Source organism: Catonella sp., from assembly GCF_057250765.1.
Map to the genome: position 1 here is coordinate 115,343 of NZ_DBHIEC010000001.1, position 115,343 is coordinate 230,685.

103 protein-coding genes, 1 tRNA gene and 3 pseudogenes (2 of these 107 running past the window's edge) are annotated in these 115,343 nt (G+C 39.2%); 42 read left to right on the plus strand and 65 right to left on the minus strand.

Annotated features, from left to right (window positions below; genetic code table 11):
- A protein-coding gene (locus ACO6HM_RS00500) for a tetratricopeptide repeat protein (protein ID WP_485389259.1) crosses the window boundary here: on the minus strand, positions 1–88 show its beginning. Its footprint begins 1,091 nt before the window's first position; the window shows 88 of its 1,179 coding nt (coding positions 1–88); it begins with the start codon at positions 86–88; its stop codon lies beyond the left edge, outside the window.
- Positions 89–300: 212 nt separating this feature from the next.
- Here ACO6HM_RS00500 and ACO6HM_RS00505 point away from each other — a divergent pair.
- The 3 genes and pseudogenes from ACO6HM_RS00505 (at position 301) to ACO6HM_RS00515 (ending at position 1,018) form a co-directional block, all read left to right on the plus strand.
- Positions 301–371, plus strand: a tRNA-Trp gene (locus ACO6HM_RS00505).
- Between the two features lie 166 nt (positions 372–537).
- Positions 538–764: pseudogene (locus tag ACO6HM_RS00510) on the plus strand (DUF4160 domain-containing protein).
- Positions 765–775: 11 nt separating this feature from the next.
- Positions 776–1,018, plus strand: coding sequence for a DUF2442 domain-containing protein (locus ACO6HM_RS00515; protein ID WP_208429555.1), 243 nt, complete (start codon positions 776–778; stop codon positions 1,016–1,018).
- 231 nt (positions 1,019–1,249) lie between these two features.
- Here ACO6HM_RS00515 and ACO6HM_RS00520 read toward each other — a convergent pair whose 3' ends face one another.
- From ACO6HM_RS00520 to ACO6HM_RS00530, 3 genes are all read right to left on the minus strand, one after another.
- Complete coding sequence (locus ACO6HM_RS00520) at positions 1,250–2,587, minus strand: DUF438 domain-containing protein (RefSeq protein WP_485389260.1); 1,338 nt, start codon at positions 2,585–2,587, stop codon at positions 1,250–1,252.
- Positions 2,588–2,846: 259 nt separating this feature from the next.
- Positions 2,847–4,220, minus strand: coding sequence for a sodium-dependent transporter (locus tag ACO6HM_RS00525; protein WP_485389261.1), 1,374 nt, complete (start codon positions 4,218–4,220; stop codon positions 2,847–2,849).
- A gap of 116 nt (positions 4,221–4,336) precedes the next feature.
- Positions 4,337–4,639 carry a Dabb family protein gene (locus ACO6HM_RS00530; RefSeq protein ID WP_485389262.1) on the minus strand — a complete coding sequence of 101 codons (303 nt, stop codon included), beginning with the start codon at positions 4,637–4,639 and terminating at the stop codon, positions 4,337–4,339.
- 454 nt (positions 4,640–5,093) lie between these two features.
- Here ACO6HM_RS00530 and ACO6HM_RS00535 point away from each other — a divergent pair, with 454 nt between their 5' ends.
- The 9 genes from ACO6HM_RS00535 to ACO6HM_RS00575 all read left to right on the plus strand — a co-directional run bounded on the left by ACO6HM_RS00535 (position 5,094) and on the right by ACO6HM_RS00575 (position 14,131).
- Positions 5,094–5,402 carry a hypothetical protein gene (locus tag ACO6HM_RS00535; RefSeq protein WP_485389263.1) on the plus strand — a complete coding sequence of 103 codons (309 nt, stop codon included), beginning with the start codon at positions 5,094–5,096 and terminating at the stop codon, positions 5,400–5,402.
- Between the two features lie 62 nt (positions 5,403–5,464).
- Positions 5,465–7,504, plus strand: a complete 2,040-nt coding sequence (locus ACO6HM_RS00540; RefSeq protein WP_485389264.1) for a V-type ATP synthase subunit I — start codon at positions 5,465–5,467, stop codon at positions 7,502–7,504.
- A gap of 29 nt (positions 7,505–7,533) precedes the next feature.
- Positions 7,534–8,025, plus strand: coding sequence for a V-type ATP synthase subunit K (locus ACO6HM_RS00545; protein WP_328706820.1), 492 nt, complete (start codon positions 7,534–7,536; stop codon positions 8,023–8,025).
- A 132-nt stretch (positions 8,026–8,157) separates the two neighbouring features.
- Positions 8,158–8,748 (plus strand): V-type ATP synthase subunit E, encoded by a 591-nt coding sequence (locus tag ACO6HM_RS00550; RefSeq protein ID WP_485389265.1) that lies wholly within the window; start codon positions 8,158–8,160, stop codon positions 8,746–8,748.
- 23 nt (positions 8,749–8,771) lie between these two features.
- Positions 8,772–9,743 (plus strand): V-type ATPase subunit, encoded by a 972-nt coding sequence (locus ACO6HM_RS00555; protein ID WP_485389266.1) that lies wholly within the window; start codon positions 8,772–8,774, stop codon positions 9,741–9,743.
- Positions 9,736–10,053, plus strand: a complete 318-nt coding sequence (locus ACO6HM_RS00560) for a V-type ATP synthase subunit F (RefSeq protein ID WP_485389267.1) — start codon at positions 9,736–9,738, stop codon at positions 10,051–10,053. The genes ACO6HM_RS00555 and ACO6HM_RS00560 overlap by 8 nt, the downstream gene beginning before the upstream one ends.
- Positions 10,054–10,064: 11 nt before the next feature.
- On the plus strand, positions 10,065–11,834 hold the full coding sequence (locus tag ACO6HM_RS00565; protein ID WP_485389268.1) for a V-type ATP synthase subunit A: 1,770 nt from the start codon (positions 10,065–10,067) through the stop codon (positions 11,832–11,834).
- Positions 11,834–13,207: a V-type ATP synthase subunit B gene (locus ACO6HM_RS00570; protein ID WP_485389269.1), complete on the plus strand. Its 1,374-nt coding sequence runs from the start codon at positions 11,834–11,836 to the stop codon at positions 13,205–13,207. The genes ACO6HM_RS00565 and ACO6HM_RS00570 overlap by 1 nt, the downstream gene beginning before the upstream one ends.
- 240 nt (positions 13,208–13,447) lie before the next feature.
- Positions 13,448–14,131 (plus strand): V-type ATP synthase subunit D, encoded by a 684-nt coding sequence (locus ACO6HM_RS00575; protein WP_208429565.1) that lies wholly within the window; start codon positions 13,448–13,450, stop codon positions 14,129–14,131.
- A gap of 420 nt (positions 14,132–14,551) precedes the next feature.
- Here ACO6HM_RS00575 and ACO6HM_RS00580 read toward each other — a convergent pair whose 3' ends face one another.
- The 3 genes from ACO6HM_RS00580 to rho all read right to left on the minus strand — a co-directional run bounded on the left by ACO6HM_RS00580 (position 14,552) and on the right by rho (position 19,010).
- On the minus strand, positions 14,552–16,066 hold the full coding sequence (locus ACO6HM_RS00580) for a Cna B-type domain-containing protein (RefSeq protein WP_485389270.1): 1,515 nt from the start codon (positions 16,064–16,066) through the stop codon (positions 14,552–14,554).
- Positions 16,067–16,240: 174 nt separating this feature from the next.
- Entirely contained in the window at positions 16,241–17,080 is an 840-nt protein-coding gene (locus ACO6HM_RS00585) for a TrmH family RNA methyltransferase (RefSeq protein WP_485389271.1), read from the minus strand.
- A 16-nt stretch (positions 17,081–17,096) separates the two neighbouring features.
- Positions 17,097–19,010: a transcription termination factor Rho gene (gene rho, locus ACO6HM_RS00590; protein ID WP_485389272.1), complete on the minus strand. Its 1,914-nt coding sequence runs from the start codon at positions 19,008–19,010 to the stop codon at positions 17,097–17,099.
- Positions 19,011–19,187: 177 nt separating this feature from the next.
- On the opposite strand from rho, the gene ACO6HM_RS00595 reads away from it, so the two are divergent.
- Positions 19,188–19,721, plus strand: coding sequence for a DUF4364 family protein (locus ACO6HM_RS00595; protein ID WP_485389273.1), 534 nt, complete (start codon positions 19,188–19,190; stop codon positions 19,719–19,721).
- Here the strand turns inward: ACO6HM_RS00595 and yihA are convergent.
- The 5 genes from yihA to nagZ form a co-directional block, all read right to left on the minus strand.
- Positions 19,687–20,283 (minus strand): ribosome biogenesis GTP-binding protein YihA/YsxC, encoded by a 597-nt coding sequence (gene yihA, locus ACO6HM_RS00600; protein ID WP_485378510.1) that lies wholly within the window; start codon positions 20,281–20,283, stop codon positions 19,687–19,689. The two genes, ACO6HM_RS00595 and yihA, sit on opposite strands and share 35 nt — an antisense overlap.
- Positions 20,284–20,286: 3 nt before the next feature.
- Positions 20,287–21,282, minus strand: coding sequence for a tRNA dihydrouridine synthase DusB (gene dusB, locus ACO6HM_RS00605; RefSeq protein WP_485389274.1), 996 nt, complete (start codon positions 21,280–21,282; stop codon positions 20,287–20,289).
- Positions 21,279–21,602, minus strand: a complete 324-nt coding sequence (locus ACO6HM_RS00610) for a DUF6145 family protein (protein WP_208429573.1) — start codon at positions 21,600–21,602, stop codon at positions 21,279–21,281. The genes dusB and ACO6HM_RS00610 overlap by 4 nt, the downstream gene beginning before the upstream one ends.
- Positions 21,603–21,804: 202 nt before the next feature.
- A complete protein-coding gene (locus tag ACO6HM_RS00615; protein ID WP_485389275.1) occupies positions 21,805–22,698 on the minus strand; it encodes a MurR/RpiR family transcriptional regulator in 894 nt (297 codons plus the stop codon).
- Positions 22,691–24,214 carry a beta-N-acetylhexosaminidase gene (nagZ, locus tag ACO6HM_RS00620; protein ID WP_485389276.1) on the minus strand — a complete coding sequence of 508 codons (1,524 nt, stop codon included), beginning with the start codon at positions 24,212–24,214 and terminating at the stop codon, positions 22,691–22,693. The genes ACO6HM_RS00615 and nagZ overlap by 8 nt, the downstream gene beginning before the upstream one ends.
- Positions 24,215–24,582: 368 nt before the next feature.
- Between nagZ and ACO6HM_RS00625 the strand changes: the two genes are divergently transcribed.
- The 8 genes from ACO6HM_RS00625 to ACO6HM_RS00660 all read left to right on the plus strand — a co-directional run bounded on the left by ACO6HM_RS00625 (position 24,583) and on the right by ACO6HM_RS00660 (position 32,999).
- Positions 24,583–26,229, plus strand: coding sequence for an extracellular solute-binding protein (locus tag ACO6HM_RS00625; RefSeq protein WP_485389277.1), 1,647 nt, complete (start codon positions 24,583–24,585; stop codon positions 26,227–26,229).
- Between the two features lie 137 nt (positions 26,230–26,366).
- On the plus strand, positions 26,367–27,299 hold the full coding sequence (locus ACO6HM_RS00630; protein WP_485389278.1) for an ABC transporter permease: 933 nt from the start codon (positions 26,367–26,369) through the stop codon (positions 27,297–27,299).
- Positions 27,300–27,311: 12 nt separating this feature from the next.
- Entirely contained in the window at positions 27,312–28,208 is an 897-nt protein-coding gene (locus tag ACO6HM_RS00635) for a carbohydrate ABC transporter permease (protein ID WP_485389279.1), read from the plus strand.
- 5 nt (positions 28,209–28,213) lie between these two features.
- On the plus strand, positions 28,214–29,128 hold the full coding sequence (gene murQ / locus ACO6HM_RS00640) for an N-acetylmuramic acid 6-phosphate etherase (RefSeq protein WP_485389280.1): 915 nt from the start codon (positions 28,214–28,216) through the stop codon (positions 29,126–29,128).
- Positions 29,125–30,267, plus strand: coding sequence for an exo-beta-N-acetylmuramidase NamZ family protein (locus ACO6HM_RS00645; protein ID WP_485389281.1), 1,143 nt, complete (start codon positions 29,125–29,127; stop codon positions 30,265–30,267). Before murQ ends, ACO6HM_RS00645 begins: the two co-directional genes overlap by 4 nt.
- Positions 30,268–30,360: 93 nt before the next feature.
- Complete coding sequence (locus tag ACO6HM_RS00650; protein ID WP_485389282.1) at positions 30,361–30,834, plus strand: GNAT family N-acetyltransferase; 474 nt, start codon at positions 30,361–30,363, stop codon at positions 30,832–30,834.
- Positions 30,835–30,838: 4 nt separating this feature from the next.
- Positions 30,839–32,032 (plus strand): anhydro-N-acetylmuramic acid kinase, encoded by a 1,194-nt coding sequence (locus ACO6HM_RS00655; RefSeq protein WP_485389283.1) that lies wholly within the window; start codon positions 30,839–30,841, stop codon positions 32,030–32,032.
- Positions 31,974–32,999, plus strand: coding sequence for an N-acetylglucosamine kinase (locus tag ACO6HM_RS00660; RefSeq protein ID WP_485389284.1), 1,026 nt, complete (start codon positions 31,974–31,976; stop codon positions 32,997–32,999). Before ACO6HM_RS00655 ends, ACO6HM_RS00660 begins: the two co-directional genes overlap by 59 nt.
- 177 nt (positions 33,000–33,176) lie before the next feature.
- Here the strand turns inward: ACO6HM_RS00660 and ACO6HM_RS00665 are convergent, their stop codons facing one another.
- The 4 genes from ACO6HM_RS00665 to vapB form a co-directional block, all read right to left on the minus strand.
- On the minus strand, positions 33,177–33,740 hold the full coding sequence (locus ACO6HM_RS00665) for a hypothetical protein (protein WP_485389285.1): 564 nt from the start codon (positions 33,738–33,740) through the stop codon (positions 33,177–33,179).
- Between the two features lie 74 nt (positions 33,741–33,814).
- Complete coding sequence (locus tag ACO6HM_RS00670) at positions 33,815–34,312, minus strand: dihydrofolate reductase (RefSeq protein WP_485389286.1); 498 nt, start codon at positions 34,310–34,312, stop codon at positions 33,815–33,817.
- A 53-nt stretch (positions 34,313–34,365) separates the two neighbouring features.
- Positions 34,366–34,770: a type II toxin-antitoxin system tRNA(fMet)-specific endonuclease VapC gene (gene vapC / locus ACO6HM_RS00675; RefSeq protein ID WP_485389287.1), complete on the minus strand. Its 405-nt coding sequence runs from the start codon at positions 34,768–34,770 to the stop codon at positions 34,366–34,368.
- Positions 34,767–34,997, minus strand: a complete 231-nt coding sequence (gene vapB / locus ACO6HM_RS00680; RefSeq protein WP_485389288.1) for a type II toxin-antitoxin system antitoxin VapB — start codon at positions 34,995–34,997, stop codon at positions 34,767–34,769. The genes vapC and vapB overlap by 4 nt, the downstream gene beginning before the upstream one ends.
- Before the next feature lie 378 nt (positions 34,998–35,375).
- Here vapB and ACO6HM_RS00685 point away from each other — a divergent pair, with 378 nt between their 5' ends.
- The 5 genes and pseudogenes from ACO6HM_RS00685 to ACO6HM_RS00705 all read left to right on the plus strand — a co-directional run bounded on the left by ACO6HM_RS00685 (position 35,376) and on the right by ACO6HM_RS00705 (position 38,096).
- Positions 35,376–35,618, plus strand: a complete 243-nt coding sequence (locus ACO6HM_RS00685; protein ID WP_485389289.1) for a hypothetical protein — start codon at positions 35,376–35,378, stop codon at positions 35,616–35,618.
- Between the two features lie 4 nt (positions 35,619–35,622).
- Positions 35,623–35,895 carry a type II toxin-antitoxin system YafQ family toxin gene (locus tag ACO6HM_RS00690; protein ID WP_485389290.1) on the plus strand — a complete coding sequence of 91 codons (273 nt, stop codon included), beginning with the start codon at positions 35,623–35,625 and terminating at the stop codon, positions 35,893–35,895.
- 374 nt (positions 35,896–36,269) lie between these two features.
- Positions 36,270–37,124, plus strand: coding sequence for a carbon-nitrogen hydrolase family protein (locus ACO6HM_RS00695; protein WP_485389291.1), 855 nt, complete (start codon positions 36,270–36,272; stop codon positions 37,122–37,124).
- A 285-nt stretch (positions 37,125–37,409) separates the two neighbouring features.
- Positions 37,410–37,598 (plus strand): annotated as a pseudogene (locus tag ACO6HM_RS00700) (hypothetical protein); the annotation flags it as partial.
- 159 nt (positions 37,599–37,757) lie between these two features.
- Positions 37,758–38,096 carry a hypothetical protein gene (locus ACO6HM_RS00705; RefSeq protein ID WP_485389292.1) on the plus strand — a complete coding sequence of 113 codons (339 nt, stop codon included), beginning with the start codon at positions 37,758–37,760 and terminating at the stop codon, positions 38,094–38,096.
- Between the two features lie 123 nt (positions 38,097–38,219).
- Here ACO6HM_RS00705 and ACO6HM_RS00710 read toward each other — a convergent pair whose 3' ends face one another.
- The 13 genes from ACO6HM_RS00710 to ACO6HM_RS00770 all read right to left on the minus strand — a co-directional run bounded on the left by ACO6HM_RS00710 (position 38,220) and on the right by ACO6HM_RS00770 (position 55,093).
- On the minus strand, positions 38,220–39,788 hold the full coding sequence (locus ACO6HM_RS00710; RefSeq protein WP_485389293.1) for a transglutaminase domain-containing protein: 1,569 nt from the start codon (positions 39,786–39,788) through the stop codon (positions 38,220–38,222).
- Positions 39,789–39,999: 211 nt separating this feature from the next.
- Positions 40,000–40,122: a dihydrofolate reductase gene (locus ACO6HM_RS00715; protein WP_485377122.1), complete on the minus strand. Its 123-nt coding sequence runs from the start codon at positions 40,120–40,122 to the stop codon at positions 40,000–40,002.
- 108 nt (positions 40,123–40,230) lie between these two features.
- On the minus strand, positions 40,231–41,622 hold the full coding sequence (locus ACO6HM_RS00720) for an ATP-binding protein (protein WP_485389294.1): 1,392 nt from the start codon (positions 41,620–41,622) through the stop codon (positions 40,231–40,233).
- A 214-nt stretch (positions 41,623–41,836) separates the two neighbouring features.
- Positions 41,837–43,702 carry an excinuclease ABC subunit UvrC gene (gene uvrC / locus ACO6HM_RS00725; RefSeq protein ID WP_485389295.1) on the minus strand — a complete coding sequence of 622 codons (1,866 nt, stop codon included), beginning with the start codon at positions 43,700–43,702 and terminating at the stop codon, positions 41,837–41,839.
- A gap of 63 nt (positions 43,703–43,765) precedes the next feature.
- Entirely contained in the window at positions 43,766–44,401 is a 636-nt protein-coding gene (locus ACO6HM_RS00730) for a hypothetical protein (protein ID WP_485389296.1), read from the minus strand.
- Positions 44,391–45,668, minus strand: coding sequence for an AAA family ATPase (locus ACO6HM_RS00735; protein WP_485389297.1), 1,278 nt, complete (start codon positions 45,666–45,668; stop codon positions 44,391–44,393). The genes ACO6HM_RS00730 and ACO6HM_RS00735 overlap by 11 nt, the downstream gene beginning before the upstream one ends.
- Before the next feature lie 285 nt (positions 45,669–45,953).
- Positions 45,954–47,381: an AMP-binding protein gene (locus ACO6HM_RS00740; RefSeq protein WP_485389298.1), complete on the minus strand. Its 1,428-nt coding sequence runs from the start codon at positions 47,379–47,381 to the stop codon at positions 45,954–45,956.
- Between the two features lie 151 nt (positions 47,382–47,532).
- On the minus strand, positions 47,533–49,053 hold the full coding sequence (locus tag ACO6HM_RS00745) for an AMP-binding protein (protein WP_485389299.1): 1,521 nt from the start codon (positions 49,051–49,053) through the stop codon (positions 47,533–47,535).
- Positions 49,054–49,060: 7 nt separating this feature from the next.
- The gene (locus tag ACO6HM_RS00750; protein WP_485389300.1) at positions 49,061–50,143 is read right to left on the minus strand and encodes a DUF3419 family protein; all 1,083 of its coding nucleotides are present in this window, start codon (positions 50,141–50,143) and stop codon (positions 49,061–49,063) included.
- Positions 50,118–52,661 (minus strand): PEP/pyruvate-binding domain-containing protein, encoded by a 2,544-nt coding sequence (locus tag ACO6HM_RS00755; RefSeq protein WP_485389301.1) that lies wholly within the window; start codon positions 52,659–52,661, stop codon positions 50,118–50,120. Before ACO6HM_RS00755 ends, ACO6HM_RS00750 begins: the two co-directional genes overlap by 26 nt.
- On the minus strand, positions 52,651–53,154 hold the full coding sequence (locus tag ACO6HM_RS00760) for a hypothetical protein (RefSeq protein WP_485389302.1): 504 nt from the start codon (positions 53,152–53,154) through the stop codon (positions 52,651–52,653). Before ACO6HM_RS00760 ends, ACO6HM_RS00755 begins: the two co-directional genes overlap by 11 nt.
- The gene (locus ACO6HM_RS00765) at positions 53,145–54,215 is read right to left on the minus strand and encodes an adenine nucleotide alpha hydrolase family protein (RefSeq protein ID WP_485389303.1); all 1,071 of its coding nucleotides are present in this window, start codon (positions 54,213–54,215) and stop codon (positions 53,145–53,147) included. The genes ACO6HM_RS00760 and ACO6HM_RS00765 overlap by 10 nt, the downstream gene beginning before the upstream one ends.
- On the minus strand, positions 54,215–55,093 hold the full coding sequence (locus ACO6HM_RS00770; protein WP_485389304.1) for a hypothetical protein: 879 nt from the start codon (positions 55,091–55,093) through the stop codon (positions 54,215–54,217). Before ACO6HM_RS00770 ends, ACO6HM_RS00765 begins: the two co-directional genes overlap by 1 nt.
- 401 nt (positions 55,094–55,494) lie before the next feature.
- Here ACO6HM_RS00770 and ACO6HM_RS00775 point away from each other — a divergent pair, with 401 nt between their 5' ends.
- From ACO6HM_RS00775 to ACO6HM_RS00800, 6 genes are all read left to right on the plus strand, one after another.
- Complete coding sequence (locus ACO6HM_RS00775; protein ID WP_485389305.1) at positions 55,495–56,508, plus strand: Gfo/Idh/MocA family protein; 1,014 nt, start codon at positions 55,495–55,497, stop codon at positions 56,506–56,508.
- 158 nt (positions 56,509–56,666) lie between these two features.
- Entirely contained in the window at positions 56,667–58,001 is a 1,335-nt protein-coding gene (locus ACO6HM_RS00780; RefSeq protein ID WP_485389306.1) for an ABC transporter substrate-binding protein, read from the plus strand.
- Positions 58,002–58,168: 167 nt separating this feature from the next.
- Positions 58,169–59,047 (plus strand): carbohydrate ABC transporter permease, encoded by an 879-nt coding sequence (locus tag ACO6HM_RS00785; protein ID WP_485389307.1) that lies wholly within the window; start codon positions 58,169–58,171, stop codon positions 59,045–59,047.
- Positions 59,047–59,871: a carbohydrate ABC transporter permease gene (locus tag ACO6HM_RS00790; protein WP_485389308.1), complete on the plus strand. Its 825-nt coding sequence runs from the start codon at positions 59,047–59,049 to the stop codon at positions 59,869–59,871. The genes ACO6HM_RS00785 and ACO6HM_RS00790 overlap by 1 nt, the downstream gene beginning before the upstream one ends.
- Positions 59,872–59,967: 96 nt before the next feature.
- The gene (locus ACO6HM_RS00795) at positions 59,968–60,762 is read left to right on the plus strand and encodes a sugar phosphate isomerase/epimerase family protein (protein WP_485389309.1); all 795 of its coding nucleotides are present in this window, start codon (positions 59,968–59,970) and stop codon (positions 60,760–60,762) included.
- 48 nt (positions 60,763–60,810) lie between these two features.
- Positions 60,811–61,863, plus strand: a complete 1,053-nt coding sequence (locus tag ACO6HM_RS00800) for a Gfo/Idh/MocA family protein (RefSeq protein ID WP_485389310.1) — start codon at positions 60,811–60,813, stop codon at positions 61,861–61,863.
- A 121-nt stretch (positions 61,864–61,984) separates the two neighbouring features.
- Here the strand turns inward: ACO6HM_RS00800 and ACO6HM_RS00805 are convergent, their stop codons facing one another.
- Positions 61,985–62,371, minus strand: coding sequence for a hypothetical protein (locus ACO6HM_RS00805; protein ID WP_485389311.1), 387 nt, complete (start codon positions 62,369–62,371; stop codon positions 61,985–61,987).
- A gap of 276 nt (positions 62,372–62,647) precedes the next feature.
- Here ACO6HM_RS00805 and ACO6HM_RS00810 point away from each other — a divergent pair, with 276 nt between their 5' ends.
- Positions 62,648–64,117 (plus strand): hypothetical protein, encoded by a 1,470-nt coding sequence (locus ACO6HM_RS00810; RefSeq protein WP_485389312.1) that lies wholly within the window; start codon positions 62,648–62,650, stop codon positions 64,115–64,117.
- 16 nt (positions 64,118–64,133) lie between these two features.
- Entirely contained in the window at positions 64,134–65,075 is a 942-nt protein-coding gene (locus ACO6HM_RS00815) for a 3'-5' exonuclease (protein WP_485389313.1), read from the plus strand.
- Between the two features lie 70 nt (positions 65,076–65,145).
- Here ACO6HM_RS00815 and ACO6HM_RS00820 read toward each other — a convergent pair whose 3' ends face one another.
- On the minus strand, positions 65,146–66,534 hold the full coding sequence (locus tag ACO6HM_RS00820; protein WP_485389314.1) for a D-alanyl-D-alanine carboxypeptidase family protein: 1,389 nt from the start codon (positions 66,532–66,534) through the stop codon (positions 65,146–65,148).
- Between the two features lie 345 nt (positions 66,535–66,879).
- Between ACO6HM_RS00820 and trmB the strand changes: the two genes are divergently transcribed.
- On the plus strand, positions 66,880–67,518 hold the full coding sequence (gene trmB / locus ACO6HM_RS00825) for a tRNA (guanosine(46)-N7)-methyltransferase TrmB (protein WP_208429616.1): 639 nt from the start codon (positions 66,880–66,882) through the stop codon (positions 67,516–67,518).
- 200 nt (positions 67,519–67,718) lie between these two features.
- Here trmB and ACO6HM_RS00830 read toward each other — a convergent pair whose 3' ends face one another.
- From ACO6HM_RS00830 to ACO6HM_RS00865, 8 genes are all read right to left on the minus strand, one after another.
- On the minus strand, positions 67,719–70,103 hold the full coding sequence (locus tag ACO6HM_RS00830) for an endonuclease MutS2 (RefSeq protein ID WP_485389315.1): 2,385 nt from the start codon (positions 70,101–70,103) through the stop codon (positions 67,719–67,721).
- Positions 70,104–70,285: 182 nt separating this feature from the next.
- A complete protein-coding gene (locus tag ACO6HM_RS00835) occupies positions 70,286–70,528 on the minus strand; it encodes a DUF6465 family protein (RefSeq protein ID WP_485389316.1) in 243 nt (80 codons plus the stop codon).
- Positions 70,529–70,593: 65 nt separating this feature from the next.
- Entirely contained in the window at positions 70,594–71,088 is a 495-nt protein-coding gene (locus ACO6HM_RS00840) for a tRNA (cytidine(34)-2'-O)-methyltransferase (protein WP_485389317.1), read from the minus strand.
- A 1-nt stretch (position 71,089) separates the two neighbouring features.
- Positions 71,090–71,563 carry a chemotaxis protein CheX gene (locus ACO6HM_RS00845; RefSeq protein ID WP_208429622.1) on the minus strand — a complete coding sequence of 158 codons (474 nt, stop codon included), beginning with the start codon at positions 71,561–71,563 and terminating at the stop codon, positions 71,090–71,092.
- A 19-nt stretch (positions 71,564–71,582) separates the two neighbouring features.
- The gene (locus ACO6HM_RS00850) at positions 71,583–72,761 is read right to left on the minus strand and encodes a pyridoxal phosphate-dependent aminotransferase (RefSeq protein WP_485389318.1); all 1,179 of its coding nucleotides are present in this window, start codon (positions 72,759–72,761) and stop codon (positions 71,583–71,585) included.
- On the minus strand, positions 72,758–73,243 hold the full coding sequence (locus ACO6HM_RS00855; RefSeq protein ID WP_485389379.1) for an Lrp/AsnC family transcriptional regulator: 486 nt from the start codon (positions 73,241–73,243) through the stop codon (positions 72,758–72,760). Before ACO6HM_RS00855 ends, ACO6HM_RS00850 begins: the two co-directional genes overlap by 4 nt.
- A gap of 111 nt (positions 73,244–73,354) precedes the next feature.
- A complete protein-coding gene (locus ACO6HM_RS00860) occupies positions 73,355–74,332 on the minus strand; it encodes an AIR synthase family protein (RefSeq protein WP_485389319.1) in 978 nt (325 codons plus the stop codon).
- Positions 74,329–75,861 carry a VanW family protein gene (locus ACO6HM_RS00865; protein WP_485389320.1) on the minus strand — a complete coding sequence of 511 codons (1,533 nt, stop codon included), beginning with the start codon at positions 75,859–75,861 and terminating at the stop codon, positions 74,329–74,331. The genes ACO6HM_RS00860 and ACO6HM_RS00865 overlap by 4 nt, the downstream gene beginning before the upstream one ends.
- 264 nt (positions 75,862–76,125) lie before the next feature.
- On the opposite strand from ACO6HM_RS00865, the gene ACO6HM_RS00870 reads away from it, so the two are divergent.
- Positions 76,126–76,773: a hypothetical protein gene (locus ACO6HM_RS00870; RefSeq protein WP_485389321.1), complete on the plus strand. Its 648-nt coding sequence runs from the start codon at positions 76,126–76,128 to the stop codon at positions 76,771–76,773.
- Between the two features lie 130 nt (positions 76,774–76,903).
- Here the strand turns inward: ACO6HM_RS00870 and nth are convergent, their stop codons facing one another.
- The 4 genes from nth to ACO6HM_RS00890 form a co-directional block, all read right to left on the minus strand.
- On the minus strand, positions 76,904–77,548 hold the full coding sequence (gene nth / locus ACO6HM_RS00875; RefSeq protein WP_485389322.1) for an endonuclease III: 645 nt from the start codon (positions 77,546–77,548) through the stop codon (positions 76,904–76,906).
- Positions 77,549–77,782: 234 nt separating this feature from the next.
- Positions 77,783–78,622, minus strand: a complete 840-nt coding sequence (locus tag ACO6HM_RS00880) for a carbohydrate ABC transporter permease (RefSeq protein WP_485389323.1) — start codon at positions 78,620–78,622, stop codon at positions 77,783–77,785.
- A gap of 14 nt (positions 78,623–78,636) precedes the next feature.
- Entirely contained in the window at positions 78,637–79,515 is an 879-nt protein-coding gene (locus tag ACO6HM_RS00885) for a carbohydrate ABC transporter permease (protein ID WP_485389324.1), read from the minus strand.
- Between the two features lie 72 nt (positions 79,516–79,587).
- Entirely contained in the window at positions 79,588–80,922 is a 1,335-nt protein-coding gene (locus ACO6HM_RS00890) for an ABC transporter substrate-binding protein (protein WP_485389325.1), read from the minus strand.
- Between the two features lie 202 nt (positions 80,923–81,124).
- Between ACO6HM_RS00890 and ACO6HM_RS00895 the strand changes: the two genes are divergently transcribed.
- Both ACO6HM_RS00895 and ACO6HM_RS00900 read left to right on the plus strand, forming a co-directional pair.
- Entirely contained in the window at positions 81,125–82,867 is a 1,743-nt protein-coding gene (locus tag ACO6HM_RS00895) for a sensor histidine kinase (protein ID WP_485389326.1), read from the plus strand.
- A 13-nt stretch (positions 82,868–82,880) separates the two neighbouring features.
- Positions 82,881–84,494 (plus strand): response regulator transcription factor, encoded by a 1,614-nt coding sequence (locus tag ACO6HM_RS00900; protein ID WP_485389327.1) that lies wholly within the window; start codon positions 82,881–82,883, stop codon positions 84,492–84,494.
- Positions 84,495–84,775: 281 nt separating this feature from the next.
- On the opposite strand, the gene ACO6HM_RS00905 is transcribed toward ACO6HM_RS00900, so the two are convergent.
- Positions 84,776–88,333: a hypothetical protein gene (locus ACO6HM_RS00905; protein ID WP_485389328.1), complete on the minus strand. Its 3,558-nt coding sequence runs from the start codon at positions 88,331–88,333 to the stop codon at positions 84,776–84,778.
- A gap of 304 nt (positions 88,334–88,637) precedes the next feature.
- Between ACO6HM_RS00905 and ACO6HM_RS00910 the strand changes: the two genes are divergently transcribed.
- Both ACO6HM_RS00910 and ACO6HM_RS00915 read left to right on the plus strand, forming a co-directional pair.
- The gene (locus ACO6HM_RS00910) at positions 88,638–89,381 is read left to right on the plus strand and encodes a DUF975 family protein (protein WP_485389329.1); all 744 of its coding nucleotides are present in this window, start codon (positions 88,638–88,640) and stop codon (positions 89,379–89,381) included.
- Entirely contained in the window at positions 89,374–90,120 is a 747-nt protein-coding gene (locus ACO6HM_RS00915; RefSeq protein ID WP_485389330.1) for a spermidine synthase, read from the plus strand. Before ACO6HM_RS00910 ends, ACO6HM_RS00915 begins: the two co-directional genes overlap by 8 nt.
- A gap of 1 nt (position 90,121) precedes the next feature.
- Here the strand turns inward: ACO6HM_RS00915 and ACO6HM_RS00920 are convergent, their stop codons facing one another.
- The 14 genes from ACO6HM_RS00920 to ACO6HM_RS00985 all read right to left on the minus strand — a co-directional run bounded on the left by ACO6HM_RS00920 (position 90,122) and on the right by ACO6HM_RS00985 (position 102,534).
- On the minus strand, positions 90,122–90,961 hold the full coding sequence (locus ACO6HM_RS00920) for an aldo/keto reductase (RefSeq protein ID WP_485389331.1): 840 nt from the start codon (positions 90,959–90,961) through the stop codon (positions 90,122–90,124).
- A 1-nt stretch (position 90,962) separates the two neighbouring features.
- Positions 90,963–91,997: a M42 family metallopeptidase gene (locus tag ACO6HM_RS00925; RefSeq protein ID WP_485389332.1), complete on the minus strand. Its 1,035-nt coding sequence runs from the start codon at positions 91,995–91,997 to the stop codon at positions 90,963–90,965.
- Between the two features lie 208 nt (positions 91,998–92,205).
- A complete protein-coding gene (locus tag ACO6HM_RS00930) occupies positions 92,206–92,640 on the minus strand; it encodes an RrF2 family transcriptional regulator (protein WP_485379566.1) in 435 nt (144 codons plus the stop codon).
- Positions 92,637–93,353 (minus strand): hypothetical protein, encoded by a 717-nt coding sequence (locus ACO6HM_RS00935; RefSeq protein ID WP_485389333.1) that lies wholly within the window; start codon positions 93,351–93,353, stop codon positions 92,637–92,639. The genes ACO6HM_RS00930 and ACO6HM_RS00935 overlap by 4 nt, the downstream gene beginning before the upstream one ends.
- Positions 93,354–93,379: 26 nt before the next feature.
- Positions 93,380–94,108 carry a hypothetical protein gene (locus ACO6HM_RS00940; RefSeq protein ID WP_485389334.1) on the minus strand — a complete coding sequence of 243 codons (729 nt, stop codon included), beginning with the start codon at positions 94,106–94,108 and terminating at the stop codon, positions 93,380–93,382.
- 253 nt (positions 94,109–94,361) lie between these two features.
- Complete coding sequence (locus ACO6HM_RS00945; protein WP_485389335.1) at positions 94,362–95,885, minus strand: 4Fe-4S dicluster domain-containing protein; 1,524 nt, start codon at positions 95,883–95,885, stop codon at positions 94,362–94,364.
- Positions 95,885–97,681, minus strand: coding sequence for a serine hydrolase domain-containing protein (locus ACO6HM_RS00950; protein WP_485389336.1), 1,797 nt, complete (start codon positions 97,679–97,681; stop codon positions 95,885–95,887). Before ACO6HM_RS00950 ends, ACO6HM_RS00945 begins: the two co-directional genes overlap by 1 nt.
- 8 nt (positions 97,682–97,689) lie before the next feature.
- Entirely contained in the window at positions 97,690–98,193 is a 504-nt protein-coding gene (greA, locus tag ACO6HM_RS00955) for a transcription elongation factor GreA (RefSeq protein WP_485389337.1), read from the minus strand.
- On the minus strand, positions 98,163–98,939 hold the full coding sequence (locus tag ACO6HM_RS00960; RefSeq protein WP_485389338.1) for a Maf family protein: 777 nt from the start codon (positions 98,937–98,939) through the stop codon (positions 98,163–98,165). The genes greA and ACO6HM_RS00960 overlap by 31 nt, the downstream gene beginning before the upstream one ends.
- A gap of 2 nt (positions 98,940–98,941) precedes the next feature.
- Positions 98,942–100,186: a Y-family DNA polymerase gene (locus ACO6HM_RS00965; RefSeq protein WP_485389339.1), complete on the minus strand. Its 1,245-nt coding sequence runs from the start codon at positions 100,184–100,186 to the stop codon at positions 98,942–98,944.
- 21 nt (positions 100,187–100,207) lie between these two features.
- Positions 100,208–100,708, minus strand: a complete 501-nt coding sequence (locus tag ACO6HM_RS00970; RefSeq protein ID WP_208429647.1) for an NUDIX hydrolase — start codon at positions 100,706–100,708, stop codon at positions 100,208–100,210.
- A gap of 482 nt (positions 100,709–101,190) precedes the next feature.
- Positions 101,191–101,910: a 16S rRNA (guanine(527)-N(7))-methyltransferase RsmG gene (rsmG, locus tag ACO6HM_RS00975; protein WP_485389340.1), complete on the minus strand. Its 720-nt coding sequence runs from the start codon at positions 101,908–101,910 to the stop codon at positions 101,191–101,193.
- A 31-nt stretch (positions 101,911–101,941) separates the two neighbouring features.
- On the minus strand, positions 101,942–102,253 hold the full coding sequence (locus tag ACO6HM_RS00980) for a type II toxin-antitoxin system RelE/ParE family toxin (protein WP_485389341.1): 312 nt from the start codon (positions 102,251–102,253) through the stop codon (positions 101,942–101,944).
- Positions 102,250–102,534 (minus strand): type II toxin-antitoxin system prevent-host-death family antitoxin, encoded by a 285-nt coding sequence (locus tag ACO6HM_RS00985; protein ID WP_485389342.1) that lies wholly within the window; start codon positions 102,532–102,534, stop codon positions 102,250–102,252. The genes ACO6HM_RS00980 and ACO6HM_RS00985 overlap by 4 nt, the downstream gene beginning before the upstream one ends.
- A gap of 338 nt (positions 102,535–102,872) precedes the next feature.
- On the opposite strand from ACO6HM_RS00985, the gene ACO6HM_RS00990 reads away from it, so the two are divergent.
- Positions 102,873–107,432 carry a hypothetical protein gene (locus tag ACO6HM_RS00990; protein WP_485389343.1) on the plus strand — a complete coding sequence of 1,520 codons (4,560 nt, stop codon included), beginning with the start codon at positions 102,873–102,875 and terminating at the stop codon, positions 107,430–107,432.
- 57 nt (positions 107,433–107,489) lie between these two features.
- Here ACO6HM_RS00990 and ACO6HM_RS00995 read toward each other — a convergent pair whose 3' ends face one another.
- From ACO6HM_RS00995 to ACO6HM_RS01020, 6 genes and pseudogenes are all read right to left on the minus strand, one after another.
- Positions 107,490–108,332, minus strand: coding sequence for an AraC family transcriptional regulator (locus ACO6HM_RS00995; protein WP_485389344.1), 843 nt, complete (start codon positions 108,330–108,332; stop codon positions 107,490–107,492).
- 93 nt (positions 108,333–108,425) lie between these two features.
- Positions 108,426–109,136, minus strand: a pseudogene (locus ACO6HM_RS01000) (Fic family protein); the annotation flags it as partial.
- Positions 109,137–109,168: 32 nt separating this feature from the next.
- Positions 109,169–109,432, minus strand: coding sequence for a Txe/YoeB family addiction module toxin (locus tag ACO6HM_RS01005; RefSeq protein ID WP_442553858.1), 264 nt, complete (start codon positions 109,430–109,432; stop codon positions 109,169–109,171).
- A complete protein-coding gene (locus tag ACO6HM_RS01010) occupies positions 109,429–109,689 on the minus strand; it encodes a type II toxin-antitoxin system RelB/DinJ family antitoxin (protein ID WP_485389345.1) in 261 nt (86 codons plus the stop codon). Before ACO6HM_RS01010 ends, ACO6HM_RS01005 begins: the two co-directional genes overlap by 4 nt.
- Positions 109,690–109,819: 130 nt before the next feature.
- Positions 109,820–111,598, minus strand: coding sequence for an ABC transporter ATP-binding protein (locus ACO6HM_RS01015; protein WP_485389346.1), 1,779 nt, complete (start codon positions 111,596–111,598; stop codon positions 109,820–109,822).
- A 24-nt stretch (positions 111,599–111,622) separates the two neighbouring features.
- On the minus strand, positions 111,623–113,557 hold the full coding sequence (locus ACO6HM_RS01020) for a WG repeat-containing protein (protein ID WP_485389347.1): 1,935 nt from the start codon (positions 113,555–113,557) through the stop codon (positions 111,623–111,625).
- A gap of 355 nt (positions 113,558–113,912) precedes the next feature.
- On the opposite strand from ACO6HM_RS01020, the gene ACO6HM_RS01025 reads away from it, so the two are divergent.
- Positions 113,913–115,028: a hypothetical protein gene (locus ACO6HM_RS01025; protein ID WP_485389348.1), complete on the plus strand. Its 1,116-nt coding sequence runs from the start codon at positions 113,913–113,915 to the stop codon at positions 115,026–115,028.
- A 38-nt stretch (positions 115,029–115,066) separates the two neighbouring features.
- Here ACO6HM_RS01025 and ACO6HM_RS01030 read toward each other — a convergent pair whose 3' ends face one another.
- On the minus strand, positions 115,067–115,343 hold the final stretch of the coding sequence (locus ACO6HM_RS01030; protein WP_485389349.1) for an MATE family efflux transporter. The gene runs 1,130 nt beyond the window's last position; only the last 277 of its 1,407 coding nucleotides appear in the window; its start codon lies beyond the right edge, outside the window; it ends in the stop codon at positions 115,067–115,069.

The window sequence follows — 115,343 nt, forward strand, 5'->3', positions numbered from 1 at the left end:
AATATGAATTTGCTGAGCTCCCTCCGCAGGATGTTAAAAACAAGGTCAGGCAAAGCAGGGCAGTTATTCTTATCTTATCCAAAATCATGACTTATCACCTCCAAGTAAAGTTCATCTCAATAGTATTGTAAAACATCAGGGTTGTCAACAAAGTTATCCTCAATTACTCAAGAAATATCCTTAGACTATAGTAATAAGACTACAGGAGACATTGTGATATCTTCTGTATATAGCATATATGCGGAAAATTTTCCCTCTTGACATTTCTTATATATGTGTTTATAATTGATACGTTGACTTAGGGGATTGGTCAAATGGTATGACAAGGGTCTCCAAAACCTTTAGCGGGGGTTCGATTCCCTCATCCCCTGTACCAATAGGAAGCAGAAATGCTTCCTTTTTTTATTTTAATTATTTCTTCCTGAGACAGTTTATAATTGCATTGAACTTCTGATGATGATATAATCAAAATAGAAATATAGAAGAGAGAGGTAAATAATGCCAACAATATCAATGTTTTACGGTATAGTCATCAGGATGTACAGAGAAATTGGTGGTAAACATAATCTTCCACATATTCACGCTGAATATCAAAATGATGAAGTTGTTGTAAGTCTTAATGGAGATGTTTGGAAGGACAAATACCAAACAAAAAATTAAAACTTGTTCTGGCTTGGTTAGAAATACATAATGATGAACTTTATGCTAATTGGCAATTACTTAGTAACGGCGAGAGAAGTTTTATGATTGACCCATTAAGATGAAAGGAGTATATATGTTACAACCTAAATTAATAAGCGTTACTCCAAAAGATAACTATAGACTTTTACTTGTGTATGAAACTGGTGAACAAAAACTATTTGATGTTAAACCTTATATTACTGGTGAATGGTATGGTGAATTGAAGGATTTAAACAATTTTAATTCTGTCAGAGTTGCAAATCACACCGTAGAATGGAATGGTGGCCAGGACATTTCTCCTCATGAACTTTATGAAGATTCCATAAGTATTGTTTAGATTAAAGATCATTAATTTTTAGTTAGAACTTCATCTTTCAAAAAGAGCAGCCACCTATTATTCGGTGCCTGCTCTCTTTTATCCCTTATAAAATAATCCAAGTAAAATAAATGCCATAACTATTACCGAAATGATATAGGTCATATAACCTCTCATTCAAGGCTGAACCTTAAACCCCTTTCCTTTGCCCGCTTCTTTAACGAAGTTCTCAAATCCCAGCCATATCCGTTCTTATATTTGATAAGTTGGGGAGTTTCTATTGTTTTTTATTTTCCCTTCCCCGCTTACAGTTTCATCTGTCTTTTCATCAGTTTTCTCAACATCTGCCACCTGTGCTTCCTCATCACTTCCTGTAGCATCTCCCTTAAGTCCACCATCCCAGGTAAGTAAAGTTCTTGACCCCTGAAGATTTCTGATTCTTGTACAATCCTGCATAACCTCGAGCACTCCCTTGAAGTTGCCCTCTTCATCTCTGACTGCCGCATAATATATGTAGATAAACACTCCGGGCTTATTTATCCAGAAATCGGCATGATCCTGCTCTTTGTTTCTGAACTTCTCTACAATCTCTTCTACTATATGCACACTTTTTCTTGGATGACAGTTCTTCACATCTCTGCCTATCACGTTCTTACTTCTTGGGAAAATCCTATGGTCTGTATCCGAATAAAACTTCACTATTTCATTCTCATCCACAAAAGATATATCAAAAGGAAGATTTTGGAATATCATGTTTATCTGATTAAGCGTTAATTTACCGGTAGTTACATCAAGTTCCTCATCATTTCCCGAAGCAAAGCCATATTTTCCAAGAAGGCCTGCAAGTTCACTGATAAATCCCTCATTTACTGCTTTGCCTGAAACATCTTTACTGCCGGCTTCTTTTACTTCCTCTTTGTTGCCGCCCACTCCAAAGGCAAAGCCTATTTCAAGATCTCCGGATTTCATATCCTCAAACTCTTCCTGATTGATAAGCTTAAGAGAGGTTGGATAAAGAATGGTCTCTTCCTTGCTCATAAGGTCTTCCACGTCATATACTAAGGTGGTCTGTTTATCTATAAATTCGTCTTCTTTTCCCTCCTCAAGCAAGGCCCTGAACTCCGATATTTCATCTCTTATAAAATCATCAAGAGTCCACATTGTTGTTGTAGGCCTGGTAAAACCCTTTTTCTCAAGCACCGGATATAGCTGATTCTGTTTTCTTGACAGATGAATACGGAATTCTCTTAGTTTATCATAAAGTTCAAACCACTGGTTCTTAATAACAGGGTACTGAACTAAATCTTCAACTGACCTAAGAAGCTTTCTCATTTCATCATTTTCCTCAAAATACCTGAGAATAGGATGAGATTCATCTAATTTAGGACGCCCTGTAACAAGTATGCCATCAAAAAGCTCCATCATTTTTTGTATGTCTTCTTTACGGCATTCATCATCTTCCTCCTCTGTAAGCTCCTGTTCAGCAAGCGCAATCTCTTCAGGGGTAAGGGTTGTTACCTTCTCTTTAAGCAATTTCCTCGCTTCTTCAAGGTTGTACTTTCCGTCATTATAGGCTTTTTTTAATTTCAATTACTGCCACTAATTTATCCATATCTGCATTTTTTTAATGATTTTTCATCTTTTCGTTATTCATATTTTCATCTCCTTAACCTACTGTTTTGATATGAGTTAGTCATCACTAAGCATTGTATCAGATTTTATTATTTTTGTCATTGATTGTTTGAAATTTTGTGAACATTATATTTTTTTGCATTTTTTTAGAAACGTGCGCCGCTAGGCGTACCTTCAAAAAGCAGGCACCTTGAACTTGGTGCCTGCTTCATTTTTATCACTTATAAAATAATCCAAGTAAAATAAGAGCCATAACTATTACCGGAAGGACATAGGTCATATAGCCTCTCATCCAGGACTGAACCTTAAGCCCCTTTCCTTTGTTGGCTTCTTTAACGAAGTTGTCCCACCCCCAGCCTCTCTTACTGATGCAAAAGATAACAAATATAAATGAACCAATAGGGAGGATAAGGTTACTTACAAGGAAGTCTTCAAGATCTAAGAAGTTTGTTCCTTTGCCAAGCGGCTCTATAAAGCTAAGTACATTAAATCCCAGTGCACAAGGAAGAGAAAGCATGAAAACCGCTATACAGTTTACTACACTGGCCTTCTTCCTGCTCCAGCCTGTAATGTCCATAGTGCAGGCAAGGATGGTTTCAAATACCGCAAGCACTGTAGAAAAGGCTGCAAAACTCATAAACACAAAGAAAAGACTTCCCCAAACCCTACCAAGAGGCATATTGTTAAATATATTCGGAAGGGTTATGAAGATGAGGCTTGGACCGCTGTCAGGCTGTACCCCATAGGTGAAGCAGGCAGGGAAGATGATAAGTCCGGATACGATTGCCACAAAGGTGTCAAGTACCGCAATGTGAACAGATTCTCCCATAAGGCTTCTCTCATTGCCTATATAGCTGCCAAATATAGCCATCGAGCCTATCCCTATACTGAGGGTGAAAAATGCCTGATTCATAGCTGATACTATAACCTTTGACCAGCCTATTTCACTTACCTTATCCACATTGGGTAATAGATAAAAGCTAAGTCCTTCTGCACTTCCCTTCATTAGTACACTGTTTAGGGCAAGGATTACCATTATAATAAGGAGACTTGACATCATCCATTTACTTACCTTCTCAAGTCCTTTTTGAAGTCCCAGGGAATTGATGAAGAAGCCGACTATTACTACAACGGCCATATAGCCTACCTGTATGGAAGGAGAACTAAGCATGCCTCCAAAGAGTCCCATGGCCCCGTCTTTACTAAGTCCTTCAAAATCGCCTCTTGCCATTGACACAAAATACTTAAGCATCCAACCCGCAACTGTGGTGTAGAACATCATAAGTATATAGTTACCTGCCATACATACAATGCCGTGCAGATTCCATTTGCTGCCACGAGGTGCTATTCTCTGATACAGATGAATAGGACTCTTTCTACTCGCCCTTCCCATAGAGAATTCCATTGTCATAACAGGGATGCCAAGAACTGCAAGGAAGAATAAGTAAATCAGTACAAATATTCCTCCTCCATTCTGCCCGGCAAGATAAGGGAACTTCCACACATTTCCGATACCGATTGCACAGCCCGCACTTATAAGTATGAAGCCAAGCCTGCTCTCAAGCCTTTCTCTCGAACCTTTATCCGGCATTTACAAATTTCCTCTCTCTCATATTGTTAGCATTATCTAAGCCCTATCGTCCGGAGACTTTATATACCCGCATTTTAAGAACGGGTTTACCTCTGCTTAGTGCTTATATCCTGCGTTTAGAACTCATAGTCATAGCAGATTCTCTCAGCCATAAACGGCTTGATTTTCGCTATACCTACAGCTATGTGGTCAGGATGGGCAGCATAGGCTTTAAGTGCCTCTTCATTTTCAAATACCGTATCAAGCAGCACATCAACTGTTGAGCCTTCCATTCCTTCGGTATTTACCTTGATTTCTACTATCTCTTTAATCTTACCTTTAAGTCCTAAAAGACCTTCTTTAATCTCCTTTTTTACCTTGTCTTTCTCTTCTTTACTTAGTTCTTCTTTCAGTTTCCATAAAACAATGTGCTTTACCATATTTCCCTCCTCGATTATTTTGTTTCCATTTTAACATAGATTTTGCTTCACATACTTTCTTATATGTCATATTAACTATGGCACTTAGGAATGATACCCCAAGTTTAAAATATATACAAGACAATTTAAAAAGAATTTATTCTGACAATATTATTATTTATGCGATTTATGCCGATATAATATACGTGCCTGCGGTTAGCTAAAAATAGCATTTTAACTTTCGCAGTCACAAAAAATAAGTTTCTAAAATGATATTTTTTTCACAATATTTCGTATAGCAATAGTAATAGATTTAATTTGAAGATGATTTTGTTATTTTTTTTATTTTTTCTGGCGAAAATCTGAACAAAATCACTAATCTCGATTGACTATACCTAAGTATTGCGATAAAATATAAGATAGGTTTTTGATAGAAAAATCCTATACTATAATACCCGAGAGGCGGTGATGATTATTGTCAACTGATTCAATCAGCGTTATTCGCGAGGCCGAAAAACAGGCCGAAGCCAGCGAACGTGAAGCAAAAGAACAGGCTGCTGAAATTATTTCAAGAGCCCATTCTGAAGCAAAAGAAGTTGTTTCCGCAAAGATTTCTGCTGCTAAAGCAGAAGCAGAAGCTAAGCTTGCTGAACTTAGCAAAGCTAACGAAGGCTACCTGCAGAAAGCGGATAGCGAAAGCTCTGAAGAAGTTAGGGCACTTCGTACTAAGGCAGAAAGCAAGAAACGGGAAGTGGCAGAAAATGTTACTGAGATGTTGTTCTAATTTCTCCGGTATACATCTCTGCTAAATGCATTAAAAAATAACAAGAAAGGAGGAGTTAAAACATGTCCGTACTACCTATGAAACGCGTGTTCATAGCTGCCCTTAAAAAGGATAGAAAGAATATTCTCGAAAGCCTTCAAAGACTTGGCGTAGTTCAGATAAATGCAGATGCAGGCAAAGAAATCTTTACCGGCAAAGACGGCGAAGCAGACACCTTCTTTAAGCAAACTGATACATCCTCTGCCAAGACTACTTTTGAGAAAAATGCAATTCTTGCTACTCAGGCGTTATCAGTCCTTGACAGAGAAGCACCTGTAAAATCCGGAATGATGGATTCATTTGCAGGCAGAGACAAGATGAGCTGTTCTGACTATGAGGCACTTGTAACTAAGCGTGACGAGATTATGGATGTGGTCTACGAGCTGAACAGCCTTAACAAAAGCAAAGCTGAAGCTGAAGCCGAGATACCAAAGCTTCTAAATCAAAGAGAAACTCTTGCACCGTGGCTTGGATTTGAGCTTCCGCTTGATTACAAAGGTACTAAACATACCAAAGCATTCATCGGAACATTTCCTGCTGCTTACGATCAAAGCTCTTTGCAGCTTGCATTTGCCGAAAAGGCACCAAATGTACAGAAAGTAGATATCTCCATCATTAGCAGTAACGAGGAACAAACCTGTGTCCTCATTATCTGTCACAACACCGATGCAAAGGAAACAGAGGATGCCCTGCGTGCCTTAAGCTTTGCAAGACCGGCTCTTCCCGGTGTGGTTCCTGCGGAGCAGGAAAAGAGTATTGCCAGGGATTTGGCAAAACAGGAAGAAATCATTAAGACTTCTACAAATAAGATTGTAGAGCTCGCTTCAAGAAGAAGTGAAATTACTTTCATGGTTGACTACTTCACAATGAGAGCCGACAAATACGGCGTTATCGGTGGACTTTTCCAGTCAAAGAGAGTATTTTGCATCACCGGTTACATACCGGAAAGAGAGGTCAAAACCCTTGATAGTGCCATCACTTCTAAGTTTGACTGTGTTGTTGAATACAGCAATCCTTCTGACGATGAGGATGTACCTGTTAAATTATCAAACAACGCTTATGCTTCCCCTATTGAGGGAGTTGTTGCAGGTTATGCACTTCCCGGAAAGGGTGAGGTTGATCCAACCTTCATTGCTTCTTTATTCTATTATGGACTTTACGGCCTTATGCTTTCAGATGCCGCTTATGGTCTGATAATGGTATTTGCTACTCTCTTTATACTTACTAAATTCAAGGGCAGACTTGAAGAAGGTACAAAGAGAATGATGCAGATGTTCTTAGGTTGTGGTATAGGTACGACGATTTGGGGGTTTATCTTCGGAAGTTTCTTCGGAGATGCAATACCTAAATTTACAGGAACTTTCTTAGGAAAAGAAGTTAACTTACCTTATTTACTTGATCCTATTAAGGATCCGGTAACCTTACTTGGTATAGCATTCATCATCGGTATAGTCCATCTTCTCTTTGGACTCGGAATTGCACTTTATACCTACTTGAAACAGGGTAAGATAATTGAAGCTGTATTTGACGTAATATGCTGGTATCTTTTCTTTGGCGGTCTTTTGGGACTGTTACTTACTACAGAAATGATTCAAAATATGTTCAAGTTCAGCATTAACTTCCCACAGGCAGTTGTCACACTCTTCACAGTATGTGCCATTGTCGGAGCGTTGGGAATACTCGTAATGGGAGGCAGAGAGTCGACCAATCCTCTTAAGAGGCTTCTTAAAGGTCTTTATGCACTTTACGGCATAAGCGGATATTTAAGTGACGTACTCTCCTACTCAAGACTTCTTGCTCTTGGTCTTGCTACAGGTGTTATTTCTCAGGTATTTAACACAATCGCAGTTATGCCGGGCGGAAGCTTATTTGGACTTATATTCTTCATAGTAATATTTGTCGTAGGACATACCATTAATATTCTCATCAACGCGCTTGGTGCTTATGTGCATACCAACCGTCTTGAGTACGTTGAGTTCTTCGGTAAGTTCTATAACGGTGGCGGAAAGGAATTTGTTCCTTTCACCGAAAACACAAAATATTTTGTAGTTAAAGAAAAATAAAAACAAACTAATTTTAAAATTTGGAGGTAATTTTTATGTCAGGTTTAGGTCTTTTCTTTGCAGTTCTTGGTGCTGCACTAGCAGCAGGTGTTGCAGGTGCCGGTTCAGCTAAGGGTGTTGGTATTGCAGGTCAGGCTGCAGCAGGTGTTGTTACTGATGATCCTAGCCAGTTCGGTCGTGTTCTTGTATTACAGCTTCTTCCTGGTACACAGGGTATTTATGGTCTTCTCATTGCCTTCATTGCACTCCTTAACCTTGGAGTAATCGGTGGTAATGTTCAGGAGATTTCACTTGTTAAGGGACTTGCTTATTTTGCAGCTTGTATGCCTATAGCTATTGCAGGCTATGTATCAGCTGTATTCCAGGCTAAGGCTGCCGTTGCTTCTATCGCACTTGCAGCAAAACGCCCTGACCAGTTCGGTAAGTCAATGATCTTCCCTTCAATGGTTGAGACTTATGCAATCTTAGCACTTCTTGTTTCCTTCCTTGCACTCATCGGTGTTAACGGAATGAATTTCTAACTTCCGCTAAATATCTTTTTAAGTACGGATTTAGAAATTTAGCCGTTCTTTCAAAGTAAAATGTGAAAGAACATCCTATGACATACAGCTTGTAATGTCATCATTTCGTAAAAATAATAACAAGGAGGCAACATGACAGGATTAGAAAAAATCACCAGCGAAATAAAAGCTGATGCTGATAAAAGCGTAGCTGCCATCATTGATAAGGCAAACGCTGAGGCTAAAAGCATACTCGCCGGTGCTGAAAAAGAAGCCGCAGAAGCTGTCGCGAAAATAAATCACGATGTTTCTGTTCGCCTGTCTGCCAGCAAATCCACTGCTGAATCAGCTGCTGCTCTTAGAAAGCGCCGTCTGATTCTTGAGGAAAAGCAAAAACTGATAGGTGAAGTAATAGAAGAAGCTAAGAATTTAATCTATGCTCTTCCTGATAATGTATATTTTGAAAAGATATTAAAATTAGCAGAAAAGAATGTAAGCCCTGCTGAAGGTACAATCATCTTCAATGCAAAGGATCTTTCAAGACTTCCTGCTGACTTCGAAACAAAGCTTAACGTGGTTGCGGCTGCTAAGGGCGGAAAGCTCACTGTATCTAAAGAAACCCGTCCTATAGACGGCGGTTTTGTACTTCTTTATGAAGGTATAGACCAGAACTGCTCTATAACCTCACTTTTTGAGACACATATAGAGTCAGTACAGGATAAAATTCAGAAACTCTTGTTTTAACCATGAAAAAACCTGGAGGTAATATGTCAGAAGAATATGTTTATGCGGTCGCGAGAATCCGCAGTGCTGAGCTTCGTCTTTTAACCAGCTCGGTTCTCGAATCTCTTCTCGCCGCTAAAAGCTATGATGAATGCCTTCGCCTGTTATCAGACCATGGTTGGGACATAGATGAATCGATGTCTTTATCCACCATACTAAAGAACGAGAGGGATAAGACTTGGAAGTTCATTTCTGAGCTTGTTTCCGATCCACACGTCTTCGATGTATTTCTCTACGCAAATGATTATCACAACCTTAAGGCTGCAGTTAAGTCTGCCGCTGAGCAGATAAACCGTGATGACATTTACTTCGCTAAGGATCAGTGCTCTATAGATCCTGAAATCATCCGTAAGGCGCTTGGACAGAGGGAATTTTCCTCACTTCCATCTGATATGCAGAAGGTCGCTGCGGAAGCCCTTGATACTCTTTTACACACAGGCGACGGTGGGCTTTGCGATATCATTATCGACAAGGCTGCACTTACTAAAATATATGAGTCCGGCAAAAAATCAGGTAATGAAATACTTGAATTGTACGGAGAACTCACAGTGGCATCTGCAGACATTAAGACTGCAATAAGAGCCTGCATGATAGGTAAAGATATCTCTTTCCTTGAAAAGGCACTTGCTCCATGTGATTCTCTTAATGTAGACAGACTTGCAAAAGCCGCTACAGAAAGCCTTGATGCAATTTACGAATATCTTTCTCACACAGCCTATTTGGATGCAGTTCCTGAGATTAAGAAATCCCCTTCAGCATTTGAACGGTGGTGTGATAATCTGATAATTGCAAAAATTCGTCCACAGCGTCATAATCCGTTTTCAATCGGACCTCTTGCTGCTTATATACTTGCAAGAGAAAATGAAATAAAATCTGTGAGAATTATACTCTCAGGCAAGGTTAATAACCTCTCCGATGATTCTCTCAGGGAAAGGGTAAGGGAAACGTATGTCTAGAATAGCAGTTATGGGAGACATAGATAGTATCTATGGTTTCGGTGCTCTTGGTTTTGACACCTTCCCTTTTACCGACCAGGCTGAAGCAGCCAAGAAGCTTCGTGAGCTTGCAGATATGGACTACTCCATCATCTACATGACTGAGGCTCTTGCTGATAAATTAAGCGACTTGATTGATCATTATAGGGAAGAGCTGCTTCCTGCGATCATACTCATTCCAGGAGTTTCCGGCAATACCGGAAAGGGAATCGAGTTAGTTAAGAAGTCTGTGGAACAGGCAGTTGGTTCAGATATCATCTTTAATAACTAAGGAGCATAATAATGAATACAGGAACAATCAAAAAAATCGCCGGACCTCTTGTTATAGCTAGAGGTATGGGCGGAGCAAATATGTTCGACGTTGTTCGTGTAAGTGAGCAGCGTCTTATAGGAGAAATCATCGAAATGCACGGTGATGAAGCTTCTATACAGGTTTACGAAGAGACCTCCGGTCTTGCTCCGGGAGCACCTGTTGAGTCAACGGGATACCCTATGAGCGTTGAGTTAGGACCTGGTCTTATCGGAAGTATTTACGACGGAATTCAGCGACCTCTTGACGATATCATGAAGGTAACAGGAGGAAACCTCCTCAGCCGTGGTGTTGAAGTTCCTGCACTTAAGCGCGAAAAGGTGTGGCATTTTGTCCCTGCTAAGAAGGTAGGCGACAAGGTTACACACGGTGATATAATCGGAACAGTTCAGGAAACTCAGGTAGTATCTCACAAGATTCTCGTTCCACAGGGCGTAGAGGGTGAAATCACTGAGATAAATGAAGGTGACTACAAGATTACAGATATGGTGGCTAAGGTTAAGACTGCAAACGGCGAGACTAAGGAAGTCGGTCTTATGCAGAAATGGCCTGTACGTAAGGAGCGTCCTTACAAGCAGAAACTTTCTCCTGATATGCCGCTTATCACAGGACAGAGAATAGTTGATACCCTCTTCCCTATCGCTAAGGGTGGTGTTGCTGCGGTTCCGGGACCTTTCGGTTCAGGTAAGACAGTAGTTCAGCATCAGCTTGCTAAGTGGGCAGAGGCTGACATCGTAGTTTATATCGGTTGCGGTGAGCGTGGAAACGAGATGACAGACGTTCTTAACGAGTTCCCAGAGCTTATTGACCCTAAGACAGGCCACTCTCTTATGGAGAGAACAGTACTTATTGCAAATACCTCAGATATGCCGGTTGCGGCTCGTGAGGCGAGCGTATATACAGGTATTACCATAGCTGAGTACTTCAGAGATATGGGATACTCAGTAGCTCTTATGGCGGACTCTACTTCCCGTTGGGCAGAGGCTCTTCGTGAGATGTCAGGACGTCTTGAGGAAATGCCTGGTGAAGAGGGTTACCCGGCTTACCTTGGTTCCCGTCTTGCACAGTTCTATGAGCGTGCAGGTAGAGTTAAGGTACTTGGTGAAGAGGATAAAGAAGGAAGTCTTTCAGTTATCGGTGCGGTTTCCCCTGCCGGTGGTGATATATCTGAGCCGGTTACTCAGGCAACTCTGCGTATCGTAAAGGTATTCTGGAGACTTGATGCTAACCTTGCTTATCAGCGTCACTTCCCTGCAATCAACTGGCTTGAGAGTTATTCTCTTTATAACTCAATGGACCCTTGGTTTGCTAAAAATATCAGTGAGGACTGGGTTCCTTATAAGAACAGAGTAATGGCTATCCTTCAGGACGAGTCAGCTCTTAAGGAAATGGTTCAGCTCGTTGGTGAAGATGCTCTCTCCGCTCCTGACCGTCTTAAGATGGAAGTTGCAAGGTCTGTAAGAGAGGATTTACTCCAGCAGAACGCATTTATGGAGGAAGATACATATACTTCTCTTCATAAACAGTTTATGCTTATGAAACTTATACTTACTTTCTATGATATTTGTCTTGAGGCTCTTGATAAGGGTGCAAATATCAATAAGCTTATAGCTATGGAAGTTCGTGAGCCTATCGGTCGTTTTAAATATACTGCTGAGGACAAGGTTGATGAAAGATTTAAGGAAATCGAAGCAGCCCTTGCTAAAGAAGCAGATGATGTAGCACAGGAGGTAGACTTCTAATGGCAAAAGAATATAGAACAATACAAGAGGTTGCCGGTCCTCTTATGCTCGTACGCGGCGTATCTGATGTCGCATACGATGAACTCGGTGAAATTGAGCTTGCTGATGGCAGCAGGCGTAGGTGCAGGGTACTTGAGATAGACGATGGTAATGCTCTCGTACAGCTTTTCGAGTCTTCAACAGGTATCAACCTTGAGAGCTCTAAGGTACGTTTCCTTGGAAGAAGCATGGAGATTGGTGTATCTGAGGATATGCTCTCTCGTGTCTTTGACGGTCTTGGACGTCCTATCGATGGCGGTCCGGAAATCCTTCCTGAGGAAAGACGTGACGTAGCAGGTCTTCCTATGAACCCTGCTGCAAGAAGCTACCCTGAGGAGTTCATTCAGACTGGTGTATCCGCTATTGACGGACTTAATACACTTGTACGTGGACAGAAGCTCCCTATATTCTCCGGTTCAGGTCTTCCACACGCTGAGCTTGCTGCACAGATTGCACGTCAGGCAAAGGTTGTAGGAACAGATGAGCCATTCGCGGTTGTATTTGCCGCTATGGGTATTACCTTCGAAGAGTCCAACTACTTCGTAGAGTCCTTCAAGGAAACAGGAGCTATTGATAGAGCCGTTCTCTTTATGAACCTTGCAAATGACCCTGCTGTAGAGCGTATTGCTACTCCTAAGATGGCACTTACCACAGCTGAGTTCCTTGCTTTTGAAAAGGGAATGCATGTACTCGTTATCCTTACAGATATTACCAACTATGCAGATGCTCTTCGTGAGATATCAGCAGCTCGTAAGGAAGTTCCTGGACGTCGTGGATATCCTGGTTACATGTATACTGACCTTGCTACTATGTATGAGCGTGCAGGCCGTCAGAATGGAAAGAACGGATCTATCACAATGATTCCTATTCTTACCATGCCTGAGGATGACAAGACTCACCCAATCCCTGACCTTACAGGATATATTACAGAGGGACAGATTATTCTTTCCCGTGATCTTTATCGTAAGAAGATTGAGCCACCTATCAACGTTCTCCCATCTCTTTCCCGTCTTAAGGATAAGGGTATCGGTGAGGGCAAGACCAGAGCAGACCATGCAAATACCATGAACCAGCTCTTCTCAGCTTATGCTCGTGGTAAGGACGCTAAGGAGCTTATGGTCATCCTCGGTGAGGCAGCTCTTTCAGATATAGACAAGCTCTATGCTAAGTTTGCAGATGAATTTGAAGCTACCTATGTATCACAGGGCTTTAGAACAGACAGAAGCATCGAAGAAACCTTAAACATCGGCTGGGATCTCCTCAGAATCCTTCCTAGAAGTGAGCTGAAGAGAATCAGAGATGAATACCTTGATAAATACTACGATAAGAAATAAACTAACGCATAAACGACTTCGTAATGCTAACAAATGAGTGTAAGCTTGCTTACAAACTCATTTGTCAGCTTACGAAGGGTAACGATACGAAATATACTACGCGTCAGCGGAGTCTATGAGTAGCGTGCGTTTATGCGTAAAACCGCAAACACGAAATGGATTACACGCCAGTGTAAGCTATGAGTAGCGTACGTTTATGCATTGCAATTAACCCAATCAATTATCAAGGGAGGTGAAAATTTGGCAACTGTTAATGCAACAAGAATGGAGCTTACGAGGCTTAAAGGTAAACTCATTACCGCTACCAGAGGACATAAGCTCTTAAAGGACAAGCGTGATGAGCTGATGCGTGAGTTCCTTGACCTTGTTAGAAAAAACAAAGCTCTGCGTGAAAAGGTTGAAGAAGACCTTAAGAATGCAAATAAGAACTTTGTTATAGCCCGCTCTACTATGTCAGATGAAACTGTAAGAGTTGCCTTTATGGCACCTAAGCAGGAGCTGACAGTTGAGGTAAGCACCCGCAATGTAATGAGTGTTAATATACCTCAGTTTGAAACAAAGACAAGAACCAGTGACGAGGGAGATATCTACTCATACGGTTTTGCCTTTACCTCAAGCGACCTTGACACTGCCGTTCTCTCTCTTTCAAATATTCAGAAGGATCTTATCACCCTCGCAGAGGTTGAGAAATCCTGCTCGCTTATGGCTGCTGAAATTGAAAAGACCAGAAGGCGTGTTAATGCTCTTGAATATGTTATGATACCTACCTTACAGGCTAATATCAAGATGATAACCATGAAGCTTGATGAGAACGAAAGAAGTACTCAGATAAGACTTATGAAGGTTAAGGATATGATGCTTGAAGAGACACATCATTATAAAGAAAAACAGGAAATACTCTTTAACAGGATAACTGAAGAGTAAAGCCATTAAACTTAAAAAGGACTTTTGATTATATACTGTAATCAGAAGTCCTTTTCTTTTTCCAAATTTAATCATTTCTGCATATTAGAAGATAACATTTATCTGCTATAGGCTGTTCTCCACCATTTCATCTGAATTGGTTTTAAACATATTTCCTGTTAGAATACAAGAGGAAAACAGGACTGTAGATATATTTAGTATCAATGGTATTTTTATTCTTGTCAAGTTCATTAAAATTCATAGTTTAATTATTTAATTTGAATTTGATTCTATTAGATTTATATTGATTTAAATATTCAATTATCGAATAGAACTTGAATTTTAAATTAAGTTATATGGACGAAAAAAAACCCGCTGTACACATTAAAATGCACAGCGGATATCACGTTTTTTCAAAGCATCCGGTTAGTATTAAAACTATTACTTTCTTTTTCTAACTGCAAGTCCTAAGGCTACAAGTACTATACCAAGGATTGACAAGAGTCCACCTACTGTTCCACCTGTTTTAGGGAGGTTAGCAGTTCCTTCAGGAGTAGAATCCTCATCAACGTTTACAGGAGCCTCTTTTGAAGTATCATTTTTAACCTTGGCAGATCCTTCAGGAACCTTATCTTCATCTACATCAACTACGCCATCATTGTCATCAGTGTTTTCATCTGCTGGAGTTGTTTCAGTATTTCCGTTAGAAATATTTGTATCTCCCTGAGGAGTTGTATCGTCTGGTACTGTCACTACCGGAGTTGTCTCTGGTAGTGTTGGAGTTGTAACAGGCACTAAAGGTGTTGTTGCAGGTACTAAAGGTGTTGTTGCAGGTACTGTTGGAGTTGTAGGTACAACAGGACTTACACTTGTAATCTCAGTGTTAGTAATGTTACCCTTCTCATCGTATGACACTCTGTAATTCCTGTTATTTAAGGTTATTGCATCTCCACTTGCAACTATTTTATTATTAGCATCAAGCTCCTTAATTTCATACTGTACAGCATTGCCAAGTTCATCAGCAAGAGGTACATTATAAACCTTTACCGTAGATTTATCAGGAGTTCCTGCATTCTCAACCTTTACTGTATAATTTAGCTTGTCTGTGCCACCTTTTTTGAAAAGCCCAAAGCTTGCCTGTCCTACTGTTCCTGTCCAAGTCTTAGTTACCTGGATATTGCCTTTGTTTACAGAAGAATCATCGAAAATCAATTTTTTATCAGCTGGCTTATCTTGATCGTCAACTAATTTAGCGCTTTTAGTTACTTTTTTAGTCTCATCATTAATTTTAGTCTCTGTGACCGCATATTCAATTGGATTGCCAGCCAAATCGTATACAGGGAGAGAAATCTGCTTTTCCCAGCCATTCTTAGAATATAATAGAACCTCTCCTGCAGGTACTCCGTTTGCTGTGAGTGTAAGTTTGGTGCCGGTTTTTTCATCACCTGCATTCCATTCTTTCTTAAGAGTAAGTGTCTTCTTAACTCTTGTATTGGTGAGTTCAATAGTCGAATCATCAGTAACTACTTTCGCAACAGAAAGAGAAGAAGTAAAGACCTTCGTAGCCTTTTCTTCAACAGTATAAAATACAGCTCCTTCTTGGTAAGTTTTTTCTAAATAAATATTAGCTGTCCAAGTTTTTTTATCTTCAGATTCTTTGATATTGTAATACTCTACAGCTTCCTCATCAAGAGAAAGAATAATATCAATAGCGCCTTTACTAACTGGTTTAACTACGCCATTATTATCTTTCTGTTTTGCCTCAATTTTAAAAACAGCTTTGGTACCAGGCTCGGGTTCGCTGTCCCAATGCTTGATTATCTTAAGCTCTAACATCTTGCTAAAATCAGGTCCCTCAGCCTTAGCGACACCGAGATTCATCCCGCTTAACAAGCTTACAATCATCATTAAGACCATAAGTCCAGCTAGGAACACGTTCTTTTTCTTGTTCTTCATACTCAACCTCTTCTTCATTTGAATTATTATTACCAAAGTATATTTTACCACCACATTCCATTCTGAATAGCAGTCTAAAACATACCTGTATACAGAAAGTCATTATATCACACAAAGGTTACATTTCGGTTACATTTCGGTTACATCCCGACAAATCTTAACATTTTATTAATTTCACACCTCATACATCATAAGAGCTGCTGCCACTGCGGCATTTAAGGATTCTACCTTCCCATGCATAGGTATGATTACACAGGTATCAGCGAGATTGGCTATCTCATCACTTAGTCCTCTCGCCTCATTGCCTATAAGAATCCCTGCTTTATCACTGTATGAGATATCTCTGTAGCTCTCCTTGCCCTTTAGGTGGGTTGCATAGAAGCTTATTCCATCTCTCTTAAGGCCTATGATAACGGCTTTTAAGTCATCCACATAGGAAAAAGGCAGCCTAAAGATGCTGCCCATGGTTGAACGTACTACCTTTGGGTTAAAGATATCTACCGTTCCCTTTCCCATAATTACTCCAGTCACTCCAGCTGCCTCTGCTGTACGCATAATGGTGCCGAGATTCCCCGGGTCTGCTGTGTCTTCAAGTACCAAGAGCTTTATCTTACCGGATTTTTCATAGGTTTTTTTAAGGTAGTTTCCTTCTAAAAGCCCAGACTCAGGCATTTCTACCACTGCAAGGATGCCCTGAGGGGTTATTGTTTCAGACACTGACTTAAATACAGCATCTGAAACAACTGTAAGCGAAGTCCCAAGTTTTACCTGCTTTGTGATATATTTATCATTCTCACTCAACAAGTTATTCTTAGATAAATCACCTGATACTATCTCCTTATAAAGACTTTCAGAGACGACAATTTCAAGCACATTGCCATACTCCAAAGCCTCATCTACCAGCTTAATTCCCTCAACTACAAAGCTTTGGTTCTTCTTCCTTATGCTGCCCTTTTCTAAAAGACTTCGTATGTACTTAATCCTTTTATTATCTTTACTACTAATAATCTCCATAAAGTCACGCTGTCCTTTATTTAATCAGCTTAATATCCCCAAACTGCCTATTGATGAAGTTTACTGCCTCTTCATTGGTATTAAATTTCTTAAATATCTTGAGTATATTCTCAATTCCATCTTCAACTGTCTTTGATGATAGAGTCCGCTTAATTATATGGTTTGCCTCTGCTTCCTTACGGTTAAATAATAAGTCATCCCTTCTGGTACTTGACTTAGCAAGGTCGATAGCCGGGAAGATTCTCTTCTCGGATAGTCCTCTATCTAGCACGAGCTCCATATTACCTGTACCCTTAAATTCCTCAAAAACTACATCATCCATCCTGCTTCCTGTATCTACAAGGGCTGTAGCAAGTATGGTAAGGCTTCCTCCCTCACGCATATTTCTTGCGGCACCGAAGAAACGCTTAGGCATGTGGAGTGCAGCTGGATCAAGACCACCTGAAAGTGTTCTACCACTAGGTGATACTATGAGGTTGTAAGCTCTGGCAAGTCTTGTGATACTGTCAAGAAGTATAATTACATCCTTCTTATACTCTACGAGACGTTTAGCACGTTCAATAACCATTTCAGCCACACGCTTGTGGTTCTCAGGAGCCTCATCAAAGGTGGAGTAGATAATCTCAACCTTATCTCCTGATATTGAATCCTTCATGTCAGTTACTTCCTCAGGACGCTCATCGATAAGGAGGATAATAACATGCATCTCAGGATTATTCTCAGTTACCGCTTTTGCTATCTGCTTAAGAAGGGTAGTCTTACCCGCCTTTGGCTGGGATACTATCATACCTCTTTGTCCCTTACCTATAGGTGCAATAAGGTCTATCATACGCATAGATATAACATTATCATTAGGTGTCTCAAGGCGGATTCTTCTATTAGGGAAGATAGGCACAAGATCCTCGAACTTAGGGCGCTCAAGTGATTCCTTGATGTACTTGCCATTAACCGTCCTAATGTAGAAAAGGGCTGCAAATTTCTCTGAGTTATTCTTCACCCTGGTATTTCCAACTATGATATCACCTGTCTTAAGGTTAAATCTCCTTATCTGCGCAGGAGATACATATACATCATTTTCTCCCGGAAGATAGTTGTCACATCTTATAAATCCAAAGCCTTCAGGCATTATCTCTAAGATACCTGTCTTTGTTTCACCTGAGTCAAGCCCTGCGATGTCGCCGTTGGTTCCGAGTGCAAGGAACTGATGCTGTATGCTGGCAGCCATCTCCTTATTGCTGGTTATTGCATGTACCGCAGCTATCATGTTCTGCTTTACTTCCTCACTTGTGAGAGAACGCACCTGACGATTAAGAGGAGGCTGATGGCTCTGATTGTTAGATTGTCCCTGATTGTTGTACTGGTTATTATTCTGCCCCTGACTGCTAAACTGACTCTGGTTGTTATACTGTCCCTGATTGTTATACTGATTATTATACTGGTTCTGGTTACTATACTGCCCCTGGTTATTATACTGGTTCTGGTTGTTATACTGGTTCTGGTTGTTATACTGGTTCTGGTTGTTATACTGTCCCTGATTATTATACTGTCCCTGATTATTATACTGTCCCTGATTATTATACTGCGCCTGATTGTTATACTGTCCCTGATTCTGTGACTGATTAGAATACTGATTGTTATTCTGTGTATAATTAGGTCTGCTCTGGAAGTTGTTACGCTGAATATGCTCAGGCTGCCTCATCTGAGGACGGTTAGCATACTGTACTCCGGTATTAGTTGTACTTCTGTCGGTATAAAGGGTTTTTACCTCAGACACTCTTTGAGGCTCCCTCGTTACAGGCTGCGTGCCTGCACTCTCTAGTGCTTCAAGTGCCGCCACAAGTCCTGCCTTGTTAAGCGTTGTTGTACTTTTTACACCTTTACTTTTAGCTAATTCACGAAGTTCTAAGATTTTCATTTTTGAATAATCCATTTAAATTCTCCTTTAAAATAAATATTGTTGATTGTGGGGGATTTAAGGAACTGGACAAAAGCCCGAACCACTGTTATCATGTTTTTAGCAGTTTTAATAACCTTGAGAAGTCTATGCTTATCAGGGAAAATGTTCAGACTACACTTATTTTAAATAACACTTAGGAGGTTTAATTATATGGCTAGTAATGCTATGACTTTATATAAGCTTATGATTCTGTATATGCTGAATTCATCCAACTACCCCCTTACAAACGCAAGAATATCAGAATTTATGCTGCAAAAGGGGTATGCGACTTATTTCAACCTTCAGACTGCACTTTCAGAGCTTTCTGAGACGGGGCTGATTGTATCAGAAAATACTGTGAATAGCTCTTTTTTTAAGTCAACTGAAGAAGGTAAGCGTACACTTGATTTACTGAGCAATGATATAAATCAATCCATAAAAAATGAAATTAAATCCTACTTAAGTGATAATTTCAAAACCATCAAAAGCGACATTTCCGCAACCGCCAACTATAAAGCTTCGGGAAGCGGTGACTACATTGTAAATCTTAACATAAATGAGTACCGTACTAATCTGCTAAGCCTTAGTATGTCGGTACCTGCTGAAAATATTGCTGAGAAAATCTGTGCTGAGTGGAGCAAAAAGAGTGATGATGTATATGCACTCCTTTTCAACTCTCTTGTTCTGGATAAATCGCCTCAATGATTTCCCAGAGTTCATTTACTCCAACCTTAGTTTCAGACGAAAACGGAAGCAGCTGCTCTTTAGATGTCAGGTTAAGGGTTTTCATAATGAGTTCCATCTGCCCTTTTATCTGACTTCTTTTAAGCTTATCTGTCTTAGTCGCAACTATAATGGGGGTCACCCCCTGACTAACAATCCATTCATACATCATTATATCGTTATCAGATGGCTTATGTCTACTATCAATTAATAAAAAAACATATTTTAGCATTTTAGACTGTCTCAAGTACTTCTCAACCATCTTACCCCATTTAGCTTTAACTTCTACCGCTACCTTAGTATAACCGTATCCGGGCAAATCTACAAGATATATTTTATCATTTACATTATAATAATTTATCGTCTGTGTTTTTCCCGGCTGAGCAGACACCCTGGCAAGGGCTTTTCTGTTCATAAGTGCATTGATTAAAGATGATTTGCCTACATTTGATTTCCCTGCAAATGCAAACTCGGGATAAGGCATATCAGGGATTTTACTCGTTACACCGATTACTTTCTCAAGTTCTACTTTTTTGATTACCATATTTTACCTTTCAAATGCTCGTGAAGTGCGAATACTGTCTACATAATTTTCCATAAGTCTCTGTAAGTCCTCATAGGTTTCAAGCTTATTTACCTCTCCCCTGAGCTTTGTGGAGTTAGGATAGCCTGCCGTATACCAGGCTATATGCTTTCTCATCTCTCTTACTCCCGTATATAGCCCCTTGTACTCTATCATCCAGGTCGCCTGTCTAAGTATCATAGAAAGGAATTCATCTGCCGTAGGAGGTGGGAGAATTTCTCCTCTTTCAAGATAAGCATTTATTCTGTTAAATATCCAAGGATTGCCTCTCGCACCCCTTGCTATCATAATACCGTCACAGCCTGTTTCTTCAAGCATCCTTTTTGCATCAAGCTCTGTCACCACATCACCATTTCCTATAATCGGTATACTTACAGCCTCTTTCACTGCCTTTATTATCTCCCAGTCAGCCTTACCGCTGTAGTACTGCGACCTGGTACGGCCATGTACAGCTATTGCATCCACACCTGCCGCTTCTGCTATCTTTGCTACCTCGACAGCATTTTTATTGGCTACCGTAAAGCCTGCCCTTATCTTTATTGTGACGGGTTTTTTAGAATTTTTCTTTAAACTCCTAACAATCTCAGCTATCTTTTCAGGAGTTTCCATAAGAGCCGAGCCTTCGCCGTTATTCACTACCTTTGGTACGGGACAGCCCATATTTACATCCAGGATGTCGAAGTTCCTGTCGTTAATTGCAGCCGCCATTTCGCCCATAATATCCGCATCCGAGCCAAATATCTGAAGACTTGTGGGCCGCTCTCTCTCGTCTACCGTTATAAGTTCTTCTGTATTCTTGTTCTTATACTTAAAGCCCTTGGCGCTAACCATCTCCGTATAAGTAAGTGCTACTCCGTTTTCCTTGCAGAGGACTCTAAAGGGGAGGTCTGTCACCCCCGCCATAGGCCCTAACACCAGTCTTCCATTTAGTTCAACATTTCCTATCTTAAAGCCTTTCATACTTCTCCTTTAACAAGCTCATTATAATACCTTTCGATGCCTGTAAGCAACTCTTCTTTTTCCTTTTGAAATCTGCTAAGAAGCATACCGCTGTGAATCTCATCATAAGAATAGTCATCATCATTGCTTGCAGTGTGAATGTAAAGGTTCTTATCATCATCAAAGGAAAGCGTGAGTATTCCTCCTGCCTTTTCCGTAAAGAGCACACAGGCTACCTGAAGCTCCTCCTTTATGGCAGTAGGGAGTTTGGCGAACGAACTTCCCAGATAATATTTATGTAAATACGCATTGCTGACGCAAAGAATTTGTTTTTCGTCCATTATACATCTCCTTACGGTAAATTGCCTATATCAAGTCGTGCCAAAAAATCTCCTTTTGCATGGGAATAACCCCACTTTGCAGGATTTGCCGCCTATAGCAGGCTGCACAGGCTTCATCTCATATCTGCCGCAGCGCAATCCCTCACAGAGATTTTAATGTATGTTAGCACAAACTGTGGAGCTTAGTCAATTATTCTTAGCTCTAACTGTTAAGTTTCATAATCTCATTTTCAGACATGATTGTATCCCCTGTATGTAAGGCCTCGTAGGTCTTAAGCAGCTTCTTTTCGTACTTGTCATAATCTGTACTAAGTACGCAGGAGAGCAGGATGTCTACAATACTAAGCATGGCTATACGGGAGCTGGTTGCCCCGCTTCTCATAGTCACCTCTCTTGTTAAGACATTTAGATATACATCTGCACCCTTTAAGAGATTGGTCTTTCTTAGCTGGGTTACAGCTATGATTTTACAGTTCTGAGCCTTTAAGAGCTTAAGTATTAGCTGAATCTCCTTAGTCTTACCTGAGTAGGTAAAGAGGATGCAGGCATCCTTACTACCAAGCAGGGCTGCACTCGTAAGCTGATCGTGAAAGTCTGTATGAGCGTAGGCGCTTACTCCTATTCTTCTAAACTTCTGAACCGCATCGAGGCAGACAAGGCCTGAGGCACCTATCCCAAAGAAATGCACAGACTCACAGGAAGTAAGGATGGCGACAGCTTTTTCTACTTCTGTAGTCTTAAGTATATTCTCAGTATCAGTAAGTGCCTGTCTTTCATTTCTAAATATATTTCTTACAACGCTCTTAACCGAATCTCCAGGCCTTATATCAGTATAAAGGCCTGTGTCCGCTTCATTGTCAGCGATTGCAAGTGTAAGGCCTACTATGAAGTTTCTATAACCTGAAAATCCGAGAGCTTTACAAAATCTCATCACAGACGCATCACTTGACTTACTTGCCACAGCCAGTTCTTTTATAGACATTGCCGGTACCTTGTCAGGATTCTCAAGGATGAACTCTGCGACCTTTTGCTCAACAGGTGTAAAGTCATTAAATATTGCCTTTATTTTCAACAACGGATTGCTGTCACTATTCATTCTCGCCGCCTTTCAGGAAACTTGCAAATGCGTCAAACATGTCCGCACTATACTCATATAGGGCAACCTTATTAGACTTATCACTTACCAGCTCCAAGTCGTAAGGGTTGCGAAGAGCCGCAAGGGTAAGCACTCCTTCCATGCCACAAACCTTCTCTTCAAGTGCCTTTACAAAGTCAGCCTGAGCAGCAAAAAGATGTGCATTGTAGCTTCCCATTATCACATCCATGTATTTATCAAGCCTTGATAATATCTCCTCTCTCTCCTCCTTACCAGGCTCAAGAGGTACCTTTATGAAAGGCAGATTTAGCTTCTTGCCAAGGTACTCAGCAAAGTCGAGTTCAAGCGGTTTTCCTGACACAAGGGTAACCCTGCATGACGGACAGCCCAGGATTATGGTCTCATCATTTACCGTTAGGCTTTTGCCCTCTGCTTTATTACGGACATCTATACACTTAAAACGAAGCTCATTAAATACAGTCCTAAATCTTGATATTTCTTGCTCTTCTATGTCCACCTCACTGCCGATTCCGTACTTTTCTTTTAACTGAATTATCCTCTTAGCAGATGCCTTAAGCCTGTCCACATCGACATTTTCGATAACTGCGTCAAGTATATCCCTTGCCACTGTATAGTCGTGAGATACAGTTAGCAGGTCAGCCCCTGCCATAAGAGCCTTAAGTCCTCCTTCTACCGAGCCGTAGTTTTCCTTTATTGCCCCCATTTCAAGACAGTCTGTAGCTATTATCCCTCTAAAACCAAGCTTTTCCCTAAGAAGGCCTGTTAGAACCGCCTTTGACATAGTACATGGATAGTCCTTATCAAGTGCCTTAAATATAATGTGGGAGGTCATGACGCAATCAATGCCATCCTCTATCAGCCTTGCAAAAGGTAAAATCTCCTCTCTTTCAAGCTCTTCAAGGCTTTTACTGATTGAAGGCAGTATCAGATGTGAATCGCTGTCAGTGTTGCCATGCCCCGGAAAATGCTTGATGCAGGGAATAACTCCTCCGTCTTTAAGCCCCTTTGCCATCTCCTTAGCAAAAGCGTACACAGTAGCTGCATCCTCACCATAAGAGCGGACACCTATCACAGGGTTTAGCTTGTTGTTATTGATATCACAAGATGGTGCAAGGTCAAAATTCACCCCGCACATCCTCAGTTCTTTTGCAGTTATAAGTCCTGCCTCATAGGCGTAGTGGGGCTCTCCCGTTCTTCCAATCGCCATTGCTCCAGGTGCAGACGGCAAGTCAGGAGACAGTCTTGACACCATACCTCCCTCCTGGTCTATGGAAATGAGCGCAGGATAGCCCGTAGCCTTCTTTACAACCTCTTGAATCTTACCACAAAGCCTCTTTAGCTGTTCTTTACTGTATATATTTTCGCTAAAAAGGATTACATTACCTACCTTATATTCTTCTATAAAGCTCGTAAAATCCTCTGAGATTTCATCAACACCACTAAATCCTACCATCATCATCTGTCCGGCAAGAAAGTTCTTGTCATTCATATCCATTACCAGTCTCTCCTTTATGTAGCACATAAAATACTTATCATCTACATCATTATACAGGAAACAGGTAAAATAATAAAGTAAAATTTCATCAAAATTAATTTTATGTGAAATATTATTACAAGAGATGAAGTTCAAAGGAATTCAACACGATATTTTAGCGTATTTTTATCCAAATATCAGAAAATACAAGCTATACTCCAATTCAATTACAGCACGACTAATCTAAAAATTTCACTAAAATTACTCCTATTTTCCCAAATATAATAGTTGACATCTACCAAGATTGATGATACCATGATGGCAACTTGTGAAATATTATTTCACTAAACTCTGTAAACAAAAAAATATTTTTTCGGAGGAGGAAAATTATGAAAAAGAAATCGCAGAGATTGATGGCAGGCTTTATAGCTTTAGCATCAGCGGTTACAATGCTTACTGCCTGCGGTGGCAGCAAGACAGGGACAGACAATGGCTCATCAGGCAAGGCTTCCACAGCTTCCACTACAAGCACCGCATCAAAGGCTTCAAGTGCTGCTTCGCAAGCAAAGGCAGATGACAAGCCTATCGAAATCAGCATGTATATGCCTGACAACGCAACCCTGCCTTATAAGCAGGACTGGCTTACCTTTGAGACAGTTCAGAAGAACACCAATGTTAAGCTTAATGTAGAGGCTATTCCAATAGCCGACTATCAGACCAAGGTTTCACTTGCGCTTAACACAGCCGACAACGCACCTGATGTTATCCTTTATCAGTCAAGCGTTGGTGAGAATGCCTCTTTGGCATTAAACGGTGCCATCGTTCCAATCAGTGATTACTCAGAGTGGACACCTAATTACAACGCCTGGGTGGAGAAACTTGGACTTAAGGAAGATGTGGAACGACTTAAGCTTAAAGACGGCAAGCTCTACTATATGCCTGCCCTTTATGATAAGCCTTTCTATGACGGTGGCCTTATTCTTAGAGAAGACTTCTTAAAGAAAAAGGGATTTGAAGCTCCTAAGACCTTTGATGACTTCTACAAGATCTTAAAGGCATATAAGGAAGAGAATCCTAAGTCCTATCCTCTTACCATACTTGCAGGACCTAGAGTTCTTTACAGATTTACCATGCCTTCATTTGGCATAAGCGTAGGTAAGAACAGCTCTTCAGGCTCATATACCTTAAGCTATGACTATGACAAGAAGGAATACTTCACAGGAGCAATTGATGACAAGTGTAAAGAATACTTTGCTTTCCTTGCAAAGCTTTATAAAGAAGGCCTCTTAGATCCTGAAATGGCTGATCCTATCGATGGTGATAAGTGGGCAAAATGCCTCGCAGACGGAACTTCAATAGCTTCTTGGGCATACTATGACCAGATAGGCGGAGTTGAAGCAGCGTCAAACATCGACGGCTTCAAGCTTCAGATGTATCCACCTCTTGCAGGTCCTAGCGGTGCTCACACACAGCCTCGTTCAAGAACAGTAGGTGGAATTATGTTCCCTGCCAATACTGCAAAGAGAGCAGACTTTGAGCAGGTTGTAAGAAAGATAGACGAAATGTTCTATTCAGAGGAAAATGCTAAAGTATGGTGCTTAGGCGTTGAAGGCGTTACCTACAAGATGGAAGGCGACAAGATAGTTTATAACGAAGAAATACAGAAGGCTCCTAACGGAATCTTCAAGCAGATGCAGGTTGATTATGGCTGTGGAGCAAACGGAACCCAACAGGTATGGCTCCTCGACTTAGAGCTTACAAAGTATGATGACAACTTCAAGAAGATAAACGAAGAAGTTGCTGCAATGCCTAATGCAATTCAGTCCGTACCACCTGCTCCTGCTTTTGATGATGTAACCGCAGAAGATGCCGCTTCACTCTCCACCCCTCTCGCTGATAAGTTTGAGGTATGGGCAGATGCATTTATCACAGGTAAAAAGAGCGTAGATAGCGACTGGGATGCTTATGTAAAAGAAATGAAGGATCTCGGAATCGAAGAATACTGCAAGATGTATAACGACAACCTTAAAAAATAATTTAATCCCCAAATCATTTATCCCAGTGTACTAAGCAGAATAGGGTGTCTGCGGCCGGTTGGATGAATGATTGAGATATCTTAACATTTTATGTGGCTGCTTATAAAAGCAGCCACAATTTTAAAAGGATAACAGGTATGAAAGAAAATAAATCAGCTGAAATTAGGAAAACACCGTTAAAAAGATATTTGAAAAGATATGGTGCATTGTATCTTATGCTCCTTATCCCCCTCATCTACTTCATTGTATTTAAGTATGTACCTATGGCGGGCAATGTACTTGCCTTTAGAAGATATCAGCCGGGTAAAGGTATGTTTGGTACAACCTGGACTCTAAGGTATTTTCAGAGGTTCTTAAAAGATCCAAGCTTTTGGCAGGCATTTAAGAATACCCTTGTCATTTCTCTTACAAACTTAGTAATTAACTTCCCATTGCCAATTATTTTCGCAATACTGGCCAATGAAATTACTAATAAGACCTTCAAGAAATTTGTACAGACAGTTTCTTACATGCCAAGATTTATTTCTATAGTTGTAGTAATAGCTATAATGAATGAAATACTTTCTCCAAGCTCAGGTATATTAAATGAAATACTTAAAGCAAACGGTATGGATCCGATTTATTTTATGAATGAACCTGCATTCTTTAGACCTCTTTACATCATTTCAGAGGCTTGGCAATATACCGGCTGGACAGCCATTATCTATCTCTCTGCCATTACAGGTATAAGCAGTGACCTCTATGAGGCTGCGGAGATAGACGGTGCGGGCAAGCTTCAGAAGATATGGTATATAACTATTCATTCCATACTTCCAACCATCATGGTTATGCTAATCCTTAACATAGGAAGGCTCTTAAGCCTTGGTTATGAGAAGATTCTTCTCATGTACACCCCATCCAACTCAGGTGTGAGTGACATCATAGACACCCTTGTCTACAGAACCGGTCTTATGAACCAGAACTACTCCCTTGCCACAGCCATAGGTCTTTTTGGCGGCATTATCGGTCTTGTACTGGTAACCGGTGCAAATAAGCTTAGCAGCAAGATTACCGGAAATTCTTTATACTAAGAGAGAAGAAAGATGATGAAAGAAAAAGAAATCGTAAAATCAAAAAAGCCTCAAAGCTTTACCAGTAAGGTATTTAACTTTGCCATCTATGTAATAATGGTCTTGGTGGTTATTATCTGCGTGATACCTTTCATATATATGCTTGCCCTGTCCCTTTCCGGCACCAAGGCGATACTTAATAATCAGGTTTACTTACTACCTGTGGACTTCAATGTAGATGCCTACAGGCAGATATTTGAATATCCTAACTTCTTTAGATCCTATGGAAATACATTTCTTTACACCATCCTTGGTACTTCCATAGCAATGTTTATGACCATTATGTTTGCTTATCCACTCTCAAAGGTTGACCTTAGGGGACATAAGTTTTTCATCAAGCTGGTGGTCTTTTCAATGTTCTTTACAGGCGGTATGATACCTAACTACCTCCTTGTAAGCTCACTTCACCTTGCAGGCACAAGGTTTGCCATGCTGCTTCCTTTTGCCATCAACCAGTTCAACCTTATAATTATGGTTAATTCATTTCAGTCATTTCCGCACGAGCTTGAAGAGGCCGCACTTATAGACGGACTGGGCTACTGGGGGATACTTCGCAGGGTAGTTATTCCGCTTTCAAAGCCTGTAGTCGCTACCATTGCCCTCTACTATGCAGTATTTTTCTGGAATGACTGGTTTAACTCACTCATTTACCTAAAGAGCGACCAGTATCCTGTAATGCTCTTACTAAGAAATATAGTAAACGGAACCCTTATGGTGGGTGACGGAGCAGGCTCTGCGGACAAGAGCACCATTGGTATAGCTATAAAGACTGCCGTAATTATAACTTCAACTTTACCAATAATTATAATATATCCGTTTTTACAGAAATACTTTGTAAAAGGATTGACTGTAGGGGCTGTGAAGGGATAATGAATATGAAAGATAATATTAATTTGGATGAAATCTATACAGAACAGAGAAATCCGCTTACAATGCACATTGACGAGGAAAGTACAGAAGGCATTATAAGGCTTATGAACGGCGAGGATGCAAAGGTTGCTCTTGCTGTGGAGAAGGAAATTCCAAACATCGTAAAGGCTGTAGACCTCATCACAGAGGCTATCAGAGGCGGTGGACGACTCATATACTGTGGCTGTGGTACCTCAGGAAGACTGGGGATACTTGACGCAGTGGAATGTCTCCCTACCTTCAGTGCAGATTCTACAGTCATAGATGCTTTTATGGCGGGTGGAAATGATGCTCTGTTTAAGGCTGTAGAGCATGCTGAGGACAGCAAGGAGCTGGCTGTCAAAGACTTAAAGGAGAGACATTTTACAGCTAAGGACATACTCTGTGGAATAGCCGCAAGCGGAAGAACTCCTTATGTCATAGGAGCTATGGAGTATGCCAAATCTCTTGGCGCCAAGGTAATATCAGTAACCTGCGCTAAAGACAGCGAGATAGACAGACTCGCAGATATAGGAATTGCGCCGAGGCTTGGCGGAGAGGTTGTGACGGGCTCTACTAGGCTAAAGAGCGGTACTGCTCAGAAGATGATATTAAACATGCTCTCGACAGCCACCATGATTAAGCTTGGCAAGGTCTACGGAAACCTCATGGTGGATGTCAAGGCTACCAATAACAAGCTTGTGGAAAGATGCATAAGGATAGTTATGGAGGCCACTGGAACCGATAGGGATAATGCTCTTAACTGCCTTGAGAAATGCGGGTTTTCCGCTAAGACTGCCATAGTTATGATACTATGTGCTGTGGATGCCACTGAGGCTGAGAAGCTTCTAAGCTCTAATTACGGACGGATTTCTGATATACTGAGGAAAGAGCAAGTATGAGAGTATTAAATGGAATAGACCACCTTGAAGATGCTCATAAACTGCTAAAAGGCAAGAGAATAGGGCTTATAACAAGCTCTGCCGGTGTAACTGTAAACTTAGAGCATGATACCTCTGTATTTAAGAGGCTTGGCTACCATATAGAGACACTTCTTGCACCGGAACACGGAATCTGGGGAAATATCCCAGCAGGAGAGGTTGTAAGCGATGGCACAGACAGGCTTACCGGGCTTCCTATAACCAGTCTCTACAAGAAAGATAGGAAAAATCTTCCGGGGGAAGTAATAGAGAGGCTTGACATCATTGTCTATGATATTCAGGATGTCGGAAGCAGGTTTTACACCTATATTTCACTACTTAAAAATGTGATGAATGACTGTAAAAAAGCCGGTCTCCCCCTCCTCATATTGGACAGGGTGAATCCTCTTTCAGGCAAGGTTGAAGGAAACATCCTTAAGGATGAGTATTTTAGCTATGTAGGTTGTTTCTCCCTGCCGCAAAGATACGGACTGACTGCGGGCGAGGTTGCAAGGCTGTTTGACAGTGAAATAGGGCTTAAAGACAATCTCCATATCTTGGAGGTCTTAAACTGGGACAGAAATATGCTCTTTCCAGAGACAGGTCTTACCTTCATGCCTCCAAGCCCGAATATACCAAACTTTGATACAGCACTGGCTTATGCGGGGCTTTGCCTGCTTGAAGGAACCAACATCTCTGAAGGACGGGGCACTACCCTGCCCTTCTTACAGTTTGGCTCGCCCTTCATAAAGGCAGAGGTGTTAGCAAAGGAATTAAACTGCCTGAAACTCCCTTCAGTCATCTTTACTCCTGCATTTTTTACTCCTACATTTTCAAAATACAAGGGAGAACTATGTGAGGGAGTTTTGCTTCATATCACTGACTATCACGAATTTAGGCCTGTAGACACAGGATTTAGGATACTATATACTATAAAGCGGCTATACGGAGATGACTTTAAGCTCCTGCCAAAGGAAAAGGAAAATACTCACAGCTTCTTCACTTTGCTTACGGGAAGTGAGCTTTTTACCAAAGAAAACACCGATATAGAAGAACTGATTGAGATATTTAGGAAAGATAGTGAAACATTTTTAAACACTTGTAAAGAGTATATTTTATGATACAAGTGTGTGAAGTATACAAAATTGAATGTGGCTTTCCCACGAGAGAATTATTATCTTTTAAAAGCTATATATTACACAAGGAGGAACAATATGTCTGATATGCTTGTGAAGCTCTATGATTTACCTGATTCTGCGCCTATCTACAAGAGATGCAAGGAGGCCGGAGTAGAAATAAGAAGGGCAATGACTCCTGACTTAAGACGGATAGTTAAATGGGTTAGCGAATATTCAAGCGACTATGCCGCAGGGGAATGTGAAAGCTGCTTTGGAAAAAGCCCTGTCTCCTGCTTCATAGCAACAAGAGGCAGTGAAATAGTGGGATATGCCTGCTACAACGCTACTGCCAAGGACTTCTTCGGCCCTACCAGAGTGCTTGATAGCGAGCAGGGAAAAGGAATAGGTGCAGCACTTCTTCTTAGGTCACTTGAGGCTCTTAGGGAAGAGGGTTACGGCTACGCCATCATTGGCTCAGTGGGACCTGTCGACTTTTATAAAAAGGTATGCGGAGCAACCATAATAGAGGATTCAACTCCCGGCATTTACAAGGATTTCTTAAGGGGCTAGTTAAATGGAAAATACGATATTTAACATTAAAAACGCAGATGAAACTAAATTTGCCATTGGGCTTATGAGTGGCACCAGCGTAGACGGCATAGACGCTGCCCTTGTAAGAATAAGCGGTGCAGGCCTTGGCACCAAGGTAAGCCTTGTAAGCTTTATCACACTTCCCTTTAGCGAAGAAGTTAGAGCTCATATCCTCTCCCTTGCTGATGGGAAGCCTACTGACATGGAAGAAGTCTGCAGGATGAATATGTTAATCGGCGAGCTTAGCGCTGATGCCTGCGAGGAAGTCATCAAAAAGGCAGGAATAGATAAAAAAGAAATAGCCTTTGTAGGAAGTCATGGTCAGACTGTCTGGCATGAGCCTGTAAAGGTTGATTTTCTAGGTAAGCACTTCAATTCCACTCTTCAGATAGGGGATTCCTCTCCCATAGCAGAAAGGCTTGATACTGTGGTTGTAAGCGATTTTAGGGTGAGGGATGTGGCCGCCGGAGGAACAGGTGCACCACTGGTGCCTTATACCGAATTTGTCCTCTATAGCGACAGTAAAAGGAATGTCGCCCTCCAAAATATAGGCGGAATCGGCAACATCACCATTCTAAAAAAAGGCTGCGCCCTAGATGAGGTCTTTGCCTTTGATACAGGCCCCGGCAACATGTTAATAGACGGCTGTATAAGTCATATCACAGGCGGTGAGCTAAAGTATGATGAGGGAGGAAGGCTGGCAGAAAAGGGCAAGCCCAACAAAGAATTGCTGGACTTCATTATAGAAAATGATGACTATACAAGGCAAACACCTCCTAAGAACAGTGGGCGCGAGAGATATGGTTCAAAGTTCTTGGATAGTATAATAAAAGAGGGAGAAAGGCTCGGGCTGACAAGTGAAGACCTGCTTGCTACAATCACTAATTATACGGCTTTTACCATATATTATTCCATAAAGAATCATTGCAAGCTGACACCCGATAGGCTGATAGTAGGTGGAGGAGGCGCAAACAACCACACTCTGATGAATTATATAAGAAGATATCTCCCTGAGACTGAGGTCATAACCAATGAGGACTTGGGGCTTAGCGGGGATGCGAAAGAGGCTGTTGCCTTTGCCCTCCTTGCAAATGACTGCCTATACGGAAGATGTAACAATGCACCAATGGCAACAGGAGCTAACCACCCTGTCATTATGGGTAAGATTACAAGATAGAAAGGGGGCCCAGATTATCAGATACATAGTAGGAATAGACGGAGGAGGCAGCAAGACAAACCTTGAGGTAAGATTCTTTGACAGCCTTGACTCTCCTTGTGATATACTTAACAAAGAAAAAAGGAACTTTAAGACAGGTCCCTTAAATGTAAAAAACATAGCCTCAGGCAGCCTTAATGAAGCCGTTCTTAGCATGTTAAACTTCTTAGAAGGGCTTGAAGGCGGGCTTAAGCCTTGTGAAATGATAGTAGTGGGGACAGCAGGTGCAAGCAACCCTGAAATAGTAGAAAACATAAGAAAAGCATTTAGTGGGAACGGTTACAGCGGGAAGCTTGTCATAGTTGGAGATGATATAACGGCACTTAAGGGCGGTCTCTCAGGACGGGCAGGCGCTGTACTAATATCAGGCACAGGCTCTATATGTAACGGCATAGACAGTAAAGGACACAGCCTTAGAAGCGGGGGCTGGGGCTATCTCATAGACGATGTCGGCTCAGGCTATGCCATTGGGCGTGATATACTTAGCCAGGTAGTAAGGGAAAATGACGGTAGAAGCGAGAAAAGCGTACTTACTGAACTAGTGTATGAAAGGCTTAATATATCTTCTATCCCTGAACTAATTGCCTATGTCTACTCCGAAAACACAGGTAAGAATGACATTGCAGCCCTTGCACCCCTCATTGGAGAAGGAATGGCAAAGGGAGATAAGGCATCTATAGACATCTGCGACAAGGCAGTCTCTGAACTTTGCTCCTTAGCTGAGGCAGTCATAAAAGGCCTAGATAGTAAGAATCCGGAGCTTATGCTAAGCGGTAGCATACTAACCAAGCTCCTCCCTGTGAGGGAGAGGTTCATAAAAGCTTTTAAGTCAAGAAATGAAAATGTAAAGATTAGTGAACCTGAACACAGTGCAGAAACAGGTGCTGTACTCATTGGGGCTGAGATGATATTGGCTCCATTACAGTAATCAGTCAAAGAACACTTATTAGAACACAAACATCGTTGTAATCCACTATATCAATGGTTTACAACGATGTTTATTTATAAAGCTATTATATACAACAATTTGCTCATCCAAACTGCAAGGCTTACTTATTATAATTTATTACATGATTAGGAGAAGAAATACTTTACACTTGTGTCATTATACACTTACATCAATACTTACGCCTAAGCTCTCTTTTGTTCCTGAATTTGATTTTTCAGTACCTTCTACCTTAGAATCTTCTCCCGAAGCCTTATCTTCTGCATCTTCTGCCTTCTTAAGTTCTTTTTCATTTTCTGCTTTTTCAAGCTCTTCTATAAGAGATTTCTTGTGGTTTTTGATCTTTTTGGAATTAGCCATCATGGCTGCACTCTTTGCACTAATGTAGAGCTTCATGTCGTATTCCATAAGGGCACTCTCGTCTTTTGGCGAAACCTTATCTCCCCTTGATATCCTTCTAAATATCTCTAAGACAGCTCCAAATCTCCTTGCTTCCTTGCCCTTTGCATCAGCCTCCTCTTTAGCTTCCTCTGCTGCCTTTTTCAATTCTTCTGCAGCTGCCGCAAGCTCTTCCTTCTTTATCCTTGCAGCCTCGGCTTTTTCATCTTCCTTAGTGCTTTCACCTTCAGGAATAATTTTATTCTCTTCACTTTTTAGCGGTTTTTTGGATTTATCCGACTTTCTATAGCTGTAGTTATTAATCAAATTCCCTTGTATCTTCATATCACACCTCCCATCATACGATATTGTCTTAATTCATATATCGGATTTGTTGGGGTATTATTTAGGTATTCTCATTATATGATTTTTGTATAAACACAGGTCTTATATCCTGCGCCATCAAAGGTGCCCGCTAGTATAGTCTCAGTTTCCCTAAATCTCTTCTTAATTTCATCAGGAAAATAGGTATCAGCCTCCTCATACACTTTATCGTACACAGTTAAAATAACCTCATCTGCAAGCCCCGTACACTGTCTATATACCTGTCCCCCACCTATAATGTATAGGTCTTTATCAGGAAAGTTTTGCTTAGAATATTCTACAGCAGTCGTAATGCTCTCGAAGGTAATCACCCCGTCATTTTCATACTTCTTGGTTGTGGAAATTACGATATTTACCCTGTCAGGTAGGGGCTTACAGCCAAGGGATTCAAAGGTTTTTCTACCCATAAGGACAATGTGTCCTATGGTTAGTCGCTTAAAAAGCTTTAGGTCTTCAGGGATTTTAAACAGGAGGTTCCCTGAGATTCCAATGGCGAAGTTTTGGTCTACTGCTGCTATTAGTTTGGTTTTCATAGTTTTTTCCTTTGTCTGTGTAATACTATGGGAATATTTATACTATCTTTTTATTAGCTATTTACCCAGTTCTCTAATCTTAGCCCATCTATCCTCTCGAATTCTTTAATATTATTAGTGACAACAGTATAGCCAAGAGACCTGGCATGCCCTGCTATCATCATGTCCAATGGGTCTATGAGTGTACCTTTTCTCTCTAATTCCGCACGTATCTCTCCATACCCTTCTGCCGCACCGATATCAAATGGCAATATTTCTATATCTGTTAGTAACAATGTAAGAGCAGTACGGTTTTTGTCAACTGCTTTACTTTTTTCTACTCCATGTATAAGCTCAGCGTAAGTTACTGAAGATATGCATATTTCACTTGGATTATGCTCTTTCAGTCTTTCAATAACTTCTCTTGGCTTATGCTTTATGGCATATATGCAAATGTTGGTATCAAGCATATATCTCATAACTCTCCCCTCTCCTGAGCTCTCTGATCTGCCCTGCCTTCAGCCATATAATCTTCCGAAAACATATCAATGGCCTGCAATACAGACTCCCATTTATCTGACTTGGGAGAAAGCAAAACTATATTCCCGATTTTATTGATTGATACTTCATTGGCATCAAATCTATATTCCTTTGGCAGCCTAACTGCCTGACTTCCACCATTTTCAAATATTTTGGCTGTCATCATATCCATCAACCTCCTTTTTATTAAATATATATTAAAGTATATACTAAAGTCAATGCTTATTTTTAACCAATAAGAAGCTTAACTCTCTATCCCATATCAGTTCTTATTTTTTCGCTTACTTAATAATTAAATAAGTCAAGACTTTCATTTAAAATGTAAAAAGATGGTGAATTGTTAAAGTAACTTCCACGCCTAAGTTTAAATTTTTTATTTTAGCTACGGTACGGAAGTTACTTTTTCAAATAACACTGCGAGGCAGCATTTTTATATCTAAAAAACTTCCTCATTTACATTAAATAGTGTATAATAATTATAGTTTGTTTGATATTTAATTTAAATTTTGATAAAAAATATTGGTATATGAAGGGAGAGTACAAAATGAGTTATCAGGAAATTGCTAAAGATATGATTGATAAATTACCGGCTGATAAGATGATTTATGTCATAAATATTTTGGAAAATTTAGGTGAAATGTATGGGATTAGTCTTTATCCAAATTATGAGCCGAATAAAGAAACCTTAGAAGCTATTAAAGAAGTAGATAATATGATAAAAGAAGGAGTAGGCGAGCATTTTGAAGGGAGTACAACAGATTTTTTGAATGGAATTTTAGGGGAGTAAGAGTATGCTAAAACTTAATGTATCTACTAAATTTAAACGAGATTATAAAGTATGTAATAAAAGAGGATATAATCTACAATTACTGCAGATAGTGATTGATATTTTGCGAATACCTGAATTTCTTGAAAGAAAATATAAAGATCAAAAGCTAAGCGGGAACTATGAAGGATGTAGGGAATGTCACATTTTACCGGATTGGCTCCTAATATATCGTATTAATGATGATGAGCTGTATCTTGTTCGTACCGGAACGCATTCTGATTTGTTTGGGATATAATGATAGATTTTCAAGGTAAGTGTAAATCTTCTCCTCCTTTTGGAAAATAATGAGTTGATTCCAATCATAGAAATTAATGGACGATTTACTTTATCAACCTATGTTTCCTTTGTACAAGAAAAAAAGAAACTTGCGAATGCTGTATTATTTTCATTTTATACAAAAATTCCATTGGTGAGTTATAATAATTACAGTGGACTAAAAAAACAACTTCAAGAAAAAAACATCTGGTATAAAGACAATCATGGATTGTTTGTATATAATTCAGAATCTATTACGAAGCGTAGAGTTGGAGAGAATGGCAGAATGTTTGGTATACTTATGTGAAACTTTAAATGTTTCACAAATCAAAAGTTGTCTAAAGGAGATTAGCTATGAATTTTAAGGTTGCAATAGTACAGAAGCGCTCTACACATAACCATATTAGTGAAAACGTATCGGATGTTATTCGTATGATGGAAGAAGCCTCAGTGAATGCAGCTGATATACTTTTATTGCCAGAATGTTATGTTACTGGATTTGGCTTTCCCGTTGTTTATGAAAATAGTATTGCAGAAGATGATTTAGCGATTGAAAAAGTATGTGATGCTGCAAAAAAATATAATATAGGTGTGGTTTTGACTTCTTTTACAAAAGGAAAAAGTCGACCACAGAATACAGCTTTTGTAATAGGAAAATCCGGTGAAAAATTGATGAAATATTCCAAGGTTCACACTTGCGACTTTGCTGACGAAAGAGAACTCGAACCAGGTACTGAATTTAAGGTCTGTGAATTCGATGGGATTAAACTTGGAATTATGATTTGCTATGATCGTGAATATCCTGAAAGTGCAAGAATTTTAATGTTAAAAGGAGCAGAGATTATTCTCGTTCCGAATGATTGTGAAACAATGAAGCCTAGAATCCAGGCATTGTCTACGAGAGCCTATGAGAATATGGTTGGTATAGCGATGGCCAATCCGAATGGAGATAATAAGGGATGTTCCTGTGCATATAGTCCGATTTGTTGGGATCGAGAGGGAATTAGCGTTGAGAATACGATTGTGTTAGCAGATGATATGACCGAGGGGATATTCTATGCTGACTTTGATATAGACACAATCAGAGATTACAGAAGTAAAGAAATGATGGGCAATACATTTAGAAAAGTAGATTCCTATAGAGAATTACTGAATAAAAATATAAGCGAACCTTTTATTCGAAACGGTCAAGATAGAGAAACAAAATAACGAAAGTGCTACAAAACAGTCACACGATTTCGTGTGGCTGAAGAGATTTCTTCTTTTGTATCAATGATTATGCCTGCTTATGTTGATAATATGTATTGTAAATCTGTTCAAGGCATCAATACATTTAGGAATCATAATACAAAGGTCGAAACAAAGCTGAGAGAGCTTGGATTTATTGAGTTTTCATTATAGGACTAATCTATATGCATGCACTATGCAGCGGGGAACATGCACTAAAACACCGGAAAGCGTGCACTCGATGACCGTGTAGCATGCACTGAGTCATCGGTATTTACACCTTCTATATCAACCGGAGTATATAGCTTTCCGGTAGAACTTGCAGCAAAGATAGTAGTAAAGACGGTCAGCCTATTTTTGGAGGATAACGAGGATAGTTTTGACATTGTAGAATGGGTATTGTTTGATGATAAGGCAGAAAGAGTTTCACATACTCCCTCCTTTGAACTTAAATAATCTCTCGGAATCTCTAAGCCAGTAAATATAAGGCTTTTAGATTCCTTTTTTATTAAAATCCCCCCACTTTTTTGCCAAAAATACTTGACAAATCCATCGAAAAATGCGGCGCTACGCGCCCTTATTTATAAGATATATTTTTCGATTGGAGGCGATTTTATGTTACCTGTTAACTGCGGCAGCCATGCCGACTACCAAAACTTTGTTGTTAAAAATCTTCGTAAATATTATCCTAACCCGGATGCAATTGCCCGCTCTACATTGGATATCATTGAACGTTTTTGGACTTTGGATTTATCTTACACTGATGAATTCATGCGTGATAAACACTCTAAATTCGGTACGGCTCCAAGAACACCTTCCTCTATGCAACGCTCTTATCTTTTATCCATTGATTTTAAGGTTACTTCCATAACCGATTGGGTGGCTCAACTTAAAATCAATCCTTTGTACGCAATACTCAGCGGTTTCATAATGTGTCTGTCTCTAAAGGACTAATCAATGCTGATTCTTTATCTGCAGCAGGATACGGCACTCCTGTTGTTACCCCTCACAGAATGAGAAGAATACTAAAATTCATCATCTAACCCCATAGACAACCATACTAAGGTTGACTTCTGGTTATGCAGCATTCTTTATAATATCCTCTTCATTATAGGCTATAGGCACATCACTCTGATAGTCCATTGGTGCTGCAGGATACTTAGATGCATCCCATGAATGGTCCTTTCTCATACTTGCATCGCCTTTTAAATAATAATCTCTATTGTTAAAATATTCATACTCAGAAGTATCTTCATAATGCCCTCTATTCCAAGTATTATCAAGATGATACCAGGTTCCGTCAACCTTTACCATATTCCAGCTATGAGCTCCACCTGCGTCACCTACAATATAAAGGACTTCCAACCCTGCCTCTTTTGCAAGTCTATAGAACATATTAGCCTTAGAGTTGCATACTCCGCCTCCTCCAAAAAGTAGTGCAAATGAGCTATAAACTGAATATTTGCCAAGTTTTTCTTTTCCTAACTCATCTCCAAAAAGCTCTCCTCTATCTCCAAAAGTATAGCGGTATGCCCTTACCATAAAGTCATTAATCGCCCTAACCTTTTCTTCGTCAGTCATCTCAGACCTTATGTTATCCGCCACCCACTTAGTTATACTTTTCTTCAAATACTCGATATCTTCTTTTGTAATCTCATATTTCTGAGAACTCGTCAATTTAAAATATCCTTTGTAAAGCTGCATAGAATTGGTGGCATTGTTTAAGTGATGAGCAATATCATTAAATTCCGGTATGGCATATAATCTATCCCATACATCTTCATTTTCATCTTCAAAATTAACAACATCGGAAGCAATATTCAAAGAAAATTCCTCTTCAGCATTTTCAGTTCTTTTGACAATCTCTTTTAGCAACTCATCTTTAGAGTGAATAATTGGAGTAACTTTTGCTAAAATAGCGTCTGCCTGTCGCTTAGTTAGCTTGGTATCAAGAGTGAATTCAAGCACTCCAAACTTTGGATATTCGCGTGAAGACTGAGTAATCCATACCTTTTCTGCCAAATCATTGTACTTTGGTTCATCTTCCAATGAGTCCACAAAATCACTGTTAAATTCTTTATAAATAGGCTTGCTCACTTTGAATATGAACTTCTTATCAAGTGCATAAAGGTTATCTAAAAATGCTTTTCTTACTTCTTCACTGCTTTCTATTACAGGCTGCTTTTCTACCTTCTTTAGATTGGCTACAATTTTAATCCATTCTTTATGCGGTGCCTTGTAGGTTATTGTAATTTTAACGAAAAGAACCTTTTTAGTTGAATTATAATCATAGTTATAGTGCTTTACATGACTAAGTAATTCCGAAGCTATAAAGCTTCTATTTCCCTTTTCCCAAAAGACTTTATCGAAACTTTCAATATTAGAAACTACCTTTCTGTCAATCTGATAGCTGATTTCCCTAGTTCTTTTAATAAGGTTTTCATCAAGGCTCTTTATCAACTGTTTCTTTGAACTAATTTTAATAATCTTTTTCTTCTGCCCCTTGCTTGCTACTATTCTTACATCCTTTTCCGTGTCTGCAAGAGCTTTTTCACCTGGTAAAGCCACTGTCAAAAAGGATAGAAACAGAATTAGATATACTATTTTTTGTCTCATCGTTATTTTTTGTCTCATCGTTATTTTCATCTTCAATCCACCTCTTAATTTCATTAAATAAAGCATCATGTATAATATATCGGATGGTTTAGCTGTCTTGATTAGAGTTCTTTACCACAAAGCACCACTGCCTTCTCTAGTCCATCACAAATCCTATCACTCCCTTATGCTTCACTTCAACAGCCTTTAAGCTAAAATCATCGCATAGGGATTACAATACTTTATCATTAGCCTTGCTATCCTAGCCAAGAGACTCAAAGGTTTTTCTCCCCATGATGACAAAATGTCCTGTGGTTAGTCTTTTGAATAGTTTCAGGTCTTCGGGGATTTTAAATAGGATGAATTGAAAAAGTAAGTTCCACATCTTGGCCTCAATATTTATATCTAGGCTAAGAGTGGAACTTACTTTTTGACAGTGTGCCAGATTATGTGATTGTGAATGTGGCCCATAACCTCCTTGAAAATATACCACTTACCTATAGAGGTCCTCAAGTGTCAGCAATGTAACCTCTCCCTGCATTTCTGCCTCCAACAGTGCCGGCGTAAAGCCCCCTTTGGAAAAAATATAATAGTGGAAGATTCCGTTCTGTCGAAATACTGCTGCATATCTGCGTAGCAGTTCCAATTCCTCGATTCCAATCTTCTCATTCCGATATTTGCAGGAACCAATCAGATACTCGTTTCCATCTACCGGTGCCCCCACAATGTCAATCTGTACCTCCTTACGGGTCTTGGAATCCGTTCCCCACCACTGTCCCACATTACTCAGCAGAATCGGTAGGTCTTTCGCATAGCGGAGCAAATATTCCTGGCACATTTTTTCAAATACTAGTCCCATATAATCAGGGTAAAAGCGTTTCACCGCCTGTTCATAGATAAGACGCATCCGCCCGGCGCTGATGACAGACATGTTCCGAGGAATGAAACGATACCAAAATCGAAAAAAGTTATCGTCAATGGCATAGATCGTTTTCTTGCCGGGCTTCTCCGTAATCGGCGTTTCCTTTTTCAAAATTCCTAAATCCAGCAATACCTTCAAGTACTTCGCACATACGCCGGATTCCAATCCGACCTTTGTTGAAATCTCGTTGGAGCGGCTGGCTCCTGCGGCAATCGCTGAAATGACAGAGTTGTAGATGGCCGGCTCCCGCAGTTCCTGCTTTAACAAATTTTCCGGCTCCTCAAACAGGTAACTGGAGGTGCTGAACAGGTTCTCCAAAAGTGCTTCATCCAAATTACTTTCCACATCCAGTTTATTGATATAGTGCGGAATACCGCCAGTCACGCCATATAAAAGCGCCTGGTCGGCAGCTTTCAGTTCGGGATGAAACTCAGTAATCTCCCGGTAGGTCAGCGCCTGAATCTTGAACTGTGCCGTGCGCCGCCCATACAGAGGGCTTTCATACCCCAGCACCTGGTATTCCATAAAGCTCATAGAGGAGCCACACAGTATGAGATAAATCCGGCTATCCTGCCAGCTGTGGTCAATGATATGCTGGAGCCTGGAGGAAATCGACTTTTCCGCTTTCGCAAGATATGGGTATTCATCAATGACAAATACCAACCGTTTCTCCATCGCCATCCCGCTAATAGCCTCCAGTGCGTCCTCATAGCTCCGATAGGTAGGAGTACTGGTGCTGTCCGGATTCTGACAGGTATAAATCGCCTTGGAGAGTGCTTCCAGATTTTCCTGGGAGGATGCGTTTAGGGCGGAAAAATAGACGGTAGGTTTTCCTTTGCAAAATTCGTTGATCAGGGCGGTTTTGCCTACGCGTCGCCTACCATAAATGACAACACACTCAAACCGGCCCTTTTTATAGCGGTTATTCATGGTGCGGAGTTCTTCTTCCCTACAATAAAACATAGTAACCTCCTTACTTATACAGATTGCTGAGTTACGAGTTGGTGTATTATGAGTTTATTATAAACATTATTACGGTTTTGTCAACTAAAGAGCCTTGAACCTTTTAACGTAAAAAAAGATACTCTACAAGCAATTAACCTGTAGAATATCTTGTTATTTTTATTCTCTTAACGATTTACTTCTTCAACAACTCATAACGTATGGAATGGCTTCCCTAGTTTCTAAAAAACTCCCACACTGCCCTAGCTGCCCCTTCATTCATGCCTTCCACAGCGGCTAGTTCTTCCTCAGTCGCCTTCTTTATATCATCCAGAGAGGCAAAATGCTTCATTAGAGCCTTTCTTCTTACCTTGCCTATGCCTTTTATATCATCTAGTACGGAATGAACCTGATTCTTTCCTCTTAGTAGCTTGTGATACTCTATAGCAAACCTATGAGTTTCATCCTGTATCCTTGTAATGAGCTTAAAAAGCTCCCCATGTGTGTCTATAGGCTGCTCCACATTGTTATAATATATTCCCCTTGTTCTATGCCTGTCATCTTTTACAAGACCTGCTACAGCTATGTCTATGCCCAGCTTCTCAAGTACCTTTAGGCAAATGTTTATCTGCCCTCTTCCACCATCCATAAGGATGAGGTCAGGGAAGTTTGAGAATTTGCCCTCCTTCCTACTTCCTGCCTTCTCAAGGATTTTAAGCTCCTCCTTTTCCTTTAAACCATGCTCAAATCTCCTTGTAAGGACTTCCTCCATAGAGGCATAGTCATTTGGCCCCACTACTCCCTTTATTTTGAACTTCCTATAGTCATTCTTCTTAGGCTTGCCGTCTTCAAATACTACCATAGAGCCCACATTTTCATAGCCACTGGTGTTTGATATATCATAGGATTCTATCCTCTTTATATCATTTGAGATGCCAAGCAGGTCGCGAAGCTCCTTTACTGCGCCAAGAGTCCTTGCCTGCTCCCTCTTATTCCTCTCGCTGTCCTGATTTAGTACCATGGCGGCATTCTTGTAAGCAAGCTCCGTAAGCCCTGCCTTTTCACCTCTTTTAGGCACCAGGATATTAACCTTACTTCCCCTTTTGGTCGCAAGCCATTCTGACAAAAGCTCCTTCTCCTCAGGCTCATCCGCAAGCATAATGTCCTTGGGTATGAAAGGAGTTCCGGTATAATACTGCTTTATAAAGTCAGTATAAATGGCTCCCTTTTCATCGTCTCCTACCTCATCTAAGGAGAAATGTTCGCGGCCTATAAGCCTGCCTCCCCTTATGAAAAACACCTGCATCACGGCTTCTTTCCCGGCCTTTGCAAGAGCCAGCACATCTCTGTCGTCTACATTGTCATTGGAGTTTATCTTCTGCCTGTCGCTAAATCTCTTTACATGGGTTAGCATATCCCTGTAGTTGGCCGCTTCTTCAAATTCAAGCTTTTCAGAGGCTTCCATCATCTTGTCGGTGATCATTTTCAAGATAGGCTCATAATCCCCATTTAAGAACTTGATTACCTCATCTATCCTCTTTCTGTACTCGCCAGGCTCCACATAGCCCTGACAGACTCCGTCACACCTGCCTATCTGATAGTTGAGGCAAGGGCGCTCCTTTCCTATGTCTTTGGGCAGATTTCTCCTGCAGGTTCTTATCTTATATATCTTGTGAATGAGCTCCAAAGTCTCGCTAATATGGGCAGGATATGGGCCAAAATACTTAGCCTTATCCTTCCCCCTCTTTCTTGTGAACATAACCCTTGGATATTCCTCATCCACCGTCACCTTGATATAAGGGTAGCTCTTGTCATCCTTCATCATGGTATTGTACTTAGGGCGATGCTCCTTAATCAGGTTACACTCCAGCACCAGGGCTTCAAGCTCAGAATCAGTTATTATGTATTCAAAATGGTCTATGTTTTCAACCATCCTCTTTATCTTGGGAGAATGTCTATTAATGCTCTGAAAATACTGGCGGACTCTGTTTTTAAGGCTTATCGCCTTACCCACATAGATGATTTCATCCAATTCATTGTGCATTATATAGACTCCCGGCTTCCCAGGCAGCTTCTTAAGTTCTTCTTCTATGTCAAACATCTGATACCTCTCTTCTTGAGGTTATTTTATATTTGTAGCTTTCTTTATCTATACCTCATAACACTATTCATTTTCTAACATTTCATTTATCTTATCAATCCATTCACAATTCTCGCTTTCAAACCATTCGATAATCTTGCTAAAATTGCTATTGCCAATAATTGAATCATTTTGGTCCAGTAACTTTACCCTCTCACGCATAAGACTGTAATTCTTAGGAGTAATGCAGTTCATAATCTCTTTAATCTGGTTTTCCTTTCCTTTATATCCTTTTACTTTTGTATGCTCCTCTATTATAGGTGCATTGACTTGTTTTGCCTGAGATGTAAGCATTTCATCAGTCCAATGTTTCAGTATTATTTGCATTGTACAGGGATTACCAAATATAATTATTTCATTTGCAATTCCATCAATTCCATGAAATTCATTTATTTTTCTTTTAATATCATCATACTGTTCATATGGTTTCTTATCCGTATCACAAAAAATAAGTACAGCCTCATAGGCTCCATTTTGATAACGATCTTGATATCGTGCAGGTATATTTCCATTACCTTCAGCATTTACCAATGAAACCTCATATTGTTCATTCCATACTTTCAATTCTTTTAATCTGTCTATGTATTTATATTCCTCATTTCCCTCGCAAATGATACATACTCTACGTTTATTGTATAGGCCGGGACGTCTATTTGGCATCGAAATCACCCACCTTTACATTACCCTTAATACTCAGTAGTGAATTAATCAGTTCTGGATCAGGTAGTGCACCCAGCACACCCTTTTTATATTTTTCTATGATATCAGTTGTATCTCTTATTCCATCCTCTGCTGTAAAATCGGCTAGCGAGTATACATATACCCCTTCTTCATCTTTATGTACGAACCAAATCTGCTCTTTACGAAACATTCTTTTGCAATCCATTAGATTAATATCATGAACTGTAAATATCATCTGGGCACTCTCATTCAATTCATTATTAAACATTGCTACAATAGCCCTTGTAAGCTTAAAATGAATGCTGCTGTCCAGTTCATCTATAACTAAAATCTTACCTTGCTCAAGAGCTTCAATCACATAGCTCGCAAGAGCAGCGATTTTCTTTGTACCTGTAGAATCAAATAATAAACTTGGCACCCTAACTCCCTTGTATGTAGACACCAGCCTTATCTGATCCATTAAATTCTCAACGACATCAAGGACTTCCTCTTCAGGCTTGTCGTTACTTCCCTCAAATTCTGTCTCAATGTTATCCATTTCTACGTACTCAAAGTTATCTAAATATAAGTCTGCATTCTTTATAAAAGCCACGATTTTGTTTTGTAAACTATTCTTATTTTTCATCAACTCAATAGTGTGTTTCATAGGGATATTATTCATATTTACAACTTCGATTTTTTTTGCCAATCCAATTAAATGAGATTTCATTTCAGCCATTTTCTCGAATTTACTTACATCAATTAAGTTGTATAATAAATTATTCTTTGAAATAACAGAAAACATCCCTTGTAAATTTTCATCAATGCACTTATACTCACCGCTTAGGCTATCTTTTTTTAGCCAGCAAACTTCTTTTTCATTATCATATTCATCTTTTTTAATCTCAGAGAACTTTTCATATATATATTCTTTGTTTTGTACATCATACTTAAAGTCGTATGCAAACTTTCTGCCTGTTGACATAAATGTCATCCCCAATTCGCATACGCTATTACCAGTAAATATATTGGTTATCAGTTCATTCTCTTCATCTAAAAGTATGCCTCTAATGGCTCTAATACACTTTATAAGGCAGGTTTTACCTGCATTGTTAGGTCCATATATCCCAACTGTTTTAAGTATGTTGAATTTGTTTTCTTTATGAACATTTGAGCTAAACTTCTTGCTTCTCATGTCTGCCTTAATTGAAAATGTAATTTCATCTCTGAACGCATAGCAGTTTTTTGCTCTTACCTCTATAATCATAGTGTCTCCCTTCAAACAGGTTATTTGACTTCGATAAGAGTATTATATCATATTTTATTTTTTATGCAATTATTTTCCATTAAAAATAAAATATGATTATTTTAATAATAACTTCTTAAGTTCTTCTTCTATGTCAAACATCTGATACCTCTTTTCTTGAGGTTATTTTATATTTAAATACTGGCAAATGTCAAATATACTGCGGCATCCCTGTTGATATATAAAATGCAATAACATGTTATCGCATAATACGTTATTGCAAACTCCATTCTTCAATTACTGAAACTACTTCCACTTCCTATCCAAATGATTCCTTACTATCTCGCATTCTGTCAAGTGGCAGTACTTTGGCAGGTTTTCATTGATAACCGTTAGCAAAGCTTTAGCATCAGCCTCTATATTGGTATATATAGTAGCACATATCTTCTCATCCCTTTCAAATACCTTGCAGTTCTCAGCCTTAGTCACCTCTAATATAACAACCTCAATCTCCTCAGGATAGATGTTTCTCGCATTCTTCCCTATGATGACCCTCTTTTTCCTTCCTGTAAAGAACAGCTTATTTCCTCTTAGATACCCCATATCCCCCGTTCTAAAGTATCCGTCTTCAGTAAAAAACTTCCTGTAATAGTCCTCTCTCCCATAATAACCAATGAAAATATTCTCACCTTTTACAAGGATTTCACCGACTCCGTTTTCATCAGCCTCATCTATTCTTACCTCTTGATTTTCAAATACCGTCCCCACAGAGCCATCTTCCTGCTCATCAGGATATTCCACGCTGATAATGGAGGATGTTTCAGAAAGGCCGTAGGCAATTAGTAGGGTTATTCCCTCCTCTGCCATCATTTCACGAAGATGAGGCTCTAGAATCGCACCACCGCAAAATACTATCCTTGTCCTCCCACCCAGTAAAGCCTTAGCAGAAATCCCCTTTTCCCTTTTTGCAAGGTAGATTTTCTCTAGGAAGATTGGTACTGTACTAAGAATTGTAGGTTTCACTTCAAGGAGTTCCTCCACTATTTTATTCTTATCACTGCAAAGATAAATCTTCATACCTGTATATAGGGAATAAATGAAATTGCAAAGTCCTCCGTAGGTATTACTAAGCGGCAAAAAAAGGTAGGCAGAGTCCTCATTTGTCATCAATGCCCTTTTTAAGAGATATTCCAGGTTCACAAACATATTTTTCTGAGAGAGCATAACCGCCTTTGGCACCCCTGTAGTTCCCGAAGAAAAGACGATTCGTGAGCAGACTCCATCACTCACCGGATAAGGAGTAGGCCTGCTTTTCTTCTCATTTTCAAGAAGTTTTGTAAATGAAATAAGCTTTATTTCACTATTCGTGGTGTCAAAATCCGAGAAGACCTCCTCTTTTGATGAATCATAGAGTATGGCATCCACATCCACCGTTTTCATTATGTGTAAAAGCTCTTTCTTAGTCCACTGAGCCGCAAACATCACAGAACAGCCTATAAATGCCATTACAGCTATATCGGCTACCATAAAAGCGTAGGAATTTGCTCCAAATATCGCTATCCTCTTTCCTGATAGTCCCTCTTCCTTAAGATAGGAGGCTACTCTTAGCACATCCTCATAGAAATCTCCATAGGTGTGAGGGACAAATTTGCCATCCACTTTTTCAAAAATATATTGATGTTCCTTCCATTTCTCGTGGTTATGAATCAAAATCTCAGCAACTTTATTTCCCATTATCTTTTCCTTATATCTTCTCTTCTTGTCTTTAATTTTCGCCTTTACTCTCTTTATTTTCCTTAGGCTTTTACTTTGCTTTTTATCTTTACTTCTTTATCTTTGCTTTTTATCTTTACTTCTCTATCTTTACTTCTCTATCTTTGCTTCTTTATCTTTGCTTCTTTATCTTTGCTTCTTTATCTTCACTTCTTTTATCTTTTCTTTTTCTATCTTTTCCTTTTTCGGCCATTCTTTTTAGTTCATTATAGTTAATTTTACTATGATGCTTAGCGTCGCAAGGGATTTTAGATAGAAAGGTAATAACTGTATCTTCTCCTATATCCCATTCTTTCACAAGATATCGCAAAGCCTCTTCCTCACAGCTTCCCTCAACAAATAAAAAGTTATTCCCCTCGTGATAAAAAGCTGCCGCTTTTCTTATACCTGAAAACCTTCTTATGGCCTCCTGTTCCAAGTCATTTGAGAAAATATCTCCCTTTTTTCCTCTTACAAATACATCTTTTCTACCCAGGTAGAATAGTTTTCCATCCACTATCCTTCCCAAATCTCCTGTTTTATGCCAGTACAGCCCATTTTCATCCACTACTCCACGCTTGTTTTCAGGGTTTAGATAGGCTGTAAGCACCACATCGGAGTGTACCATGATTTCATTATTCTCATCAGTCTTGATGCATACTCCCGAAACCGCCTCCCCAAGTACAGTCTGCCCCTCTTTTAGCTTAGCTATATATTCATCCAAATCAGTCTTACATATAAGGTTACATTCAGTTGCTCCGTATATGTAGGTTATTTTTGCATTTTGAAATTTATTTCTGATTAGCTCTGCCTCATAGAGGTTTAGTACGGCACCGCCAATATAGACCTCCTCAACCTCCTGAAAGAGAAGCTCAGTCTCCATACAAAAATCCGGAGTGGTTATAACCACCTGTACAGGCAGTTTTTGCAGGCGGTTATCCCTATTAAACAGCCTTAATATCTTTGGCTTTTTTGTAGGCATTATTATCCCACTGTAACCATTTAAAATATTTACAAAATGATACATAAATGAGGTATTTAAGACTACTGTATCTTCACTTCTCGCATTTATATTGCGCCTTACAAGGTCTAGCTGGCGGTAAAGGTCATCGTGGCTTCTTATGATTATCTTAGGTCTTCCCATAGAACCCGTAGTCATCGTAAGCACTGCTGCCTCATCACCCTCTATCTCTGTACACTCAGGCTTTCCCGGCATTTTGTAAGGATATCCGGCCTCATTTTTAGCAAATATTTTCTCTATAAGAATTACATCCTTAATCCTTCTAAGCTCACCAAATACAAGCCTTACAAGCTTTGTCCTGCCCGAGACCGCTATGTAGTCAGCCCTGTATTCCTCTAAAGTCCGGCGTATTAGCCTCTTCCCAGCCCAGATATCAATTATCATAAGGGAAATCCCAAGCCTGAGGCTGGCAAGCATAAAGACCAAAAGCTCGTAGGATGGGGCTACAAAAAGTACTACCCTTTCCCCCTTCTTCATCCCTTTTGCCATAAGAGAAGCACAAGCCCTGTCAACATCAGCCCTTAGCTTGTTAAAGCTTATCTTCTTCATCTCCCTGCCCTTAATATCTATGAAGGCAGTTCTCTCCCCATACTTCTTACAAGCATCATCAAAACAATCTACTATCCTGCTCATATCACTCCTACTTCGTATAAACCGAAAAATCCCTGTAAAAATACGATTGGTTCACCCTAAAAAGCGACTTACTCTCCTCTTTCAAAAGGGTAAACTCCTTCTTTGGTAAATATCTCCTGTTTTGCATATTCCAAACGGCAATCCTGGCGCCATTTTTGCTTATTTTCTTGAGCTTGTCTACATTTCTCTTAAAATCTTCCTCACTCATATATTCAAAAATATCCGAGAGATTGAAAAAATCAAGCTTCTCACTTTCAGGGATGTCCAAAAACGAGCCATGTATTAGCTTAATCCTAGATAGTCTTTCCCTGATGACAGGTAGATTCTCTTTCTTCAAATAAAGCGGTATGGCAGTTTTGGTAAAGTTTCCCCTCAGTATATAGCTTAGATACGGATTGTCAAAGTTTGTGCTATTAAATATGCCATACTCAAAGCGTTTTTTGATATCTCCCGCGACATCCCTCTTATCCGCCACATACTCATAAAAACTCTTATCCCTGCCAAGGCTGCCCATTACCTTTATCCCAAAGAACACACGAAATATCGTACGAAACCTAAGGTTATCTATGTATCTTTTATAATAAAATCTCTGCTCCTTTAGTAAAGATAGAGAGCAAAACAGTCGGAGTCTTGCTTCTCTGCAAAATAAAGGGCAGACGAACTTCCTAAATATCTGAAAATATCTCTCGAACTTTCCAATATGGATGATTCCCTTTACAATCAGCTCTCTTCTCTGATTAAAGTAGTTAAAGCTCTCTTCGTCCATATATTCCTTTAGAGAAAAAAATGTCTTTAGTCTGTCTGTACTCTCCCTAATCCCAAAGAAGGCCAAAATCTCGCCATAGTTTAGTCTCTCTATCGCAGCCATCTTAAGCTTCATCAGGTAAAGCTGGGTTTTATTGATATCAAAGGCATAGATTTTCTTAGGGTTTGACAGTAAGAGTGCAAAGGTGTTGTCCCCTCCGCTGGCTACGGAAACCCCTGTTTCTCCCTCTTTTATATCTAAGGCCTTTAAGAGAATATTACTATCCTCCCAGCAATTTGAGTACCTTATAAATGAAAATTTATCCCTTGTCTTCATCCTTCTCATCTATCCTTTCCACCGTTCCCTTCACACCGTCCACACGAACCATCATTCCATCCTTTATATTCTCAGTCAGCCCTCTAATGCCTACCACAAGCGGGATTCCCATTTCTCTTGCTATGACGGCAGAATGAGAAAGCACGCTTCCACGCTCTATGATAATCGCCTTTGCCATAGGGAAAAGCATGGTCCAGCCCGGGTCAGTCCTCTTTGCCATAAGGATGAGGCCTTCCACATCCGTATCCTGCGGGTTTTCTACATATTTTACCCTTCCTGTGACAGCCTTTCCACCGCCTGCAACTCCCTTTAATACACCATCTTCTAAGGACTTTGTTTCCTGCCTCGAGAATATAGGAATCATATTTTCAGCCCTTACCTCACCGTAAAAATACATTCTTTCAAATATTTCTTTATCCCTGTTGTCCTCAAATTCCCTTTTTCTTTTCTCTATCCTTTCCCTAAGTAAGGCTATATTAGGGCTTTCTCCCTCTGCTATCCTAAATACCTCCTCCTTGGTAAGAAAGAAGATATCCCGAAAATGAGCAATAACTCCGGCTTCTTCTAGGTTATGCCCTATGCGGAGAAATATCATCCTCACAATATCATAGATATAAGTCCTGTAAAGCCTAAGATATTCCCTGTTTCTTACAAAGTACTTCGTTATCTTCACAAGCTTTTTAAGAAAGAATCTCTTAGGAAATGATACCTGCCTGTAAAGCTCTTCCTCATCTATCTTATGGGGCTTATACACAGATGGCTTTTCATCCATTTGCAGGTAGTTTTTAAGCGTCTTAAAGAGAAAGTCAGGATTTTCTTTAAGGGTAATACTTTCAAGCTTTAATTCATCCATTACCCTCGCTCCGAAGCGCAAAACATAGTCTCTTAAATGAGCTGAAAACTCAGTATCTTCACTTAGATATGACTTAAGCTCTTCCACCGGCTTTGTACGGAACGCTTTGGCTAGCTCCTCATTTTCCCATATCTCATCTACAAGCTGAAGAAGGGCAAGGCTTTGCTTCACGCTTTCCACATTCCCCTGCTTGCTTAGAATCTTCCCAAGAAGTCCCTCGGCATCCTCTACCCCTTCTTTTTTAAGGACTTCATTCACCTTTCCCATAAAGACCATAGCACCCATGTCATTTACTATAGGTGTAGTAAAATCATTCAAAATGGAGACCTCTATATCCTTATATACCTTAACCAGACTTTTGTTGTCAAATCCTTCAAAGTCATTATTTCTATAATCCTTTGTCACCGCTTCAAACTTATTAGAAAATGCAGTAGTTGCCCTCTTCATGTTAATAAGTTTTTTGATAAAATAAAAATAAATCTTAAACAGACGAAGCTTAGCTTCTTCCTTAGTTTCCTTAAGCTCCACCTTCACTCCCATCATGTTTTCCATATAGCGTTTGTTCTTGTTGTAGCCGGGGTAAAGTGCAGTCATCTTATACCAGCCGTTCAGACGGTAGTATATCTTATTTTCGTAAAAAACTATCATATTTTCAAGGTCGTAGGCAATGCTATCCACTGCCTCTTTATCAATGAAAAAGTTACCCAGTGTCTGGCGGTAAATCTTCTCATAGACCTCCCTTGCAAAGCTAAATGTGAGCGGTGTAGTAACTCCCGAGTAGCTTTCTATGATGTTAGAATTATCAAGAATGGTTCTTTCTTTATTCTTTTCAATGTGGCTGTAGCTTGTAATTAGCCTGTTTTGCAGTAGATATACAGTACCGTCCTTAACCAAAAACTCTATGTCTCTCCCCCGTTTTTTTGCATCAATATCCTCTACCCTTAGCCCAAGGCTCACAATCTCCTGTAAGATATTCTCAGAGAGTGGCATAGCCTCATCCACTTCCACTCTGTTGCCAAAGCGGTCATAAACTGCATCAAAGCTGTTCTTTTCTCCCGATACCAAGGCCTCACCAAGTCCTGTAACCACGCTGATTAGGACTTCATCAGGATTGTTGGTAAGAGGATTGCTCGTAAACATCACTCCCGAGGCATCGGCCTCCACCATTTTCTGCAAAATGACAGCCATGGCGATATTTTCATTTATTAGTCCATTTTCTTTCCTATATCTCATCGCCCTTTCCGAAAAACAGGAGAGATAGCATTGTTTAACTGCTGTGAACATCTCCTCTCCCTGCCTCACATTCAGATAGGATTCCATCATCCCTGCAAAGGAAAACCTCTCCCCATCCTCATCCATAGCACTTGAGCGTACGGCTAAGAGGCAGTCGTCTCCAAAATAAGCCCTAGCCTTAGCGATGACCTCCTCCTTCCAGTCCTCACTAAACTCTCTGTCTCTGATGATTGCACAGATTTCTTCCCTGTTTTTATCTTTGTAATCAGAAAGGAGCCTTTTGACTTCTTCCCTTTTCTCACCAAGAAATACTAAGAAAGCCTCCCCTGTCAAAACCAATAAAGGAGGCACCTTAAAGCCTGCCTCGTAAAGCTTTACAAGTTCAAAAGCCTTCCCTCCAAGCTTATAAGCCTCAGCTCGGTCTCCCATTTTAAAAATCATCTTTTCTCCTCTTTCTCAGGCTAAACCATACGGAAAAGCATATCAAAGCAGCTAAAAATACTCCCTCTTTTAAGCCTGATTTCCCCGCAGAAACGGCAAAGTAAATATAGTAAATCCCACTTACTGGTGCAATTAGCGCTGGTAAAAAAGGTAGGGCTTCTTTAATGATGATTAGAAAAATAATTCCCACGCTACATAGCCCACCAATGCCAAAATACAAGAGATTTAGCACCAAAAACAATGGGACAGTTAAAATTATAAGTATTCTAAGTTCTTTCTTGCTTAGCTGCATTTTCCCTATCTTCGCATCCTTTTCATAGTCCGCACTGTCATCCATAAACCGGATAAAAAACAGCTCAGTAAAGAAAAGAAAAAACAGTCTAAATTCTTTTATTTCACCTGTAAAACTCACGAAAATGAGGGCCAATATAAGGGATGTAACGCTGTATATAAACAACCTCTTCTTATACAAAAAGTATCTTATTACTTCCATTTACTCACCACTTTATTGTAGATTTCTGCCTTTATCCTTGTAGGAATCTCACTTTTACCTATGTAGTTAAACAGCTCCTTCATCTCTTCCTTTGGCTTTTCGTGCAGGACTTCACCGGCAAGTATCTTCTTAGCCTCATCCCTTGTAAGCTTGCCGTCTCTTACTAAGAAGCTGATTTCAGGCAGGATATGAGGTCTTCCCTCAGCGCACTGGTATATGTACTTCGTGGCAGGGTGAATCCTGCAATCATAGTGGTTATACTGCTCTCCAACAAGCCAAGAAGTGTTCTTCCTTAAAAATGATACGATTTCCTTTTCATCATAAGGATGATATAAAAAGTAGGCTACAAACTCCCTAAAGTCATCCCCCTTAACATCCTGAAACAGGGCCTTGTTCACCTCATCCCTTAGGTTCTTATCAAGCTTTTCATCTATTTTCCCAAGAAGCCCCGTGTACAGGCTTTGTAAGTCCAGTTCCTTCACAGAGGATAGTCCCGCTCTCACAAGTTCTGAAAAAACATCCTCATCATAGGCACGAAACATCTGCTCAGGGCTCCTGCCATGGACTATCATTCCTGCATCTATCCTAGAGGCCAGATTTATCATGGATGCGTAGCCTATATAAGAGCAGGCTACGCAGGGCACCAGCCATTTCTTTATGGAATAGGCATAGAAGCGCTTTAATAGGCTCCTCTCAAAGTCTATATATTCATGTTCCACATCAAACTCTTTTACAAGTCTGTCTATGTTCTTCTTTGCCTCCTCTGAAAGAAAACCGTTGTTCATAGTAAATGCTTTAACATGCAGATTGTAGCGGTGAGTCAGTTCATATAGGACAAATACACTGTCCTTCCCACCCGATATCCCCACAGCTGCATCGTATGCGTGTTTCTCCCTAACGAGGTTAATTCTTTCTTCAAACAGTGATTTTAGCCTGTCATAATCTGTAAGCCTGTCCCTGTCACGAAGGTAGGCTTCACAGAAGTTACATAGTCCCTCTTTGTTAAATCTAATATTCCTTACAGTCTCGTCATTTAGGCAAAGTGTGCATCTTTGTCTCATTATAGCTCCTTTACATATACAGCGTAGCGCTTCTCATTGTCTTCCACGTCCTCACCAAACCGCCTGAAGGTCTCCTTTTGCTCGCACTGAAAATGATAAAGCATAGTGTCATATCCTTTATTTTTGACCAACTCACTCCCTAAGTAAAGGAGAGCTAGATAAATCTTTTGTTTTTGATACTCCTTTTTTACCGCACTTGTCTTTGATATAAAGTCTTTCCCGTAGCGGTTTTCATAGCCAAATACATAACCTATGGCTTCTTTCCCATGGAAGGCAACAATCAAAGAGATATCTATTTCCTTTACCCACGAAAGATATAGCTTTTCAAAGACTTCAAAAGGGATGTCTGAGTACAATAGAGCATCTGAGAAGGCATTTTTTGAGATTTCATACACCTCTTTCACGTAGGTAAAAGCCTCTTCACCACAGACTGTGACAAAGCTGTATCCCTCTTCCTTTTTTTCACTATAAACCTGCTTACCTGCCTCATTTAGTGGATTATTTATTGCGATTTCAGCACTCCTATAGGTATAGAGCTCCCTGTAGCCAAGCTCCTTTATGTATTCAGGGTAAAATGGCGGGTTGGTGCAGTCCGGAAATAGTTTCATATCAAAGCGGCTTATAGCCCAGCGATAGCTCATCCAAGTACAGTAATTAAGCGGCCCGACAAGGCTAGAATATCCCATCTCCTTAGCCTTATCTTCCATCCTGGAAAATATCTCTTTCCACTCTTCTTTGTCTTCTCCAAGTTCTGCAAAGCCAAACATAGCCTTGTAGTCTCTCATATTTTCATTTATTATCAAATGTGCAGAGGAGTCCCCTGCCTCAAATTTTTCATAGTAGTTTGCAAGCTGTAAAATGCCTTTTTCTATGTTCATGTTATTTCTCCAATTATTTCAGTTATTTTTGTACTTCCTCTGATATTCCTCTTCACTCATTCTTATATTCAAAGCAGAAGACAGTTTTTCTCTATAATAAGCCATATTTCCGTGTTAACATAATCTTCCTTTCAAGGCTATTTTCTAAAATACATTTTAAATGCAGGCGTGGAGAATGTCAAACCTCCTGCAAATACCCTCGATTTTCTAAGGCTATATACATAATATTGCGCCTTTATTATTAAATTTTATAAATTAATCAACTTATTGCATATTAATATAAATATATGGAATTTATTGTGTATAATTATAAATGATTGCTTGCTATTGACAAGTAATTGTATACACATTTATAATATTTTGCAGTTGACCTATTTACAAATTAACAACGGAGGCGGCGTATGAGAATAGGGTTTATTGGTTGTGGGGGTATGGGAAGTACGCACTATAAATGTCTGAAACTTTTGTCCGAATCTCATCCAATTGAAGTAACTGCTCTGGCAGATGCCAGAGAGGAATGTCTGGATAAGGCCGCAAAATTCTGGCCAAATGCAAAAAGATATTCAGACGGGCTTGATCTTATCAAGAATGAAGATGTTGAAACTGTTTTTATTTGTGTGCCAAGTTACCTGCATACAGATATGGCTTTGGCTGCAATGAAAAAAAACATGAATATCTTCCTTGAGAAACCTGCTTGCTTGAAGCGCGAAGAGTGTGAGCTTCTGCTTAAGCAACATAAGGTCACACCTGTAAAGGTGATGGTCGGACAGGTAGTTCGTTCTATGCCTGAATATCTGTTTCTGAAAGATGTATATGAAAAGAAAACCTATGGGAATCTTAGAAGCATTGTTATGCAAAGAATAAGCGGGGATGTAAAGTGGGGATTTGAGGATTGGTTTCATGATGAAAACCGCTCAGGTTCAGTCATCCTTGATCTACATATCCATGATCTTGACTTTCTGCGTTATATGCTTGGTGAGCCGGATTATGCAGATGTACATACTACGAAGTTTGATTCAGGTATGATAAATCAGGTGATAACAAATTATAAGTTTGGAAATATAGCCGTCATGGCAGAGGGAGTATGGCACAGCGCTACTAAGATGCCATTTGAAGCTAACTACAGAGCTGATTTTGATAATGCTACCATAAGATTTAACAGTACCACTACTGATAAAATTACAATTTATACTGCTTCAGGCGATAAAATTATACCAGAGCTTGACACCAAAGAGATGGACAATCCTGATAGTGGCATAAATGTAACCGATTTGGGTGCGTATTATCTCGAAGATGAGTATTTCATAGACTGCGTACTAAATGAAAAAGAAAATACCAGAGCTACTCTTCACGACGGCATTCAATCTGTACTTGCTGCCATAAGCGAGCTTGAGAAAGCAAAAGCAAACGGCTGAAACAGGCTATACCTGCTAATATATAGGCACCTATCAGCATAATACCATTTACATCAATGGTATTCAAAACCACAGCATTTGTGAGTTATAAATAACCGTATTGGCTCACGTGCACACTATTATTATCGTAGCCGGGATACGGCAGAAAGAGAGGCAACATGAAAAAATCACTTGCTCTATTATTAACGTTTGGGGTTATAGCTACTTCGCTTAGCGGATGTGGAAACAGCACTAATACAAGCACCTCTTCCAAATCAGCGTCAACAGCAAGCAGTGCTTCCAAAACAAGCAGCACATCAAAAGCAGATAGTACTACCTCAACTGCAAGCAACACAGGAGAAGAAGTAGTTTTAAAAGTATTTGATGCGCATGCCTATGGTCTGGATGAATATGCAAAAATGGTAAAAGCTTTCGAAGAGTCACACCCAGGCGTTAAAATAGACGTTCAGCATTCTTCAAATGATTATACCGCAACTTTGCAGTCCCGAATAAATTCAGGAGATGCTCCTGATGTATTTGATGCACAGGCAGGTACTAACGCCAGAAACTATTACGACTATGCCTATGAATGGACTAACGATACTGATATTACATCAAAATTCAGACCGGAAGCTCTTGCTCTTGGAACTGTAGACGGAAAGGTTATGTCTTTACCTTGGACCTATGAGAACATGGGACTTCTTTACAATGTAGATGCCTTTGAAAAGGCAGGAATAAAAACCCTTCCTACAACTATGGATGAACTCGAAGATGCATGTAAAAAGTTAAAAGCAGCCGGAATTACTCCTTTTGGTTTAGCTGCTAAAGAAACCTGGGTACTGTCACAGGCGGCTACACACTTTATGATGGATAAGTCTCTTGATGCCACAGGGACAGTAGAGGCTGTGGAGTCCGGTAAATTAAAATTTACAGAAATGCCACATTGGAAAAATCTGTTTAGATTTTTAGATTTAGCAAAAAAATATGGTCCTGATAAGCCTCTTGAGATAGATTGGGAAACATCAGAGAATCTCATTGCGAATGGTAAAGTTGCTATAATTCATATGGGCGACTGGTGTCAGGCAACTCTTGATAAATTCAATAAAGATGCAAGGATTGCATTCTTACCGGTTCCGGTAGGTTCAGGTGAAAAAGACACTACTCTTCTTTCAACCTGTAACTGGACTTATATTGTAAATAAGGACTCCAAACACCTTGATCTTGCTAAAGAATATCTTGAGTATATTCTTACATCCGATGTAGGCCAGAGTTGGATGTGCGAAGGCATAGGAGCGGTTCCCGGCGTTAAAACCGACAAAGAAATTAAAGGAAAGCTTGCTAATGACGCTGCTAAGTATATAGCAGAGAATAAGACAAATGGTTGGATTCATACCATAGCTCCTAGTAATTATTATGATAATGTTGGACCTGTTCTTCAGTCATATATGCTAGGCGAAACAACTGCTGAGGCAGCTACCGAAGCTATCCAGGAGTTCTGGACAGCAGGCAACTAATTAAATACGGTATCTAAAAAGGCTCTCTATTTGGGCAGTTCTCTGAAGAATTCATATAAAATTATGCGTTTTCTTATCAGTAATGAATTGCCTAATATTTGATAGGGAGCCTTTATTCCTAATCTGTAGTACTCTATGTAGTACAGACAGTTCAGAGAGGTAAGAGGATGAATAAACGACTTAAAGAATTTTCTATATTTGCACTATTCGTATTTCCTGCCCTTATATTTGTATTATTTGCCACGGACATTCCTTTTCTAATGAATCTCTACTATTCCTTTTTTAAATGGAATGGAATAGGCAAAAGCATGGACTTTATCGGGTTGGACAATTATGTTCGAATATTTACCAAAGGCGGTCTTTTCTGGAAGGGTGCTTTATTTACACTTAGATTTGCAATATTCTATGTGATTATAGTTAATGTTATTTCCCTGACCATTGCTTTGTTTTTATCGAAAAAATCAAAGATTTCAAGTGTGGGGCGAGCATTTTATTATATTCCTTATATCATAAGTTTAACTGCTATAAGCTTGATTTGGAAGTTTATTTTTGGTCCCGGTTTTGAAGCACTTTATTCTATTACAGGCTGGGAATTCTTTAATTGGAGCTGGGTAGGCACACCTAAACTCGCCTTCTATGTGGTAGTAATGATGACTGTATGGCAGAATATAGGTTTCTACATGGTAAACTATATTGCAGGCATAATTTCAGTCCCTACAGAGCTTTCAGAGGCAGCTCGAATAGACGGTGCAAGCAAAGTACAGAACTTCTTTAAAATAACACTCCCTTTGATTATGCCTTCATTATCAATATGCCTATTGACCTCTCTTACTTTTTCGTTCAAATTGTTTGATGTAGTTATGGTGTTCACAAAAGGTGGTCCTGCAAACTCTACAGTAACTGTAGCTTATGATATATACAAGGAAGCCTTTGCAAGTAATAATTACGGACTTGCAACTGCAAAATCTCTTGTATTTGTTGTTTTTGTTTTACTTGTTACATCAGTTCAGCTTATAATAACAAAGCGTAGGGAGGTGGAAGTATAATGAAATCAAATAGAATCAGCTTTTTTACCATTGTAGTATTGTTGCTATCATTTTTTTGGCTTATGCCGTTGATTCTTATTTTTTTCAACTCCTTTAAGTCGTACAATGATATGATGCAGCACTTCCTCGCATTTCCCAAAAGCTTTGGCCTTGATATGTATATTGAAACCTGGGTAAAATTTGATTTCCCAAAACTTATTAAAAATACTATAATATACAGTGTAAGTACCGTTTTGCTTATTGTGCTTATGGCTCCAATGTCCGCTTACAAGTTAGCTAGAGTAAAAGGTAAATTTAGTGTTGCTTGTTTTCTTCTGATTATATTGCCAATGATGATACCATTTCAGTCCTATATGATAAGTCTTACAAAGTTTGTTTCTAATGTTGGTCTTATCGGTACTCGACAGGGGCAGATTGTTGTAAGTACAGGTTTATGTATGCCACTTGCAGTTTATATGATTCATGGTTTTATTAAAAATGTACCTATTGATTTGGAAGAAAGCGCACAAATTGATGGTGCCGGCTCAATAAGAACTTATTTTGCCATTATACTGCCTCTTCTAAAGCCTATTTTAACAACAGTTATCGTTCTTGATGCACTCGCAACCTGGAATGATATTATAGTCAATCTGTTTATCGCAGGCAGCAATACAGATGCAATAAACATCCAAAACGCACTTTATATGAAGTTTTCGACTACCAATTCAGACTGGGAACACGCACTTCCGGGTATTGTTATGTCCATTATTCCAAGCCTTATTTTCTTCATATTTATGCAAAAAAACATAGTTGCAGGAGTCACCGCAGGTGCAGTTAAAGGATAATACGAGATAAAGGTAGTTAATGATATTCTAAGTATATTTTAGTTCAAACATTTTAAGAAAGGATAGACAAACATGAGAATAGGTGTATTGGTACGAATGGATCGTGATAAAGATATAGATACACAATTTGCCGAAGTAAAAGAAATGGGAATGGAAAGCTGTCAACTTGTATGCTGGGACAGAGGACTAATGACAGCTGAGAATGCTGATAGGATAACTGTTGCAAAAAACAAACATGGCATGGACATTACCGCATTCTGGTGTGGCTGGCCAGGCCCTAAGATATGGGACTTCTATGGTGGTCAGGAAACTCTTGGGCTTGTCCCTGTTACCTACCGTTTTGAGAGAATTCAGACTCTAATTGAAGGCTCTGATTTTGCAGCAAAATTAAAAATCACAGATTTTGTTACCCATGTTGGCTTTATACCTGAAAATCCTTATGACAGCAATTACTATGGAATAGTACATGCTGTCAAGACAGTTGCAAATCATTGTGCAGGAAACGGTCAAAACTTCCTATTTGAAACCGGGCAGGAAACACCTGTAACACTTCTTAGGATCATACAGGATATAGGCACCACAAATCTCGGGATAAACTTAGATCCTGCAAATCTCATATTGTACGGAAAAGCCAATCCGGTGGATGCTTTAGATGTAATAGGAAAATATGTAATGGGCATTCATGGCAAGGACGGATTGTATCCTACAGACGGACATTCTCTTGGTAATGAAGTAGCTCTTGGTAAAGGTAAGGTAAACTTCCCTCTTTTTATTGAAAGTCTTAAGGAAATCGGCTACAATGGTGACATCACCATAGAAAGGGAAATCACCGGAGATGAACAAAAAAGAGATATATTAGAAGCGAAGAAAATTCTTGAGCAACTGATATAAAATAAGTATTCAAAACATGATTTAACGAAATTTGTGTATGGGAGAATTATGAATAAAAAGTTAAAGATTGCTATCATCGGCTGTGGCCGTATATCTGTCTGCTATGCCGATTCGTTGTTGAAACTTAAAGATAAGGCAGAACTATGCTATGCTGTAGATATTGACCTTGCAAAAGCAGAGCGATTTGCTGAACCTTTTGGATGTAACTATACTGATAAACTTGAAGATATATTTGAAAAAGGTATTGATATAGCACATCTGTGTCTGCCGCATGACTTACATGCTCCTATCGCAATAAGTTTAATGGAGAGAGGCATACATGTGCTCACCGAAAAGCCTATAGCCCTTACTTTACAGGAAGCAGACGATATGATTAAAGTAGCTTCTAAAAATAATGTGAAGCTGGGATGCATATTCCAAACACGCTATAATGATAGTGTTCAGAGACTAAAACAAATGTATGATGACGGAAGATTTGGCAAGGTTACTGCTGCAAGATCGTATCTGTCTTGGTATCGTCCTGATGAATATTATAAAGGCAGTAACTGGAAAGGAACTTGGGAGCATGAAGGCGGAGGTACTCTCATAGACCAAGCCATTCATAGTATAGACAGGGTACGCTACATACTTGGAAGCGACGTTAAATGGATAGAAGGTTCTATTCATAATCATTATCATCCTAAGCTAAATGTAGAAGATGCTGCTGAAGCAGCTATTTGCTTCGAAAATGGCTGTATTTACAATCTATACGCCTGCAATTACTATGGTTTTGATTCGCCTATCAACATCGAATTTTGTGGTGAAAAAGGAAGGTTCGGTCTCATACAGGATGTAGGCTACACCTGGTTTGGTGACGAATATACTGAATATAGGGAAATTAGTAAAGGAAATCCAGTAGGGAAGAATTACTGGGGCACAACACATATTATGCAAATAGAAGAGTTCTACGATGCCGTTCGTGATGATAAAAACATAACTGTAGACGGATTTGAGGGAAGAAAAACTCTTGAGATGATTAAAGGAATTTATCTATCCTCCATGCGACACGAGCGTATCACATTACCTTTCGAAGATATCAAAATTACAAAGTTCAAATACTAAATTCGGGCTGTCAAATTATTTGTAGTTTGACAGCCTTTATTCGTCTTCAGATGATATTTACTTTCATACTTTATTATATATTCAAACTGCCTCTATACATTAAATATTTCGTATGATTATACTAATCAAACCTCGATATAATCTCCCTTAGCTGCATCTCCCAGTTGCTGAGGGCTGAATACCACAGGCAATCCAGTACACTACCGTCATTTATTCTGACTGAGGAGCAGATAACAATTGGAAGTTTCAGTCTCTCATTCCTTACAAATTCTACGAATTTGTAGCCGGTATCAGGCTCCTCATAGCCTTCCGGCTCTACCGGATAATACATATCTGTTATGGCAAGGTCAAAATGATTCCCATTTTTTTCAGCTTCTTTTAGCTCAAAAATCCCATCTGTCAGGTTTTTAACCCAGACTATATCATCAGGCTGTATGCCACAAGAGAGTAAAACCGCCCTAATATCGGCATATTTTGCGGGTGAATCTTCTAAATGTAATATTCTCATTTGTTTTCCTTTCCTCTGTGTAAATGTGTGATTCAAAATATGTGTAAGTATCTCTGCAATTAACTCAAGTATCATTATAAATCTCAGACTAAATATTGTCATCTGTTATATAAAAAAGATTTGAACCATACTATATATAGATTATATAAATTAAGACTTCATTCCCTTACTAAAAATCTGCCGAAAGCTTGATATAATCCGATTTTTGCCTTATAATAAGTGGGATTACTTAAACAGGAAATGACGCCTAATATAATAGATTGAGAGAGGTACGAAATGAAAAAGAATAAGCTTATTCCATTTTCACTGTTGTTTATTGCCCTTGTTTTTTTAGAGTTTTTTTGTATAGTTAAATACTCTGATGTTTACTATTTCCCACTCTGCGTCGGGCTTACACTCATTGGCTCGGCTTATCTTCTTTTGACGGAGATAGATAATGTTGTTACTACATATCTTAAAAATAAGGAGAACGCTTCTAAGCCTGATGAAGAAACTATCGCAAGGAGGGAAGAGGCTTCTAAGATTGCTAAGGCTACCTACGTACTTGAAAAGAGAATCCTCAATCTCTTGGATGAGAGAATTCTTTCTCCTGAGGAAAACATGGAGAATCTTAGCACTCTTGAGGGTGAAATAGTACATGCCATTAAGGCTTCTATCAAGTACGGAAGAGATAATACCAATCATTTATCAGAGGTTATTGCTGAGTCGTCTTCTCCTGACTATGAAGACATTCTCGCTAAGCTTGATGAACTCATTCTTGTATTAAAGAATAACCCAATTGCACCTAGTACAGCACAGGCACCTGTTGAACAGGTTAATTATGAAGAAGTGCCTGTAGAGCCTATAATGACAGATGCAGAAACAGTAGTTGAAGACCCTGTAATTGAAACCGCTACTGAAACCGAGGATGTGCCTGAGTTTGTCGATACTTTAACAACTGAGACAACACCTGAGGAACCTGGTGCCACAGAAATCGAGCCTGAATTTGCTTCTGAGCTTGAGCCTGAACCTGTGGCTGGAGCCAATGCTGTTCCTGAACCTTCTGCAGTTCCAGTTGACAGCGATCCTAATAAGCCTATGAGCCCTGATGAAATCGCTGCTCTTATTGCTGCTGCTGAAGCTCAGTCTGAACCTGAAATCGAATCCGCTCCTGAGCCTGCACCTACAGCTCCGATTGACAGCGATCCTAACAAGCCTATGAGCCCTGATGAAATCGCTGCTCTTATCGCCGCTGCTGAAGCTCAGTCTGAACCTGAAATCGAGGCTGCTCCTGAGCCTGCCCCTACAGCTCCGATTGACAGCGACCCTAACAAGCCTATGAGCCCTGAGGATATCGCTGCTCTTATAGCTGCTACAGAAGCTCAGTCTGAACCTGAAATCGAGGCTGCACCTGAGCCTACTCCTGCACCTGTTGACACCGACCCTAATAAGCCTATGAGCCCTGAGGATATCGCTGCTCTTATTGCTGCCACTGAAGCTCAGTCTGAACCTGAAATCGAAGCCGCTCCTGAGCCTACTTCTACAGCTCCGATTGACAGCGATCCTAACAAGCCTATGAGCCCTGAAGATATCGCTGCTTTATTTGCCTCATCTAACCTTGAGCTTGAGCCTGAGCCAAGTGCCGCCAAGCCTAAGACCGCTATTGAAGCCCTTTCAAAGCATGAGCCTTCTCCTGCTTCGGACGATCCTAATAAGCCAATGAGTCCTGATGATATCGCAGCCTTGATTGCATCCCTAGGACAATAAATTTTTTGGAGATAAAATGAGATATATAGTTTTTGACCTTGAATGGAATCAGGGACACCCCTCAAGGGAAGGAGCCAACAGGGCTCTTCCTTTTGAGGTAATTGAGATTGGTGCTGTGAAGCTAGACGAGAATTTTAACATTATCGACTCTTTTCACAGGGTAATAAAACCGGTTGTATATCCTGTTCTGTTTAAGTATACACGTGAGATTATTTCGCTAACTGAGAGAGAGCTCTCAATGGGAACTGATTTTGTAACTGCCTGCAAAGAATTTTTAAGGTGGTGTAGAAAGGGAGACAGGAATTACTTTTTTGCTACCTGGGGAACCCTTGATTTACTTGAGTTCCAGAGAAATATGGCGTATTACAATATACATAACGGGTTCCCAAGACCTTTGTACTATTTTAATGTGCAATACCTGTTTAATATATTTATTGGAAAATATGATGAGAGTGCAATTTCACTTGAAAATGCAATCAGGCACCTTAGATTAAGAGAAGATAAGGCCTTTCACAGTGCCATTTCCGATGCACAATACACTGCTGAAATCCTTCAGATTATCAGTGGTATAAATGTATTTTTATATCCGTCAGTTGATACCTATAAGTTCCCTCTTAATAAAAAGCAAGAGGTAGACATCGTCTATCCTGACCACAGACTGAGTGTCAGCATGGCCTATAGGTCTAAGGAGGACTTAAAAAGGGAAGCTGATAGAGAGCCTTACTGCTGCCATATCTGTGGTAACCGTCTACGTCAGCTTGTTCCATGGTATTCTCCCAATTCAAAGAACTACTATTATGTTGGAGAATGCAAGTATCATGGCTATATGAAAGGCAAAAGACTCATTAAAAATCCTGATGACCATCATTATTTCGCAGTATCAACTCTTAGGTCTCTTTCTAAAGAACAGGCAGTAACTATGATTAATAACTACAAGAGTAGAAAAAATAATCCATAAATGCTTGATTAACACAAATCTTGCATTCATATAGTTCTACAAGCATCTTTTCTAATAAAAGAAATCCGGCTTACCACTTAAGCCGGTTTCTTTTATTTATGCCTGTTTTATGTTTTCTGTATTTTCTCCTTACTATACGGGCAGGTCTCCTGTAAATGAACAGATACCACATAAGTACCATAATGATGAGAAACGAGCATACTATCATAGCTATTGCCATTACCTTTGACTTCTTGTTGCCCGTGTCCGTCTGCACACTGGTATCCACAGCTTCAGGCTTATTAAAAGAATATGCCTTGTTGCTGGTATATATAAGTTCTGCATTTCCTATGCACTTTCCGTCATACATATATTCAATGCTACCGATGCAGTTAGCACCTACAGAGACACCATTTATATCGCCTTCCTTGACCTCCATAGTAACGCCATTTATATCACATTTCTTAGGCACAGCCAGAGTCGCCGCACCTGAGACTATAAACTCTGCAGTCGGATCATTTTCGAGTACACTCTTATATACCTGCCCGCCGCTTTCATTTAACTTAAAAGGTATCTTATCTGCCTGCAACATTCTAAAGCGCTTAAATGTATAGTCTGCAAGCTTCTTGGTATTGGTGTACTCCACCTCTTTACTCTCAGCATTCATCACCACGCAGACAATGTCCATAGTACCTTTTTTTACATAAGAAACCAGATTAAACTTAGCCTCTGTAGTGTAGCCGGTCTTTCCCGCATAGCAGTATTCATAAGCATACTCAGGATGCTGCATAGGGTTAAAAAGCTGATGTGTATTGGATAAAGGTCTTTTTTCCTTCATCAGATTAGTTTTAGGCAATACGTATTTTCTTGTACTTGCTATTTCCCTAAATGCATCGTTTTTAATGGCTGCCCTGGCAATCCTTGCAAGGTCTGCCGGGGTTGTGTAGTGCTCCTTTTCATATAGTCCGCTTGGATTGCAAAAATGAGTATGGGTACATCCAAGCTCCTTTGCCTTTTCATTCATCATATCTGCAAAAGCTTCGATGCTTCCTGCTGTGTGGATAGCAAGAGCATTGGCAACCTCATTAGCTGAGGCAAGCATAAGACCATAAAGACATTCTTTAAGAGTCAACTTCTCTCCCGGAGTCATACCTATGCTTGAGCTTCCCCTATTTGCGGCTGCTATTGCTTCTTTGGTAAACTCCACCTTTTCATCAAGGGACTTGGCATGTTCTATTGCCAGCAAGGCTGTCATTATCTTGGTTGTACTTGCAGGACACCACTTCTTGTTCTCGTTCTTACCAAACAGTATAGTTCCTGTAGCAAGGTCCATAACAACACCCTCTTTTGCCTTTATAGATGGGCATTTAGGCCAGGATGAATTATTCTCTGCAAGCACAGTATTTATATTTAAGCCTGAAAATAGGCTTACAATTATTAAAATTAGCGCAAAACTTCTTTTTATATATAAATTTTTCATGAATTTCTCCAAACTATTCGTCAAAAATAACTATTACCTTATATTTAACCATAGAAACGGCGCCATTTCAAGGGGAAATTCTTAACCTCCAAGCGTTAAATTTTATCCAATAAGTCTTTTCTATTAGCCAAAAACGAAAAATTATTGATTTTGGCTAATAGAAAAGTGAACCTAGTAAAGAATAATGTATAAGGCATTAGTCATAATCGGCTGATGCCTTTTTTGTGTGCATTACTTTTATTTGACACTTGTATCATAAGATAAACTATTCATCACTTGACAATCCCTTATATTTGTTGTAAAAACTCTTTAGTGATAAGAAAATAACTTAAATGTGAGGTCATCATGAGATTAAGAAATGTACCGGGTTCCAGAGAAGACATAGCTAATAGTGAGTTCGTGATACAAAATCCCGAAAAGCACAGAGGTGAGATTGTATCCTTATTTCCATCTAAGCAGCCGCTCTTTATAGAAATCGGCATGGGCAAGGGGCAGTTTATAACTACTCTTGCTAAGAACAATCCGGATATAAACTATATTGGCATTGAAAAATATTCAAGTGTCCTAGTTAGGGCAATCGAAAAGCAGACAGAGCTTGAACTTCCTAATCTTAAGTTCATCCGTATGGATGCAGAGAATATAAATGATGTTTTTGCTGAAAATGAAGTGGATGGAATTTATCTTAATTTTTCCGATCCTTGGCCAAAGGACAGACATGCAAAGAGGAGACTAACTTCAAGGCAGTTTTTTGCAAGGTACGAAAAGCTCCTAAAGCCTGAAGGGAAAATCCAGTTTAAGACAGATAACTCTGCCCTTTTTGACTTTTCACTTGAAGAAGTTGAAGCTACTAATTTTAAGGCTACTGAAGTATCCTACGACCTTCATAACAGCGAATGGAATGAAGGAAATGTTATGACTGAGTATGAGGAGAGATTTTCTGCGAAGGGGAACCCTATTAAGAGGGTGGTGTTTGTGAGAAGGTAATTTTTACAAACTGATGAAAACTCTTCCTCAAAACGATGCTTCTATCACATAAAAAATCCATATAACAATATAGAAAACAAGGGCAGAGCCAAATAATCCGGCTCTGCCCGCTATTAGCTATCTACAAATTATACATCGGCTTTTAAGGTTGAATTAAGACTAAGTGGTCTCATTCTCAGTTTCTGCAAAATTGTATACTTCTACTTAAACGTCACCACCGTAGCCCCGGTACCACCCTCATTGTACTCGCCTTCCCTGAAGCTCTTTACATACTTACACTTCTTAAGGTAATCAGAAACCATGCCCTTAAGGGCACCTGTTCCACGGCCATGTATTATCCTTACCTGTGGAAGGTGGGCGAGATATGCGTCGTCTATGTATTTGATAAGCTCTGCCCTCGCATCATCATATCTCATACCTACAAGGTTCTTCTCTACTCTTACATTTAGGCTCTTGCTCATTCCTATGCTGCCCTTGCCGGATGAAGACTTGTCCTTAACCATCTTTACAGAGTTATCCTCTTCCACAAATGCAAGGTCTTTTACATTGACATTGGACTTCATTATACCCATAGTAACTGTGAGGTTGCCCTTTGCATCAGGGAGGGTACTTACAGTTCCCTTTATGCCCATTGTAAGCACTAGCACCATATCTCCTATGTGGAGCTGCTTGTTGCCTACTCTATTTCTCTGGCTTTCCTTAGCCCTTATGCCACTAGTCTTGGTTACAGCGTCTATCTTCTCACGGAGTTTGGTTCTCTCCTCTTCCATCTCTCTGGCTGTGGCGCCACCAAGCCCCCACTTGTTGTATTTCTTAATAGAAGCATCCGCCATTTCCTTAGCCTCTGAAAGAATCTTAGAAGCCTCTCTCTTCGCATCTGCAAGCAGACTTTCTTTCTTCTTAGCAAGCTTTTCTACATCTGTCTCAAGAGCCTGCTTTTCTTTCTCTATTTCGGCTCTTCTCTTCTTTATCCTTTCCTCTTCTTCTTCTATGAACTGACGGCTTCTGTTAAGTTCAGCTATCACATCTTCAAAGCGCTTGTCATTGGTGTCTATCCTGTTTGCCGCATCTTCTATTATCTCGTCAGAGAGCCCCAGCTTTTTGGAAATGGCAAAGGCATTACTCTTGCCGGGTATTCCTATAAGGATGCGGTAGGTAGGCATAAGAGTGTCAATATTAAACTCAAGGCTTGCATTTACAACTCCCGGAGTGCTAAGTGCATATACCTTAAGCTCACTATAGTGGGTAGTCGCCATCACCCTTGCATCCCTTGCCTGTAAGTTCGCAAGTATTGCCATAGCAAGGGCGGCACCCTCTGTAGGGTCGGTTCCCGCTCCTAGCTCGTCAAATAGTACCAAGCTTTCCCTATCTGCCCCTTTTAATATATTTACAATGTTTACCATATGAGATGAAAATGTAGAAAGACTCTGCTCTATACTTTGCTCATCTCCGATGTCTGCATATATTTCCTTAAATATACCCAGCTCCGACTTGTCAAATGCAGGGATATGAAGCCCTGCCTGTCCCATAAGGGTAATAAGTCCTACAGTCTTAAGCGAAACTGTCTTGCCGCCTGTATTCGGACCTGTTATCACAAGAAGCTCAAAGTCTTTTCCAAGGTTTATGTCAATCGGCACTACCTTTTTCTTGTCAATGAGAGGATGTCTGCCTTTTTTGATATTTATCCTTCTCTCAAGATTAAATATCGGCTCAGTGGCACTCATCTCCTTGGCAAGCTCTGCCTTTGCAAATATAAAGTCAAGTACAGGAAGTACCTCAACATCGTATTTAAGCTCATCTATGTAGCCTGCTGCCTCGTTGGAAAGAGCCGCAAGTACCTTCTCTATCTCCTTTGCTTCCTCTATCATAAGCTCGCTAAGCTCGTTGTTATACTTAACCACTACGGCAGGCTCTACAAATAAGGTTGAGCCTGTTGAAGACTGGTCATGAACAAGACCATCCACCTTGCTTCTATGCTCATTCTTAACAGGAAGGCAGTATCTTCCATTCCTCATGGTAACCTTATTATTCTGTAAGAAACCCTTATCCGCCGCTGAGTTTACAAGGCTATCAAGCTGCTCCCTGATTTTGGCATTGGTAAACTCTATCTTTCTTCTTACATTTTTAAGACCGGGACTTGCATCATCAGCCATTTCCTCCTCGGAAATGATACAGCGCTTGATTTCGTTATTATACGGAGAAAGAGGCGCGAGCAGTTCGAGCCTCTCTGACAGGCTGTCTGCCTCAAGCGAACTATCTCTCTTTGCGCCAAAATTCTTCACACGAAGAGCTACGTCAAGAGTCTTGCTGATATTTATAAGCTCGCCCATACCAAGGGTTGAGCCCACCTCGAGCCTTACAAGAGAGTCACCTATTTCTGTAAGCCCCGAAAATGATATATGTCCCGACTGATATAATCTTGCAAGAGCATCAGCAGTTTCTTTCTGAGCATTATTTATCTCCTCTATGTCAGTCATAGGCATAAGCGAATGCGCTCTCTCCTTAGCCTTTGGAGAAGAAGCAAGCTCAGAGAGTCTCTCTAATATCTTGTCAAACTCCAATGTATGTAAAACTTTTTTATTCATATATTTCCCTTTATACTATATTAGTCTATATTCTGCACGCTATGAGGATTTCCTAAGATTTCCTTCAGGGATTTCTACAAAAAATCTTACTCTGCAGTATTTTATCCCCGTGTCTGCTACATCTATGGCATTTGCATAAAAATGGAGCTGCTAAAAGCAGCCCCAAGGTATTACGCAATCATTTAAAACTCGATGTATTTATTTTCCGCATTATCATTGATTACATAATAAGCTCTACGCTCATTTGCATTGATGTAGATTTTTACTGATTTTACATCATCAATGCTGTTACCCTCAGCTAAATAAGCTGCTCTGGTTCTTTGAACCAAATCATCAGAGCTAATCTGCATGCCGTTAAATTCAAAGTAAGTATTAAGCTCTATCCCCACAGTTGCTTCCTTGTCTGCTTCCCTGTTAATAATCATACTTCCTCCTTCGAAAAATAAACTACAGTTCCTTTATGTCGAAAGGCTTTCGCCTTACCACCAAATTATCTGCTCCACTTTAGCCTATGTAGATTACCTTTAAGTTTCATTCCTTCAAAATCCTGCTGACGCAGGGCTTCATAGAGAATGATAGATACCGAGTTTGATAAGTTAAGTGACCTTATCTCCCCTATCATAGGTATTCTTACTGATGTTTCTTCATATTTTACCAGAATTTCCTCCGGTATGCCAGCACTTTCTTTGCCAAACATAATGAAGTCATTTTCTGTATATTCTACTTCAGTATAAGCTTTTTTAGCCTTAGTGGTAGCCATGTATATCCTTGCTCCGGGATTTCTTTCTACAAATTCCTCAAAGTTCTCGTATACGTGCAAGTCTAATTCTTTCCAGTAGTCCATACCTGCTCTTCTTACAGCCTTATCCGAAATGTCAAATCCAAGGGGTTTAATAAGGTGAAGGCTTGTCCCCGTAGCCACACAGGTTCTCCCAATATTCCCTGTGTTTGCCGGTATTTCCGGCTCGTGTAATACTATGTTCATATCAGTCACTTGTTATTGCTATATTCATGTTGATGCACTTATCTCCATCATAGGTAAGAGGAATGCATAGATTCTTGGTAAATGAAGCACTAAAGCTCATATCCCCCATTCCAACCGTAGGAGGTGTAATATCTATGCCTATACCCTGACTTGAAAATAGCGTGGCCGCGTTGCCAAGCACCATATTGCCGAGCTCACAGATGGCACTAAAGCCTATTTCACCAAGCTCAGGAAGTGGTCCCTGCATCATCATTTTTCCTGCTATATCACAGGCTACCGCATTGTTAAACTCTATAATTACCTGTCCTCTTACGTCACCTGTTATTCCTATAATAATTATCAGTGAATCGTGTGAAAATTTCATATCCTTCAAACCCGGTTTGCCAATAGCAGCTTCAATCATACAAGTCTGTTTAAGTATGGTTGTGGCTGCTGCAAGGAAGGGATTGATGTATTCAACACTGAGTCCTGCCATTTTTCTACCTCCATGTTATTTATTTGGTACCGAATTTGTTCAAATGTCTCTTAGCAAAGTTTTCTATTCTTGACATTGCAATCCTTAGATTATCAATGGAATATGCATAAGATATCCTTATGAATCCCTCTCCACATCCTCCAAAGGCTGTCCCCGGTACTACTGCAAGTTTCTCCTCTTCGAGAAGTTTTGTCGCAAACTCCTCGCTTGTCATTCCAAATCCTTTGATGCAAGGGAAGATGTAAAATGCTCCAAATGGTTCGAAGCACTCTATTCCTATCCTTTTAAGTTCAGATATAAGAAATCTTCTGCGCTGATTGTACGCCTCCCGCATGTTTTCTACATCTGTATCACCATTTTTAAGTGCTTCTATGGCTGCGTACTGACTTGTTGTTGGCGCGCACATAATAGCAAACTGGTGAATCTTAAGCATCTGGCTTATAACCCGCTTAGGGCCTGCAGCGTAACCCATACGCCAACCGGTCATAGCAAAGGCTTTTGAAAATCCATTTATATAAACAGTTCTTTCCTTCATGCCGGGAAATGCCGCTATAGACACATGTTTTCCCTTGTAGGTAAGCTCCGAATATATCTCATCTGTAATTACAAATATATCTTTCTCTATTACAAAATCCACAATAGGTGCAAGCTCTTCCTCTGTCATAATGGCACCTGTGGGATTGTTTGGAAATGGCATTATTAAAATCTTTGTCCTGTCTGTATAATACTCCTCGAGCTCTGCCCTTGTGAGCTTAAACTCATTCTCTGCCTTAAGCGGTATAGACACCGGCGTTCCCCCTGCAAGATGAGTACAAGGCAGATATGATACATAGCAAGGCTCCGGAATAAGCACCTCATCCCCCTTATCAAGCATGGTTCTAAGGGCTATATCTATAGCCTCACTGCCACCTACTGTAACAATGACCTCATCTTTAGCCTCATAGTCAAGGTTGTATTTTCTCTTCACGTACTCGGAGATATTTTCCTTAAGTTCTTTAAGACCTGTATTGGAGGTGTAATGCGTCTTACCTCTTTCAAGTGAATATATACCCTCTTCTCTTATATGCCAGGGTGTCTGAAAGTCAGGCTCGCCCACACCCAGAGAAATCGCATCCTTCATCTCGCTTACTATGTCAAAGAACTTCCTTATGCCTGACGGCTTTATCTCCTGAATAGCGTTGTTTAATATTTCTCTCAAGGTGTAATTAACTCTCTTTCATCTTTTTCTTCTTCCACATAACTCATGCCGTGCTCTTTGTACTTCTTAAGCACAAAATGCGTTTCAGTGCTGATGACTGATTCAAGTGGGGATAGCTTGCTATGTACAAATTTAGCTACATCTCTCATGCTCTTTCCTTCAACTATAACCATAAGATCATAGTCGGCAGACATAAGATAGACATAAGAAACCTCTTCAAAACGATAAATTCGCTTTGCCATAAAATCAAAGCCTTCATCCCTCTTTGGAGCAACCTTTACCTCTATGAGGGCAGTCACAGTTTCATTATCGTCTATTTTTTCCCAGTCTACAAATGTAGGATAACCGCATATTATTCTCTCTGCTTCAAGAGCCTTAATTTCGCCGCTTACAAGCTCTGCAGATACTCCAAGCATAGCGCCGAGGTCTTCTGCGGATAATTTACTGTTTTTCTCAATAGCCCTTAATATCTCAAGTCTCAACTTTTTATTTTCCATGCAACTTTCCTCACAAAACAAATATAGTAATATAATACTATAACTTTAACATTTCAACAAGTGCAAATTCATTTCAACTGGTAATAGTTCTCTATATTAGTAACTGTATTTCGGTGGCTCTATGAATCTCTCCTCATCATCAAAGACTATGACTCTCTTCTTATCCTCTAAAGCCCTGCCTATGCAGACGGCAAGTAAGCCTGCATTCCTAAGTGCGTAGACTAGCTCTTCGCCCATATCAGTAGCAAGAAGGTAGGAGCCTTTCGAGTTAAGCATAAGGGGATTGAGGTTAAAATGATTACAAATTTCTATAGTTTCCTGTTCATAACTAAGTCTGTCCGCATATACCATAAGTCCGGTCTTTTCTCTATCGCCTAAGCTCCACAGTCCCGAAAGCAAGCCACCCGCTCCCAAAGGCACAATTGCAGTAGTCCTATAAAACGCTGCTGTTTCCGTTTCAATAATCGGAAGTCTGTCTGCCCTCTTATTCTTAAGCTTTTCTATATAAGGCTCGTGATAAATGGTTCTAAGCTCTTCAAGGTTCTCACTGCAAAGCTTTGTCAGGCCGTATTTTCCAAGGCTTCCGGTAAGAATAATGTCCTGCCCGGGATAAAGCTTACCTCTCTTCCAGGGTGCTTCAGAAGCGCTTTTTATAGCCCCACTGCCTAAGATAAACACTGTCTGCTCCGTTTCACCAGTATCGCACAAGCTTACCGACACACGTATAATCTGTGCTCCAAGACCGTCTGAGACAGACTTTAGGGAGGAAGAAAACTGTCTAAGTTCACTCTCTTTAAACTCTCCCTTGAATACGATTTGAACCCTTAGTTCTTCAAGGCTTCCGCCCGCACACATAAGCTTCCTTAAGATGTCATTTAGATCTTCCTCCCTTAGAATCGGATTCTCCTTAAAGGTAAGAAGGGTTGATGCTTCAGCAAAGAATTGGGCGTCTTTCTTTCCCCCGGATATAGAGACAGAGTAGGCATTCTTTTGGAACAAATGCCTACTCTCCTCCTTCAAGTATAACTGCTTAAGTACACTTCTTTCGTAAATGTAATCAGGAAGTTCTATCATCCTTCAATTCCTTCTTCCGAATCATCACCGTCACTTGGTGCCGGTTTTTTCGGACTGGTATTTTTGTCTTTGTTTTCATTATTTTCGGAAGATTTATTTTCTTTTTCCTCTTCTTTCTTCTTTTCTTCTTCCTCTTTCTTTTTCTTCTCTTCCTCAGCCTTCTTCTTAGCAGCTTCTATCTCATACTCGTGAGGTCTGTAAGAGCTGGTATTAACAAGCACCTTGTCAACAAGCACTCCGTCCTTGTAGATATATTTATAGAGCTGTGCCCTGCTTCCATTTTCCCTTGAAAGCACTACTGAGGCGAGTTCGACCTTTCTATGAGCCACATCTCTGGTCTCATGTCCGTATACGTTGAAGGTAATCATTCCGCCATTTGCTATTCCCTCTATATATATCGGATATTCTGTCGTATTCTTGAATTTTAAATCTTTCCAAGTTCCTGCAATGGCTGCATCCCTTGCCAAGTCCACATAATCAACGCTCATAGAATGGTTCTGTCTCTGGACTACTCCAAGTTCTGAGAACAGCACCGCATTGTAAAGCGTTGATGATACCTGACAGATACCTCCTCCCATATCTGGAACTATTTTGCCTTCTACATAGGCTGTACCCATACCGTAGCCATTCTGAAGCGTGTATGGCGCCATCTTGGCATTAGCAGAAAGTGTTTCACCCGGCATAAGAACTGAGCCATTTATCAATCTGCAGCCGTTTGCTACGTTCTGTCCTCTTCCGCCTGCAGGATTGAATCTGGTAGTGTAAGTACCAAGCAGATCTGTTACCATGCTTAGTTCTTCTTTTCCATACTTAGGCTTTTTGGTATAAAGTGTAAACTCAGCCTTCTTAGTGTTGTCAATTCCTTCTGGAAGTGACTCTATATAAGCTTTTACATCTTTTTTTGCTATGGATGCTGCTTCCTTTGTATTGAGGCTTCTTCCATTTTTACCGCCTCCTACTACAAAGTGTCCATTCGTCCTTGTAAGAGTAGCATTTTCCGGTGCTATGTTATATTTTTTAGCAACAGACTTCACAAAGCTATCAATTTTCTTAGAATCATAGCTAAACTCAAGATTGTACTCAGGCTTATTTTCCTTTGCTTCCTTGATTTCCTTGTATCTCTCTATAATATTGCCAACTTCGCCAATCTTAGATATCTCTTCAACTATGTTATGGCTCTTTGCCTTTACTCCCAAGTTTTTAAGCGAAACCGATTCAGTCCCCTGTACTTCACCGTTTTCGGTAACAGAAACCACAAGTTCTTTACTCTGAACCTTAGCAACATAATCAGCAATTATTTTCTCTGCCTGCTCTTCTGTTTTGCCACCAACATCTATTCCGTTTACCCTTATGCCCTCGCAGATGATTCCTTCTTTTTTGGAGCTAAGCGCAGATACGGTAACCACAAGTCCGGCAGTGGTGATAACAAGTACAGCCAATATCCCATAAATCGAAATAATTAACTTCTTTTTTCTGTTTCTTTTACTACTTCTTCTGCTTTTGCTCTTAGATTTACTTTCCCTTTTCATTTTTACTCCTCTTATACATTACCTAACATGCTTGCCACCATTGGGATTAGCATCGATAATATTACTATTATGATGATAATCTTTGAAATCAGCTTTTGATTTTTTTTATTATTAAAATCCATTTTACCCCTCCAAATATATTTCAAACTTCATTTTCATTTATATCAAGCCTTTTGACCATTAACACTGTATATGCTATAATAATTTAGTGTCAAAAATATGAAATTCTGCAAAAAAAATTATTTTTCATAAACGGAGGTCAATATGCCTATTTTCCTTATATTCATCATACTTTTCGTTCTCTGGGTAAGATATGAGACCCAGAAAAATTCCAGAATCGAAACCGAGGATAACCAAGGCTTCCTCGAGAGAGAGCGTCAGGCAAATTTTACCAGAAAAGCCGACCTCACAGACCTCGACTACACAGTTATTCCTCTAGATGAACTCCCTTTTGCAGGAAGCTATGACGAGGTAAAGTCTTCATATTCACTCCCTGAGGGCTTAAGCGAACTCACAAAGAGCGAAATCCTTGACTGCGAGCAGAAGATAATCGCTCTCAGCCACAAGAAAATATTAAATCTTGGGCACATGAGTAACACCGACATCAAGATGGAATACGGGGTTGCAAACCTTCAAATCCTAATCCAGTATGATGAAAATTCCTCAAAGCTCTCAAGGCTGCTTGCAAAATGGGGTAAGCTCCTTTATGAAAACGGCGAAGAGAAAGCTGCTGAAAAAGTCCTTACTTACGCTGTTTCCTGCAAGTCCGACATAGAAGATGTATTTATCACCTTGGCTAAAATCTACCGTAATAATGGCAACGAACTTGGCATTAGTGACCTCGTGGAAGCCTGCCAGTGTTTTGATGAGCTTAGGAGGGAAAATATCATCAACCAAATAACCTCTATTTAACTATTTTATCTCAACCTCTCCTCTCATACAATAGGAGTTTTTGCTAAATTTAAGCTCTATTTTTGATGTTTTTTTATATATGATACAGGATTGCTACGGCTGTGCTTTTGACATCCACATCACTATATAATCACTTGCAAGATGGACAGACATCTGAGAGGAAGCATCTGTCACATTTTGGAGCCCTGGCTGTGCAGATTTCCCTACCAAGGGCAATAACATCCAGATTCCATATTATCCACGCGCTTTCAGGCAGTACCTCCATCAGCTCAAATTCTGCCTTAACCGGGTCTTCAGTAGTTGTTATCCCAAGTTTCTTTGATATTCTCTTCACATGTGTATCGACAACTATGCTTGGAATGTTAAATATATTCCCTCTGACTACATTGGCAGTCTTTCGCCCTACTCCCGGAAGCGCTATAAGCTTCTCAAGCTCCTCAGGGACAACCCCTCCGTATTCACTAAGAAGCATCCTTGCACAGGCTATGATGTTCTTTGCCTTATTATGATAAAATCCCGTAGAGTGAATATCATCTTCCATCTCTTTAAGGTCTGCTCCTGCAAAATCCTCCAGAGTCTTGTATTTCTTAAACAAATCCCTTGTAACCATATTTACTCTGGCGTCTGTACACTGGGCACTAAGTATGGTTGCAAAGAGTAACTGCCAGGCATTCTCGTACAGAAGATAGGTACGGCTCTCGCCCCCATAGCGCTCTATAAGCCTTCGTATTATCTCGTCAATCCTCTCTTTTTCCTTCTTTGATAGTTTCTTCATATTCGCTCCAATAAAATTTAATTTGACACAACCTAATATATCACAAAAGTAAATTGTAGTCTAGAGGTGTTGAGGCGGAAATTTACTTTCACTATTTTAATCAAAGAATGAAAAACTCAAAAGTTGACGTACCAGGCTTATCATAAGCCTGGTACGTCAACTAAATTCACGCTTCATTGTCATAATACATTTTATCTTTATCATAGAAACTATAATCCTTGATTTTTACAATTATTATCCTTTCAAAATAGCGCCTGCAGTAAATGTTTTTTCTACTTGATTGCTAAAAAAAATAAATAGCATCACCGGTAAAATACTGGTTATTACCATTGAAGCATACATTCCTCCATAATCCGTTCCATACTTACCAGATGAATAATTCATTAGTGCTATTGGTAACGTCCTATACTTTTCTCCACCAATTAATACTAAAGCATATATGAACTCATTCCAACTATTAATAAATGTATTAATACACATTGTTGCAATTGCAGGTTTTATAATAGGAGCAATTACTCTGAAAAGAATATCTAAAATTCCAGCGCCATCCATAACTGCTGCTTCTTCCATTTCTGCAGGAATTCCAGACAAAAAGCTGCTACACATTAATGTAGATATCCCTATATTAAATGCAGATATAGTTAAGATCAGAGAAATTGGATTATTTACTAAGTGTACTCTACGAAGCATAATAAAAATCGGAACAATTACTATTTGAGACGGTAATAATATTCCAATAGTTACAATTTTTCGCATTTTTATAGAAAATTTCCATCTCATCCTAGTCAACGCATATGAAAACATGAGAGATACTGTCACCGTTAGAATTAACGTTGCACCTGTTGTTATAACACTATTAATAAAGAATCGCATTATATTTCTATTAAAAATTGCATCAGTATAATTTGAAAACTTCCATATGCGTGGAAGTCCAAAAGATTCTCCTGTCATAATCTCATCAGTATCTTTAAATGAATTTATGAACATCCAAACAAGTGGATATACAGAGGTTACTGCACAAAGTCCAAAAATAATTGTTAGTATTATTTTTATCCATTTTTGCTTTATTCTCATTATCAATCTCCTATTCAACGCTTTTTTATCCTAAAAATTCTCCCTAGCAAATATATGATCGCACAAGTCTCTAGAATAACTACTACACCTACAGCTGCAGCCATTCCGTATCTTTGATTTGAAAATGCTTGATTATACATAAACATCATAACTGTTTGTGTTAAATCACCAGGACCTCCCTGTGTCATAATATACACTTGAGGAAATGTAAAAAGCCCTCCAATAGCAGAAATTGTAACGCAAGTACTTATAACATCTTTTAAAAGGGGCAATGTAATATAATGTACTGTATCAAAAAAACCAGCTCCATCAAGACTCGCTGCTTCAAAATAGTTCTCAGGAATTGCCTTTATTCCCGAATATACCATCAAGAAATCCATTCCAAACATCCACCACATTCCAACAATTGCTACACAAATCATTGCTGTCTTATGATTAATAAGCCATTCATTTTGAAGAAAACCAAGGCCTATTCCCTTCAAGATATGATTCAAAAGTCCCCAGTCTGCATGATAAACTGTAAGCCATAATTGAGATATTACAGAGATTGAGAGCACAAGTGGTATAATATAAGTCGTTCTTAGTATTTTCTGTACTCGTATGTCTAATGTACACATCAACACCGCCACAACTACCGCTAAAATTGCATTAAAGATGACCGCAAGTATACAAAGACCTATAGATGCAAAATTCGCCTTGATAAATGATGTATTATTAATTAATGTTTTGAAATTCTGAAACCACACAAATTTTTCAGTTGTTAGTCCATTAGTTTTTTGCATTGACATTACAATAATGCTTAATAGTGGATAAATTACAAACGCTGATAATAGTAACATTGCTGGGGAACATAATAAAAAAATATATTTTTTATTTTCAAGTATACCTTTCATAGATAGTCTCCTTTTAAATAGCCAGATATACTACCTTTGCAGATAATATACCTGGCCGTTTTCACATCAGTATTACTCTTCTTTGGCTGCTTTATCCATGTCTTGTAGGTATTGTTCTATTGTATAATCAGAAGTATTTGTCATGAATTTACTTGTCGAGCGCATAACTCCTGAAGAAGCTGCCGCCGTAGGCATTACATCCTGTACAAGTCCATACACAAACTCAAATTTCTGCATATCATCTGCTAATTTTGCTACTGGTTCAGCGAACTCATTATCATATTTCCATCCCATTTTATCAGCTTTATAGACTGTAAATGGATTTCCTTTCTTTTCATACACATACTGACACCTAAGCTCTGCAATTGCTTCACAAAGAGCTGCAGCCTCAGCAGGATACTTTGTACCAGCATATGCCATCATTCCCGAATTCTGCTTAACTCCACCAGCAACATTTTTGCCATATTTATCAATATCACCATCATTTATAACAGGATAATAAAAATAACCAAAATCTTCTCCCATCTTTTCAGCACAAGAAGCAACTGCCCATGACCCATTCGCCATCATAGCTGCTTTCCCAGTTTCAAATAGAGGTAGAGCTTCATCTATTCCTGTCAGTGATACATTTTTTGAAAATGCCCCCATGTCTAGAAGCTCTTTCATAACCTTAGACGCTTCAGTATATGGTTCATCTGTAAATTTTGCCTTTCCTTCAACAATTTTCTCAGTAATTGTCGGGTCTATAGAATAAGCAAAACCTTCAACCATCATTGCTGCACACCATCCATCTTTTCCTCCAACAGATATCGGCAAAATACCATTTTGGACAAGTATTTCTACCACATTTTTCAATTCTGCGACTGTTTTAGGAACTTCTAGGTTATTGTCTTTAAATATTTTTTTGTTATATAAAATAATTTCATAAGCAATATCTTCAAAAGGTACTGAATATGTATTACCGTCATCTGCAGGTTTTTTAGCTGAAGGAATTACCTTATCCCAATAACCACTACTTACTAGATATTCATCTAATTTTAGTGCACTTTCAGATTCCAAAATTGGTGTAGCCCAACTACCTCCTCTTTCCCACCAAACATCAAGTCCTTCACCACCTGCAGAAATCATAGTACGCACCTTAGTTTCATATGTCTGTGCATCACCAGGAGTCATTTCAAGGTTTACTTCTACATTGGGAAGTTTCTCATGTAAATGTTCCATGACATACTTCATTTCATTTTCTACATTTTCGTCTGTATTGTTGAATAGAACATTCAATTTTACTTTTTCAGTAGTTTCTTTTGGCACACTGCTGTTTTTCGTACTAACCTCTCCCGAACAACCCACTATTATAGCCATAGTTAATCCTAATGATATGATTGATAGAATTTTTTTGTTTTTAATCATAACCACTCCCCCTTTCATATACCTGTTATCTTTGTTGTTACTATCTTACTCTTTTTCATACTAAAATAGAATGGAATTTTTCTCCTTTGTATGGAAAAATAAAAAATTAACTTTAATCATGTATTTTCAACAGCTTACTTTTACTATATAATAACTATTACAAATTATTTTTCGCTAACACATTCAATTCAAGGAGAGTAAGATGAAATTTAGAAAAATTTGGAGTTGCTTAAAGCTAAAGCAAAAAATACTCATGCTTTTTCTTCCTTTGACAATATTATCAACTTTATTAGTTTTAAGTATTTCAATTTCAATTCTAATTAGAAATGAAAAAAACGAGTCATTAAAAAACTCGGAGGATAAGTTAAAACTTGTAACTGTTCAAACTGAGCAAATTCTTTCCAATATTATAGATAATGTTAAAGCTTTTTCTACAAACTCCAGCTTGCATGAAGCCATTCGAAATAAGTATCCACTCAATGCATATGGAAGTTATCTATTTTCCTCTGCTATGCATTCTTGCATACATAACGTAATGAATCTTAAAAACCTCATTTCTGGCGGATATATTCAAACCTTCGATGATAAAGTTTTTAATGTTAAAACTGATGAAATTTATAAACCTGATGATGTGATGAATATACGTTATAAAGAGATTATTTCAAAAAAAGGAAAAATCATGTTTGGTCCATCGCTTTCTCCAAACAACGAAAATTCAATATCTATTTCAAAATCTCTTATTGATATAGAAACTGGATTTTGTTTGGGAGTGCTCGTTTTTGACATTAGGGAGTCTCTTTTTCATGCTTCTTACGCTCCAATTTTAGATAATATGGATGATAATTTTTTGCTAACTGACGATTCTGGAATAATTATCTCTTCTGATAACAAAAAGGAATTACACTCCTCTGTTCCAGAATATATTAAAAACCTGATAAATTTTTCTTCGCAAAGCAGAACAATTCAACCACTATCTATTGATAAACTGGTTATGATATCTCGCACAAATATTGGAAATTATCGAGTTATTTATGAAATGAATTATAACCAAATTTACAAAGAAGCTTTACATCTAGCATTGTGGCTATTATTAATAGGTTTGTTCATTATTTTTATCTCTATAATTTTATCATCACTACTTGCGCAGAGTATTGTACATCCAATTACAGAACTTGCGACTTATGTTGATGAAACTGGTAAAGGACATTTTGATTATCCTATTCCTATACAATCAAATGATGAAATTGGCCTTCTAGCTAGACGTTTTCATAATATGAACGAAAGCATCAGGGAATTAACTATTCGTATTTATAATGAACAAAATCAAAAGAAAGAATTTGAGCTAAGGCTTTTGCAAGCTCAGATTAATCCACATTTTTTATATAATTGCCTTGATAACATTAGTAGCCTAATAACAGATAAAAAAAATGACACCTCAATTTCAATGATATACCATCTTGGTAAATACTATCGTTATGTATTGAGTAAGGGAAGAAACATCATCACAATACACGAAGAAATCGATTTGATTAGAAATTTTTTGGAGATACATCTTATCAAATCACCAGATTTGTTTACTTATAATATAGAAATTGATCCTCTAGTTTTGGATTTTAAAATATTAAAAATGTTGCTTCAACCTATCGTTGAAAATTCAGTCGTTCATGGCTTTAGTGGCTATACAACTGGTGGAAGGCTTTACGTTAAAGGATTTTCCGAAAGCGATAATATTTTTATTATTATTAGTGATAATGGTAAAGGTATTCCCGAAAACATACTTAACTCACTTTTTTTGCCAACATCGCCCTCATTTCCAAAGCATTTTGGATTAAAAAATATAAAAGAGCGACTTCAACTAAAATTTGGTGATAATTTCCATTTTGAAGTTTCTTCAGTAGAAAACAAGAAAACTGAGGTCACAATAAGATTTCCTAAAGTCTTATAAGAAAGGATTATTTATGGCATACAAAATTATGTTTGTTGATGATGATTTACTTATTCTCCGCAGACTGCATCAAATCTTAGATTGGAAGAATCTCGGATTTGATCTTCTCCCTGATGCAGCAAATGGAAATATCGCATTAGATTTAATCAGAAATTCAATCCCAGATGTAATAATTTGCGATATAAACATGCCAGGCATGAACGGCCTTGAACTAATAGAAAAACTCAAAGCGCTATATCCATCTATCCAGTGCATCCTTCTAACTGTAAATGATAGTTTTGGATGTGTTCAGCGAGCTCTTAACATAGGTGTTAATAATTATTTACTTAAACCTATTGATCCCATAAAGCTTGAAAAAATAATTACTAGAATTCTTGAAATACTTAATTCTTCTCGCGAACATGAGAATTACGTTAACACTTTATATAATAAAGCATTGCTAAACGAACGCATGATAAGAGATAAGTTCTTAAATTGGTTAGTGTCTGGCCGTCAAATGCTTAATGAAAAGCAAATTTTAGAGAAATTTACTTTTTACCGTATTCCTGTATGTGGAGAAGAATTTCAAATGATTGCAATACATATTAATAATTCAGGATTTTGGTATAGAGCCGAAAGCGTTGCAAATGAACTAATGCAAACAATTTCCAAATCTATTGAAGATACCCTAAACGAATTCCCAAATTGTGTTGTGTTCACTGATCCTTTTTGTCAGTTTAATATTTTAATAGGACATTCAAGTAAAACCACGCCACTTGAACCTAGTATTGAATATCTATGTAAGCTTTTAAAGGACAGCCTACTTTTTAACCTAAACCTGTCAGTAACTGTATTTTTCAGCAGGAAATACAGTGGCGCTAACAATATTTATCGATGTTATTATGATACGAAATTTTTGTCTCAGTATACTTCTTATGTAGTAGATAAAGGTATTATATCATTTGATGAATACCTAAAGCATTCATTTGATTTTGAAACAGATTTAGATTCTGTGCGTACAAAGACTTTTCGTTTGCTTCGAGCAGGTGATAAAATTGAATTATTTAAACATATTGAAAATACACTAAATATACCTATTATTCGAGGAGCATTTGATACATTTAGCATGTTACGTGTTGACTTTGTTATGACAGGTTTAATGTATCTACAAGAGAATAGAATATCACTGCAAGATGTTTTCGATCCCCATTTTGCTCCTCTTGCAGACATAGTTAGTCTGAATATCCCAGAGGAATGTTCCTCATTTTTGAATGGTTACTATGTAGAAATCATTGACTTTATACAAACAAACAAATTTTCAAGTGGTAAATATATTTCCGACAAATGTGTTGAGTTAATAGAAAAGAATATTGCCTCCCCAAGATTATCAGTTAAATGGTTAAGTGAACAGATATATATAAATGATAATTATCTTAGTAGGCTTTTTCATAAGGAAATGGGAATTCCTCTAATTAAGTTTATAACACAGAAAAGAATGGCTACTGCAAAAAATTATCTCGATAATGGATGTACTAATTTAGGACAGGTATCATCACTTGTAGGTTTTACAGATTCCTTATATTTTAGCAAATGCTTCAAAAAGCATTATGGTATTTCTCCTTCGCTTTATATAAGACAAATGCTATAAGACTTTTTAGTTACAAACCTAATAATCCATAGTTATTTGTACAACATTATCCTTAGCTGTTAACCCGTTTAATTTCTATTCATTATACCTAAGTTTTACTATACGACTCACTTTAATGAGAACACCATTACGTTTAGCTATATCCAAGTACATATAGCTGAAAATGGCTCTTACCGTTGAAAATACTCGTCTCAAAGTAATGAAAAATCTAGGCTTCGGTTACTTTTATAACCGAAGCCTGATTGCTTAAATCATCTCAATACTTTCTTAGAAATTTCCCATTATTTCTTTAATGAAAGTCTGAAAGTATATTTTCCTGTTCTTATAAGCACTACATTTACAGGTTCACTAACACCATCAAACTCAAATTTTACTTCATTTTCGCCCTCAACAATAAGATTTCCTAAGGCAGTTGGGAAGCGTCTGTTATTATAATCCTTTATCTCAACAAGACCTGTCCTAACTTTTATAGAATCATTCACAACTTCTTTATACGTACCGTCACTGCCCTTTACAAACATCTTAACTGCTGTTGACTTAAGAAGGTCTTCACGCTTAGGGTTTATGATTATTTCATGCACTCCGTAAGCTCCGTTATACCTAGCCTCAGTAAAGGCAGGTTCTGTATTTTCAGCTTTCTTTGTCTCCTCCATACTGATAATGTCTGCTGAGTAAGGAGAGCTGTTATCAAAGATAATTGTATAGCTCTTGTAAATGCTTGACTCTATCACAAGGGCAACTTCTTTTTTGTTATTGTTAGGTCTGCGTATCTTTAACATCCCCCAGGAAAAGCCATACTGGTTTTCCTTTACCTTATTAGGAAAACCGAGATCACCTACATTGCTGTACTTAACGCCGTCTACAGTAATTGCCGTAATACTTTTAAGCCACTCGCCTGCATCTTTTACAGCAAAACCAGAACCTATGGTAAGTTCTCCATCATCACCACCCATATGAAGGTTTCCCTTAGTTCTTTCAAGGCTCTTTAATCCGCTCTCAGTCTGACCACCCTTATCAGGATTCTCAGGCTTATTAGGAGTCTCTGGCTGCTTTGGCTCTACAGGCTTCTCCTGTGCTTTAGACACTGTAGCCTCTATTGTCTGTGGCTGGTATCCGTCTGCATATACTGTTATAGTATTCTTTCCATAATTTGGATAATACTTGTTAGTGATGAACACAGAGCCCTTTATGATAAGCTTGTCGCCATCTATCTTATAATCATCATCCTTTAATGCATAAGCAGTATTCTTTGCTCCATAGTGATAGTTCTTATTCTCACCTGCATACATAGCTATAATCTTTGAAAGATATGTCTTATCTGCGTATACTACAAGTTCTTCATCCACCCTAATCGCACTTCCTGATGGATAGGTAAAGCCTTCAACACTCTTTCCAAGGTAGCTTCCATCCATCACAAGCTCACCAAGAAGGTTGTCTTCAAGCACTTCCTTTACTCTTGTAAGTCTGCTCGTAGTCTTAACATTAGGTGTCTTAACATACTCTGAGAATGTTAAATACTTACCCTCTGTCCTTGCTGTATTTACTGCATCATTATAATACTCCCAATTATAGAACACCTTGCCCTCTTCATCATAGACAGCTATATAATTGGTCATATCCTTTTCAAACCTGTCAACTATGCCCTTTGCATAAGCATTGTCTATACCGAGCTTTTCAAAAATCTCAGCATTGGCAACGAGGTCCGTGTTGAAAATGATATTAGCAGATACAGAGTTGCCGCCACTAGAAGGGTTGCCGTCTGAACCTGTACTTATCTTCGATGCTCCTGCTACTGCATCAAACTTCATTCCTTCAACAGAGAGAAGGCTTGATTTGCTTCCAAGTGCTACAACTTTATTGTCAGGGGTAGTCTCATCGTTCTTTTTGTCGGTGTCTTTTCCGTCAGTTACCTTAAATACCTTATCTATTGTCTTATAGCTGTTAAAATGAACTCTTAAGGTATAATTTCCGTTGTAAGGAATGTTGTTTACACCCTTACTTCCATCTTCTTCCTTACCCCTTGTAACATCGTTATAAAGCACAAAGAGGCCATTAAACATAAAATAATCGCTTATATATCTAAGTGTCTTTATTTCACCTGTTGGAAGTATGAGCTCTACCTTCTCAATCGGATTTTCCAGGCCAACCACTACATTTTTAACTGCAAAATGAAGATTCTTGCCTGACTGCACAGATGGCTCTTTTAAGAGGAACTCAGGAGTTTCTTTGCCCTCAACCTTAACACGAACCAGAATAGCCTTACTTTCAGCAGACTTAATCCTTATCCTGTAATAGCCTCTGCTTCTAAAGTTAGACTGGTTGGTAGATACGCTAAGCACCGCTACAGTCTTTCCATGATGCTCCTTAAATGACTTGGTATATACAAGCTCTTTATTAAGAGTTGTCTGATTTTCATTGTCTGAAACCAGCTGAAGCGCTCCTGTGGCTGGTATTCTGTCAAACCAGGTCTTATCAGCCTCATCAGTATAATTAAACTGCACTTCTACATTGCCCTCTTCAACAGCAGGCACCGTATGGTAAGGCTTCTCAGTTACCTTTCTTGTAGCTGCAAGATTTAGGTCAAATGTAGTTGTCTTAGGCTTGTAACGAAGCTTTCCCTCGTCATCGTAGTTGCTAAGGTAGTAGTCCCAAACAGCAACCTTGCCATAACCTATGATATACTTAGGAGATTTAGCCTCAGTAGTAAGTACAGGCGCTACAACCTCGCCTGCATCTGCGTCTCTATTTAGCTTAACAGTCTGGCTTACCTTATTGTCTGCCTTGCTTACAACCTTAACTTCAGCAGGATTAAGTGAAGATACCTCCCACTTTACAATAGTACCCTCTTGATCCACAGGAGTAAGCTCAGATGTAACATCAACTCCGTCTACATATACGGCAGTATTATCCTTTGTGTAGCCTTTTTCAAAGTTTACCACTACAAATCTCTGAAAACTTGTTGCATCTATAATCTTAGTTCTTGCTTCATTTACAAGCTTAACAGCTTCTATCTTTTTCTCAGTGCTTCCACCGTTACTAACAGAACCTCCTGCATTTGATGAACCACCATTATTGGCAGAGCTTCCTGTATTTGATGCATTGCCGCCTACCACATAAGCATTACCGCCAAAGAAGATGCCACTTGGAGTAGGCTCATCTGTTACTGAAGCTCCGTTTTCGCCAGTCTTTGAGCCTTCCTCAGTTTTTCCTATATTGGCAGCACCCTGAGCAGTCTCATCCTCTTCAATGTTGAGGTTAGAAGATGCATAGGTATCTCCGGACTTTACCGCAATGGTACTTCCTGCAATCGCAAGCTTTACAGTCTTTTTAGTCTTGTTGATGGCTATAAGCTCTATCTTTGAAGTAATCTTTGCAAGCTCTGCACCGGGCTTAAATGTAAGCTCAGCGTATGAAGCCTTACCACTTATTGTTAAATTAGCTTTAGAAGAAAGCTCAAGCTTATTGCCGCTTTCATCTATGATAAGTCCCGCATTTCTAACGGTTCCGATTAAAATAATCTTCTTAAACTTAGCACCCTTAGCTATATGAATCTTAGATTTTTCAGCTAAGTTAATTACCAGAGTTTTAGTCTTGTAGTTTCCCCTTGGTATGCTTAATCTCTTTGCAGAAGCGGCCTTTAAGATTATTCTCTTAATGCTCTTCTTCTTTAATGCATTCTTGATGGCTTTGTTTGTGCTTACAGTAATCTCTGTCTTTTTAACCGCAACCTTCTTTGCCTGTGCTGCACTTGCCTCTACAGGCTGAAACTGAGCCGGCAACATACTTAACGACATAGTCATAATCAGCGCTGCGGCTATGTTTTTACTTAGTCTTCTCATCTTTCCTCCTGATGATTAAATAGTGGTTATTAGATACAAATAATAATGAAAATGAACTTCATTATGACGAGCCGTTCTATCATACCAATAGAAAAAGGAAAGTTCAACAGCTTTTTATTAATGATAATTTTTCTCATTAGTAGCAAACAATCTGCTTTCTTTTCAATTTTTGTTTTCTTCTTAAATTGAATATATAGTTCCTATTTATTAGGTGATATACGGAAATATTATCAACAATTCCTTGAACATTTATCATAATTGTTATATTATTATTCTATTAAGAAAATTCCTCAGGAGGGCGCCTATGTGGACAAGGAAAACTCTCAAATTAAATGCGAAAGCAGCATTCAAAAATAACTACCCGGAAACAGTAGTCGTTTCCTTGATTTTTATTCTTTTGTCCTTTTTCTTTGATACTTCCAACCCAAATATAAATAGGGCTACAGCCATATTTACAGGAGATTTATCTGGCAAGCTACATTCACTTACTTCAATCTTCCTAGGTCTGTTAATCATCATGGGAGTAATTGGGATTGCATTAAAGGCTCTCGTATATAATCCCTTTGAGGTCGGGTTCCAAAGATTTTTCATAGATAACCACAATGGCAATCCTAAAGTTGGTACTATATTTTATGCATTTAAGACGAATTATATCAACATAGTAAAGACCATGTTCCTAAAGGATATTTACATCTTCCTTTGGAGCCTGCTATTCATCATTCCCGGGATAATTAAGTCCTATTCCTATCGTCTAGTACCCTTTATACTAGCTGAAAATCCAGATATGGATGCTGATGGCGCTATCAGATTGTCGATGGAAATGATGAACGGAGAAAAGTTAAACGCCTTTATACTTGATCTTAGTTTCATACCTTGGCTTGTACTCTCAGCATTTACCTTTTATATAATTGGAATATTCTATGTATTCCCTTATGTAAACGCTACCAATGCTGAGCTATACCTAGCTATTAAAAACGGTGATTTTTACAATGACCAAGGTATGTTTAGTGACAACTTCTTTAAAAACGGCGGTGGTTATTATGGTTAGTTTCAGACATTTATTTGATAACGGAAGGGTAATACATACCGCAAGCTGTTATGGAAATAATGATCTTGAAGTTGTAGAAAAGACTGAAGACGGCGAAGCTATCCGCCTTCTTCTTGTAAATGGCGCAAGGGAATCAGCCACATACATTGATAAGGCTCACAGAAATGACCTTGTGTTTAGGTATGCCATTGGCTTCAACGATGTCTTTGAAATAAATAAGAACTTAAAAGACTGCCTCCTTCTTGGCGGAGCCGGCTTTTCCTATCCCAAATACTTCATAAGCCGTTTCCCTGAAAAAACCCTTGATGTGGTTGAGATTGATGAAGTAATGGTAAATGTAGCATTTAAGTATTTTTATTTGGATGAACTTTATGAAGAATATAATCTTCATGAAAATGAAAGACTTAAAATCTATGTCATGGACGGGCTGAAATTCCTTTCAACCATGCTTAAGTCCTACGATGTCATCTTTAATGATGCCTATATCTCTGATTCTCCTGCTGAGGGACTTATGAGCTACGAGGCTATAAGCCTAATAAAAAACAGGCTGACTCCCGGTGGAATCTATGTGGCAAATATGATAACAGCTATGGCTGGCGAATCTGCCTATCCTCTGTTTTCAATCCTCGCCAACCTTAAGCAGATATTTAAGTATACGAGGTTTTGCAAATGCCGTAATGATGTACCTGCAAACGAAAAACAGAACTGTCTGATTTTTGCTTCAGACAGTCCCATTTAAGTTAAAAGTCCACATCGTCAGGGTTATGTGCGTGTCCCCCTATATAGGGCAGTTTATTAAGAATCTCCATATCTTCCTCTTCAAGCCTTATGAGCCTGAGATTGCTACTCATCCTATCAGGTGAAACAGTCTTTGGAAGAGGAATTATCTCCCTTTGCCCTAGAAATGATATGCATATGTTAGGAACTGTAGTTTGATACTTTTTAGCCATCTCCCGTAATATCTCATTTTCAAGGAGAGCCCCTGTACCTAAGGGGCTGTAGCCTTCTGTGATTATTCCGTTGTTATTATTGTATTCTACAACCTCTTCCTGCATATACCCCACATGAAGCTCTATCTGGTTGACCATAGGCAGAACTTTTGCACTCTTTTTTAGCTCCTCTATGTGGTGAGGCAGAAAATTGCTCACTCCTATCGCCTTTACCCTGCCATCTTCGTATAGCTCTTCAAGAGCCTGCCAGGCCACTGCATTTATCTCGGAGGGATTCTTATAGCGTACTTTATTGGCGGGCCAGTGTATGAGATAGAGGTCAATATAGTCTAAATCCAGGTTTCTCATAGACTTGTCAAAGCCCCTAAAAGCCTTGTTATAGCTACGGTTCGTGTTCCATAGCTTGCTTGTTATAAAAATATCAGACCTCTTCTCTATAAGCGCCTCGCTAAGAGCCGCTTTTACACCAAGTCCCACACTTCTTTCATTCCCGTATGCTCCTGCTGTGTCTATATGCCTGTAACCTGCCTTTATTGCCTCAAACACCGCCCTCTCACAGACCTCTCCGTAGGGGATATTCCAGGTGCCAAAGCCTATATCAGGTATATCTATTCCATTTCTAAGTATCATATTACTCCGTAATGTAGGCAAGAATGAGGGCATAGGTATTGTTCATTCCATCTATGTGAGAACGCTCGTAGCCATGGGTTGCTCTTGTGCCAGGTCCTACACAGGCGTGGCGGATATCATGTCCTGCAACTATGGAAGTATCACCGTCAGAGCCATAATGAGGGGTGAAGATGTCAAGTACATAGTCTGCTCCTGCCTTCTTCGCCGCCTCTATAAGCTCATTATTCAACTCATAATGATATGGGAAGCGGCTGTCCTTGCAGAAAATGCTCACCTTTCTCTCATCTGTGGTCTGCTCAGGTCCCACACAGGCTATGTCCACACCCAGCACATCAACCACATCGTCAGGAAGCCAAGAGGTACCATGTCCTATTTCCTCATAGGCAGCAAAATACATATATACCTTGCGGTTTAGCTTAAGTCCCTCATTTTTAAGAGCCTTCATTATCTCTATGAGAATAGCAACCTGAGCCTTATCATCTATGAAGCGGGCCTTGATGTAGCCGTTTGAATACATATACCTTGGCTCTAAGGCTATCATATCGCCTACCTGTACACCAATAGCCTCTGTATCCTTATCGCTTTTTACATCCTCGTCAAGTATAACCACTACATTGTCCTCGTACTTAGGAGCTATTTCAAAGTATTTATCAGGAGTTACATGAACTGAAGCCCTGTCTCTTTGTACGGCTCCTGTGATAATCTTGCCATCTCTGGTGTGTAGTCTTATATTCTCGTGAAGAGCAGACTCAGCGTGAAGTCCTCCTACAGGGCAGACCATCAGTGTTCCATCCTTCTTTATGTGACGAACCATAAGACCTATGTCATCAAGGTGAGCAGTTATTACAAGAGGCTCTCCCTCTCCACCAAGGCAGGCAAGAACTCCTCCCTTTCTGGTCTCTATGCACTTATAGCCAAGACTTTTAATCTTTTTTACCATATAATTATGTATTTCTCTAAACTGTCCTGTAGTAGAGTCAATGGCAAGCAAATCCTGAAATTCTCTTAAAAATTCGGCATCATTCATCTTTTTCATACTATTCATCCTCTTTCCAATGATTAATACATATCTGTGTTTCAAATCATTTGGTACCAAATACCTTAATCCTTACAAGTAACTCCAAAAAATATTCGTAATTCACTCATTTTTATAATGACTAATTACGAATATTTTAGGGTGTCAAAAAATCATAAGTTCTCTTGTAGGCGGAGCAAAATCGTAGCTTTTACTGCCAGTTCTTGTATCATATGATGTAGTCCGCTGTTGTATTCCCTATTTTATCAACTATATCCTGAACCGTAATTCCGTCAAGATACTCATTTACAACCTTGTAGAGCCCTTCCCACACATATAAGGTCTGGCAGAAGTTCTTTCTCTCACAGAGATTAATCTCTGAATCCAAGCAGCTCACAGGTGCAATGCTTCCCTCTGTTATCCTTAGAATATCTCCAACTGTGTATTCCTTAGGCTCCTTAGCCAGTCTATAGCCGCCTCTATTACCTCTGTTGGTAGCAAGGAGTCCGGCGCCGTTTAGCACAGGTACTATCTGCTCCAGGTATTTTTTGGAAATGTTTTGTCTCTTAGCTACATCCTTTAGTGCAATAAACCCGCTGTCCCTATGTTCAGCCAAGTCTACCATCAGTCTCAGTGCATATCTTCCTTTTGTCGAAATCTTCATACTAATCCATCCACTTCCTCAGTTAATCTTGTAATATACTTTTTCTTATCCTTAAATGACGGAAGAATTTCCCTATAAATACCAAGAAATTCAGCTTTTAGCTCCGACCTTGACGGTCTCGCATTCACCGGCAAAAAAAGGACATTGTATTCTTCATCAGAAAGCACAGGCAGGATGTCCGTCATGTAAGCTCCTATCTTTCTGTAGAAATCAAGCGCCATTTCTCTCTTTTTTATGGCTTTCTCATCAGTCTTACCCACTCCCTCAAGCTCTATAAATATACCTAGTGGGAACTTATACTCACTTGTCTTGTTTTCTTCCTTGTTTTCTTCCTTGTTTTCTTCCTTGTTTTCTTCCTTGTTTTCTCCCTTCTCTTTTTCCTCACCCTCTTCTTCCTTAGGTATAAGGACTTCTTTTAACATATCGAAGAATATCTCAGGATAATTGTAGCCCCTGTATTTCTTTAAGACCACAAAATAATCAAGAAGCATTACCCTTTGCTCTATGTCATTAATAAAAAGTCCAAAGCAAAAGAGATGCTTTTCATCATCAAAAAGCCCGTAGCAGCTGCATATCTTCCTTGCTATAAGCCACCTTATAGCTGATTCTGATATAAGAAAGCCATCAAATTCCTCGTCAAAAAATTTGGTCAGATATCTTTTATACAAAGACAGAGTCTCTTTCTTATCCAGTTCTCTTAAAGTGAAGTCCATCACATCACCTCTCTTAGCTGTCAATCTTATTTATAATGAAAACCTGTTATCAGATATCCGTCCTTGGTACTGCTAACAACCAGATTAGGCTCAGAAAGCCCTAATAAAAATCCGTCACTGTAGGCATTGGTAACAAAGAGGTTGGTCTTCGATACTGAGCTTACAAGCCTCTTGGTAAATACATCACTCTTTTTGAGTGAGATAAATTCCTGAACGCTGCCTATCCTTATATCAGTGCCGGTATCAAATACCAGAGGATATTCACACAGTCTCGCAAGACTACTCTGGTCTTTGTTTCGCACTGCCAGTATAATAGAGCCTGCTGCAACAAGGGCTTCCTTGCTCAGTTTTGGTAGCTTTTCGGAATCAGATACCTTGTTTACCTTTACTTTATTGGCAGATTCTCCCTTAAGCTCACCCTTATACTCTACCTTTACTGCTTCACCTGCGGCGATTCCGTCCTTAAGACCCGTAACATCAACGTCTTTATTAAGTCCAAATCTAACGGTAGTGCCCATATCACTCTGCAATACCATATGTTTTTCTGAAGCCTCTATGATAACTCCGTACATTATCCCATTGCTACTCATAGGCGGTACTTCCACACTTACTGCACCTGAACTTGCAGAGCCCTGTTCACTTGCTGCACTACTTGAGGCTGTATCAGCCTTTTTTCCGCAGGCTGAGACTAAGCCGGTAGAAAATACAATTAGGCTTAATATAATTATCGACTTAAATATCTTATTCTTTACCAAGTTTACCTCCGATTAATCAGGTAATTTAAGCATAAGTTCCCAACAAAATGCTTATCCCCTACATCATACTATGTTTAAAAGGTTTTGACAAGTAAAAAGTCCATCTCTAACTCTAGAAAATGGACTTTTAATATGTCTCCATAAGCAATAAATATGTTGATTTACGCCTCCATTATACGATATGAGTATCAAAAGTATTTGGCACCGTATAATACAGAGGCTTCTACAGCTTTGCTGAATACTTGCAAAATATCTAGTATGTAAGCTTATCAAGCTCCTTAACATGCTCAGTCGTGCTGCTGCAGGTGTGGCTTGCCTTAGAGGCGTAGTTCTTAACTGAAGCTGTTGACTTTACTATGGCCTGCATGGTTCCCGGACCTGCCACACAGCCTCCCGGGCAGCCCATTCCCTCAAGAAGATAGCCATTGTATTTGCCTGCCTTTGCCGCCATAAGCATCTTGCGGCAGTCTCTAAGTCCTTCTGCGTTGTCGGTCTTCACCTCCATATCAGGGTGAATGCTCTTAATTACATTTACTACAGAGGTAGCAACTCCACCTGAAACCGCAAAGTTACGGCCATCAGTTGAGGCATCATTCACTCCGTCAGGATCTTCTTCAATATTCTCGATATCTATATGCTTTGACGCAAATATCCCGGCCATTTCTTCAAAGGTGAGAACAAAGTCCACCTCTGAGCGTACCTCGTCCCACATGGCTTCAAGCTTCTTAGCTGAGCAAGGTCCGATGAATACAACCTTACCCTTTGGATTGTAGTGCTTTATAAGCCTTGCTGTGAGTGTCATAGGAGTAAGTGCCATTGAAATGCACTCTTTCATCTCAGGGAAGAGCTTCTTTGCCATAGCCGCCCAGGCAGGACAGCAGGAAGTACCCATAAATGGCAGCTTGTCAGGCACTTCTTTAAGGAAGTCGTTTGCTTCTTGGGTAGCACAGAGGTCTGCACCTACAGCTACCTCAAATACATCAGTAAAACCAAGCATCTTCATAGCCATACGGATTTTCCCCGGAGTTACCTTCGCACCGAACTGGCCTACAAAGGCAGGGGCAAAGGCTGCATAGATATGCTCACCAGACTGGATTGCTCGTATTACCTGGAATATCTGAGATTTATCTGCAATTGCTCCAAATGGACAGTTTACAAGGCACTGGCCACAGGACACACATTTCTCATAGTCTATATCAGCCTTCCCGTGCACATCTGAATGTATGGCATCCATACCGCAGGCCGCAGCGCAAGGCCTTTCCTGCTTGATGATGGCGTTATAAGGACAGACATTGGCACATTTTCCACACTTAATGCAAAGACTCTGATCTATTTCCGACCTGCCGTTTGTCCTGTCAAGAGAAACGCAGGTCTTTGGACAGACTTCCACACAAGGGTGGGCAAGACAGCCCTGACATCCGTCAGTTACAAACACCCTCTTCTCGGTACAGCCATTGCAGGCAAACTTAATCACATTGACAAGTGGGGGAGTATAGTAGGTCTCAGGCCTGTCAGCAGCCTCCACATTGTCGGATATCTTAGCGTGTTCACTTGCATCTCTACAGGGAAGTCCCATGGCAAGTCTAAGTCTCTCCCCAACTATGGCTCTCTCAAGGAATACGTCACTACGAAAGCTTCCTACTTCACCGGGAATTATCTTATAAGGCAATTCCTCGATTCTCTGGTCAGTTGGCCATTCTGTGTGGTATGCCATCCTGGCAACCTCAGTAAATATACGGTGTCTGATTTCCTTGATTCTTGTTTCAATGCCTCTCATTAGTTTTCCTCCGCATTTTCTATAAGCCTGCCCCTTGTAGACGGACTTATTTTCCTCATTACCGCTTCATTTACAATAGTATCTGCTCCACTTCCCAATGCCCTTTTCACTATAAAGTGTGAGTTCATTATTTGGCTCATGGACAGCTTAAGACCTATGCTAATGAACTCCTTACCCGGTGTTTCATCTAGTTCAAGAAGAAGCTCATTAGCCTTAAAATGTATCTTCATTATCCTACTTGCAGCCTCTTCTGTAAAGCTAAGTATCAGTTTTAGAACATTTTCGTGCTCTTCATTTTCCGTATATTCGCCCTTAAGTGCTACATTGTAAGGCTCACCATTTAGATTAATGGTTGAATACGCAGGCTTATGAAAGCCCACTCCTATTTTGTGGACTTCATCCCCTTCTTTTAGCTTAATAAAAAGCGTATGATGTTCATAGGTGAATCCAATTTCACTTATACCCTCGGTAAAGTTATTGTGGGTAAGCTGTAAAAGGAGAGGAAATACTCCCTGGCACTTGTCTTCAAGCTCGTAGCTTCGTCCGTTAAGCCACATAAAGAAATCATGTTTAAGCGGATGAGGCTTGTTGCGGCTTGATATCTGAGCCCTAAGGTTTCCCTTTCTTTCCCAGCCCCCTGCCATAACAGGCTTTGTCTTAAATGCTCCGCTTTCAAGCTCAGATATAAGTTTACTAAGATTTACATTCCCCATAGGATTAGGAGGGAGGGCTTTATCTGAAATTTCAGGATTTTCCATGTATTTTTCAATGATAGCATCTGCCTCCCCACTATGGAAAACAACGGAATCCCCTGCAAAATTCACTATTATCATATCAAGATCAGGGTAAACTCTCACATCCTGCCCCATCATACCATCAAAGAGGTAACTCTCAGCCCTACAGCCCATCCAAAGCTGGTAGCCGTAGCCAAAATGCTCATTTTCAATCTGCTTTGATGTCGCCATATTTACATATTCCTCGGAAATAAGCTGTTCGCCCTCCCATTTACCCTTGCTAAGGTATAAAAGTCCGAGCTTTGCTGCATCTTCAGGCCGTATAAACATACCCCAGCCACCCTTGGTAACGCCCTCAGGGCTGGTCTCCCAAAAGCATTGGCTGATTCCAAGCTTGTTAAATATCCTCTCCTGTAAGAACTCATACATAGGCTTTCCTGCAAGCTTTGATACAATGGCTGAAAGCATGTAAGTATTCATACTGTTATAGTCAAATACCTTTCCTGCATTTTCCTTTAAGGATGCTGAAAGAAAGCCCTTAATCCACTCATCTCCAACCATGGAGCCACCCTCATTGAAGTTAACACCGGTAGTCATAGTGAGGAGGTTCGTGGCTGTCATATCTCTAAACTTCACCATCTGCCATAGGTTTGTGAGATCGCTAAAGAAGTCTACAACCTTGTCATTAAGCTTTAGCTTCCCGTCATCATAGAGCAGACCAATAGCCATTCCTGTAAATGTCTTGCTCATAGAATAAGTAGTATGCCATTCTCCCCTTCTGTACGGCGAAAAAGAAGACTCACAGATGACTTTACCATGTCTAAGTACCAGAAAATGATGAAGTTCACTCTTTGCAGAGCCAAGTTCGAATAAGAGGTTGTAAAGAAAAGATGTAGGTACCCCCTCCGCTTCAGGAGTGCTTCTTTCCAGTGGCTTGGCATCTGCCTTATCCCAGTCAAACTGCGGTTTTTCAGGCTTAAATGTAGCCTTTCCTATGTGTCCCGTCTTGCCTGTAAGTATATCAAACATTATAGTGGCTAGAGCTTTTTCAAAATTGGCCATATTACCTCCTAAAACTCTCTGATTCCTTCTTTTCCTTCATCCTTAGTATTCTCGATATTTTTGATAACTACATCATAGCTTACCTGTTCATTTACCTTTACACTGACTGTATCTCCCTCCTTGTGTCCCATCAAAGCCTTGCCCAGAGGGGATTCTATGGTTATGAGATTGCTTACTGAGTCTCCTCTTACTGAGGTTACTATCTTGAAGGTTTCTTCCTCTTTATCCTCCACAAAGTAGACAGTTACAGTATTATCAAGGCCTACTTCGTCTTCTTTAGAATCATCCTCTATTATCCTTGCAGTCTTAACCATCTTCTCGAGGTAGCGTATCCTGCTTTCATTCTGATTTTTGAACCTTTTTGCCGCATAATACTCAAAATTCTCTGAAAGGTCACCATGTGCCCTTGCTTCCTTTACCTCAGCAATGGCCTCTTTTCTTACCACCAGCTTTCTATGCTCAATCTCTTCTTCAAGCCTTCTTATATCGTTTTTTGTAAGCTTGTCGTACATTTGTAGACCTCCTTGATTTCGTGATAAAGCCTTCCTGCAGGTAAGCCTACCACTGTAGAATAATCTCCGTTTATCTTTTCTATATAAGCTTGAAATCTTCCCTGAATAGCATATCCACCAGCCTTATCATATGGCTCTAAGGTGGATATATACCCCTCTACCTCCGCCTCATTCATAGGATATACGCTTACTTCGGTTTTTTCTGAGAAGGTGCGTACAATCAGCTTATTTTCACTTAGCATGGCTTTAATTATGTTTCCAATTTCTGCTGTCTCTTCACTATTATCGGCTTCTTTCATCTGATTTTCAAGGATTTTAAATAATTCCAAGTATTTGTTTCCCTCTTTAACTCCCCTATTTTCAAGGACTTCCTTAGGGATATAGATGAGGGTAACCCCTGTGTATACCTCGTGGCTTCTGCCCTGGATAAGCTCTATCATACGGCCGGCATCAGCCTTATCTCTAGGCTTTTCAAGGATTTCCCCGTCTACAGACACCACTGTATCTGCGCCGATAACTATGTAGGCGTCTCCTTCTTCTGTTTCCTTTGTCAGAATAAGGCTTTCAGCCACATCAGCAGCCTTTATAAATGAAAGCTCCTCCACCTTTTCCTTTGGGTGAAGCTTATTAAAGTCATTTTTTAACTTCTCCTCAGCCTCACTTACCTCAGTCGTAAATTCAAAGCCAAGCTTTCCAAGTATCTCAACCCTGCGTGGTGAAGCCGAAGCCAATATATATTTTGTCATAATCATCCTCCTTTTTTTATCTTACCTTCGCCGTATTTTTCATTTATTTTTTTAAGCATGGTATCTAACTTATCGGTTTTTTCTTTTTTCTTTGACTCATTTAGTCTAATCTCATCCTGCTTACTTTTTTCTTTCATATAGGAAAATATATCAAGCTGTTTGCATTCATTTTCAGCCAGATTCGATACACCTACTCCAACCAGCCTAATGCCATCATTTTCGCTAAATAAGCCTCTTTCTCCAAAGCAAAGCTCTCTCATAAGTATAAGGGAAGTGCTTTCTATATCCTTAATATCATTTGTTGGTTCTACCAGAGTAGTCTGCTTTGACCTCCTCTTAAAGCTGCTTGTTTTGGCACTAACGCTTATAGTATAGCCTGTTGCCTCATCTTTTTTAAGCCTTTTTCCCACACTTTCTGAAAGCCAATGTATGACAGGGGGCATTTCTTTATCGTAGGTAGACACCCTGATGTCTGTGGGCAGGGTGGTCTCGTTTGAATAGCTCTTAGCAGCCTCCCTCTCCCCCGATACCACATCGCTTCCTCTGCCGTTAGCACTCTCATAGATATATTCTCCTGACTTTTCACCTAGCAGAGAACAAAGCAGGGCTTTATCGAGCTTAGCTGCATCTCCTATGGTCTTAACTCCTATATTCTTAAGTTTTTCAGAAGTCTTATAGCCACAGCCATGCAGCTTTTCTATGGGAAGAGCCCACATTTTCTCCTTTATTTCCTCAGGATAAAGAGTGTGTACCTTGTAAGGCTTTTCAAAATCACTTGCCATCTTGGCAAGGAGCTTAACTGTAGAGATTCCAATATTTACTGTAAATCCAAGGCTTTCATAGATTTCAGTCTTAATTTTCTCTGCCATAGTTATAGGTTCATCTGTTCCTGTCATATCAAGATATGCCTCATCAATAGACACCTGTTCTACTGCTAAGGCATATTTCTTAAGTATATCTATAAACTTCGCCGAGTATTCTCTATAGGTCTTAAAGTCAGAAGGGAAAAGCCTTAGACTCGGGCATTTTTCAAGGGCCCTCATAACAGGTTCGCCTGTCCTTACTCCCTGCTTCTTGGCAGGAATCGAGCAGGCTGTGATAACTCCATGTCTTTTTGATACATCCCCTCCTATGGCAGAGGGTATGGTTCTAAGGTCAATGCTTCCCGGCTCTTCTTTAAGCATCTTAACTGCCGTCCACGAAAGAAAGGCTGAGTTTACATCCACATGGAATATCAGCTTGTCCATTTCTTCACCTCCAAAGTGAATCTACTTCAGATATCCTCTCTTGCCTAGGAATGTTCTATATCTTTCTCTCTGGCTCCTTATGATGTCATCTGAGTTAACAAAGTCTGCGAATTCTGCTTCGCTTATCCATTTATAGCCAATAGTCTCGTTTTCCTGCAAGGTTACGCAGTCCTTTGCACAGTCAGTCCTTGTATAAAAGTCTTCAAATATACATTTCCCGTGTATAGTCCTGCCAATGTGTTCAAAGTCTTCTGCTTCTATTCCGGTCTCTTCTTTTAGTTCCCTCTTTATGCAAGTAAGCTTGTCCTCGCCTTTTAGTGCGCTTCCTCCTGCTGTGGCTTCGTATTTGCCGGGATTGGTAGGCTTGTTTAGGTCTCGCTTCATAAGTAGAAAGTCGCCGTCCTCATGCTGAACCAGCACTTCGCATACCAGATGATAAAGCCCATCAGGTATCTTCTCTCCCCTAACCAAATCAACACCTGCAAGGGTTTCGTCTCTATTATAACCGTCCCAAATTTCCATGATTCCTCCAAAACTTCTAAATAATAATACTTTCATTGATACGACTAAATATCTGGTTTTACACAGAAACAAACTTTTATAAATCGTCTCAATTATAATACTATTTCATACTGTGTGACGCCCGGAATGATAGAATTTCAGACTCGCTCCGGCATCCGCTTCGCTTCGCCTAACGCGCTCGCTTAGAATTCTATCATTCCGGGCTGTGAACTGAAAGTTTAGCTTTCTATTCTTTCTTCTTTGCATTATGTGATTGCTTTTTAGAATATAGTACCTAACAATATTTATAATTTTCTTTATATTATTAATTGTCACTTATCAGCTGGAACTGATACTTCCTAAGCGAGCGCATTAGGTTTTTCGTCAACTACACAATTCTAAAATAGCCTCTTTCAGAAAAACCGGAGCGAGTCTGGAAAGTTATCAGTGACAGCGTGACTTAGTCCGCATATTCAATAAAAAGCTAGCACATTGCCCTCTCCTTATTGTAGCGGATTTTTGCTTGGTTTTCCACCCGCACGAGGATATTTTTTTGGAGTATTTTTTATCTTTTCTATAGAAATCAACACCCTGGTATAGTCAGTATCCTTTATGGTAAATTGTGCCTTATCTTTTATTTCTCCGCCAAGCACCCTGATGGCAGTCTTTGATGCCTCGATCTCTTCGTCAGCTCCAACTGCCTTATAAGCCACGAATTTCCCGCCAAACCTTACATAAGGAAGGCAGTATTCGCTAAGGGTTGGCAGAGCAGATACAGCCCTTGATACGCATAGGTCAAAGCTTTCTCTGTATTCTCCCTTGGTCTGGAGCTCCTCCGCTCTGGAATGTATGGTAGCTATATCTTTAAGCTCAAGTTCCTCGATTACCTCATTTAAGAAGTTCAATCTTTTATTGAGGGAATCAAGGAGCAGCACCTTAGTTTCAGGAAATACTATCTTGATAGGTACACCGGGAAAGCCTGCGCCTGTACCGATATCCAGCACAGTCATAGGCGTAGTCATATCCATTACCTTTGCTATCATTAGGCTGTCTACAAAGTGCTTGATGACAAATTCTTCATAGTCTGTGATAGCTGTAAGGTTCATTACCTTATTTTTTTCTATTACCATCTCGTAGAATCTATAGAGTTTGTCACATTGCTCTGAAGTTATTGTAATTCCTTCATTTTCCAGTTTTTTTATAATAAGTGATTTATCTTCCATCAGTCATCCTCTTTCGTGAATATAATCATACCTATAGCCCCCGTATGATATCCAAATAATTTTGTATCTGCCCAAGCACCGCATATACAGTAACTATCTTTTCCTTTATTTTATAAAAGACAAGATTTTTTTCAAGAATTAATACCATATAGCCCTGTCTTTTAAGTACATTGTATTTTGGTGTAGTTCCGATATAAGGATTGTCCCCTAAAGATAATATAGCCTCTTCAAGTTCACTTAATTTCTTCAAAGCCACGCTATTTCCTAAATTTTCAGCAATATAAAGTATATTTCCCCTTATCAGAGCATCGGCTGTATCAGTTCTTATAATCCCATATTTCAAATCCTCTCCTCCTTAAGAATATCTCTCAAATCATCAAAAGTATCCTTAATAGGAGCAACTCTCTCATATTTAACATCTTCATCAGCTTCTGCAAGTATTTCTAAAAGCTCAATTCGGGCTTTCATTCTTTTATATTCCTCATATCCGATGGAAACCGTATCTCCCCGTCCATTTACGGTAATTATAACTGCTTTCTTATCCTCCCTGTATTGTCTGGATATTTCATTATAATGATTACGCAGATCTACTGATGGTCTGATTGTTTCCTGTTTGATAAACATAGGCTTGCCTCCAAAAAAATATAGACATATTATATTATAATATGTCTATAATATCAATTGACCTTAACTGGCGTCATCTATATTTGCCATGTAGCATGAACAATCTCAATATTAAGCCTTCACCAAAGGTACCCAAAGCTCCATTTTATAATCAGGACTATACATATCCCCTTCAAAATAATATTAGTTTTAACTTCCTTTCGATTATTTTCATAATAACAATACTCATTAGTAAATGTTGACTTTAGCATAGAAAGTTGGTAAGATAACTCGGGATACAATGAAAACGAAAATCATTATTGTATGCTGAAGAAAATTATAACATCATAGGAGGAGCAATGAGAAGGCTTAAGAAAAATATAGCAACAGCTATGATTACAGCTATGTCACTTAGTATGTTACCTGCACAGATGTGGGGAACAACAATAAGTGCTGCAACAACAAAGAAGGTAGTGGCAAAGAAGATTGAGATGACAGTAAGCACCAATAAGGGGCTTAAGTCAGCACTTAAGAAGGGTAATGTAAATAAGATTGTATTAAATGCTGTATCTACCAAGAACTTCAGAGTACCAAAGGGTAACTATAAGGATAAGATACTTGTTATTAATTCATCAGATAAATCTAAGGTTTATATTCCAAAAGGAACAAAATTCAAAAAAATCATCTATCTTGGAACAGTTAAAAATGCAAATCTTGTTATAGATGAGACAGGAAATAAAATTGAAATAGCATCAAAGATTACACTTAACATAAGCGGTAAGGCAGCTTATGCGGAACTTACATACAAGACAGGGGCAGAGTCCGCAAAGGTTACTTCTAAGATTGAACTTATAGCGTCAAATAAGACTAAGAAAAGTATAAAGGCTACAATCTTAGGCAAGAAAGTAATAATCAAAGCAGGTGATACCTATGCAAGCTCTGATTTGGATATAGATTCTGATGATACTCCACAGGGTACAGCCAATATAGATGTAAAGGATGACAGTACCCCACAGGGAAGTGCTGTTACCAATGAAAACGAAAATACAGCCGGTAATACTACCAATACTGGAAGTATAGGTGGAGGTTATATAGGCGGAGGCTCAACCGGTGGTGGAAGTAATACAAATTCAGGCAATAATACTCCTCAAACTCCGGCTAAAGAAGCAAATAAAATTGTAAATCCTGAAAAGACAAAGGTCATAGATGCTACAAGTTTCTTAAGATATGTGGTTTTTAGCTTTGTAAATGGTTATACAAAGGATAATGCCACAGTTTATGTAGATGATACAGATGTTACAAGTGAGCTTACCAAAGTTGACACAGAAGGAACTCTGTATAAGTGGGAAGTATATGGAAAATATCCTGCTGAAGTGAAGGTTGTAAGCAATAAGGATAAAAACATCAGTCAGACAGTAAAGCTTGACAGACCGTCTGATGCAAAGCTTGTTACACCTATAGTTACCAATAAGCGCAGAACCCCTGAGTTTGTTATAGGAAGCAGCAGGATTTCAAGATTTGATTATAATCTGGATAACTTTGATAACGAAGGCAATAGACGTATGAAGCCGGGGATTACTACTTTCAATTCAGATTTAAAAGCTTCAAAGAAGATTTCAGAAAGGCCTTATTATGCACCTGATGTAGAGGTAGGTAAGGATCTTACTGTGATGTTTAATTATACATCTGATGATGATACAAAGTGGTTTGACAATATCCCTAAGACAGGAGCCCTTCAGCTTGTTGAGGATAGTGATAACCAGTATACTATAAAGTATGATGTTCAGTATGAGAAGACAATTGTAGAGCATGGTGGTCAAAAAGCGGCTCTGATTATAAAGACAGGAGAAGCGAATTTTAGATCAGCAGGGTATTTCAGACTGAGGGTAAAGTCTGAGGGCAGTAAATCATACATGCTCCGTATCAGACTTGAATATCCGGGACAGCCTGAAATTTTCTTAAGGGAGCCTGTATTAAAATCAGGCAAGAATCTTCACTTCGATGTTAAAGGTGTGACTTTGGGGGTAAAAAATGCTGTTGAGAAGGTAGAACTTACTTTGCCGAATAAGGAAGTTAGAACCCTCAGACATAATATTGATTATTTCTTCTTTGGAAACTTATTTGTCTTATACAATGATGTGACAAAGGGTAAGGAAGAAGACGGTACAAAGGGTATAAATAATACACTTTATAAGGGTGAGTATAGTCTTAAGATTTATTTTAATGAATATAAGCCTGCTACAGTTGGGTTTGACATACCGGATGGACAGGAGGCAGGGAAGAAAAACGAAACTACTGCAGATAAAGTTACGACTATGGGAAGTAAATCTTCACTGCTTTCCATGGATGGTATGAAGTTTGATGCCGTTGCAGGTTCAACCAGAAAGGCTACTCCGGGAGGAAACCGAGGAGACTATACAGGCTCACTAACGATAGTAAGAGATCTTATTTTTGATGTGGATCTTCTTGCCAATGCCGAAATATTTGATGAGCTTGGAATCAAAAATGACTATGCTAAAGCTATAGTTGACAGATTTGAAAAGGAAGTTACGGTAAAAGCGGTATACAATCATAACAGCGATTTCTATGATTTTGGATACTACAATACTACTATGATAGCTAAGAGGGACGATGGGATGTACCTTTCTTTCTCTGATTATATGAAGCAGGATGGTGTAAAGACTATAAACAAGATAAAGAAGGCTAATGCCGTACTTGAAGATAACTTGATAGGTGGGGTTCTGGATGGAAACCAGCTTGGAGAGGAAGCTCCTAAGTTTACTATCCCAAATGAAGGTAAAGTCAGCACCGACGGTAAAATCACCCTACAGGCGGATGCGGCTTATCTTGCTAAGGTTAAGGCACTTCATCCTGAAAGGGAAAAGGGTCAGAAGTACTTGTTCACAATGAGTTCTGATTACTATAAAGTAGACGGAGATAAGCTTACCATAAGTGGAACAGGTCTTATAAACCGCTATTTCCCTAATCTTAACACTTTGCCAAGAAAGGTAAATGTAATAGTTGTAGCTGACGGATATCAGCCTCAGACGATAGAGTTAACTGTGGTAAAGCCTGATGAAAATGCATTAAAAACTCTTGAAATGCCTGATAAATTTACTACTTTCCACATTGGTAATACCCTCTCATTTGGAACTACTTCGGGAATACGTAATGTCAATGATTGGATGAATAATATTGTATCTATTACAGTAGGTGGAGTAAAATATAATAGAGTACCAAATGAAAGATATTCTGTAAAAGATGATAATGAGTTTTATGTTGGTAAAAAGGTGGAGATAACCCTTCCTAAGTCAAAGTCTAACAACATACCTATGGTAATTGAGGCTACAGGCTACAAAACATATACATTTACAATTGATAACAGCGGTAAACAAGCACAGATTGTAAAAGGTGAGGAGACCGATGGTACAGGTATAATACCGAAACAGCCTGAACAAAAGACCCCTGAGACAGGTAAAGAAACTGAGACACCAAAACTTAATCTTGATGAAATAGTTAGGACTGAGACAGCTAATGATGCTCCTGATGCAAAAAGCCTCACCATACCGGAAGACAAGAAGCTTTATGTACAGCCAGGACACAAGAAGCTTTCAATTGGTGCAGCGTTTACCGGTAATGGCGAAGAAGTAATTGCATGGTTAGAAAAGGTAAATTCCGTTAAGGTTGATGGGGTTAATTATACCAAAGGCAGCGGTTTTGGACTTAAGGATAAGCAGTTTAAATTTAGCTTTGGCTCTATGGAGATAAATAGACCTGAAAAGAAGGCTGTTATTCCTATGGTTATAAAGGCTGAGGGATATAAGACTTATGTGTTTACTTTTGACAACAGTTCAGAAGACTCAGTAAAGGATACATTTAAGCTTATCAATGGAAATAAGACAGAACAGCCAAAGCCTGATGATAAAAAGGATAATCAGACACCTGCACCGGGACAGGATGACAAGCAGACTCCGGGAGATAAAGAGAACCCTAAAGATAAAAAGGAAGATAATCAGGGCGGTACCTTACTTGAACTCCCACTGCCACAGACTTTCAAAGTGGAAAGAGATTATGATGACAGATTTACCATTAAAAAATATTTTCTGGGAGATGCTAATAAAGAAGCTACTCAAAAGTGGATTGATATGGTAACAGAGGTTACTGTTAATGGAAGAATCTGCACATATGGTAATGATGATGAAAGAAAGAACCTGAATGAGTATGAGTTCAGGAAGGTAAGAGGAAACTTCGGTGATTTAGAGCTTCAGATAGCAAGGCCTTATGATATAAAGGGTGATGCAAATAAGGCTGTTTCTTTAGAGATAGAAGCTAAAGGCTACAAGACCTACATATTTACCTTTGACAACAGTCGTTCTAAAGTAGAGGTAATTAAGGGTGAAGAGAAGAAAACCGTAGCTCCGGCTGAATCTGATAAGGCTAAGGAAGAGGAAAAGAAGGCTAAAGAAGAACAGGAGAAAAAGGAGCAGGAAGAAAAGAAGAAACAGGAAGCTGACGCTGCAAAGAAAGCTGAGGAAGATGCAAAAAAGAATAGCTTAAAGAGCCTGAATTTATCAGCAGATCAGCCTCTGAAGCTTGATAATATTACACTAAACACTTTCTTTATTAAGAGTAATAATTTTATAAAAAATGGTACAAATGTACTTGAGTGGATTAAGAATATTGAATCTATTACTTTTGATGGTGAAATGTATACTGAAGCAAAAAATAGCTTTGTAAATAAAAAGGAATATAAAATTGATGCTGAACGTGATGAAATTAAAATAAGAAGACCACAAAAGACAGCTAGTGGATTAGCTCTGATTATCAAGTCAAAAGGTTTTAAAACTTATGAATTTACTTTTGATAATAGTACCAAATCTGATAAAAGGATAGCTTTTGTTAGAGAAATAGAAGGCTAATTACAATAAAAAAAGGAGTAGTGCACTAAGGAATTAAGCACTACTCTTTTTTTTATTCTATGCCTTCACCACAGGCACCCAAAGCTCCATTTTATAATCAGAACTGTGCATATCGCCTTTGAAATAATACTCGAAATCAGGCTTTCCTGAATGGATATAGCCATGTTCTGGGAAGAATACCTCCATCAGGTATTTCCAACCGGCATGTATGCACTCCGGTACCTTTCCGGTTAATTTAACTACTGCATACTCTGCCTCGTCAACCTCTAAAACTTCCAGCCCCATAGCCTTAGCCTTTTCTACATCTGTAGTAATATATCCTGCCATATAGTTTATTCTGTCAGGACTTTCCACGTCATGACAAATTCCTACACTTTCTCCTGTACCGATTCCTGCCAGTTCTTCGCGGCTGTACTTTCCATATAGCTTATCCCATACGTTCGGGCATAGTGATGAGTTTATATCCTGCTCATTATACCCTGCTACCTTAAATGCCTGTTTCTTCTCAATCTTAATATCCATGCTTCTTCCTCCTTTTACGCTAAGCGCAAGCCTAATTCTGGAAACCAGCTTAAACGGCTTCCCTTCTTTTACTTCTGAGGGAGTAAAGCCATGGAATTTTTTGAAAGCAGCACCAAAAGCGTCAGGTGATTCGTAGCCGTATTTCATTGCTATGTCGATTATTTTTTCGTCTGTATCCCGCAAATCTATTGCTGCCTCAGTCAGCCTTCTGGTTCTTATGTATTCAGAAAGCGTTATCTCTGTAAGCATAGAGAAAAGTCTGCTAAACATCGGATAAGAATAGCCAGACAGGCTTGAAATCTTCTTCTCATCAATCTCACCATCAAGTACTGTTTCTATATAATTCACAGTATCATTAAACAATTTTATGATATTCACTTTAGCTCCCTCCTTTCGATTATCATTTTAGCGTTTTGGAAGATAGTTTACCCTAGAAATTGGGTACAAATTTGCAAGGATGGTAATACAGTGTTAATACCCAATCCTAAAATAATCCAAATAAGCCTTATACCTATCCTGTGCAGTTAAGCAGGTATCTCTTAGATAGCCTTTTTCTGTTTCCCATTCTGCAAGACCACGGTAATAAAATATTTTCAAATCATCCTCAATAATAAACGGTACAATGTTGTATTTCAGGCATTCCTAAAACATAATCAGCCTACCGACACGACCGTTTCCGTCCTGAAATGGATGAATTTTTTCAAACTTTGCATGAAAGTACAAAATATTCTCAAGGCTTTTTTCTTCTTTTACATTGTATTCATTAAGTAGCTCTTTCATCTTTTCAGGCACTTCTTCGGGAAGAGTCGTATTAATTCCACCTACTTCATTTGGAAGTTTCTTATAGTCGCCTACTGCAAACCAGTCTTTTCTGGAATCACTGGTTCCATTTTTAAGAAGTAAGTGTAACTCCTTTATAAATTCTTGTGTGAGCGTAGACTTTGCATTGTCGATTATAAGGCTGACTATGCGGAAATGATTTGCTGTTTCAATCACATCATCTACATTGATACTGCCATTTTCTACATCTATAGTATTGGTTTCGAATATATACCTGTTCTGTTCGTGAGTCAGACTGCTGCCTTCAATATGGTTAGAATTATATGTAAGCTCTATCTGGGTTTTGTGATATATCCCACCAGCATAGCCCGAAGATTTTTCTTCCTGCAAGATATCAAGCAGTAATTTATTCCTGTTTTGCAATATCCCCTCCACTATTTATCTCTATAATGTGAACCACATTGAGCTATTTCAAGCATATTATCAGATACCTTAAATACAATACGGTTCTTATCATCTATACGGACACTCCAAAATCCTGCAAGATTTCCTGATAATGGTTCAGGCTTTCCTGTGCAATTATATCCATTACGGTTTATATCCTCTAAAAGACGATTAATTTTTTTAAGAGTTTTTTTGTCTTGTGACTGCCAATACACATAATCTTCCCAAGCTTCATCTGACCAAATTTTCTTCAATCTTCCACCTCTATCAGTTCATGTTCTTTACCTTTTCCTGCTTTAAGCTGTTTCACTGATTTTTCAAGTCGTTCCATATTAGCAGCACTATAAAATGGGTCCGCTTTTACCTCGAAAGGAAGTCTCTGTTCTCTTATCACCGTTTTAACAAACATATTAACAGCAACTGAAGCATTCATACCTACCTGTTCACAAAAGGTTTCAAACCCTTTTTTATCCTCGCTATTAATTCTTATACTTAAAGTAGACTGTGCCATACATATCTCTCCTTTTCAGTCATTATAATTAGATTGTCAAAAATCAATAAGTCCATTTTAAATTCATTCCTCATTATACTGCAAAAATATTACGTTTGCAATACAATGTAATATAATAGTGTTTTGTCTCCTACATCTGCTGCATTTCCATCAATTCATAAAAGCTTCCCCTTAGCTCCATAAGCTCTTCGTAGTTTCCAAATTCCTTCATACCGCCCTTTTCCATGACCGCTATTTTATCGGCATTTCTGATGGTGGAAAGTCTGTGCGCTACTACAAATGTAGTCCTGTCCTTGGATAGCTTACCCACAGCTTCCTGAATCTGCCTTTCGGAAACTGTATCAAGCGCAGAAGTAGCCTCGTCTAAGATAAGTATTCTCGGATTTCTTATAAATGCTCTTGCTATTGAGATTCTCTGTTTCTGTCCTCCCGAGAAATTACCTCCATGCTCCTTTAGGACTGTTTCAAGACCGTCCGGCAGGCTGTCTACAAGCTCTCTTAAGTTTGCGGCGTCTATTACCTTTTGAAGCTCTTCCTCAGATACATCATCAAGTCCGTAGGTAATATTTTCCCTTAAAGTGCCGCTAAAAAGAATGGAATTCTGCGGAACTACAGCCAGTTTCTTGCGGTAATGATGTAGGTTCATCTCCTTTATGTCACAGCCGTCTATAAGCACCCTGCCCTCAGTAGCCCTCATAAAGCCGATTACAAGGTTTAGAATAGTGGTTTTACCTGCTCCTGAAGCTCCTACTATGGCTATGGTTTCACCAGGACTTGCCTTAAAGCTAAGACCGCTAAAGAGAGGCTCATCGCTGTCATCATACTTGAAGCCAACATTGTCAAATTCTACAAAGCCCTTAATCTCAGGCTTAAGCTTATTTTTGTCGCTACCCTCAATATCGTTGCTAAGCATAATATCAGATATCGAAGTTACCGACTCAAGTCCCTTGGTCACAACAGGTACAAGCCCTACTATACCCGCCACACAGCCTACTACGGTGCCAAAGTAAGACTGGTACATAGCCACATCGCCTATGCTTATTTTCTTGTTAAGTGCCATAAAGGCAGTAAATATAAGGCAGAACACTCTAAACACCTGAAATACTACCCAGCTCCAGGCACCGAAGTAAGTCTGTATCATATCAAGCCTAAAGCCCTTGTCTGCCACCTTTACAAGCCTTTTCTCCATCTTGTTAAGCTCTCTTCTTTCAAGGGCATGTGCCTTTGCTACAGGTATCATCTCCATCATTTCAACCACTGAAACTGTGGTCTCTTCCATTTCTTTACGAAAGGCTGTATTGTAGTTCTTTACCTTCTCTCTAAAATAAAGCATAAGCAAAACCGCCACAGGTACAGCAGCAAGGAAGAATCCAAAGACGATTTTACTCTTGGTTATAACAATGACAAGGGCAGCCACTATATTTACAACTATATAAAGCACAGTTATAAATATCTGCGAGCTAAGGTTCTCTATCTGCTCCACATCCCTCATAACCTTTGATTGAAGCCTGCCTGACTCCATCTGGGTATGGTAAGAAATGGATAACTGTTGAAGCTTCCTAACCAGAGCACAGCGAAGCTCCTTTTCCACCTGTCTGATTGTCTTTGCGTAAAAATACACATGAATGTAACTTGTAGGAACATTTTGTACCGTTAGAAGTATGATGAATACTGAGTTTAGGATAATCTTTTTAACAGCGTCCTCATCAGGCTTTGTGATTATATCAATCATCGCAGCCATTACAAGGGGAGATATCCAAGACGGCGAGTCTTTTATAAGGAAAAAGACTACCGACCAAAAAAGCTTGATATACTTCCCTTGATAAATGGCTATCAGCGTTTTTAACGGTTTACCTTCATTTTCCCTGAATATACTTTCATAATCCGGTTCTTTGTAGGCTGTTTTCATAAGTCCATCCTTTGCTAAATGATATTACCTAACTAAAATTCCTTTTAATATAAGACCGTCATAAGCTTCCTTAACTGTAATACAATCACCGTCAAAACTAATATCCTTGTATTTGAATGGGAGCACTGCCTTTCCTGTCTTATCCACAATACCATACTCATTATCTTTGTTCACAACTATGAAAAGACCATTGGAATAATCCTCTATTTCTGTCCATTTATTATTAAATTCAGCAATTTTCTTCCACTGTGCATCATAGAGCATTACCTTCTCTGTTTTCTTATCTTTTGACGCAGACTTATCTTTTACTACAATATATTCTCCTGAAAACACTCTCTTTATTGATTTCGTGTGATTTAGGCTTAAGAGCTTCTTACCATATGCATCTATAATTGTCTCTGATACATAGCCTCCTGTCTTTCCATATTTTTTAATTCCGAGTGAAAATACTCCCTCTGCCTTATTTAATATTCGGAAGAATTCATACTTAGGTTTGTACAACTCTTTACCATCTGCCGCAATAATACCGAATTTATCATCCAACATTGTTATAAGCAATGGGCTTACCTTATATTTTTTATTTGAAAGCTTTTTAATGTTATCATAAGCCTCCTCTATAACCTTTTGTTTACCCTCCTTATTTACATAGATATATTCATCACCCTTTTTAACTATCATTCCATCAGAAATATTTTTTATTTTAGTTTCGTGTACGCCATATCCATCAAAAGTATCAGCCTCATCAAGTTTAGTGGCTATAAGCTTACTATAGGTTGGTTTGACAAGTTCTTTTCCGGAACTGGAAATCACCCCATATTTATTATCAAGCTTTACTACCGCCTTACCATTATTGAAGGTATAAATCTTATCATATTTTTTAGAAGTTAGTTTATTATTTTTATAATTTACAAGATACTCCTTATCATGTCTGTCTTCAACTATGGCCATGTCCTTATATGCTTTAGAAATGCCGGAATACCTGAACCCTAACATTGTCTTTCCATCATCTCTAACTATACCATATTTATCTGTTTTGCTATTTCTAACAGAAAACAGAATATGGGTTCCAGCCTCTTCTTTACTTGCACCCTTATATGGATAAATGCTAGATCCTAAATAAGATACTCTTGCTCCTACAAGGTCTCCGGCTGTTTCACTTGCTAGCTTATTCTTTCCGTACCAAACAACCTTACCGTTAATATTCGTGATTTTCATACTGGTATGTCTGTCTGATACATATATTATTTTATATTCTCCCTCCCTATTCATCAGAAGTTCTGCATTTTTGGCAAGATTTTTTATTATAATCTCAGAAACGCCCGATTTCTGTGAAAGCCAAAGGTATCCCAGCCTGCCCCTTGCCTTATCCCTAATTCGAATATGTCTCCTGTTATTTACCTTTGTCTTATAAATTTCATCTTCAGAATCAATCTCATATCCCTTATACCTTCTTATTACCCTGAAGTTTCTCTTGGCATCGAGTATGACCAGTCCTTCTTTGGTTTCACCACAGATAAACCTGTCATTTTCAATTCCTATGATTGAGCGCCAACCGCTATAATCAGCTATAATGTCATCAGCTATATTTCTAAGTCCTGAATAAATTTCATTTCCTTCTTCATCAATTATCATGCCATTATTTGAATTTTTAGTGGTTTTTACATAAAAGAAGTCCCCACCTGCAAGCCCGGTAACTTTCTTAAACTTAAACCCTGTCTTTTCACCCGTGGCTCCAAAATATATCTGATACTTATCGTTTGCCGCTGATTTATATACTACATTCTTTCCATATATAGTATCTACATCTACACTAATCCCATTAATTCCTTCTGACGCATGATACCCTGCTCCTATCCAAATGATGTCCTTTTCTCTTAGTGCAGCCTCTGCAGGAGCCACTGCTCCAAGAGCCATAGTAATAAAGCATGCTGTTGCTACAAGTTTTTTAAATTTTCCCATAAGTTCCTCCTTAAATTCAAAATTAAATTTGCCTTTAGACTCACCTATATTTTAACATTATTTACTGAGGAATGATATAGTCTAATATAAGTAATCCCTTTATTTTTAAAATTCTCCGGCTAATCTAAAATCAGACTTTAGATTAGTCGGAGTATTTTTAATATGTATCTAATGCCTATGAAGTCTGACTAATAAATGATATAATATGAGCACTTAGCGAACTGATCGTCGGGTAAATATAAATTTAACGCAAGTGCTGCCTAAGCACGCAGCCAAGTACTGTCGATTTTGGCTAAAATTGAACTTGGTGTTTAAGGTATAATTATATCTAAGAAATGTAAATCAGGAGATCACTATGGATAAGTTAAAAGAATTTTGGACAGAGCTAAAAGCAGATTATGAAAGCAAATACAATACCCCGTTTTTAACGGATTACGATAAGTCTCTCCCTTACTTTGAGAAAATGCAGGAGCTCTTGCTTGATATGCAAAAAGAGGATAAAAATAATGTAGATGTAGCTTGTTTACTTGCTTCTGTCCGAATGGAGCTTCGTGACAGTTATGATACCTGTGGAGAGCTTTTACTTGATTTTCTTGATGGAAATGAAAACTGCTTATCTGAAAGTGATAAAGCAAGAATATACACAAACATCGGATATTACATTGATTTTGAGTCCTCTGCTCCTAAGCATTTACTTAAAGCTGAAGAGCTGGATTCTCAATATTATGAAACTTATGAAGGTTTAGGCTTGTATTATTTTAGCGAGTATGAAAGAGATAATGGTGAGAAATACCTTGAAAAAGCCATAAAATACTTTGAAAAAACAAGGGAGCTCTCCAACAACTATGTGAATCATTTTAATTATGCTGCGGGGCTTTATGAGAATAAAGAGTATCAAAGGGCAAAAGCAATTTTTGAAGATTTACTTATAGACTACCCCGGTAGAATGAGGCTGATACTGGCACTGGCCTATTGTGAGCTCTTTCTTGGGAATAAGGCAAAAGCAAAGTTCTATCTTTCTCAGGTAAAAGACGGGCAGGATGAGAATTACTCTCTCAGTACGGATGATATTGCTGATTATCAAGTCTATGACTCCTACTATGTGCTTGACGAATACGATACATTTTTAGAAAACTGCAAAGCCGTGATATGCGATTATTATACCGATGACTGGGAGCATTATTATTATACTCTGTGGATTAAAAACCTTAAGGATGATTTTTATAACTTGGTTAATTCCACCATTTCAAGGCTTGAAGAGAGCATAAAAGAAGCTGAGATTGACGAGGATTATAGCAGTCCTGAAGAAAAAGAGGAATATATCAAAAGCTACAAAGAAGATTTAGTAAAGTATAGGGCTATGATAAAAGATATAGAAGATGGCTGTAAAAAGCCTGAAATAACTCTTAACCTCTACCCTGAGTATGAGTGTTTTCTGATAGACTGCCTAAGGCATGGGTTTGCGAGATAATATTAATTTAAGCTGTTTTCGGCTAATCTGTACTCCGATTACATTTTAGCCGAAAAACGCTTTTGTGGCAAGTCCATTTTCCTTACAACCACTGCCGCAAGCAAGAACGCCAAGACATCAGCTACAGGCTGAACCAGATACAAGCCCTTTTGTCCAAAAGAGAGTGTTAGGAGAAAAAGTGCAGGTATATAAAATATTCCCTGCCTTGATATTGATATAATCAGGGCAGTATAGTACCTTCCTATGTTTTGCATATACATGCTCCCTGTAGCAAAATAAGCCATAAAAGGCAGGGTAAGACATTGGATTCTAAGC

Bases quoted from the DNA above. Each gene is read 5' to 3' on its own strand.
- ACO6HM_RS00515 (WP_208429555.1), top strand. From the start codon at position 776: ATGTTACAACCTAAATTAATAAGCGTTACTCCAAAAGATAACTATAGA.
- ACO6HM_RS00525 (WP_485389261.1), bottom strand. From the start codon at position 4,220: ATGCCGGATAAAGGTTCGAGAGAAAGGCTTGAGAGCAGGCTTGGCTTC.
- ACO6HM_RS00530 (WP_485389262.1), bottom strand. From the start codon at position 4,639: ATGGTAAAGCACATTGTTTTATGGAAACTGAAAGAAGAACTAAGTAAA.
- ACO6HM_RS00540 (WP_485389264.1), top strand. From the start codon at position 5,465: ATGTCCGTACTACCTATGAAACGCGTGTTCATAGCTGCCCTTAAAAAG.
- ACO6HM_RS00550 (WP_485389265.1), top strand. From the start codon at position 8,158: ATGACAGGATTAGAAAAAATCACCAGCGAAATAAAAGCTGATGCTGAT.
- ACO6HM_RS00555 (WP_485389266.1), top strand. From the start codon at position 8,772: ATGTCAGAAGAATATGTTTATGCGGTCGCGAGAATCCGCAGTGCTGAG.
- ACO6HM_RS00560 (WP_485389267.1), top strand. From the start codon at position 9,736: ATGTCTAGAATAGCAGTTATGGGAGACATAGATAGTATCTATGGTTTC.
- ACO6HM_RS00565 (WP_485389268.1), top strand. From the start codon at position 10,065: ATGAATACAGGAACAATCAAAAAAATCGCCGGACCTCTTGTTATAGCT.
- ACO6HM_RS00570 (WP_485389269.1), top strand. From the start codon at position 11,834: ATGGCAAAAGAATATAGAACAATACAAGAGGTTGCCGGTCCTCTTATG.
- ACO6HM_RS00580 (WP_485389270.1), bottom strand. From the start codon at position 16,066: ATGAAGAACAAGAAAAAGAACGTGTTCCTAGCTGGACTTATGGTCTTA.
- ACO6HM_RS00585 (WP_485389271.1), bottom strand. From the start codon at position 17,080: ATGGAGATTATTAGTAGTAAAGATAATAAAAGGATTAAGTACATACGA.
- rho (WP_485389272.1), bottom strand. From the start codon at position 19,010: ATGGATTATTCAAAAATGAAAATCTTAGAACTTCGTGAATTAGCTAAA.
- ACO6HM_RS00595 (WP_485389273.1), top strand. From the start codon at position 19,188: ATGGCTAGTAATGCTATGACTTTATATAAGCTTATGATTCTGTATATG.
- yihA (WP_485378510.1), bottom strand. From the start codon at position 20,283: ATGGTAATCAAAAAAGTAGAACTTGAGAAAGTAATCGGTGTAACGAGT.
- dusB (WP_485389274.1), bottom strand. From the start codon at position 21,282: ATGAAAGGCTTTAAGATAGGAAATGTTGAACTAAATGGAAGACTGGTG.
- ACO6HM_RS00610 (WP_208429573.1), bottom strand. From the start codon at position 21,602: ATGGACGAAAAACAAATTCTTTGCGTCAGCAATGCGTATTTACATAAA.
- ACO6HM_RS00615 (WP_485389275.1), bottom strand. From the start codon at position 22,698: ATGAATAGTGACAGCAATCCGTTGTTGAAAATAAAGGCAATATTTAAT.
- nagZ (WP_485389276.1), bottom strand. From the start codon at position 24,214: ATGGATATGAATGACAAGAACTTTCTTGCCGGACAGATGATGATGGTA.
- ACO6HM_RS00625 (WP_485389277.1), top strand. From the start codon at position 24,583: ATGAAAAAGAAATCGCAGAGATTGATGGCAGGCTTTATAGCTTTAGCA.
- ACO6HM_RS00630 (WP_485389278.1), top strand. From the start codon at position 26,367: ATGAAAGAAAATAAATCAGCTGAAATTAGGAAAACACCGTTAAAAAGA.
- ACO6HM_RS00635 (WP_485389279.1), top strand. From the start codon at position 27,312: ATGATGAAAGAAAAAGAAATCGTAAAATCAAAAAAGCCTCAAAGCTTT.
- murQ (WP_485389280.1), top strand. From the start codon at position 28,214: ATGAAAGATAATATTAATTTGGATGAAATCTATACAGAACAGAGAAAT.
- ACO6HM_RS00645 (WP_485389281.1), top strand. From the start codon at position 29,125: ATGAGAGTATTAAATGGAATAGACCACCTTGAAGATGCTCATAAACTG.
- ACO6HM_RS00650 (WP_485389282.1), top strand. From the start codon at position 30,361: ATGTCTGATATGCTTGTGAAGCTCTATGATTTACCTGATTCTGCGCCT.
- ACO6HM_RS00655 (WP_485389283.1), top strand. From the start codon at position 30,839: ATGGAAAATACGATATTTAACATTAAAAACGCAGATGAAACTAAATTT.
- ACO6HM_RS00660 (WP_485389284.1), top strand. From the start codon at position 31,974: ATGCACCAATGGCAACAGGAGCTAACCACCCTGTCATTATGGGTAAGA.
- ACO6HM_RS00665 (WP_485389285.1), bottom strand. From the start codon at position 33,740: ATGAAGATACAAGGGAATTTGATTAATAACTACAGCTATAGAAAGTCG.
- ACO6HM_RS00670 (WP_485389286.1), bottom strand. From the start codon at position 34,312: ATGAAAACCAAACTAATAGCAGCAGTAGACCAAAACTTCGCCATTGGA.
- vapC (WP_485389287.1), bottom strand. From the start codon at position 34,770: ATGAGATATATGCTTGATACCAACATTTGCATATATGCCATAAAGCAT.
- vapB (WP_485389288.1), bottom strand. From the start codon at position 34,997: ATGATGACAGCCAAAATATTTGAAAATGGTGGAAGTCAGGCAGTTAGG.
- ACO6HM_RS00685 (WP_485389289.1), top strand. From the start codon at position 35,376: ATGAGTTATCAGGAAATTGCTAAAGATATGATTGATAAATTACCGGCT.
- ACO6HM_RS00690 (WP_485389290.1), top strand. From the start codon at position 35,623: ATGCTAAAACTTAATGTATCTACTAAATTTAAACGAGATTATAAAGTA.
- ACO6HM_RS00695 (WP_485389291.1), top strand. From the start codon at position 36,270: ATGAATTTTAAGGTTGCAATAGTACAGAAGCGCTCTACACATAACCAT.
- ACO6HM_RS00705 (WP_485389292.1), top strand. From the start codon at position 37,758: ATGTTACCTGTTAACTGCGGCAGCCATGCCGACTACCAAAACTTTGTT.
- ACO6HM_RS00710 (WP_485389293.1), bottom strand. From the start codon at position 39,788: ATGAAAATAACGATGAGACAAAAAATAACGATGAGACAAAAAATAGTA.
- ACO6HM_RS00715 (WP_485377122.1), bottom strand. From the start codon at position 40,122: ATGTGGAACTTACTTTTTCAATTCATCCTATTTAAAATCCCCGAAGAC.
- ACO6HM_RS00720 (WP_485389294.1), bottom strand. From the start codon at position 41,622: ATGTTTTATTGTAGGGAAGAAGAACTCCGCACCATGAATAACCGCTAT.
- uvrC (WP_485389295.1), bottom strand. From the start codon at position 43,702: ATGTTTGACATAGAAGAAGAACTTAAGAAGCTGCCTGGGAAGCCGGGA.
- ACO6HM_RS00730 (WP_485389296.1), bottom strand. From the start codon at position 44,401: ATGCCAAATAGACGTCCCGGCCTATACAATAAACGTAGAGTATGTATC.
- ACO6HM_RS00735 (WP_485389297.1), bottom strand. From the start codon at position 45,668: ATGATTATAGAGGTAAGAGCAAAAAACTGCTATGCGTTCAGAGATGAA.
- ACO6HM_RS00740 (WP_485389298.1), bottom strand. From the start codon at position 47,381: ATGGGAAATAAAGTTGCTGAGATTTTGATTCATAACCACGAGAAATGG.
- ACO6HM_RS00745 (WP_485389299.1), bottom strand. From the start codon at position 49,053: ATGAGCAGGATAGTAGATTGTTTTGATGATGCTTGTAAGAAGTATGGG.
- ACO6HM_RS00750 (WP_485389300.1), bottom strand. From the start codon at position 50,143: ATGAGAAGGATGAAGACAAGGGATAAATTTTCATTTATAAGGTACTCA.
- ACO6HM_RS00755 (WP_485389301.1), bottom strand. From the start codon at position 52,661: ATGATTTTTAAAATGGGAGACCGAGCTGAGGCTTATAAGCTTGGAGGG.
- ACO6HM_RS00760 (WP_485389302.1), bottom strand. From the start codon at position 53,154: ATGGAAGTAATAAGATACTTTTTGTATAAGAAGAGGTTGTTTATATAC.
- ACO6HM_RS00765 (WP_485389303.1), bottom strand. From the start codon at position 54,215: ATGAGACAAAGATGCACACTTTGCCTAAATGACGAGACTGTAAGGAAT.
- ACO6HM_RS00770 (WP_485389304.1), bottom strand. From the start codon at position 55,093: ATGAACATAGAAAAAGGCATTTTACAGCTTGCAAACTACTATGAAAAA.
- ACO6HM_RS00775 (WP_485389305.1), top strand. From the start codon at position 55,495: ATGAGAATAGGGTTTATTGGTTGTGGGGGTATGGGAAGTACGCACTAT.
- ACO6HM_RS00780 (WP_485389306.1), top strand. From the start codon at position 56,667: ATGAAAAAATCACTTGCTCTATTATTAACGTTTGGGGTTATAGCTACT.
- ACO6HM_RS00785 (WP_485389307.1), top strand. From the start codon at position 58,169: ATGAATAAACGACTTAAAGAATTTTCTATATTTGCACTATTCGTATTT.
- ACO6HM_RS00790 (WP_485389308.1), top strand. From the start codon at position 59,047: ATGAAATCAAATAGAATCAGCTTTTTTACCATTGTAGTATTGTTGCTA.
- ACO6HM_RS00795 (WP_485389309.1), top strand. From the start codon at position 59,968: ATGGATCGTGATAAAGATATAGATACACAATTTGCCGAAGTAAAAGAA.
- ACO6HM_RS00800 (WP_485389310.1), top strand. From the start codon at position 60,811: ATGAATAAAAAGTTAAAGATTGCTATCATCGGCTGTGGCCGTATATCT.
- ACO6HM_RS00805 (WP_485389311.1), bottom strand. From the start codon at position 62,371: ATGAGAATATTACATTTAGAAGATTCACCCGCAAAATATGCCGATATT.
- ACO6HM_RS00810 (WP_485389312.1), top strand. From the start codon at position 62,648: ATGAAAAAGAATAAGCTTATTCCATTTTCACTGTTGTTTATTGCCCTT.
- ACO6HM_RS00815 (WP_485389313.1), top strand. From the start codon at position 64,134: ATGAGATATATAGTTTTTGACCTTGAATGGAATCAGGGACACCCCTCA.
- ACO6HM_RS00820 (WP_485389314.1), bottom strand. From the start codon at position 66,534: ATGAAAAATTTATATATAAAAAGAAGTTTTGCGCTAATTTTAATAATT.
- trmB (WP_208429616.1), top strand. From the start codon at position 66,880: ATGAGATTAAGAAATGTACCGGGTTCCAGAGAAGACATAGCTAATAGT.
- ACO6HM_RS00830 (WP_485389315.1), bottom strand. From the start codon at position 70,103: ATGAATAAAAAAGTTTTACATACATTGGAGTTTGACAAGATATTAGAG.
- ACO6HM_RS00835 (WP_485389316.1), bottom strand. From the start codon at position 70,528: ATGATTATTAACAGGGAAGCAGACAAGGAAGCAACTGTGGGGATAGAG.
- ACO6HM_RS00840 (WP_485389317.1), bottom strand. From the start codon at position 71,088: ATGAACATAGTATTACACGAGCCGGAAATACCGGCAAACACAGGGAAT.
- ACO6HM_RS00845 (WP_208429622.1), bottom strand. From the start codon at position 71,563: ATGGCAGGACTCAGTGTTGAATACATCAATCCCTTCCTTGCAGCAGCC.
- ACO6HM_RS00860 (WP_485389319.1), bottom strand. From the start codon at position 74,332: ATGATAGAACTTCCTGATTACATTTACGAAAGAAGTGTACTTAAGCAG.
- ACO6HM_RS00865 (WP_485389320.1), bottom strand. From the start codon at position 75,861: ATGAAAAGGGAAAGTAAATCTAAGAGCAAAAGCAGAAGAAGTAGTAAA.
- ACO6HM_RS00870 (WP_485389321.1), top strand. From the start codon at position 76,126: ATGCCTATTTTCCTTATATTCATCATACTTTTCGTTCTCTGGGTAAGA.
- nth (WP_485389322.1), bottom strand. From the start codon at position 77,548: ATGAAGAAACTATCAAAGAAGGAAAAAGAGAGGATTGACGAGATAATA.
- ACO6HM_RS00880 (WP_485389323.1), bottom strand. From the start codon at position 78,622: ATGAGAATAAAGCAAAAATGGATAAAAATAATACTAACAATTATTTTT.
- ACO6HM_RS00885 (WP_485389324.1), bottom strand. From the start codon at position 79,515: ATGAAAGGTATACTTGAAAATAAAAAATATATTTTTTTATTATGTTCC.
- ACO6HM_RS00890 (WP_485389325.1), bottom strand. From the start codon at position 80,922: ATGATTAAAAACAAAAAAATTCTATCAATCATATCATTAGGATTAACT.
- ACO6HM_RS00895 (WP_485389326.1), top strand. From the start codon at position 81,125: ATGAAATTTAGAAAAATTTGGAGTTGCTTAAAGCTAAAGCAAAAAATA.
- ACO6HM_RS00900 (WP_485389327.1), top strand. From the start codon at position 82,881: ATGGCATACAAAATTATGTTTGTTGATGATGATTTACTTATTCTCCGC.
- ACO6HM_RS00905 (WP_485389328.1), bottom strand. From the start codon at position 88,333: ATGAGAAGACTAAGTAAAAACATAGCCGCAGCGCTGATTATGACTATG.
- ACO6HM_RS00910 (WP_485389329.1), top strand. From the start codon at position 88,638: ATGTGGACAAGGAAAACTCTCAAATTAAATGCGAAAGCAGCATTCAAA.
- ACO6HM_RS00915 (WP_485389330.1), top strand. From the start codon at position 89,374: ATGGTTAGTTTCAGACATTTATTTGATAACGGAAGGGTAATACATACC.
- ACO6HM_RS00920 (WP_485389331.1), bottom strand. From the start codon at position 90,961: ATGATACTTAGAAATGGAATAGATATACCTGATATAGGCTTTGGCACC.
- ACO6HM_RS00925 (WP_485389332.1), bottom strand. From the start codon at position 91,997: ATGAAAAAGATGAATGATGCCGAATTTTTAAGAGAATTTCAGGATTTG.
- ACO6HM_RS00930 (WP_485379566.1), bottom strand. From the start codon at position 92,640: ATGAAGATTTCGACAAAAGGAAGATATGCACTGAGACTGATGGTAGAC.
- ACO6HM_RS00935 (WP_485389333.1), bottom strand. From the start codon at position 93,353: ATGGACTTCACTTTAAGAGAACTGGATAAGAAAGAGACTCTGTCTTTG.
- ACO6HM_RS00945 (WP_485389335.1), bottom strand. From the start codon at position 95,885: ATGAGAGGCATTGAAACAAGAATCAAGGAAATCAGACACCGTATATTT.
- ACO6HM_RS00950 (WP_485389336.1), bottom strand. From the start codon at position 97,681: ATGGCCAATTTTGAAAAAGCTCTAGCCACTATAATGTTTGATATACTT.
- greA (WP_485389337.1), bottom strand. From the start codon at position 98,193: ATGTACGACAAGCTTACAAAAAACGATATAAGAAGGCTTGAAGAAGAG.
- ACO6HM_RS00960 (WP_485389338.1), bottom strand. From the start codon at position 98,939: ATGACAAAATATATATTGGCTTCGGCTTCACCACGCAGGGTTGAGATA.
- ACO6HM_RS00965 (WP_485389339.1), bottom strand. From the start codon at position 100,186: ATGGACAAGCTGATATTCCATGTGGATGTAAACTCAGCCTTTCTTTCG.
- ACO6HM_RS00970 (WP_208429647.1), bottom strand. From the start codon at position 100,708: ATGGAAATTTGGGACGGTTATAATAGAGACGAAACCCTTGCAGGTGTT.
- rsmG (WP_485389340.1), bottom strand. From the start codon at position 101,910: ATGGAAGATAAATCACTTATTATAAAAAAACTGGAAAATGAAGGAATT.
- ACO6HM_RS00985 (WP_485389342.1), bottom strand. From the start codon at position 102,534: ATGTTTATCAAACAGGAAACAATCAGACCATCAGTAGATCTGCGTAAT.
- ACO6HM_RS00990 (WP_485389343.1), top strand. From the start codon at position 102,873: ATGAGAAGGCTTAAGAAAAATATAGCAACAGCTATGATTACAGCTATG.
- ACO6HM_RS01010 (WP_485389345.1), bottom strand. From the start codon at position 109,689: ATGGCACAGTCTACTTTAAGTATAAGAATTAATAGCGAGGATAAAAAA.
- ACO6HM_RS01015 (WP_485389346.1), bottom strand. From the start codon at position 111,598: ATGAAAACAGCCTACAAAGAACCGGATTATGAAAGTATATTCAGGGAA.
- ACO6HM_RS01020 (WP_485389347.1), bottom strand. From the start codon at position 113,557: ATGGGAAAATTTAAAAAACTTGTAGCAACAGCATGCTTTATTACTATG.
- ACO6HM_RS01025 (WP_485389348.1), top strand. From the start codon at position 113,913: ATGGATAAGTTAAAAGAATTTTGGACAGAGCTAAAAGCAGATTATGAA.